Origin of the sequence: Pseudonocardia aurantiaca (genome assembly GCF_039526725.1) — a bacterium.
Lineage (GTDB): Bacteria > Actinomycetota > Actinomycetes > Mycobacteriales > Pseudonocardiaceae > Pseudonocardia > Pseudonocardia aurantiaca.
This window is the reverse complement of the sequence record NZ_BAAAJG010000008.1, coordinates 56,269-171,160: the sequence shown is the minus strand read 5'-3', so window position 1 is coordinate 171,160 and position 114,892 is coordinate 56,269. Positions and strand designations below refer to the sequence as shown.

General features: G+C 73.2%; 104 protein-coding genes and 1 pseudogene (2 of these 105 running past the window's edge). 51 read left to right on the top strand and 54 right to left on the bottom strand.

The genetic code is table 11. The annotated features are described in order from the left end of the window. Positions 1-456 carry the 5' portion of a pirin family protein gene (locus tag ABD143_RS10690; protein WP_343975090.1) on the bottom strand. Its footprint begins 417 nt before the window's first position, so only the first 456 of its 873 coding nucleotides appear in the window; the start codon lies at positions 454-456; its stop codon lies off the left edge, out of view. A 103-nt stretch (positions 457-559) separates the two neighbouring features. On the opposite strand from ABD143_RS10690, the gene ABD143_RS10685 reads away from it, so the two are divergent. Both ABD143_RS10685 and ABD143_RS10680 read left to right on the top strand, forming a co-directional pair. Beyond that, positions 560-1,126 (top strand): helix-turn-helix domain-containing protein, encoded by a 567-nt coding sequence (locus tag ABD143_RS10685; RefSeq protein ID WP_343975087.1) that lies wholly within the window; start codon positions 560-562, stop codon positions 1,124-1,126. Beyond that, complete coding sequence (locus ABD143_RS10680) at positions 1,123-1,641, top strand: GNAT family N-acetyltransferase (protein WP_343975084.1); 519 nt, start codon at positions 1,123-1,125, stop codon at positions 1,639-1,641. Before ABD143_RS10685 ends, ABD143_RS10680 begins: the two co-directional genes overlap by 4 nt. A 10-nt stretch (positions 1,642-1,651) precedes the next feature. On the opposite strand, the gene ABD143_RS10675 is transcribed toward ABD143_RS10680, so the two are convergent. The 3 genes from ABD143_RS10675 to ABD143_RS10665 are packed head-to-tail and all read right to left on the bottom strand — an operon-like array spanning position 1,652 to position 4,812. Beyond that, positions 1,652-3,091: an Nramp family divalent metal transporter gene (locus ABD143_RS10675; RefSeq protein WP_343975082.1), complete on the bottom strand. Its 1,440-nt coding sequence runs from the start codon at positions 3,089-3,091 to the stop codon at positions 1,652-1,654. A 54-nt stretch (positions 3,092-3,145) separates the two neighbouring features. Then, on the bottom strand, positions 3,146-4,153 hold the full coding sequence (locus ABD143_RS10670; protein WP_343975079.1) for a sugar kinase: 1,008 nt from the start codon (positions 4,151-4,153) through the stop codon (positions 3,146-3,148). Next, positions 4,150-4,812 (bottom strand): bifunctional 4-hydroxy-2-oxoglutarate aldolase/2-dehydro-3-deoxy-phosphogluconate aldolase, encoded by a 663-nt coding sequence (locus tag ABD143_RS10665; protein ID WP_343975076.1) that lies wholly within the window; start codon positions 4,810-4,812, stop codon positions 4,150-4,152. The genes ABD143_RS10670 and ABD143_RS10665 overlap by 4 nt, the downstream gene beginning before the upstream one ends. Before the next feature lie 231 nt (positions 4,813-5,043). Here ABD143_RS10665 and ABD143_RS10660 point away from each other — a divergent pair, with 231 nt between their 5' ends. Further along, positions 5,044-7,206, top strand: a complete 2,163-nt coding sequence (locus ABD143_RS10660) for an FUSC family protein (RefSeq protein WP_343975072.1) — start codon at positions 5,044-5,046, stop codon at positions 7,204-7,206. A 16-nt stretch (positions 7,207-7,222) separates the two neighbouring features. Here ABD143_RS10660 and ABD143_RS10655 read toward each other — a convergent pair whose 3' ends face one another. The 3 genes from ABD143_RS10655 to ABD143_RS10645 form a co-directional block, all read right to left on the bottom strand. Then, positions 7,223-7,999: an LLM class F420-dependent oxidoreductase gene (locus tag ABD143_RS10655; protein WP_343975069.1), complete on the bottom strand. Its 777-nt coding sequence runs from the start codon at positions 7,997-7,999 to the stop codon at positions 7,223-7,225. 77 nt (positions 8,000-8,076) lie between these two features. Beyond that, positions 8,077-8,631, bottom strand: a complete 555-nt coding sequence (locus tag ABD143_RS10650; protein WP_343975067.1) for a GNAT family N-acetyltransferase — start codon at positions 8,629-8,631, stop codon at positions 8,077-8,079. A gap of 83 nt (positions 8,632-8,714) precedes the next feature. After that, the gene (locus tag ABD143_RS10645; protein WP_343975064.1) at positions 8,715-9,260 is read right to left on the bottom strand and encodes an HD domain-containing protein; all 546 of its coding nucleotides are present in this window, start codon (positions 9,258-9,260) and stop codon (positions 8,715-8,717) included. A gap of 306 nt (positions 9,261-9,566) precedes the next feature. On the opposite strand from ABD143_RS10645, the gene ABD143_RS10640 reads away from it, so the two are divergent. The 16 genes from ABD143_RS10640 (at position 9,567) to ABD143_RS10565 (ending at position 24,826) form a co-directional block, all read left to right on the top strand. Then, positions 9,567-10,529 (top strand): phosphate/phosphite/phosphonate ABC transporter substrate-binding protein, encoded by a 963-nt coding sequence (locus ABD143_RS10640; RefSeq protein ID WP_343975061.1) that lies wholly within the window; start codon positions 9,567-9,569, stop codon positions 10,527-10,529. Between the two features lie 14 nt (positions 10,530-10,543). Beyond that, on the top strand, positions 10,544-11,350 hold the full coding sequence (phnC, locus tag ABD143_RS10635; protein ID WP_343975057.1) for a phosphonate ABC transporter ATP-binding protein: 807 nt from the start codon (positions 10,544-10,546) through the stop codon (positions 11,348-11,350). 74 nt (positions 11,351-11,424) lie between these two features. Beyond that, the gene (gene phnE, locus ABD143_RS10630) at positions 11,425-13,083 is read left to right on the top strand and encodes a phosphonate ABC transporter, permease protein PhnE (RefSeq protein ID WP_343975054.1); all 1,659 of its coding nucleotides are present in this window, start codon (positions 11,425-11,427) and stop codon (positions 13,081-13,083) included. Next, positions 13,080-13,532 carry a GNAT family N-acetyltransferase gene (locus ABD143_RS10625; protein ID WP_343975051.1) on the top strand — a complete coding sequence of 151 codons (453 nt, stop codon included), beginning with the start codon at positions 13,080-13,082 and terminating at the stop codon, positions 13,530-13,532. Before phnE ends, ABD143_RS10625 begins: the two co-directional genes overlap by 4 nt. A gap of 173 nt (positions 13,533-13,705) precedes the next feature. Further along, positions 13,706-14,146, top strand: a complete 441-nt coding sequence (locus ABD143_RS10620) for a PNPOx family protein (RefSeq protein ID WP_343975048.1) — start codon at positions 13,706-13,708, stop codon at positions 14,144-14,146. Beyond that, on the top strand, positions 14,143-14,760 hold the full coding sequence (locus ABD143_RS10615; RefSeq protein ID WP_343975045.1) for a TetR/AcrR family transcriptional regulator: 618 nt from the start codon (positions 14,143-14,145) through the stop codon (positions 14,758-14,760). Before ABD143_RS10620 ends, ABD143_RS10615 begins: the two co-directional genes overlap by 4 nt. Next, a complete protein-coding gene (locus ABD143_RS10610; protein ID WP_343975043.1) occupies positions 14,757-15,188 on the top strand; it encodes an anthrone oxygenase family protein in 432 nt (143 codons plus the stop codon). The genes ABD143_RS10615 and ABD143_RS10610 overlap by 4 nt, the downstream gene beginning before the upstream one ends. 263 nt (positions 15,189-15,451) lie before the next feature. Further along, the gene (locus tag ABD143_RS10605; RefSeq protein WP_343975041.1) at positions 15,452-16,177 is read left to right on the top strand and encodes a GntR family transcriptional regulator; all 726 of its coding nucleotides are present in this window, start codon (positions 15,452-15,454) and stop codon (positions 16,175-16,177) included. Then, positions 16,177-16,605: a phosphonate C-P lyase system protein PhnG gene (locus tag ABD143_RS10600; protein WP_343975038.1), complete on the top strand. Its 429-nt coding sequence runs from the start codon at positions 16,177-16,179 to the stop codon at positions 16,603-16,605. Before ABD143_RS10605 ends, ABD143_RS10600 begins: the two co-directional genes overlap by 1 nt. Further along, positions 16,602-17,174, top strand: coding sequence for a phosphonate C-P lyase system protein PhnH (gene phnH, locus ABD143_RS10595; protein WP_343975035.1), 573 nt, complete (start codon positions 16,602-16,604; stop codon positions 17,172-17,174). The genes ABD143_RS10600 and phnH overlap by 4 nt, the downstream gene beginning before the upstream one ends. Next, a complete protein-coding gene (locus ABD143_RS10590) occupies positions 17,174-18,262 on the top strand; it encodes a carbon-phosphorus lyase complex subunit PhnI (RefSeq protein WP_343975032.1) in 1,089 nt (362 codons plus the stop codon). The genes phnH and ABD143_RS10590 overlap by 1 nt, the downstream gene beginning before the upstream one ends. Continuing rightward, entirely contained in the window at positions 18,259-20,109 is a 1,851-nt protein-coding gene (locus ABD143_RS10585) for an alpha-D-ribose 1-methylphosphonate 5-phosphate C-P-lyase PhnJ (RefSeq protein ID WP_343975029.1), read from the top strand. The genes ABD143_RS10590 and ABD143_RS10585 overlap by 4 nt, the downstream gene beginning before the upstream one ends. Before the next feature lie 47 nt (positions 20,110-20,156). After that, complete coding sequence (locus tag ABD143_RS10580) at positions 20,157-20,861, top strand: ATP-binding cassette domain-containing protein (RefSeq protein WP_343975026.1); 705 nt, start codon at positions 20,157-20,159, stop codon at positions 20,859-20,861. Next, a complete protein-coding gene (locus tag ABD143_RS10575) occupies positions 20,858-22,063 on the top strand; it encodes an alpha-D-ribose 1-methylphosphonate 5-triphosphate diphosphatase (RefSeq protein WP_343975023.1) in 1,206 nt (401 codons plus the stop codon). The genes ABD143_RS10580 and ABD143_RS10575 overlap by 4 nt, the downstream gene beginning before the upstream one ends. Beyond that, complete coding sequence (locus tag ABD143_RS10570) at positions 22,060-22,926, top strand: inositol monophosphatase family protein (RefSeq protein WP_343975020.1); 867 nt, start codon at positions 22,060-22,062, stop codon at positions 22,924-22,926. Before ABD143_RS10575 ends, ABD143_RS10570 begins: the two co-directional genes overlap by 4 nt. Positions 22,927-23,014: 88 nt before the next feature. Beyond that, on the top strand, positions 23,015-24,826 hold the full coding sequence (locus tag ABD143_RS10565; protein WP_343975017.1) for an NAD(P)-binding domain-containing protein: 1,812 nt from the start codon (positions 23,015-23,017) through the stop codon (positions 24,824-24,826). A gap of 76 nt (positions 24,827-24,902) precedes the next feature. On the opposite strand, the gene ABD143_RS10560 is transcribed toward ABD143_RS10565, so the two are convergent. Next, the gene (locus ABD143_RS10560) at positions 24,903-26,249 is read right to left on the bottom strand and encodes a glutamine synthetase family protein (RefSeq protein ID WP_343975015.1); all 1,347 of its coding nucleotides are present in this window, start codon (positions 26,247-26,249) and stop codon (positions 24,903-24,905) included. Further along, positions 26,246-27,331 carry an amidohydrolase family protein gene (locus ABD143_RS10555; RefSeq protein ID WP_425563742.1) on the bottom strand — a complete coding sequence of 362 codons (1,086 nt, stop codon included), beginning with the start codon at positions 27,329-27,331 and terminating at the stop codon, positions 26,246-26,248. The genes ABD143_RS10560 and ABD143_RS10555 overlap by 4 nt, the downstream gene beginning before the upstream one ends. Positions 27,332-27,613: 282 nt before the next feature. On the opposite strand from ABD143_RS10555, the gene ABD143_RS10550 reads away from it, so the two are divergent. Both ABD143_RS10550 and ABD143_RS10545 read left to right on the top strand, forming a co-directional pair. After that, positions 27,614-28,570, top strand: a complete 957-nt coding sequence (locus tag ABD143_RS10550) for a L,D-transpeptidase family protein (RefSeq protein ID WP_343975009.1) — start codon at positions 27,614-27,616, stop codon at positions 28,568-28,570. Between the two features lie 169 nt (positions 28,571-28,739). Next, positions 28,740-28,970 carry a hypothetical protein gene (locus ABD143_RS10545; RefSeq protein WP_343975006.1) on the top strand — a complete coding sequence of 77 codons (231 nt, stop codon included), beginning with the start codon at positions 28,740-28,742 and terminating at the stop codon, positions 28,968-28,970. 120 nt (positions 28,971-29,090) lie between these two features. Here the strand turns inward: ABD143_RS10545 and ABD143_RS10540 are convergent, their stop codons facing one another. From ABD143_RS10540 to ABD143_RS10520, 5 genes are all read right to left on the bottom strand, one after another. Continuing rightward, the gene (locus ABD143_RS10540) at positions 29,091-29,744 is read right to left on the bottom strand and encodes an RNA polymerase sigma factor (protein ID WP_343975004.1); all 654 of its coding nucleotides are present in this window, start codon (positions 29,742-29,744) and stop codon (positions 29,091-29,093) included. A 166-nt stretch (positions 29,745-29,910) separates the two neighbouring features. Further along, positions 29,911-32,901, bottom strand: coding sequence for an AfsR/SARP family transcriptional regulator (locus ABD143_RS10535; protein ID WP_343975001.1), 2,991 nt, complete (start codon positions 32,899-32,901; stop codon positions 29,911-29,913). Positions 32,902-32,962: 61 nt separating this feature from the next. After that, positions 32,963-36,373 carry a hypothetical protein gene (locus ABD143_RS10530; RefSeq protein ID WP_343974998.1) on the bottom strand — a complete coding sequence of 1,137 codons (3,411 nt, stop codon included), beginning with the start codon at positions 36,371-36,373 and terminating at the stop codon, positions 32,963-32,965. Positions 36,374-36,716: 343 nt separating this feature from the next. Beyond that, entirely contained in the window at positions 36,717-39,242 is a 2,526-nt protein-coding gene (locus tag ABD143_RS10525; RefSeq protein ID WP_343974995.1) for a hypothetical protein, read from the bottom strand. Between the two features lie 155 nt (positions 39,243-39,397). Beyond that, the gene (locus ABD143_RS10520; protein ID WP_343974992.1) at positions 39,398-40,063 is read right to left on the bottom strand and encodes a universal stress protein; all 666 of its coding nucleotides are present in this window, start codon (positions 40,061-40,063) and stop codon (positions 39,398-39,400) included. A 245-nt stretch (positions 40,064-40,308) separates the two neighbouring features. Here ABD143_RS10520 and ABD143_RS10515 point away from each other — a divergent pair, with 245 nt between their 5' ends. Then, complete coding sequence (locus ABD143_RS10515; protein ID WP_343974989.1) at positions 40,309-41,145, top strand: SAM-dependent methyltransferase; 837 nt, start codon at positions 40,309-40,311, stop codon at positions 41,143-41,145. Positions 41,146-41,197: 52 nt separating this feature from the next. Here the strand turns inward: ABD143_RS10515 and ABD143_RS10510 are convergent, their stop codons facing one another. The 3 genes from ABD143_RS10510 to ABD143_RS10500 form a co-directional block, all read right to left on the bottom strand. Next, positions 41,198-42,238 carry an FAD-dependent oxidoreductase gene (locus ABD143_RS10510; protein ID WP_343974986.1) on the bottom strand — a complete coding sequence of 347 codons (1,041 nt, stop codon included), beginning with the start codon at positions 42,236-42,238 and terminating at the stop codon, positions 41,198-41,200. 53 nt (positions 42,239-42,291) lie between these two features. Continuing rightward, a complete protein-coding gene (locus ABD143_RS10505; protein ID WP_343974983.1) occupies positions 42,292-43,419 on the bottom strand; it encodes a DNA alkylation repair protein in 1,128 nt (375 codons plus the stop codon). A gap of 67 nt (positions 43,420-43,486) precedes the next feature. Continuing rightward, positions 43,487-44,365, bottom strand: coding sequence for an alpha/beta fold hydrolase (locus tag ABD143_RS10500; RefSeq protein WP_343974978.1), 879 nt, complete (start codon positions 44,363-44,365; stop codon positions 43,487-43,489). 214 nt (positions 44,366-44,579) lie between these two features. On the opposite strand from ABD143_RS10500, the gene ABD143_RS10495 reads away from it, so the two are divergent. Both ABD143_RS10495 and ABD143_RS10490 read left to right on the top strand, forming a co-directional pair. Next, complete coding sequence (locus tag ABD143_RS10495) at positions 44,580-44,924, top strand: TFIIB-type zinc ribbon-containing protein (protein WP_343974975.1); 345 nt, start codon at positions 44,580-44,582, stop codon at positions 44,922-44,924. Between the two features lie 17 nt (positions 44,925-44,941). Continuing rightward, entirely contained in the window at positions 44,942-45,577 is a 636-nt protein-coding gene (locus tag ABD143_RS10490; protein WP_343974972.1) for a P-loop nucleotide/nucleoside kinase family protein, read from the top strand. 31 nt (positions 45,578-45,608) lie between these two features. Here ABD143_RS10490 and ABD143_RS10485 read toward each other — a convergent pair whose 3' ends face one another. Both ABD143_RS10485 and ABD143_RS10480 read right to left on the bottom strand, forming a co-directional pair. After that, complete coding sequence (locus ABD143_RS10485) at positions 45,609-46,046, bottom strand: MmcQ/YjbR family DNA-binding protein (RefSeq protein ID WP_343974969.1); 438 nt, start codon at positions 46,044-46,046, stop codon at positions 45,609-45,611. Positions 46,047-46,143: 97 nt separating this feature from the next. Further along, positions 46,144-46,647 carry a MarR family winged helix-turn-helix transcriptional regulator gene (locus ABD143_RS10480; protein WP_343974966.1) on the bottom strand — a complete coding sequence of 168 codons (504 nt, stop codon included), beginning with the start codon at positions 46,645-46,647 and terminating at the stop codon, positions 46,144-46,146. A 105-nt stretch (positions 46,648-46,752) separates the two neighbouring features. Between ABD143_RS10480 and ABD143_RS10475 the strand changes: the two genes are divergently transcribed. From ABD143_RS10475 to ABD143_RS10465, 3 genes are all read left to right on the top strand, one after another. After that, the gene (locus tag ABD143_RS10475) at positions 46,753-47,133 is read left to right on the top strand and encodes a DoxX family protein (RefSeq protein WP_343974963.1); all 381 of its coding nucleotides are present in this window, start codon (positions 46,753-46,755) and stop codon (positions 47,131-47,133) included. A gap of 52 nt (positions 47,134-47,185) precedes the next feature. Continuing rightward, positions 47,186-47,752, top strand: coding sequence for an NADPH-dependent FMN reductase (locus tag ABD143_RS10470; RefSeq protein WP_343974960.1), 567 nt, complete (start codon positions 47,186-47,188; stop codon positions 47,750-47,752). A gap of 135 nt (positions 47,753-47,887) precedes the next feature. Then, on the top strand, positions 47,888-48,745 hold the full coding sequence (locus ABD143_RS10465) for a PhzF family phenazine biosynthesis protein (protein WP_343974957.1): 858 nt from the start codon (positions 47,888-47,890) through the stop codon (positions 48,743-48,745). A gap of 58 nt (positions 48,746-48,803) precedes the next feature. Here the strand turns inward: ABD143_RS10465 and uxaC are convergent, their stop codons facing one another. The 8 genes from uxaC to ABD143_RS10425 all read right to left on the bottom strand — a co-directional run bounded on the left by uxaC (position 48,804) and on the right by ABD143_RS10425 (position 57,491). After that, entirely contained in the window at positions 48,804-50,246 is a 1,443-nt protein-coding gene (gene uxaC, locus ABD143_RS10460; RefSeq protein ID WP_343974954.1) for a glucuronate isomerase, read from the bottom strand. Further along, entirely contained in the window at positions 50,243-51,397 is a 1,155-nt protein-coding gene (locus tag ABD143_RS10455; protein WP_343974951.1) for a Gfo/Idh/MocA family protein, read from the bottom strand. Before ABD143_RS10455 ends, uxaC begins: the two co-directional genes overlap by 4 nt. Then, positions 51,394-52,251 carry a sugar phosphate isomerase/epimerase family protein gene (locus tag ABD143_RS10450; RefSeq protein ID WP_343974948.1) on the bottom strand — a complete coding sequence of 286 codons (858 nt, stop codon included), beginning with the start codon at positions 52,249-52,251 and terminating at the stop codon, positions 51,394-51,396. The genes ABD143_RS10455 and ABD143_RS10450 overlap by 4 nt, the downstream gene beginning before the upstream one ends. Further along, positions 52,248-53,075 carry a sugar phosphate isomerase/epimerase family protein gene (locus ABD143_RS10445; RefSeq protein ID WP_343974945.1) on the bottom strand — a complete coding sequence of 276 codons (828 nt, stop codon included), beginning with the start codon at positions 53,073-53,075 and terminating at the stop codon, positions 52,248-52,250. The genes ABD143_RS10450 and ABD143_RS10445 overlap by 4 nt, the downstream gene beginning before the upstream one ends. 37 nt (positions 53,076-53,112) lie before the next feature. Continuing rightward, positions 53,113-53,952, bottom strand: coding sequence for a carbohydrate ABC transporter permease (locus ABD143_RS10440; protein ID WP_343974942.1), 840 nt, complete (start codon positions 53,950-53,952; stop codon positions 53,113-53,115). A gap of 23 nt (positions 53,953-53,975) precedes the next feature. Next, positions 53,976-54,941, bottom strand: a complete 966-nt coding sequence (locus ABD143_RS10435) for a carbohydrate ABC transporter permease (RefSeq protein WP_343974939.1) — start codon at positions 54,939-54,941, stop codon at positions 53,976-53,978. 21 nt (positions 54,942-54,962) lie between these two features. Further along, entirely contained in the window at positions 54,963-56,291 is a 1,329-nt protein-coding gene (locus ABD143_RS10430; RefSeq protein ID WP_343974936.1) for an extracellular solute-binding protein, read from the bottom strand. Positions 56,292-56,393: 102 nt separating this feature from the next. After that, positions 56,394-57,491 carry a LacI family DNA-binding transcriptional regulator gene (locus ABD143_RS10425; protein ID WP_343974933.1) on the bottom strand — a complete coding sequence of 366 codons (1,098 nt, stop codon included), beginning with the start codon at positions 57,489-57,491 and terminating at the stop codon, positions 56,394-56,396. Between the two features lie 138 nt (positions 57,492-57,629). Between ABD143_RS10425 and ABD143_RS10420 the strand changes: the two genes are divergently transcribed. Continuing rightward, complete coding sequence (locus ABD143_RS10420; RefSeq protein ID WP_343974930.1) at positions 57,630-58,799, top strand: methyltransferase; 1,170 nt, start codon at positions 57,630-57,632, stop codon at positions 58,797-58,799. A 60-nt stretch (positions 58,800-58,859) separates the two neighbouring features. On the opposite strand, the gene ABD143_RS10415 is transcribed toward ABD143_RS10420, so the two are convergent. The 3 genes from ABD143_RS10415 to ABD143_RS10405 form a co-directional block, all read right to left on the bottom strand. Then, entirely contained in the window at positions 58,860-59,072 is a 213-nt protein-coding gene (locus ABD143_RS10415; RefSeq protein ID WP_343974927.1) for a carboxymuconolactone decarboxylase family protein, read from the bottom strand. Between the two features lie 284 nt (positions 59,073-59,356). Next, complete coding sequence (locus ABD143_RS10410; protein ID WP_343974924.1) at positions 59,357-59,698, bottom strand: histone-like nucleoid-structuring protein Lsr2; 342 nt, start codon at positions 59,696-59,698, stop codon at positions 59,357-59,359. A 300-nt stretch (positions 59,699-59,998) separates the two neighbouring features. After that, positions 59,999-60,616, bottom strand: coding sequence for a GTP cyclohydrolase II (locus ABD143_RS10405; protein WP_343974921.1), 618 nt, complete (start codon positions 60,614-60,616; stop codon positions 59,999-60,001). 50 nt (positions 60,617-60,666) lie between these two features. Here ABD143_RS10405 and ABD143_RS10400 point away from each other — a divergent pair, with 50 nt between their 5' ends. After that, positions 60,667-61,359: a creatininase family protein gene (locus ABD143_RS10400; protein ID WP_343974918.1), complete on the top strand. Its 693-nt coding sequence runs from the start codon at positions 60,667-60,669 to the stop codon at positions 61,357-61,359. A 154-nt stretch (positions 61,360-61,513) separates the two neighbouring features. Here the strand turns inward: ABD143_RS10400 and ABD143_RS10395 are convergent. From ABD143_RS10395 to ABD143_RS10375, 5 genes and pseudogenes are all read right to left on the bottom strand, one after another. Then, positions 61,514-62,224: pseudogene (locus ABD143_RS10395) on the bottom strand (lysylphosphatidylglycerol synthase transmembrane domain-containing protein); the annotation flags it as partial. 95 nt (positions 62,225-62,319) lie between these two features. After that, the gene (locus ABD143_RS10390; RefSeq protein WP_379659660.1) at positions 62,320-63,189 is read right to left on the bottom strand and encodes a methyltransferase domain-containing protein; all 870 of its coding nucleotides are present in this window, start codon (positions 63,187-63,189) and stop codon (positions 62,320-62,322) included. Beyond that, a complete protein-coding gene (locus tag ABD143_RS10385) occupies positions 63,138-64,226 on the bottom strand; it encodes a glycosyltransferase family 4 protein (protein WP_343974915.1) in 1,089 nt (362 codons plus the stop codon). The genes ABD143_RS10390 and ABD143_RS10385 overlap by 52 nt, the downstream gene beginning before the upstream one ends. Beyond that, positions 64,223-64,621, bottom strand: coding sequence for a 6-pyruvoyl trahydropterin synthase family protein (locus ABD143_RS10380; RefSeq protein ID WP_343974912.1), 399 nt, complete (start codon positions 64,619-64,621; stop codon positions 64,223-64,225). The genes ABD143_RS10385 and ABD143_RS10380 overlap by 4 nt, the downstream gene beginning before the upstream one ends. A 30-nt stretch (positions 64,622-64,651) precedes the next feature. Beyond that, complete coding sequence (locus tag ABD143_RS10375) at positions 64,652-65,635, bottom strand: zinc-dependent alcohol dehydrogenase (protein ID WP_343974909.1); 984 nt, start codon at positions 65,633-65,635, stop codon at positions 64,652-64,654. A gap of 93 nt (positions 65,636-65,728) precedes the next feature. On the opposite strand from ABD143_RS10375, the gene ABD143_RS10370 reads away from it, so the two are divergent. The 3 genes from ABD143_RS10370 (at position 65,729) to ABD143_RS10360 (ending at position 68,744) form a co-directional block, all read left to right on the top strand. Beyond that, positions 65,729-66,532 (top strand): CDP-alcohol phosphatidyltransferase family protein, encoded by an 804-nt coding sequence (locus ABD143_RS10370; RefSeq protein WP_343974906.1) that lies wholly within the window; start codon positions 65,729-65,731, stop codon positions 66,530-66,532. Between the two features lie 86 nt (positions 66,533-66,618). Further along, positions 66,619-67,062: a DinB family protein gene (locus ABD143_RS10365; RefSeq protein ID WP_343974903.1), complete on the top strand. Its 444-nt coding sequence runs from the start codon at positions 66,619-66,621 to the stop codon at positions 67,060-67,062. Positions 67,063-67,175: 113 nt separating this feature from the next. Further along, on the top strand, positions 67,176-68,744 hold the full coding sequence (locus tag ABD143_RS10360; RefSeq protein WP_343974900.1) for an MFS transporter: 1,569 nt from the start codon (positions 67,176-67,178) through the stop codon (positions 68,742-68,744). A gap of 31 nt (positions 68,745-68,775) precedes the next feature. Here ABD143_RS10360 and ABD143_RS10355 read toward each other — a convergent pair whose 3' ends face one another. Both ABD143_RS10355 and ABD143_RS10350 read right to left on the bottom strand, forming a co-directional pair. Continuing rightward, positions 68,776-70,206, bottom strand: coding sequence for an MFS transporter (locus ABD143_RS10355; protein WP_343974897.1), 1,431 nt, complete (start codon positions 70,204-70,206; stop codon positions 68,776-68,778). Positions 70,207-70,462: 256 nt separating this feature from the next. Then, a complete protein-coding gene (locus ABD143_RS10350; protein WP_343974894.1) occupies positions 70,463-71,290 on the bottom strand; it encodes an SAM-dependent methyltransferase in 828 nt (275 codons plus the stop codon). Between the two features lie 170 nt (positions 71,291-71,460). On the opposite strand from ABD143_RS10350, the gene ABD143_RS10345 reads away from it, so the two are divergent. From ABD143_RS10345 to ABD143_RS10335, 3 genes are all read left to right on the top strand, one after another. After that, on the top strand, positions 71,461-72,231 hold the full coding sequence (locus ABD143_RS10345; RefSeq protein WP_343974891.1) for an isocitrate lyase/PEP mutase family protein: 771 nt from the start codon (positions 71,461-71,463) through the stop codon (positions 72,229-72,231). Between the two features lie 155 nt (positions 72,232-72,386). After that, complete coding sequence (locus ABD143_RS10340; protein ID WP_343974888.1) at positions 72,387-73,145, top strand: protein kinase family protein; 759 nt, start codon at positions 72,387-72,389, stop codon at positions 73,143-73,145. Beyond that, the gene (locus tag ABD143_RS10335) at positions 73,142-73,753 is read left to right on the top strand and encodes a WD40 repeat domain-containing protein (RefSeq protein ID WP_343974885.1); all 612 of its coding nucleotides are present in this window, start codon (positions 73,142-73,144) and stop codon (positions 73,751-73,753) included. Before ABD143_RS10340 ends, ABD143_RS10335 begins: the two co-directional genes overlap by 4 nt. A gap of 74 nt (positions 73,754-73,827) precedes the next feature. Here ABD143_RS10335 and ABD143_RS10330 read toward each other — a convergent pair whose 3' ends face one another. Next, positions 73,828-74,415 (bottom strand): GNAT family N-acetyltransferase, encoded by a 588-nt coding sequence (locus ABD143_RS10330; protein WP_343977277.1) that lies wholly within the window; start codon positions 74,413-74,415, stop codon positions 73,828-73,830. A gap of 1,183 nt (positions 74,416-75,598) precedes the next feature. On the opposite strand from ABD143_RS10330, the gene ABD143_RS10325 reads away from it, so the two are divergent. The 6 genes from ABD143_RS10325 (at position 75,599) to ABD143_RS10300 (ending at position 86,351) form a co-directional block, all read left to right on the top strand. Beyond that, positions 75,599-76,474 carry an NTP transferase domain-containing protein gene (locus tag ABD143_RS10325; RefSeq protein WP_343974882.1) on the top strand — a complete coding sequence of 292 codons (876 nt, stop codon included), beginning with the start codon at positions 75,599-75,601 and terminating at the stop codon, positions 76,472-76,474. Between the two features lie 18 nt (positions 76,475-76,492). Next, positions 76,493-78,295 (top strand): aldehyde ferredoxin oxidoreductase family protein, encoded by a 1,803-nt coding sequence (locus ABD143_RS10320; RefSeq protein WP_343974879.1) that lies wholly within the window; start codon positions 76,493-76,495, stop codon positions 78,293-78,295. Positions 78,296-78,354: 59 nt separating this feature from the next. Then, positions 78,355-81,333 carry a formate dehydrogenase subunit alpha gene (fdhF, locus tag ABD143_RS10315; RefSeq protein WP_343974876.1) on the top strand — a complete coding sequence of 993 codons (2,979 nt, stop codon included), beginning with the start codon at positions 78,355-78,357 and terminating at the stop codon, positions 81,331-81,333. Between the two features lie 73 nt (positions 81,334-81,406). Beyond that, positions 81,407-83,164, top strand: coding sequence for an NAD(P)H-dependent oxidoreductase subunit E (locus ABD143_RS10310; RefSeq protein ID WP_343974873.1), 1,758 nt, complete (start codon positions 81,407-81,409; stop codon positions 83,162-83,164). Then, the gene (locus ABD143_RS10305) at positions 83,161-84,399 is read left to right on the top strand and encodes a molybdopterin molybdotransferase MoeA (RefSeq protein ID WP_343974870.1); all 1,239 of its coding nucleotides are present in this window, start codon (positions 83,161-83,163) and stop codon (positions 84,397-84,399) included. Before ABD143_RS10310 ends, ABD143_RS10305 begins: the two co-directional genes overlap by 4 nt. A gap of 23 nt (positions 84,400-84,422) precedes the next feature. Beyond that, positions 84,423-86,351, top strand: a complete 1,929-nt coding sequence (locus ABD143_RS10300; RefSeq protein WP_343974867.1) for a molybdopterin biosynthesis protein — start codon at positions 84,423-84,425, stop codon at positions 86,349-86,351. 91 nt (positions 86,352-86,442) lie between these two features. Here ABD143_RS10300 and ABD143_RS10295 read toward each other — a convergent pair whose 3' ends face one another. After that, the gene (locus ABD143_RS10295; protein ID WP_343974864.1) at positions 86,443-87,216 is read right to left on the bottom strand and encodes a PrsW family intramembrane metalloprotease; all 774 of its coding nucleotides are present in this window, start codon (positions 87,214-87,216) and stop codon (positions 86,443-86,445) included. Between the two features lie 511 nt (positions 87,217-87,727). Here ABD143_RS10295 and ABD143_RS38185 point away from each other — a divergent pair. The 8 genes from ABD143_RS38185 (at position 87,728) to ABD143_RS10260 (ending at position 95,831) form a co-directional block, all read left to right on the top strand. After that, positions 87,728-87,820 carry a putative leader peptide gene (locus ABD143_RS38185; RefSeq protein WP_379659659.1) on the top strand — a complete coding sequence of 31 codons (93 nt, stop codon included), beginning with the start codon at positions 87,728-87,730 and terminating at the stop codon, positions 87,818-87,820. A 69-nt stretch (positions 87,821-87,889) separates the two neighbouring features. Beyond that, the gene (locus ABD143_RS10290; RefSeq protein WP_343974861.1) at positions 87,890-89,233 is read left to right on the top strand and encodes an ABC transporter substrate-binding protein; all 1,344 of its coding nucleotides are present in this window, start codon (positions 87,890-87,892) and stop codon (positions 89,231-89,233) included. Next, complete coding sequence (locus tag ABD143_RS10285) at positions 89,230-90,177, top strand: carbohydrate ABC transporter permease (RefSeq protein ID WP_343974858.1); 948 nt, start codon at positions 89,230-89,232, stop codon at positions 90,175-90,177. Before ABD143_RS10290 ends, ABD143_RS10285 begins: the two co-directional genes overlap by 4 nt. After that, on the top strand, positions 90,174-90,992 hold the full coding sequence (locus tag ABD143_RS10280; protein WP_343974855.1) for a carbohydrate ABC transporter permease: 819 nt from the start codon (positions 90,174-90,176) through the stop codon (positions 90,990-90,992). Before ABD143_RS10285 ends, ABD143_RS10280 begins: the two co-directional genes overlap by 4 nt. Next, positions 90,989-92,368 carry an LLM class flavin-dependent oxidoreductase gene (locus ABD143_RS10275; protein ID WP_343974852.1) on the top strand — a complete coding sequence of 460 codons (1,380 nt, stop codon included), beginning with the start codon at positions 90,989-90,991 and terminating at the stop codon, positions 92,366-92,368. The genes ABD143_RS10280 and ABD143_RS10275 overlap by 4 nt, the downstream gene beginning before the upstream one ends. Further along, the gene (locus tag ABD143_RS10270) at positions 92,365-93,561 is read left to right on the top strand and encodes an SfnB family sulfur acquisition oxidoreductase (protein ID WP_343974849.1); all 1,197 of its coding nucleotides are present in this window, start codon (positions 92,365-92,367) and stop codon (positions 93,559-93,561) included. Before ABD143_RS10275 ends, ABD143_RS10270 begins: the two co-directional genes overlap by 4 nt. A 9-nt stretch (positions 93,562-93,570) precedes the next feature. Then, positions 93,571-94,752: an acyl-CoA dehydrogenase family protein gene (locus tag ABD143_RS10265; protein WP_343974846.1), complete on the top strand. Its 1,182-nt coding sequence runs from the start codon at positions 93,571-93,573 to the stop codon at positions 94,750-94,752. A gap of 233 nt (positions 94,753-94,985) precedes the next feature. Then, positions 94,986-95,831: a hypothetical protein gene (locus ABD143_RS10260; protein ID WP_343974844.1), complete on the top strand. Its 846-nt coding sequence runs from the start codon at positions 94,986-94,988 to the stop codon at positions 95,829-95,831. A 75-nt stretch (positions 95,832-95,906) separates the two neighbouring features. On the opposite strand, the gene cynS is transcribed toward ABD143_RS10260, so the two are convergent. Then, positions 95,907-96,371 carry a cyanase gene (cynS, locus tag ABD143_RS10255; RefSeq protein ID WP_343974842.1) on the bottom strand — a complete coding sequence of 155 codons (465 nt, stop codon included), beginning with the start codon at positions 96,369-96,371 and terminating at the stop codon, positions 95,907-95,909. Positions 96,372-96,422: 51 nt separating this feature from the next. Next, positions 96,423-97,481, bottom strand: coding sequence for a glycoside hydrolase family 172 protein (locus ABD143_RS10250; RefSeq protein WP_343974839.1), 1,059 nt, complete (start codon positions 97,479-97,481; stop codon positions 96,423-96,425). A 124-nt stretch (positions 97,482-97,605) separates the two neighbouring features. On the opposite strand from ABD143_RS10250, the gene ABD143_RS10245 reads away from it, so the two are divergent. Next, positions 97,606-98,997, top strand: a complete 1,392-nt coding sequence (locus ABD143_RS10245) for a carboxylesterase/lipase family protein (RefSeq protein ID WP_343974836.1) — start codon at positions 97,606-97,608, stop codon at positions 98,995-98,997. 59 nt (positions 98,998-99,056) lie between these two features. On the opposite strand, the gene ABD143_RS10240 is transcribed toward ABD143_RS10245, so the two are convergent. The 5 genes from ABD143_RS10240 to araB all read right to left on the bottom strand — a co-directional run bounded on the left by ABD143_RS10240 (position 99,057) and on the right by araB (position 105,545). Continuing rightward, positions 99,057-99,983, bottom strand: coding sequence for a U32 family peptidase (locus ABD143_RS10240; protein WP_343977274.1), 927 nt, complete (start codon positions 99,981-99,983; stop codon positions 99,057-99,059). Positions 99,984-100,021: 38 nt separating this feature from the next. Further along, positions 100,022-101,533 carry an arabinosylfuranosidase ArfA gene (arfA, locus tag ABD143_RS10235; protein WP_343974833.1) on the bottom strand — a complete coding sequence of 504 codons (1,512 nt, stop codon included), beginning with the start codon at positions 101,531-101,533 and terminating at the stop codon, positions 100,022-100,024. Between the two features lie 75 nt (positions 101,534-101,608). Beyond that, a complete protein-coding gene (gene araA, locus ABD143_RS10230; protein ID WP_343974830.1) occupies positions 101,609-103,120 on the bottom strand; it encodes an L-arabinose isomerase in 1,512 nt (503 codons plus the stop codon). Further along, entirely contained in the window at positions 103,117-103,833 is a 717-nt protein-coding gene (locus ABD143_RS10225; protein ID WP_379659676.1) for an L-ribulose-5-phosphate 4-epimerase, read from the bottom strand. Before ABD143_RS10225 ends, araA begins: the two co-directional genes overlap by 4 nt. After that, positions 103,833-105,545, bottom strand: a complete 1,713-nt coding sequence (gene araB, locus ABD143_RS10220; RefSeq protein WP_343974827.1) for a ribulokinase — start codon at positions 105,543-105,545, stop codon at positions 103,833-103,835. The genes ABD143_RS10225 and araB overlap by 1 nt, the downstream gene beginning before the upstream one ends. Before the next feature lie 134 nt (positions 105,546-105,679). On the opposite strand from araB, the gene ABD143_RS10215 reads away from it, so the two are divergent. Beyond that, positions 105,680-106,741: a LacI family DNA-binding transcriptional regulator gene (locus ABD143_RS10215; RefSeq protein WP_343974824.1), complete on the top strand. Its 1,062-nt coding sequence runs from the start codon at positions 105,680-105,682 to the stop codon at positions 106,739-106,741. Here the strand turns inward: ABD143_RS10215 and ABD143_RS10210 are convergent. The 8 genes from ABD143_RS10210 to ABD143_RS10175 form a co-directional block, all read right to left on the bottom strand. Then, a complete protein-coding gene (locus ABD143_RS10210) occupies positions 106,727-107,554 on the bottom strand; it encodes a S41 family peptidase (RefSeq protein ID WP_343974821.1) in 828 nt (275 codons plus the stop codon). The two genes, ABD143_RS10215 and ABD143_RS10210, sit on opposite strands and share 15 nt — an antisense overlap. A 367-nt stretch (positions 107,555-107,921) precedes the next feature. Beyond that, entirely contained in the window at positions 107,922-109,172 is a 1,251-nt protein-coding gene (mmsB, locus tag ABD143_RS10205) for a multiple monosaccharide ABC transporter permease (RefSeq protein WP_343974818.1), read from the bottom strand. Further along, positions 109,169-110,752, bottom strand: a complete 1,584-nt coding sequence (mmsA, locus tag ABD143_RS10200) for a multiple monosaccharide ABC transporter ATP-binding protein (protein WP_343974815.1) — start codon at positions 110,750-110,752, stop codon at positions 109,169-109,171. The genes mmsB and mmsA overlap by 4 nt, the downstream gene beginning before the upstream one ends. A 96-nt stretch (positions 110,753-110,848) precedes the next feature. Continuing rightward, complete coding sequence (gene chvE, locus ABD143_RS10195) at positions 110,849-111,994, bottom strand: multiple monosaccharide ABC transporter substrate-binding protein (protein ID WP_343974812.1); 1,146 nt, start codon at positions 111,992-111,994, stop codon at positions 110,849-110,851. 164 nt (positions 111,995-112,158) lie between these two features. Then, positions 112,159-112,572 carry a tRNA (N6-threonylcarbamoyladenosine(37)-N6)-methyltransferase TrmO gene (gene tsaA, locus ABD143_RS10190; RefSeq protein WP_343974809.1) on the bottom strand — a complete coding sequence of 138 codons (414 nt, stop codon included), beginning with the start codon at positions 112,570-112,572 and terminating at the stop codon, positions 112,159-112,161. Positions 112,573-112,717: 145 nt separating this feature from the next. Continuing rightward, the gene (locus tag ABD143_RS10185) at positions 112,718-113,938 is read right to left on the bottom strand and encodes an RNA polymerase sigma factor (protein WP_343974806.1); all 1,221 of its coding nucleotides are present in this window, start codon (positions 113,936-113,938) and stop codon (positions 112,718-112,720) included. Positions 113,939-113,945: 7 nt separating this feature from the next. After that, positions 113,946-114,296, bottom strand: a complete 351-nt coding sequence (locus ABD143_RS10180) for a YciI family protein (protein ID WP_343974803.1) — start codon at positions 114,294-114,296, stop codon at positions 113,946-113,948. Positions 114,297-114,313: 17 nt separating this feature from the next. Then, positions 114,314-114,892 carry the 3' portion of a dihydrofolate reductase family protein gene (locus ABD143_RS10175; RefSeq protein ID WP_343974800.1) on the bottom strand. The gene runs 27 nt beyond the window's last position, so the window shows 579 of its 606 coding nt (coding positions 28-606); the start codon falls outside the window, past its right edge; the stop codon is at positions 114,314-114,316.

Genomic DNA, 114,892 nt, shown 5'->3' with positions numbered 1-114,892 from the left:
GGACACGACGTCGATCACGGCGCCGGGCCGGGTGAGCCGCGGGCGCGCGGCCGCCAGCACGTCCTGGTAGCGGGTGTCGGTCATCCGGGCGGCCGCCGGGAGGTTGAGCCAGAGCTGGAGGGTGTGCGCCCGCTCGTTCCGATAGGCCAGCTCGCGGTGGATGATCCCCCGCCCGGCCGTCATCCACTGGATGTCGCCGGCCTCGAGCACACCCGCGTTGCCGAGGCTGTCGCCGTGCTCCAGCACCCCGTCCACCACGAACGTCACGGTCTCGAGCCCGCGGTGCGGGTGCCACTCGAAACCTGGCGAGGAGAGCCAGTCCTCGGCCAGCACCAGGAACGGGTCGGTCCGCGCGGGGTCGGTCGGCATGATCAGCAGGCGCTTGTCGTCGACCTGCGCGTCGGGGCCTGCATGCAGGCCATCCTCGACGCGGGCGACGGAGCGGAAAGCGGGCACTCGACTTCCTCCGAACAACTTGAAGGTTCAATGTTCATCGAACGCCTCGCGGTGAAGCTCGTCAAGCTACCCGTCGTCCCGAAATCGGGATAGCCTCCCGAATATGGGAGATGCCGATGAGATGGCCGTGCGCCTGGCGAGCCGGCTCGCCGCCCTGCGCACGGAACGGGGCTGGTCGCTCGACGACCTCGCGGGCCGCAGCGGGGTCAGCCGCTCCACCCTCTCCCGGCTGGAACGCGCCGAGATCAGCCCGACCGCCGCCCTGCTCGGGAAGCTCTGCACCGTGTATGAGCGCACGCCTTCCTGGCTGCTCGCCGAGGTGGAGGCGGGGCCGCGGGTGCTCGTCCGGGCCGCCGAGCAGACGGTGTGGCGGGACGAGGCCAGCCGCTTCACCCGCCGGATCGTGTCTCCTCCGAGCTCCGGACTGCACGCCGAGGTGATCGAAGCCGTGCTGGCGCCCGGCGCTGACATCGCCTACGACGCCGCCCCGGTGCCGGGCCAGGAGCAGCACATCTGGGTGCTCGAGGGCTCCCTGGAGATCACGCTCGACGACCGGGTCCACGAGTTGGGCACGGGCGACTGCCTGCGCTTCCGGCTGTGGGGCCGCTCCCGGTTCCGCTGCACCGGCGCCGACCCGGTCCGCTACGCGCTGGTCGTGGTGCTGCCGTGACCGGGGTGCGCCGGCTGTCCGCCGCCGACTTCGACGACCACGTGCCGGGGCTCGCCGACCTGTTCGTCGACGCCGTGGCGAGCGGGGCGTCGCTCGGCTTCCCCGCCCCCTTCGAGCACGACGCGGCCTCGCGGTGGTGGCGGGAACAGGAGAGTGCGGTGGTGGCGGGCGAGCGCGTCGTGTTCGTGTCCTGCGGCGCGGGCCGGGTCGACGGGACCGTCAGCCTCTCGTTCGAACGAATGCCCAACGCCCGCCACCGCGGCGGCGTCGGCAAGCTGATGGTGCACCGCGACGCCCGGGGCCGGGGCCTCGGGCGCACGCTGCTGGCCACCGCCGAGCAGGCCGCAGCCGCGGCGGGGGTCACGCTCCTGCTCCTCGACACCGAGAGCGGCAGCGCGGCCGAGCACCTCTACCGCAGCGCCGGCTGGACCTGCTACGGCGAGGTGCCCGGCTACGCCGCCGACGCCACCGGGACCGCTCTCCGGCGCTGCAGCTTCTACTACAAGCCGCTGTAGGTCCCCGGGGTCACTGCCCGAGCAGGCGTCCGGCCTGCTGCTGCACGGTGAGCACCGCGAGCACGCCGAACAGCACGACCGACCAGACGAGCGCCCCCACCCGGAACCCGCGGATGCGGATCGGCGCGGGCAACATCTTCTTGTTGATCACGATGAGCAGGCCGGAGTAGATGAACATCATCACGCCGCCCACGCAGGCGGAGATCACGGCCAGGTAGATCGGCTGGGAGAACCCGGCCGCGATGACGATGATCCCGATGACGACCAGGCCCCACACCAGCCCGGCGTAGATCTTGCTCTCGGAGGCGTCCGGGAAGTACATGGTCTTCAGTACGTCGGCGGCCAGCCGGCTCGTGTAGTCGACGATGCCGAGCGCGGCCGCGAAGAGCGACAGCGCGCCCACAAACCAGAAGAAGTACCCGAACCAGGTGCCGACGCGCTCCATCAGCACCTGCCCCTCCAGCTGGAGGAACCCGATGCCGTTCTGGGCGTCCGGGTTGCCGAACACCGTGGCATAGGCGAGCAGCGACATGAACACGATCGACAGGAACGAGATCAGCACGAACGTGTAGAGCTGCTCGCGGGCGGCGAAGCGCCACCAGCCGCGCCAGTGCGTGAGGTTCTGCTCGGTCGGGACGAACACGTACCCGACCCGCCCCCTGGCCTCCGGCTCGCCCGTGAGCGGCGAGACGATCTTCGGGATGTAGTGGCCCATGCCGAAGCCCTTGTCCCGGATCCAGTTGCTCTGCACGAGGTTCTGTCCGCCGCCGGCGCCCGCGAAGGCGAGCGCGCCCATCAACACGGCGAAGCCCAGCTCCTCCGCGGGGAACTGCGCCTCGGTGATGATCTTCGGCACGTCGGCCCACGCCGCCCCGACCGCGAAGATCGACCCGACGACGAGCAGCAGTACGACCGCCGCGACCTTCACCATCTGGGCGCGTTCCAGCGCGGTGTAGACGACCGGAGCCAGCGTGAGGATCGCCCCGACGACCACCAGGATCACCACGGCGATCACGGCGGCGCTGCCGCCGAACATGTAGCTGATGAGCGTGGCGGAGCTGGTGGCCCACGCAGGCCAGATGTTGGCGAAGTAGGCGAGGATCGCGAACACGAGACCCCAGTGCCGCCACAGCCTGCTGAACCCGGTGAGTGCGGTTTCGCCGGTCGCGAGCGTGTAGCGCTCGATCTCCATGTTCAGGAAGTACTGCGTGATCAGCCCGAGCAGTGCGGCCCAGACGAAACCGAGGCCGATCTGCGAGGCGATGTAGGGGAAGAGGATGAACTCGCCGCTGGCGAGCCCGACGCCCGCCGCCACGATGCCGGGACCGACGAGCCGCCATTGGTTCGTCGGCGGGGCCGGCAGGTCGCGGACCTGGGGGCGAGGTAGGTACTTGGTGGGGAAGAGCTGCGATGGGTCGGAGGTGACCGCGTCGTCGCGTCCGGTGGTCATCGAGGGATGCCAACCTTCCTGTTGGGATGGCTCGGGTTCCGGGGGGCGCTGTCCTCAGCGCTGCACGTCCTCCTCCGCGGTGAGCAGGCTCAACTCGTGAGGTCGTGGGAGGGCCTCCCAGTCGCCGGGCACGGTCACCGCGAGTGCTCCGGTGACCGCAGCCGTCGAGAGCCGGTCCCGGGGCTCGCGCCCGGCGAGCCTGCCCGCGAGGTAGCCCGCGACGAAGGCGTCGCCCGCGCCGACGCTGTCGACGGCCTGCACGGGCACGGGCGGGACGTCGACGAGCTCGCCGTCGATGCGGGCCGTGGCGCCGTGCCTGCCCCGCTTGACGACCACCTGGGACGGGCCGAGCCCGGCGAGCCTCTCGGCGAGCTGCTCCGGGGTCGCGTCGGCGGGGTCGGCGATCTCCAGGGCGATGCGGGCCTCGTCGTCACCGGCGAACAGCATGTCCGCACCGGCGGCCAGCTCGCGGAACACCGGCGCGGCCGTGGCCGCCGACCAGAGCCGGGAGCGGAAGTTGAGGTCGACCGACACCGGCACGCCCGCCGCACGGGCCCTGCGCATCGCCTCGCGGACGGCGGCGGCCGGGCCCGGGCCGAGCGCGGGCGTGATGCCGGTCAGGTGCAGCACCCCGGCCTTCTCGACGACGTCGTCGGGCAGGTCGTCAGGGCTCAGGTGCGAACCGGCGCTGCCGTGCCGGTAGTACGTGACGTTGGACGAGGTGCCGGTGCGGCGCTCGCGCAGCATGATCGCGGTAGGCGCGTCGTCGCGGCGCACGATGCACCGGACCCGCTCGGCCAGCAGGTGGCGTTCGATCAGGTCGCCGACCGGGTCCCGGCCGAGCCGGCCGATCCAGGTGGCCGCCACACCCAGCCGGGCCACACCGATCGCCACGTTCGACTCCGCGCCGCCCATGCTGAGCCGCATCCCGCGCGTGAACGCGAGCGGCCCGACGTCGTCGGCGACGAGCAGCCCGAGCGTCTCCCCCAGCGTGACGAGGCCCGGCGTGACGAGGCCCGGCGTGACGAGTTCGCTCTCGTTCATCGGGTAGCTGTCGTTCACCGCAGCGCTCCGGCCGCGGCAGTCACGGCCCGGGCGCGGTCGGCGAGGGCGGACAGGTCACCGTCGCCGGACAGCGCGTCGCCGATCAGGGGGCTGCCCATGCCGACGGCGAACGCACCCGCGTCCAGCCAGGCACCGACCGCGTGCACCTCCACCCCGCCGGTCGGCACGAGCGGGACGTGCGGGAGCGGGGCGCGGACGGACTTGAGGTGCCCGGTGCCCAGCGTCCCTGCGGGGAAGAGCTTGACCGCGCTCGCGCCGAGGGTCCAGGCGGCCTGGATCTCGGTGGGTGTCATCGCACCCGGATAGCTGGCGACACCCCGGCGCAGCGCGGCCGCCACGACCTCAGGCGCCACCGTCGGCGAGACGACGAACCGCGCGCCGGCGTCGACGGCCCGGTCCACGTCGCCTGCGCTGAGCACAGTGCCCACGCCGACCTCCACGTCCTGGGGCAGCTTCGCCGCCAGCCGCTCGACGACGTCCAGCGCGCCCTCGGTGGTGAGCGTCAGCTCCAGACAGCGGATCCCGTTCGCGACGAGGACGTCGGCGACGGCCTCCGCGCGGCCTGCGTGCTCGGCCCGGAGGATCGCGACGACCCGCGTGGAGGCGAGGTGCCGGCCGATCGGGATGCGCTCGGGCTGCGGGGGTCGAACGGTCACCGGGTGCGGGTCCTCTCCCTCGGGACGGCAGCGGGAGCCGTTCATCGCAGGCATCCTCCCCGTCGAGCACTGTCCGCGCTGTGCAGCGCACATCGCGTTTTGCCGTACGGAACGGCGTTCCGGAGGCAGGCTGCATCATGCGTGTTGCGCGGTGCACACGACAAGCCGGGCCCCGGTGGCGCCCGTCTCGACCGGCCGCCCCGGCGGCGACGCGCGTGTCACCCTGGACCAGTGGGACAGCTGGCCTGGATCGGGGAGCTGCGCACCACCCTGACCGGTGTCGATCCCGGGCTCACGCGGCTGCGGCTCGCCGGCGCCGGCACGGCCTCGATGGCGCTCTCGGCCGGCGTGATGGCGGGTGTGGAGGCCATCACCGGGCTGGGCGTCACGCTGGTGATCTTCGCCGCGCTGCTCGCGATGATCAGCAACCTCTCCGTGAACGAGCCCGACGACCGCCGCCGGAACGTCACCACGGCGCTGATGCTCGGTCCGGCGGCCGCCGCGATCACGGCGGGCACGCTGCTTGTGCCCTACCGCCTCGCCGCCGACGTCGTGTTCGTGGCGGTGATGATGGAGGCGGTCTACGTCCGGCGCTTCGGACCACGGGGGTCCGCCCTCGGGATGGCCGGGTTCAACGCGTATTTCCTCACGCAGTTCCTGCAGGTGCAGGCGGCCGAGCTGCCGTGGCTCCTGGTCGCCGCCGCGGTCGGGATCGGGTCCACCCTGCTGCTGCGCGCGTTCGTGTTCGCCGAGCGCCCCGAGCGGACGCTGGCCCGCGAGCTGCGTGCGCTGCGCGCCCACGTCCACGCGCTCGTGGCCGCGGTCGCGGACCTCGTCACCGCGGACGCCGGCGACGTCGACCCGAGGCTCCGCGACGTCCGGAGGCGGCAGGCGCGACTCAACGACACAGCGCTGCTCGTGGCAGACATGCTGCAGCGGCAGGACACCCACGGCGACCTCCCGCTGCAGGTCATCGACGTCGAGCTGGCGGCCGAACGCCTGGCCGTCGCGAGCACGCGGGTGGCCGAGACATGCACGCCTGTGACGGACGAGGCGAGGTCGGCGCTGCTGGCGGGCCTGAACGGGCTGCTCGCCGCCTCCGCCACCGGCACCCCGCCCGCGATGGCGGGCCCGCTCCTCGACGGCGCACACCGCGCCGTCGCGGCGCTGGAGGGGACATCGGGGCCGGGCGACCGCGTCCAGCGGCTGGCGTTCGCGGTCACGCGGCTGGCCACCGCGCTGGGGGCGAGGCCCGACGAGGCGCGCGGCCAGGGTGCAGGCGGCGACGAGCCGGAGACGACGGACGAGCCGGAGACGACGGACGAGACGGCAGCGGACGCACGGCACGGCATGTTGCTGACCACCCGCCAGGCCGTGCAGGTCGGGGTGGCGACGACCCTCGCGATCGTGGTCGGCGAGCTGGTGTCGCCCGCCCGCTGGTACTGGGCGGTGATCACGGCGTTCATCGTGTTCGCCAACACGAGCAGCCGGGGCGACGTCCTGAGCCTGGGCTGGCAGCGCACGATCGGGACGATCGGCGGGGTGATCGCCGGGATGTCTCTCGCCGTGCTCGTCTCCGGCAATCAGCTCGCGGCGCTCGTGCTGCTGTTCGCGTGCGTGTTCCTGATGGTCTACCTGGCGCGGGTGTCCCAGACGCTGATGGCCTTCTGGCTGACCACCGTGATCGCGCTGCTGTACGGGCTGATCGGCCAGTTCAGCGTGGCCACCCTGCTGGTGCGGATCGAGGAGACCGCGACCGGGGCGGTCGTCGGTGTGCTCGCCGGCTACCTCGTGCTGCCAAAGCGCACGCGCGAGGCGTTCGGCGAGGCTGTCGACGCCTTCGTGGACAGCGTTGACGCCACACTGGTCGCTGTTGCCGACCGGATGCTGGGCCGGACGCCGGACCGCCGGCCCGCGGAGCTGGCTCGCGAGGTGCATGACGGCATGGCGGCCTTGCGCGCCAGGGCGGCGCCGCTGGACAGCCCGCTGCCGTGGCGTCGCGGGCGGTCCAGCTACCAGCGCACGGTGCGGGTGCTCAGCGCCGTCGACCACTACACGCGCAGCCTCGCCCGGCTCTCCGACGATCTGCGGGCGCCCGGATGGACGACGCTCGACCCGGCAGTGGCGCGGGTGCGCGACAACCTCGACGCGCTACGCCCTGCGCTGCTGCGCCGCGACCCGCGGGACGTCCGGTCCGCGGAGGACGTCATCGACACCGCCGAGGCCGAGGTCGCCCACCACCCGGACCCGCACCGGATGGACCTGCTCGCCGCCGCCCGGCTGCTACGGCGGATCGACCAGTCCGTCCTGACGCTTGCGACCGACCTCGGTGTCCCCGGCACAGCGGCCCGGCCCGGGGACGCGGACCTGCCCGGCGTCCACGCTCCCCGGTGAGGGACCTACCGGGCCATCAGGCGCCTCGGGAGTCCCGCCAGGCGATCCAGGACTTGAGCAGGCCCAGATCGTGGTCCGGACCGGACGTGCTGACGGTGAAGAGCGTGACGCCCGCGGCGAGCAGCTCGTCGGCCAGCTCCTCCGGCGGGCCCGTCACCTTGGCGGAACGCTCGATCTCGGCCGGGTCGCGGCCGATGTCGGCGCAGTGCGCGTCGAGCACCTGCACCTTGTGCGCGATCGTGGCGGGGTCGCCGATGCCGTGCCAGATGGTGGCGTGCTCGGCGGTGTAGCGGAGGGTCTTCTTCTCGCCGCCACCGCCGATCAGGATCGGGATGTCGCGGGTGGGCGGCGGGTTCATCTGCGCCCACCGGTTCTTGATGCGGGGCAGCGCGTCCGCGAGATCGGCCAGCCTCGAGCCCGCGGTACCGAACGGGTAGCCGTAGGCGTCGTAGTCGCGCTGGGCCCATCCGGCGCCGATGCCGAGCACGAGACGGCCGCCGGAGATGTGGTCGACCGTGCGGGCCATGTCCGCGAGCAGCTCGGGGTTGCGGTAGCTGTTACAGGTGACCAATGCGCCGATCTCGACCCGGCTGGTGGCCTCTGCCCAGGCCGCGAGCATCGTCCAGCACTCGAAGTGCTTGCCGGCGGGGTCGCCGAAGAGCGGGAAGAAGTGGTCCCAGTTGAACGCGACGTCGACACCCGCCTCCTCGGCGGCGGCGACGGTAGCGCGGATCTGGGCATAGTCGGCGTGCTGCGGCTGGATCTGCACGCCGATCCGGATCGGGTAGGCCATTCCCCCACCCTCCACCCGGAGCCGATCGTGGGCAGCGCGACCCCCGTCACAGCGACCCTGCCCGAACGCCCTGGTGGCTACCCGGGCGGGCGGTGCAACCTGATCGGAGCATCCGACGGGCGGATCCGGAACACGTTGAGCCGCAGGCCGTAGTACTTGTCGGTCTCCCCCACCCAGGTCATGCCCAGTCGGCGCGCGGTGGCCTCGCCCCGCGCGTTGTTCGGCCGGACCAGCGCGAACACCTCGTCGATGTCGAGCCCGAACGCACGCTCCACGAGGTGGCGCCCGGCCTCGACCGCGTAGCCCTTGCCCCAGTGCTCCGGCGCGAGCTGCCACCCGATCTCGACGTCCTGCTCCTCGACGGGCAGCAGGTGCAGGCTCGCGCCGCCCACGACCGCGCCGGTCTCGCGGAGCGCGACCGCCCAGTGCCCGAGCCCGCCCTGGCCTTCCCGGGTGGCCTCGGCCCAATGCCGCAGCTGCGCCCGCATGGCCTCCTCGCCCATCACCCGGTCGACGGCCGGGCTCAGCCAGCGCGCCACCTCCGCCCGGCCGTAGACGGCGAGCGCGGCCGCGGCGTCGTCGTCGGCCCACTCGCGGATGACAAGCCGCTCCGTGCGCAGGATCTCCGCCACCTCGTCTGTATACCCGTCCGCGCCCCCGGGAGGGGCGATTTGCCCCTCCTGGGGTGGGTGGACGGCGGCCCACGGACCGTCGGTCACCGGATCCCGGCGATGTCCAGCAGCTCGTCGAGGGTGCACGTGGGTGCGCCCGCAACCTTGGCCTCGTCGTCCCAGCGCCGCACGAGCATCGCCTCCGCGGCGAGCGGGTGCCGCAGGAACCGCTCCACCTCCGCCTCGGCCGCGGGCCCGCCCTGGGCGGCGAGGGAGCGCACCGACACCGGCGACAGCCGCGCGGCGTAGTCCGGTTCCAGTGTCACGAGCGCACGCTTCGCGTGCGCCCCGACGAGCCACCCGACCTCGTGGCCGAGCAGCCGCGCGCAGTACGCGGCGCCCGCCCGCTCGTGCGGCGCTTCGGGCAGCTCGGCGGTGACACCGGGCGAGCGGCCGATGTCGTGCAGCAGCGCGGCCGCCACCACCGGGGGCCGGGCTCCCGCCCGGACGGCGAGCGTGCCCGCCTGCAGGGCATGGGCGAGCTGGTCGACGGCCTCGCCGCCGTAGGGCAGATCGGCAGTGGCGAGCAGGTCGGCACGCACGCGGTCGCGGGCTGCGGTGTTGGGCACGGCGGTTCCCTCCAGAGGCATCGCTCCGAGTGAAGAGTCCGCGGATGACACCGTGGGCAACCGGGGTGGCATCAGGGGTGACGGTCGCATGTCGGCCCGCCACGGTTGTGCTGGCCGCTGCGCGGCGGGCAGCTGTGGATGGCCCGGCCGGCTCGGCCGACCGGCCCCGGCCCGCCGTCCTGTCCGCCCCGGCTCCGCGCAACCGACCCGAGCCGTTCGTCCGGACGTAACCGGCCCGTGCCGGGCCGGGCACCCGCGCTCTCCACCCTCGCTGCCGTCCGTCCCCGGCGTGCCCCCCGCGCGCAGCGGACCCAGAGGAGTTGCCGCATGAGGTCCACCATTCGCCGCGCCGCGGTCGCCGTCGTCGGCGCCGCGCTGCTCGCGCTCACCGCATGCGGGCAGAGCGCAGCCGAAAATCCCGGCCAGGCACAGGGCGGCCAGGCGGGCGAGCCGGGCACGCTCGTGTTCGCCGCCGTGCCGTCCGAGGAGTCGACCAGCCTGCAGCAGAGCTACCAGACCGTGATCTCGCTGCTGGAGAAGGAGACCGGAGCCACCGTCCAGTTCCAGAACGCGACCGACTACGCGGCCGTCATCGAAGGCATGCGCGCCGGGAAGATCGACGTCGCGATGTTCGGGCCGTTCTCGTACGTGCTCGCGAAGAACCAGGACCCCGGAATCACGCCCGTCGCCGCGATGGTCGACACGAAGGGCGCCCAGCCGGGCTACAAGTCCTACGGGATCACGAAGGCCGACTCGACCATCAACGACCTCGCCGGCTTCGCCGGGCACACCGTCTGCTTCGTCGACCCCGCCTCGACGTCGGGCTACCTGTACCCGACCGCCGGGCTCATGACGGCCGGGGTCAACCCGGAGACCGGCGTCAAGCCCACCTTCGCGGGCGGCCACGACGCCTCGGTGCTCGCCGTCGCGAGCGGGCAGTGCGACGCAGGCTTCTCCGAGGACGTGATGGTCGACACGCAGCTGATCAAGTCCGGCCAGCTCAAGCCGGGCGAGCTGAAGATCGTCTGGAAGTCGGACACGATCCCCGGCTCTCCCATCGCCATCGCGAGCGACGTCGCACCGGAGCTGCGGCAGAAGATCGTCGACACCTTCACGCAGGAGGCGAACGTCGACTACCTCACAGCGAACGGCGTCTGCAGCTCCGCCGACCAGTGCAAGCTCGGCTCGGACGGCGCCTGGGGCTACGTCCCCGTCGACGACGCCCTCTACAACGGCATCCGGCAGGTCTGCGACGTGACCAAGGCCAAGTCCTGCACGAGCCTCGGCTGAGCCGGAGGATCGCGATGAGCGTCGACAGCAGCGGGGTTACGGAGACGGTGATCCAGCTCTCCGGTGTCGGTAAGCGGTTCGATCCCGACGTCGTCGCACTCGACGACGTGTCGCTGGACGTGCGGGCGGGCGAGGTCGTGGTGCTACTCGGTCTGTCCGGATCGGGCAAGTCGACGCTCCTACGGCACGTCAACGGGCTGCACCTGCCCACGACGGGCAGCGTCCGGGTGCTCGCCAGCGATGTCGGAACGGCAAGCGGGGCCGAGCTGCGGCGCCTGCGCACCCGCATCGGGTTCGTGTTCCAGCAGTTCCACCTCGTCGGGAGCGCGTCGGTGCTCGAGAACGTCTGCACCGGGGGACTCGGCTCGCTGCGCGGTCCGCGGCTCGGGCTGCTCGGCTACCCCCGTCGCGTTCGGCGGGCGGCGCTGGAGCAGCTCGACCGCGTCGGCCTCGCCGACCAGCGGTTCCAGCGCGCCGACACGCTCTCCGGCGGCCAGCAGCAGCGCGTCGCGGTGGCGCGGGCACTGCTGCAGAAACCGCGCATCCTGCTCGCCGACGAGCCGGTGGCCTCGCTCGACCCGGAGTCCTCGGCACAGGTGATGCAGCTCATCGCCGACATCAGCCGCGAAGACCGGCTGACCGTGCTGTGCAGCCTCCACCAGGTCGAGGTCGCCCTGTCGTTCGGGCAGCGCATCGTCGGGCTCCGGTCCGGCCGCGTCGTGCTCGACCGCCCGGTCGCGGAGGTCGACCGGGCGGGGGCGATGGCCGTCTACTCGGCGGTCGGGGCGCGCACCGAGCCCGTTCTCGCCGGCGCCCGGTGACCGCGCTCAACACTCTTCCGGCGGTCCCGCCGAAAGGGCCGTCGGGAGGGCCGACGGAAGGGCCCCCGCGGACGGTGCCGAAGCCGTCCCGGACCGGGACGGCGGCGGCGCTCGTGCTGCTCGCGCTGCTCGGCGCGGCGGTGTGGGCGGTCGGGCAGCTTCGCCTCAACGTCGCCACGTTCACCGACAGCATCGGCAACGCGACGGACTTCCTCTCCCGCACGCTGCCGCTGGACTTCCCACCGCTGACAGAGGTGCTGCTGCTCTGCGGGCAGACGCTCGCGATCGTCGTCTGCGCGACGCTGCTCTCAGTGCTGGTCAGCGTGCCGGTCGCGGTGCTCGCGGCGGGCAATACCACCCCGGCGCCCGCCGCGCGCTACGGCGCCCGGGCGGTCATCGTCGTCGCCCGCGCCGTGCCGGACGTCGTGCTCGCGATCGTCTTCTTCCGCCTGTTCGGCCTCGGCGCCCTCGCCGGCGTGCTCGCGATGGGTCTGCACTCGGTGGGCATGGTCGCGAAGCTCTACGCCGACGCGATCGAGCAGATCGACGAGGGCCCGCGCACGGCCGTCCGGGCCACTGGCGCCCGGCGGCTGCAGGAGCAGATCGCGGGGGTCCTCCCGCAGGTGCTCCCGGCGTTCGTCGCGACGGCCCTGCACCGGTTCGACATCAACCTGCGCGTCTCGGTGCTGCTCGGCTTCGTCGGCGTCGGTGGGCTCGGGTTCGAGATCGCGAACGCGCTGCGGCGGCTCGACTACCAGCGAGGAGTCGCCCTCGCGCTGGTGGTGCTGCTGCTCTGCATCGCCGCCGAACTGCTGTCCGCGGCCGTGCGCCGGGCTCTGCTCGGCACGTCCGGGGACACCGCGCGCGGCCTCACCGGTTTCATCCGCCGGCGGGTGGGCGCCATCCGCGCCGACCTCGCCCGCGGGCCCGGCGATCGCGGGCCCGAGCCGGGCCGGGTGAGCCCGCCGTGGACGGCCCGCCGGGTCCGCGGGGCGGTCTTCACCGCGGTGACGGCGCTGGTGGTCGTCGCCTCGGTCTGGGGCGCCGACCTCTCGCCATGGCAGGTACTCGCCGGGCTGCCCAGAATGCTCGACACCCTCGGCCTGTTCTGGCCGCCGAGCACCGGCGGGGTCCTCCCCGACCTCGTCGCCGAGCTGTTCGTCACCGTGCAGATCGCCCTGGCCGCCACCCTCATCGGGGCGGTCCTCGCGCTGCCGATCGGCATCCTCGCGGCCCGCAATGTCGCCCCCATACCGGGGATCGCCACCGCGTTCCGGATCGTCATCGTCGTCGTGCGCGGGATCCCCGAGCTGGTGCTCGCCATCGTCTTCGTCGTGATCACCGGGCTCGGGCCGCAGGCCGGGGCGCTCGCGCTCGCGATCGGCGCCGTGGGGCTCCTGGGCAAGCTCGTGGCCGACTCCCTGGAGGAGACCGACGTACGCGTGCAGCAGGCGGTGCGGGCGACCGGCGCCAAGCGGCTGCAGGTGTTCGTCGCCGTGACCCTCCCGCAGGCGGCACCCGCCTTCGTCGCGCACCTGCTCTACCAGCTCGACGTCAACATCCGCTCGGCGACGCTGCTGGGCATCGTGGGTGCGGGCGGGATCGGCTTCTACCTGCTCAACGCCTCGCGGGTGATGGAGTTCGGCGTGGTCACCACCATCATGATGATGGTGTTCGCCACGGTGATGGTCGTCGAGCTCCTTGCGTTGTGGCTGCGGCGGGCGGTGTCGTGACCAGCGCTGTGATCCGGCGCGCGCAGCCCGGCGACCTGCCGACACTCGCGGCGCTGCGCTGGGAGTTCCGCACGGACGGCGCACCGCCGGTGGAGGAGCGCGCGGCGTTCGAGCCGCGGTTCCGCAAGGAGGTGGCGGCCGCCCTCGCCGACGGGACCTGGCTGGCGTGGGTGGCGGAGGTCGACGGCCTCGTGGTCGGGCACGTGTACGGCGCCCGCATCGCGAAGCTCCCCAACCCCGTGGACGAGGCCGAGACGCACCTCTACATCTCCAACCTCTACGTCCGGCCCGAGCACCGCGGCCGCGGGCTGGCCAAGGATCTGCTGGACGCCGTGCTGGCCGACGGCGACGAGGTGGACGCCACGATCCTCTGGGCCCGGCCGGGCACGGAGGGCCTCTACCGGCGCTACGGCTTCACCGCGTCCCCGGAGATCATGGAACGCCGCTGAGCGAGTTGCCTCACTAGGTTGACAAACGTTACGCTAACAGTTGTCAACCTAGTGAGGAGAACGCCGTGGTACCTGCACTCGCGCGAGCCCTGCATGCGGCCGACGCCGGCGCCCGCTTCCGGCGCTCCAGGCCCTCGCCGACGAGATGGCCCGCCGGCTCGGGGTGGCCTGACGTGCGCATCGGCCGCTTCATCCATCGCGTCCCGGCGGCGATCCTGTCCTCGCCGCTGCACCCGCTGCTGAGCCGCAGGCGCATGGTGCTGACCTTCACCGGCCGCCGCACCGGTACCCGCTATCCGACCCCCGTCAACTACCTCCGGCGCGGCCGCGAGCTGTTGACCACCACGTCCGGCAGTTGGGCGCGGAGCCTCGACGGCGGTGCGCCCGTCGAGCTGCGCCTACGCGGCCAGCGCGTCCTCGCCGACGCGGAGACGGTCCGCGACCCCGACGCCGTGGCGGAGGCGCTCACCGCGCTCGTCCGCGACCATCCGCCCTATGGGCGGTGGGCGAACGTCCGGGTCGGCGCCGACGGCGAGCCTGACGCCGCGGACGTGGCCGCGGAGGTCGCGCGAGGTCGCGCGCTCATCCGGATCCGGCTCGCGGAGCCGACGTGAGCACGCCACGGCGCCGGCGCCGCGGCACCGGTCACGAGCTGCGAACCGTGGTCGTGCGCGTCGCGACCGACCTGCTCGCCTCCACCGGCGACGTCGACACGATGACCATGCGCGATGTCGCCTCGGCGGCCGGTGTCACCACGCCGTCCGTGTACAGGCACTTCCCGGACAAGGAGGCGCTCGTCCGCGAGGTGCTGGCAGAGCGGTTCGCCGAGTTCACGAACCTGCTGCAGGACGCGGCGGCCGCCGCGGGCGACGAACCGCTGGCGCGGCTGGCCGCGATGGCGGCGGCCTACGTGAGGGCCGGGCTTGCCGAGCCGGGCCACTACCGGGTGATGTTCAGCGCCACGAACTCCGGCTGGGGTGGGCTGGGCCTCGACCCCGCCGACCCGCACCCGGGCGCGGCGGCGCACCAGGCGCTCGTCGACGCGACGACCGCGTGTCTGCCGCCCAGCACGCACGCCGAGGCGCCGCTGCTGGCCACGGAGCTGTGGGCCTCCCTGCATGGCCTGGTCGACCTTCAGATCACCAAACCCGACATGCCATGGCCTGACCCGGATCGCCTGATCGACCTCGCGCTCACCGCCGTGCGGCGCGCCCGGATGCTGAGGTGAACCTGCTCGCCGTGGCCACCGTGGTCGTCACCGGGTTCGTCGCCTGCGCCGAGTTCGGCTCCTACGCGCTCGTCCGGCCGGCCCTCCACAGGCTCGCCGCCCGCGAACGGATCACGGTGGAGCAGGGCCTCCTGCGGACCTTCGGCCGGGTGATGCCCGTCGGGATGCCCGTCGGCCTCGTCCTGACGATCGCCGGGGTCGTCGCCGAACCCGCGCCGCTCTCGTGGATGGCCGCCATCGCGTTCGCCGTCGCCGTCACGACCACGGTGCTGGTCAACGTGCCCATCAACCTCGCGACCGCGCGGTGGGACCCGGCCTACCCGCCCGCGGACTGGCAGCGGACGCGGCGGCGCTGGGCGAGGTTCCAGGCGTTCCGGTCCTGGCTGCTGCTTATCGGGTTCGTCACGGCCGCTGCCGCGGCGGTCTAGTCTAGGAGGGTCCTGAGCAACTCCGCCCGTAGCGAGCGGCGTCCAGGTGGGTGCATCGCAAGGCGGACGATCGGGCCGATACCGCTGTTGTATCGGGCCGATCGTCCAACGCCGCGAGGTGCCCGGCTGGGCGTCGCGCAGTAGGGCCGAGTTGTTCAGGGCGCTCCTAGCACCGACAACCGGCCCGGGCGTTCATCCCCGTTTCCCTGCCCGTTGCCGCTGCGGCAGTTGTCCGGACAAGCCGGGGCGGCAGCGTTGCTCCCGTGACGGGCAGCAGGTACCTCGAGATCGCCGACGAGCTGGCGGGCGAGCTCGCCGGCGTCGCGCCCGGTACGCGGCTCACCGGTGAGCACGGCATCGGGCAGCGGTTCGGGGTGGGGCGCGCCGCGGCCCGGGCCGCGCTGCAGGAGCTGGAACGCCGGCTGCTGGTGCGCCGCGTCCAGGGCTCGGGGACGTTCGTGAACCGCCGGATCGACTACACGATCTCCCACGACCGCCGCCCGTCCTGGCACGAGACGGTGACCGCCGCGGGCGCGCGCCCGCGGACGGTGGTCCGCGACATCGAGGTGCTCCCGCTCCCGGCCCAGCACGCCAGGTCGCTCGCGCTCCCCGCGGGCACGCCGTGCCACCGGCTGGTGCGGCAGTCCTACATCGACGACCTGCTCGCCGCCCGCGTGTACGAGTGGGTGCCGGTGGCCCTGGTCGCGCACCTCGACCTGGCGATGCACGCGGCCGAGTCACTCGACCTGGTGCTCCGCCAGATGGCCCGCGTGGAGCCGGTGCGGGCGTGGTGCCGGGTGAGCCTCGACGTCCCGCCGCCTGAGGTCTGCGCCGGGCTGGAGATCGAGCCGAGCCGCCCGGTGTGGCTGGTCGAGAGCGTCAGCCGGGACGCCACGAGCGGGCAGCCCGTCATGTGCAGCAGGTCCTGGATGCGCTCGGACGCGGTCCGAGTGGTGGTCGAGCTCGGCTCGAACCCGGAAGGAGATTGATGGACTTCTCACGCGAGAAACGAACAGAACTACTCGCGGTGGCCCGGCCGGAGGAGCTGGTCGGGCTGGCCGACGCCTGCCTCGCCGACGGGGTGGTGCCGCGGGTGCTGCGCGCGCCCGAGGTCGGCTGCGTGGCGACCCAGGTGGCGGAGCCGGTGGCGGGCGAGCGGTTCCTGCTCGGTGACGTGCTGGCCTGCCGCGCCGAGGTCGAGCTGGGCGGCGCCCGGGGCTGGGCGATGCGGCTGGGCGACGACCGGGCCGCCGTGCTGGCGGCCGCGATCTGCGACGCCGAGGTGGAGGCGGGCCGCTCCCACGCGGCCGACGTGCTCGCCCTGTGCGACCGGGTGTCGGCCCGGGTGGCGGCGGCGGACGCAGCGGAGTGGGCGCAGCTCGCGTCCACCGTGGTCGAGTTCGAGGAGCTGACGTGAGCACGACGACCGCGGTGGGGCTCGCCCCGCTCGAGCCCGACACCGCGCAGCGCGCGTTCCGCGCCGTGCTCGACGCGCTCGCGCGGCCCGGCGTCGTGCAGCTGCTCCCGGCGGAACCGGACGTGCCCGCGGCGCTCCTGCCCGTGCTCGCGCTCGCCGACCTCGACACACCCGTGTGCGTCCTCGCCGACGGCGGCGACTGGGCGGACGCGGTCGCGACGGCGACGACCGCGCCGATCACCGGCCTGCCCACTGCCCGGCTCGTGGCCGCACTCCGGACGTTCGCAGCAGACGAGCCCGCGGCGATCCGCACCGGCAGCGCCGCCGCCCCGGAGGACGCCGCGCTCGTCGCCCTCGCCGTTCCCGCGCTCGACGGCGGCACCCCGATCACGCTGCGCGGGCCGGGGATCGCCGGGGCGCGCACCGTCGCCCCGCAGGGCCTGCCTGCCGACCTGCTGGCCGCCCGCGCGGCCGCCACGTTCCCCGCCGGGTTCGACCTGCTGCTCGCCGACCCCGGCGGCCGCGTGTTCGGCATCCCCCGGAGCACCCGGATCGAGATGGAGGCCTGATGGGCTACTCAGGAGCCCGCGGCGGGCTGGAGGCGATCCTCGCCGCCGAGCGGCTCGTCCGCGACGCCCGCGACCACGCCCCGGCGCCGTGGGCGTCCACGACGCAGATCACCGCCCGCTTCCGGCTGGCCGTCGACCGTGTGCAGGGCGAAGCGGGCCTCTACCACGAGCCCACAGCCGCCGACGCGTTCCGGCAGGCCGAGGGCGACACCCTCGAAGCCGCCCATCTCGTGCGGGCCCATCGCTCGACGCTCCCGCGCCTGGCGGTGAGCGAGGCGGTGGACCCCGACGAGATGGTGGTGCTGCGCCGCATCGTCCCGGCCCACCGCACCCCCGACGGGCCCCAGCTCCTGGGCCGCACCACCGACTACACCGGTCGCCGGCTCGAGCGCCCTGCTCAGGCCCCCGCCCGGGTCCCCACCGAGGCCGCCGAGCCACCCGAGCGCACCCCGGAACAGCGCCACCCCACCCGGTTCTCCGCACTGCTGCGCTCGCTCGACCTCCTCGTCGAGCACCCGCGGCCCGAGGCCGAGCCGTTCGACGTGACGCGGCGCCCGGCGCGGCCGCCCGCGCCGCGGTCCGCCGTGCTCGCGTCGATGGCCCGCGCCGAGACCGGTGCCCTCGTGAGCCTCTGGTACCGCTCGGTCCTCGGGCCCGACGGCGACATCCACGAGGTGACGCTCGGCGAGGTCCGCCACGGCCACCTGCCGCTGCGCGTGCGCCACCCGCACACCGGCCGGTCCGTCGAGATCGGTCGCTTCCGGGCCACCGAGACCGAGGCGATCGAGGACCTCGACGGCCCCGACGAGGACCGCACGCGCTTCGACGTCGGGTACGGGATGTGCTTCGGCCACAACGAGCGCAAGGCCATCGCGATGGCGAACCTCGACATCGCCTGCCGCCGCTTCGGCCGCACCGGCCCGCTGGAGCAGCTGCTCCTGCTCACCACCGACGGGCTCGACTCCGCCGGGTTCCTGGAGCACCTGAAGCTCCCGCACTACGTGACGTTCCGTTCGATGGTCGAGCGCAAGCAGGCCATGCGCGCCACCGGGACCGCGACCGAGCCGCCCGGAAGGGACTGCCAGTGACGACCACACCGACTCTCACGACGACCACACTGGGTGTCGATGACCTGCTCGCCGGGATCGACGCCGCCACCCCGCCCGCCGGGATCCTCGACGAGGGCGCCAAACGGGAGATCCGCCGGGCCGCGCTCACCGCGGTGTGCGTGCCCGGCTACCAGGTGCCGTTCGGGTCGCGCGAGATGCCGGTCGCCCGCGGCTGGGGGTCCGGTGGCCTGCAGGTCACGCTGGCCGTGATCGGCGCTGAGGACACCGTGAAAGTGATCGACCAGGGCGACGACGCCGGCGTCAATGCCACCAACCTGCGCCGGCTCATCGCCGACAGCACGGGCTGCGAGCAGTCGGCCGACTCGCGCGAGGCCACGCTCGTCCAGACCCGCCACCGGGTGCCCGAGCAGCCGCTCGAGGACGGCCAGGTGCTCGTGCTCCAGGTGCCGGTGCCAGAGCCGCTGCGCGGCGTGCAGCGCTCCGTGGCCGAGTGCGCGCGCATGCACGCCGAGGCCGACTACTCGACGATGTGGGTGAGCCTCTACGAGGACATCGTCCGCAACGGCGTGATCACCAAGTCGACCGGCTACCCGGTGCTCGTCGGCGGGCGGTATGTCACGGCCACCACGCCGATCCCCCGCTGGGACGTGCCGCGGCTGCACCGGTCGGCTCACCTCAGCCTTTTCGGCGCCGGGCGGGAGAAGCGGATCTACGCGATCCCACCGGACACCGACGTCGAGCCGCTGACGTTCGACGACGTGCCGTTCGAGGTCGAGGAGGCGCAGGTCGAGGGCACCCGCTCCCGCTGTGTGCGGTGCGGTTCGGACGACACGTTCCTCGTCGACGCCGGGCACGGCCGGTTCGCCTGCAGCGACACCGAGTGGTGCGCGCGGGTCGGTGACGGCGACGCCGACCTGGCCGGGCACCGCGCGGCCGCTCCGCTGCACCTGCTCCCCGACCCTGGGCGGCGCGCCGCGACCGTCACCGCGCGGGTGCCGGAGCCCGCGGCCCGCGAGCTGCCCACGGCCGACGAGTGGACGCTGCTGGCCGAGGGCATCGGCAAGGTCCACGGCCCCGGTGGCGCGACCGCGGTGCCGGGCACCGGCCCGGAGCACGGCACCGCGGTCAGCCCGGAGACCGGGGCGATCGTCGCCGCGTGGGACGTCAGGTTCGACGTGGCTCCCGGCGAGGCCATCGGCCTGATCGGGGAATCGGGATCCGGGAAGTCGACGGTGCTGCGCTGCATCGTCGGGGACGAGAAGGCCACGGCGGGGAGCCTCTACCTCTCCGCCGTCGACGGCGGCCGCACCGACGTGCTCACCCTCGACGCCCCGGCCCGGCGGCGCCTGCGGATCGCGACGCTCGGCATCGTCCACCAGGACCCCGCCGACGGACTCGCGCTGGGCGTCTCGGCGGGCGGCAACATCGCCGAGCGCCTCACCGCGGCGGGCTGGCGCAGCTACGGGGCCATCCGCGCCCGCGCCGCCGAACTGCTGGAGCGCGTCGAGGTGCCGCTCTCGCGCATGGACGACCCGGTGCGCACGTTCTCCGGGGGCATGCGCCAGCGCGTCCAGATCGCGAAGGCGCTCGCCACCGACCCGGCCGTCCTGCTGCTCGACGAGCCCACCACCGGACTCGACGCGTCCGTCGCCGCCGGTGTGCTCGACCTGCTGCGCAGCCTGCTCGCCGAGCGGGACGTCGCCGCAGTGGTCGTGAGCCACGACTTCGCGGTGATCGAGGCGCTCACCGACCGCTCACTCGTGATGCAGCTCGGCCGCGTGGTCGAACAAGGCCTCACCGACCAGCTCTTCCGCGACCCGCACCACCCCTACACCCAGCGGCTCGTGGCCGCAGCCCGGAGGTGATCATGGAACCGGCAGTCGAGGGCCCCGTACTCGAAGTGAGGGGCCTGGTGAAAACGTTCACGCTGCACACCGTCGACGGGCGCACGGTCTCGTCGCTGCAGGGCGTCGATCTCGACGTCGCGGCGGGCGAGCACCTGGCGCTGGCCGGGGCGAGTGGCGCAGGCAAATCGAGCCTGCTGCGCTGCGTGCACCGCAGCTACCTGCCCGACGCGGGCACCGTCACGCTGTACCTGGACGACGGGCCCGTTGAGCTGACCGCGCTGCCCGACCGGGCACTTGCCCGGTTGCGGGCCCGCGAACTGGGTTACGTCTCCCAGTTCCTGGCCGCGCCGCCACGCACGGGACCGCTCGAGCTGGTGGCCGCAGCCGCCCGCCGTCGCGGGCTCGACCGGGCGGACGCGGCCGACGCCGCCGCCGGTGCGCTGCGGCGGCTCGCGCTGGACGAGGCGCTGTGGGACGTCGACTGCGGTGTGCTGTCGGGCGGCGAGCGCCAGCGCGTCAACCTCGCGGCGGCCACTGTGCGCCCGCCGCGGCTGCTGCTGCTCGACGAGCCGGTCTCGGCACTGGACCCGGCCAACCGGGAGCTGGCCCTCGACCTGATCGCCTCGCTGTCGGACGCGGGGGTCGCGGTGCTCGCGGTCTTCCACGACGCCGACGCGATGCACCGCCTCGCCACCCGGGTGGTCGAGCTGCGGGACGGGCGGGTGGCCCGCGAGGGCGCGCCTGCCGACGTGCTGGCGGTGGCGGCATGACGACAGCGGCCCCGGCCACCCCACGCTGGACCCTCGCCCGCCCCCCTGCCGACTACGTGCTCGGCCACGTCACGGCCGTGCTCCCCGACCGGTTGCTCGACGACGCCCGCGTGGTCGTGCGGGCCGGGCGGATCGCCGAGGTCGGGCCGCACCCGGCCGGCACGGCGGCCGACGTCGACGGTGGCGGCCGGTACTGCCTGCCCGGTCTGGTCGACGTCCACTCCGACGGGCTGGAGCGCGAGCGGATGCCGCGCCCCGGCGCCGAGCTGCCGTGGCAGTTCGCGATCCGATCCTTCGAGGGCAAGCTGCGCGCCGCGGGCGTCACCACCGTGTTCCACGGCGCCTCGTTCGAGGAGGGCGCCTCGCCGGCCACGCCGCGGACCGTCGCGGGCGCCATCGCGCTCTGCGCCGAGGTGGCCGCCCGTGGCGTCGGCCCGGTGGACCACCGGATCCTGCACCGGCTCGACGTCCGCTCCGCCGATGGCCTCGCGGCGCTGCGGACCCGGCTCGCCGGGCTGCCCGAGCGCGCCGTCGTCTCGCACGAGGACCACACACCAGGGCAGGGCCAGTACGCCGACCGCACCTACTACGAGCGGTTCGTCTCCGGCACCCGGGGCATCGGCCAGGACGAGGCCAGAGCCCACGTCGACGACATGATCGCCCGTCGCGACGCGTTGCTCGACGTACGGACTGAGGCGTTCGAGTTCCTCGGCGAGCGGGCCCAGGCCGGGGCGGTGCAGCTGTTCGGGCACGACCCGGCGTCCGCGGAGGAGATCGCCGCGCTGGCCGCGCGCGGTGGGGCGGTCGCGGAGTTCCCGACAACGGTCGAGGCCGCGGAGGCGGCCCGCGAGCGGGGTATGCCCGTTGTCATGGGTGCACCCAACGCGCTGCGTGGCACGTCCCACGCCGGCAACACCTCGGCTCGCGAGCTCGTCGGGCGCGGGCTCGTGACGGCGCTCGCGTCGGACTACCTGCCCTCCGGGCTGCTCGCGGCGACGTTCCTGATCGCGGCCGAGGGGCTCACCGACCTCCCGGGCGCGGTGCGGCTCGTGACCGCGGGCGCGGCCCAGGCCGTCGGGCTCGACGACCGCGGCGCCCTCGTCCCGGGCGCGCGCGCCGACCTCGTGCTCGCCGAGGCCGGGGAGCCCTGGCCTCTGGTGCGGGCCGTGCTCCGGGCCGAGGCCCAAGGAGCATCTCAGTGAGCGGCCCAGTGAACAGCCCAGGGAGCAGCCCAGGGAGCAGCCCAGAGAGCTGGCCTGTTCCCCAGCCGGTGCTGCCCTCCGGGGTGGACCCGGTGCTCGCCGACACCGTGCACGCGGCCGCGGCCGCGTTCGCCGCCGCCCAGCGCGCGCACAACCGGGCCGCACTCGCCGAGACCGTCGCGACCGGCGCCGACGGCACGCCGACGATGCGGATCGACGTGCTGGTCGAGGACGCGATCACGGCCGTGGCCCGGCGGCACAAGGTGAACGTGCTGAGCGAGGAGGTCGGCTCGGTCGACGTCGGCTCCGCCGTCACGCTCGTCGTCGACCCGCTCGACGGCTCGGCGAACGCCGCCGCGGGCGTGCCGCTGTCCTGCGTGGCCGCCGTGCTCGCGGTCGACGGCGTCCCGGTGGAGGGCGTGACGTACTGGCTGGAGGGCGGGCGGTGCTGGCACGTCCGCGCGGGCGAGCCGGTGCCGTACCGCACCAGCGGGCGCACGGCCCTCGACGGTGCAGCGGTAAGCCTGCTGCGCCCGCACGAGCGCAACGCCGACGCGTGGTGGCGGGTGGCGCGCCGGGCCGCCCGGGTGCGGATCCTGTCCAGCAGCTGCCTGGAGGCCGCCCTCGTCGCCGAGGGCGCCACCGACGCGTTCGCCGACGCGGGCTCGGACACCCACCGGATCGTCGACCTCGCCGCAGCGATGCTCATGGTGCCGGCGGCGGGAGGCGCGGTCGTGGACGCCGCCGGGCGCCCGCTGGAGCTGGACCCGGACCTGACGCGGCGCTGGTCAGGGGTGGTGGCGGCCACCCCGCAGCTGGCGGAGGAGGTCGCAGGCACCATCACCGGAAGGTCAGGGCTGTAGCCGGAACCCTTCCATCGCGGGCGCGACTGTGTGTTCACTGGGGCGGCAGCGCTGCCGCCGGGTCAGCGCCTGACGGCGGGGAGAGACCGTGACCCAGACCCTCGACGCCACTTCGACCACCGCGCGCGACCGCGTCGACGGCTGGTTGTCGGACTTCGAGCAGGCACTCGCCGCTCGCGATGCGGACCGGGTCGCGGGGCTCTTCGCCCCCACCTCCTTCTGGCGCGACCTCATCGCGTTCACCTGGAACCTCACGACCGTCGAGAACCGGGACGGCGTCGCGGACCTGGTGCGTGCGAGCGCCGAGGCGGCAGGCGCGCACGGGTTCCACGTGACCGAGGAGCCCACCGAGGCCGACGGCGTGGTAGAGGCCTGGATCGGGTTCGAGACCGCGGTCGGGCAGGGGCGCGGGCACCTCCGGCTCACCGACGAAGGCGCTTGGACCCTGCTGACCACGCTCTACGAGCTGAAGGGGTACGAGGAGCCCCAGGGCGAAGGGCGGCCAACGGGCGTCGAGCACGGGGTGCGGCCCGGCCGGCTCAGCTGGAAGGAGGCCCGCGAGGCGGAGAACGCCGCGATGGGCAGCACCGCGCAGCCCTTCGTGGTGGTCGTCGGCGGCGGGCAGGGAGGCATCGCGCTCGGCGCTCGGCTGCGGCAGCTCGGGATACCGCACGTGGTGGTCGACCGGCACCCGCGGCCCGGCGACCAGTGGCGCAGCCGCTACAAGTCGCTCTGCCTGCACGACCCGGTCTGGTACGACCACCTGCCCTACATCGACTTCCCGGCGAACTGGCCGGTATTCGCGCCGAAGGACAAGATCGGCGATTGGCTGGAGATGTACACGAAGGTCATGGAGATCAACTACTGGTCCTCCACGACCTGCACGAAGGCCGCCTACGACGCCGCCGAGGGCGAGTGGACCGTGGTGCTCGACCGCGGGGGCGAGCAGGTGGTGCTCCGCCCGAAGCAGCTCGTGCTGGCCACGGGCATGTCGGGCAAGCCGAACGTTCCGGCCATCCCCGGCCAGGACCGCTTCCGCGGCGACCAGCACCACAGCTCTCGCCATCCCGGCCCGGACGCGTACGCGGGCAAGCGGGCCGTCGTGATCGGGTCGAACAACTCGGCCCACGACATCTGCGCAGCGCTGTGGGAGCACGGCGCCGACGTGACGATGGTGCAGCGCTCGTCGACGCACGTCGTGAAGTCGGACTCGCTGATGGACCTCGGGATGAAGGCCCTCTACTCCGAGAGCGCCGTCGCGGCCGGGATCACCACGCAGAAGGCCGACATGACCTTCGCGTCGATCCCGTACCGGATCATGCACGAGTTCCAGAAGCCGATCTACGACGCCATCCGCGAGCGCGACGCCGACTTCTACCGGCGGCTGGAGGAGGCGGGGTTCCTCCTCGACTTCGGCGACGACGACTCGGGCCTGTTCCTGAAGTACCTGCGCCGCGGCTCGGGCTACTACATCGACGTCGGCGCGTCGGAGCTGGTGGCGAACGGCGACGTGAAGCTCGCGCACGGCGCCGTCCGCGAGCTGACGGAGGACGCGGTGGTGCTGGAGGACGGCAGCCGGCTTCCGGCCGACGTCGTCGTCTACGCCACCGGCTACGGCTCGATGAACGGCTGGGCCGCCGACCTGATCAGCCAGGAGGTCGCCGACACGGTCGGGAAGGTGTGGGGCCTGGGCTCGGACACCCGCAAGGACCCCGGGCCGTGGGAGGGCGAGCAGCGGAACATGTGGAAGCCCACCCGGCAGGAGGGGCTGTGGTTCCACGGCGGGAACCTGCACCAGTCCCGGCACTACTCGCTGTACCTGGCCCTGCAGCTCAAAGCGCGCTGCGAGGGGATCCCGACGCCGGTGTACGGGGTGCCGGAGACCCACCACCTCGCCTGATGGGTCTCTACAGCTAGTGCCCCGCGCCGCAAAACTGGATCCGCCGATATACGCACCGGACTTCCGGCGCGGGACGCTAGAAGACGCTGAAGGTCGCCGCCCGCACCGCGTCGTCGCCCATGCCCGCGCAACGGTCGTACTCGGCGCGCCGCGTGGCGAGCACGCAGCGCCCGAGCAGGTCGCCGAGACCGTCCATGAGCACGGCGTCCTGCTCGAGGTGCGCGAGTGCCGCGCGCTGGTCGGCTGGCAGCGGCCGGATGCCGCAACGCTCCGCCTCCTCCGGCGAGAGCGCGGCCGGGTCGGCGGCAGCCGCCTCGGGGAGGTCGAGGCCGCGGGCCAGCCCGTCCAGCCCGGCGAGGATGAGTCCGCCCAGCGCCAGATGCGGGTTGCTGCTGGCGTCGCAGGCCTTCAGCTCGGCATTGGCGCTCTCCCACTCCCGCCCCCGGAACGGGGACGTCACCCGCAGCGCCGCCTCCCGGTTGTCGTAGCCCCACGAGACGGTGGAGCCCGCCCACGCGCTCGGCCGGAGCCGGTCGTACGACAGGTACGACGGGCAGGTCAGCGCGACGAGCGCGGGCAGGTGGTCGAGCACGCCGGCGAGGAACGCCCGGCCGCGCGGCGAGAGCGCGAACGGGTCGCCCGCGTGCGGGAGGACGTTGGTCGTGCCGGTCTCGTCCCAGATCGAGAAATGCACGTGGCAGCCGCTGCCGATCGCGTCGGGGAACGGGCGCGGCGCGAACGAGGCCAGCAGGCCGTGCCGGGTCTCGACGACCCCGCGCACGGTGTCGCGGACGCGCAGTTGCTGGTCGGCGGCGGCGAGCGCGTCGGCGTAGCGGACCGAGATCTCCTGCTGCCCCGGCCCGTACTCGTTGATCGCCTGCTCGACCACGATGCCCTGCTCGACGAGCGCATCGACGACGTCGTTGATCACGGGCGCGGCCCGGTCCAGGCCCGCCGACGAGTACACCGGCCCGTCGCCCCACGGCCGCGGCCCGTCGGGTGTGCGTTCGGCGAGGTAGAACTCGTTCTCGAACGCGGACCGCACCAGCAGGCCCGCAGCGGCGGCCCGCTCGACCGCCTTCTTCAGGAACGCACGTGGGCAGCAGCCCCAGTCGAGCCCGTCGTGCCCGACCTGGTCGCACAGCACGCTCGCCACGCCGTCCAGCCAAGGCAGCCGCACGTAGGTCGCGGGGTCGGGGACGATGCGGATCTCCCCGACCGGCTCCATCCCCGCGATCGGCACGAGGTCGTCGAGCACGTTGAGGGCGTTCTGCGCGCGGGTGAGCCCCAGCCCCGACTCCAGCGCGCCGGCGAGCCGCGCCACGTGCACCTGCTTCCCGCGGATCACCCCGCTCGGGTCGCAGTAGAGGAACCGGACGAGCCGCACCCCGTCGGCCACGGCCCGTTCGACCAGGCCCGTCACACCTGCTCCAGCCCGTACACCCGCCGGGCGTTGCCCGCGCCGACCATCCCCGCTACGCGCACGGCGTCCGCGTGCGACCAGTCGCCGTCGGCGACCCACTCGCCGAGCACCGACGTCATCGCCCGCCGCCAGAGGAGCGCGCCCAGGTGGTGCAGCTCGGGCGGGCCGAACGCGTCGGAGGAGAAGAGCACCTTCCCGAACGGCGCCACCTCCAGCGACTCCGCGACGACCGCCCGGCTGCGGGCGCCCGTGAAGTTGACGGCCAGCCCGACGTCCATGTGGACGTGCGGGAACACCGAGGCCAGGTAGGCGGCGGTCCGGTGGTGTGGGTAGCAGTGCAGCAGCAGCACCGGGACCCGCACGCGGCGGACGAACTCCGTCATGAGCGACGGGTCGGTGCGGTGCATCGTCAGGTCCGGGTCGCCGAGCCCGACGTGGAACTGCAGCGGCAGGCCCGTCTCGACGCCCGCCCACAGCAGGTGGCGCAGCAGCACCGGATCGGTTACCCGCCCGCCTGCCCGCAACCAGGTCCCGGCCGCCTGCCGCACCTCGGCCGCTGTGGGCGGCTCCGGTTCGAAGTCGAGGCCGTAGCGGTACGCGATCACCGACTTGAGCCCGACCGCGGTGCGGGCCCGCTCGTGCAGCGCGGCGGCGAGGGCGCCCGCGAAGCCGGCGGCGTCCGTGCCGCCCCCGGCCACGTCCTCGGCGACGGCCTCCAGCCGCACGACCTCCGCCGCCTGCGCGCCGGCGGCCGCCGCCATCGCGGACGGCGCGAGGATCTCCCTGGCCCGGTAGCCGGTCTCGACCAGGAAGAGCGCGATCCCGCTCGCCCGCAGGAGCCGGCGCGTCACCTCCTGCACGCCGAGCTCCGCACGCCGGGCGGCGTACTCGCCGGCGTCGACGTGCGGGGGCAGGTCCAGCACCGGGGCGCACCACCGGCGCACGGCGAAACCGAGCTGGGAGTCCAGGTAGCTGGTGCCGGGCGCCGCCGGGAACGGGGACTCGGTGAGGCCCGCGGCGAGCGCGGCGACATCCAGGGGCGCGGTCGCGGCGCCGTGCACGTGGTGGTCGACCAAGGGCATCGCCTCGATGGCCGCAGCAAGCGACGCCGCCGGGGACCCCACCGGCAGCACCGACCGGGACTCGGTAACCACGGGCAGAGCAGACACCGGTGCGCCTGCGCGGTCAAGATCCGGCCGGGATGCCCCCTTCCGGGGTGACGTTTCGGCAACCGAGCGGGCAGTCTCCGCGGTTCGCGCCCTGCTGTACAGGATGATCCAGACGCCACAGGCCCCGTCCGGACCGATGTTTCGAACCGGCGCGTGTCCGGGCACGATCAACTTGAGATCGAGGGGGGAGTCGTCATGGTCGAGGGCCTGGCCCATGAGGAGCGCGCGGAGCGCCCCGCACCCGCCGCTCCGGTCACACGGCCGGTCACACCTGCCCGGAGGGTGCGGCTCGCCGTCGCACTCGTGGTCGCCAGCGGTCTGACACTGACCGCAGGCTGCGCGGGCCCGACGGGCAGATCGCCGAGCGCCGCTCCCCCGGCCGCACCGGCCCTGCCCACCACCGCTCCCACCACCACCGCTGCTCCCACCACCGCTCGCACCACCGCTCGCACCACCGCTCGCACCACCGCTCGCACCACCGCCCCCTCGGCGGCCCCGCCCACCGCGGTGGAACCCGGCCCGGCGGCTCCCGATCCCGCGGCCGACCCCGCGAGCACGTCCCTGAAGCTGGGCGACGAGAGCCCCGCTGTCGGCGCGCTCCAGCAGCGCCTCGCCGATCTCGGCTTCTGGCTCGGCGACGCCGACGGCAACTACGGGCAGCTCACCCGGCAGGCCGTGATGGCGTTTCAGAAGGCCGAGGGCATCACGCGCGACGGGGTCGCGGGCCCGCAGACCCAGCAGTACCTCCAGTCGGCCTCCCGGCCGACCCCGCGGGACGCTTCGGGCGACCACATCGAGGTCGACCTCGAACGCCAGCTCCTGCTCGTGGTGGGCGACGGGCAGGTCCAGTGGGCGTTGAACACCTCCACCGGCAACGGCGAGGCCTACTCCCGGCCCTCCGGCGGCAGTGGCGTCGCGAGGACGCCGCGCGGCGACTTCGCCGTCGAGCGCCAGATCAACGGCCTGCGCCGCGCCGAGCTGGGCGACCTCTACCGCCCCAAGTACTTCCGCGGTGGCATCGCGGTGCACGGTTCGGGCAGCATCCCGGCCAACCCGGCCTCGCACGGCTGCGTGCGGGTCACGAACTCGGCAATGGACCTGCTGTGGTCCAGCGGCGTCGCCGAGATCGGGACCCCCGTCAGCGTCTACTGAGAACATCAGCGTCTACGGAGAACATCAGCGTCCACTGAGAACTGCTGAGCCGCCCGGCGGCGGGTCGCAGCCCGCAGCGCCCGCCGTTGGAGTGTTCGGGGCATCATGTACGCGTGTTGTTCATGTCCTGGCCACCTTCACCGGCTTTCGCTGCCCGGCAGAGCCGCGGGTGAGCGCGCCGCTGGAGGTCACGCGGCTGCTCCAGAACCCACTCGGCCAGGCCGCGCCCGAAGGTGCCCGCGGTGACATCGTCCGCGTGAGCGACGGGACGGTCGCGGTCTACCTGACCCCCGCGGAGTTCGACGCGGCCAGCGAGTCCGACCTGCGCTACCTGCTGGCCCGGCGGGCCGTCGCCCGCGAGGCCGGCAAGGAGGGCCACCGACGGGGCGACCGCGCCTGAGGGAGAGGTCCGCGCGGGGGGTTCAGCGCTCGGCTCGGGCCGCGTCGGGGAGGGCGGCCCTGCCCGCGCCCGGGGAACCGGGTGGCACCTTCCCTGGTCGGCGACCCGCCACTTGCTGCTTCAGCTCACGAGTTGCGGCTCCCGGGACCGGTCCGCGCCGAACCCGGCCCGCTCCAGCGTGCCCCGCAGGTTGCGCAGGACTCGCCCGCGGGTCGGCCCGATGCTCCCGACCGGGATCCCCACGACCTGCGACACCTCGACGTAGGGCAGCTCCGGGTCGAAGAACAGCGCCTGCACGAGCGCCTGCCTGCGGCCGGTCAACCCCGCAACGGCGGCTCCAACGGCCAGCCGGGCCTCCTTCCGCACGACCACGGCCTCCGGACCGGGCACGACGGCCGGGCGCTCGCCCGCCACGCGCTCGTCCGGGACTTCACGGTGGGAACGGCGCAGCAGCGCCAGGCACTCGCGATCGGCGGTGGTGGCGAGCCAGCCGCCGAGGCGCTCGGCATCCCGCAGCGTGTCGAGCCGCTCCAGCGCGCGCAGCCAGGTGTTCTGGACGACGTCGGCCGCGTCCGCCTGCTGCAGCCGGTACGTCCCGACGACCCGCCGCACCAGGCCGCCGTAGCGGGACACCAGTTCGTCCCACGCGCCGGGCACGCGGCGGCGGGCCCCGTCGACGAGCTCTGTGGTGGTCATCGCAGCAGGGGTGGTGGTGGTCCGGGCAGTGGTCGTCGTGGGCAGGCTCGCGGGCGAACGCAGTGCGGGGGCGGGCATGGCTTTCTCCCTATGGCGCCGGGGGCTTGTTGCGCGGCACCACCGTGGTCGTCCCGGCTTGCAGCGACCTTGCAAGCGGCATCTGCACGTTTCGTATGCACGTGCATCGGCCCTGTGCATCGGCCCTGTGCATCGGCACCGTGCATCGGCACCGCCGCGAGGGACGCTAGACGGAGCGCGGCCCCGCCTCGGCCCGCTCGCGCCACCGCGTCGCTGCGCCCGCGTCGCCTACCGCCGTGTAGACGGTCACGGCGTCCGCGGCGATCCGCGCCCACTCGGCGCTGTTGCCTGCCGCCCGCGCGGTGGCGACCGGCAGCACCTCCTCCAGGAGTGCGGTCGCGCGTTTCCGCTGGCCTGCCACCGCGAGCGCCACCGCGAGCCTCCGGCCGGCGAGCAGAGTGCTGGCGTGCGCCGGCCCGAGCGCAGTGCCGAAGATCGTGTGCGCCCTGACCTGCGCCTGCACCGAGTCGGCGACCAGGCCCGCGTCGGCCTGGGCGAGCCCGAGGTTCGTCAGCGCCATCCCGACGCGCGAGTCGTCCGGGCCGAACACCCGCTCCAGCAGCCGGACGGCCCGCAGGTGCGCCTCGACGGCCTCCTCGACCTTCCCCTGCAGCCGCAGCGCGTAACCCAACTTGTCGTACGCCTGCGCGGTGTCCGGGTGGTCGGCGCCGCAGATGTCGGTGAACACGTCGATCACCCGACGCTGGAGGCTCACCGCGGTGGCGAGCCGACCGGCGTCCTGCTCCACCATGCCCAGCCCGGCGGTGGCGTGCGCCCATTCCCGGTCGCTGCCCCGGCCCTGCCGCTCGAATTGTGCGCGCGCCTGCCGGAAGGCCCGCCCGGCAGGGCCGAGCTGCCCTGCCGCCCACAGCGTGTATCCGAGGTCGGTGAGCACGGTCGGGACCGGGTCGTGGTCGCGTCCCGACTTCCGCAGCGCCGCCAGGGCGCGCTCGTGTGCGGCAACAGCCCCTTCGATGTCGTCGGCGCAGTTGAGGACGTGCCCGAGCCGGTTGTAGGCGTGGGCGAGCCCCACGTCGTCCGGCTCGACGAGGCCGTCCAGCACCTCGACGGCGCGCCGGTGCAGGTCCAGGGCCTCGGCGAGGCGGCCGGAGGCGTCGAACGCCTCTCCCAGCTGGCAGAGCAGCCGCCCCTCCTGCACGCGGTCGCGCCAGTCGCTGTGCAGGCGCACGAGCCGCAGCGCCGCCTCGATCACCTGGATCGCGGCCGGGTACAGCGCGCGGGCGGCGTAGCGGGCCGCCAGCTCGGCGAGGGACTCCACGAGCCCGGCAGGCGCGACCCCGAGCTGCTCGCCGTGCCCGGCGAGGACGATGAGGTGCGCGCCGGTGCCCGCCCAGCCGGTGCCGTTCCCCCCAGTGGCGGGCTGGGTGGCAGCCGGCGTGGCGTCGGGGGTGAGCGCGCACAGCTCCACGGCCTCCTCGAGCCGCAGCAGTCGCGTCGGCTCGGGAAGCCGCGCCCGCACGACGTCCTGCACGAGACGGTGCACCCGCAGCACGTTCCGGGCCCGGTCGACGAGCGAGAGGCGCAGCAGCTCGGCGACGGCGTCCTGCAGGTCCAGCTCGTCCTCGGTGAGGGGAGCGAGCAGGTCGAGGGCGATCGCGTCGGAGGCGAGGAACGCCATCACCTCGAGCACGGCCGCGGCCCGCGGCGACCGCCGGCCCAGCCGCTCGAAGGCCAGCTCCCAGGTGGTGGCGACGGTCGGCCCCGACCCCCCGGCCTCACGCACGAGCAGGTTGCTACGCCTGCCGTGGAACAGGCGCACGTAGTCGGGCACCGGCATCCCGGTCTGCTCCACGTACGCGCAGGCCTGTTCAAGCGCCAGTGGCAGGTCGCCCACCAGCTCGGCCAGGGCGTCGGCGCCCTCCTCGTCGTCGTCCCCACTGCGCGCGAGCACGTACGCGACCGACTCGTGCCGGGCCAGCGGGGGCAGCACGACCGGCCTGGCAAGACGCCGCCAGGCGGGGTTGCGCGAGGTGATCAGGACGTCGCCGTGCCGCCCGGCCGGGAGATAGGGCTCGATCAGGCGCGGCTCGTCGACGTTGTCGAAGACGAGGACCCAGCCGGGTGTCCGGTCCAGCTCGGCCCACAGCGCGGCCCGCGCGTCCTCCTCCCGCTCGTAGTGAGCGATGCCGACGGCCGCGGCGAGGTCGGCGAGGCTCGTGGCGGTGCCCGCCGGGTCCTCGGCGGCGACCCACCATGCGGCACGGCCCTCCCGGTGCCTGCGGTGGGCGAGCTCGACGGCCAGCTCGGTCTTGCCCACCCCGCCGAGCCCGGCCAGCGCGATCGCGCGTGCCCTGGCCGTGTCGTCGTCGAGGGCCCGAACCAGCTCGTCCAGCAGGTCCTCGCGCCCGACGAAGGCCCGGTTGCGCGGCGGCAGGTTCACCGGGAGCACGCGCGCGGCCACCGCCGGGGGCGCGGGCGTCGCCTGGGCGAGCACCGCGGCGTGTACAGCGCGCAGCGCCGGCGCGGGGTCCACCCCCAGCTGCTCGGCCAGCGCGCGGCGGCAGCGTTCGAACGCCGCGAGCGCGTCGGCCTGCCGGCCGGCGGCGTACAGCGCGGTGACGAGCCGGGCGGCCAGCGACTCCCGCAGCGGGTCGTCGGCGGTCAGCAGCTCCAGCAGCGCCACGTCCTCCGCGGCCCGGCCGACCCGCGCGTGCGCGTCGGCGAGCAGCTCCGCCGCCACCACCCGTTGGTCCTGCAGCCGCGCGACCACCGGCTCGAGGAAGGCCCTGTCGCCGAGTGCGCCGAAGAGCCGCGGGCCCGTCCAGCGGGCGAGCGCCGCCTCGAGCACTCGCGCGGCCGCTGCGTCGTCGCCCCTCGCCAGGGCCTGCCGGCCGCGCCCTACGTCGGCGGCGAACCTGTCCGCGTCCACGGTGACGATCTCCCGGTCGAGCACGTAGCCGCCCCCGCGCCTGCGGATCGCGTCGGAGCCGAGCAGCCCGCGCAGCCGCGAGACGTAGGCGTGAACGGACGCGACCGGTGCCGGGATCGCGTGCGGTCCCCAGACGTCCTCGATGATCTGCTCGACGGAGACCACGTCGCCGGCGCCCGCGAGCACGCGCGCCAGCACGGCCTGCTGGCGGGGGCCGCCGAGCCCGACGTCGGCGCCGCCGACCGACGCGGCGAACGTGCCCAGCACGCGGATCGCCGCCCGCGCCCCTGGCCCGGGTCCCGATGCCTGTCCGCCGACGGTGCCTATCTCAGGCTCCGTAATCCGTGAACACGATGTCCACCGTGTACGCGAAGGCCCCGCCGTCCGGGCAGGCCAGCTCGACCGCGTCGGTCAGCACCCGGTGCAGGCGCAGCCAGTCCTCCGCGATGCCCTGCGCAGCGGCCCCCGCGACGTCGTGGACGAACGCCGGGGCCGTCAGCCGGCAACCCTCGCCGGGGGTGAGCGTCACGTGCAGCCCGCCGGGCCCGGTCAGCCGGAACGCGCTCCAGTCGGGGTCGCTCGTGCGCTGCTGGAACGCCCCGGTGGTCAGGGCCGCGCGCACGTCGAGGCAGAACTCGTTGCCGACCAGGTGCCCGGCAGGCGCATCCTCGTACCGGACCTCGAGCCGGGCGCCGTCCAGCCGGAAGGACTTCGTGAACGACGGCCCCTCGTGCCACACCACGCCGGTGGCGGCACCGGGGACCGGCGCGGCCTTCCCGGCACGGTCGAGCGCGCAGGCTCGCGCGAACGTCTCGTCGTCGACGGGACCGGCGGGCTGCGGGCCGACCGCGGGGCCGTAGGTGTAGCGCACGCAGGGCTCCGCCGGGTCGGGGGCGGCGACATACTCGTTGAACGTGTCCGGGTAGAGCCACTCGCGCGGCGAGGGCTGCCGCGGCCGGTCCTCGCGGCGCAGCCCGACGCGCGGCGCAGCCTGGATGAGGTCGGAGGCGACGTAGAGGTGGTTGGGTGTGAGGACGGTGTTCTCCAGCACGCCCCCGTCGCAGGTCAGCCAGTCCCCGGTGGGGCGGCCCGGCACGGGGCCGGTCCACTGGTGGACCTTGGGGGTGCCACTCACGCACGCCGCGCGCCCGGTGCGGCCGTCGAGGGCGAACAGATGGGTGACCCGGCCGCCGTTGCGGTCGAGCACGGCGAGGACCTCGCGGTTGTAAAGGATGTCCGTCGGGAGCAGGTCGCGGTCCCAGTGCAGGCCGTCGGCGCCGCCGAGCCCGGCCGCGCGCACCTGAGGCAGGAGCGGGCCGTCGTTGAGATGGGTGCGGTCGTCGGGGGCGGTGCGCGCCCAGCCGGCCCACACGGCGGCCGCGAGGTACACGTGGGCGTTACGCAGTTGCAGGCTCGCCGCCACGACGAAGTCCTCGGGCGAGATCACCCCACAGCGCTTGTTGACGAAGCCTCCTTCGAGGGGCTCCTTGTTCCACATCATCTCGTGGTGCAGCGCGAGGAAGGTCATCCACGCCAGGTCGACCATCCCCTGGTCGGGCTCGACGTCGAACCCGGCCGCCTTCGGCGGCCAGCCCACGAGGGTGTCCTCGACGTCGCGCGACAGCTCGCCGAGCGATGTGCCGAGCCAGAGCGAGCGGGTGGCCGCCCACTGCTGCTCCCAGGTGTCGAAGTGCAGCAGGTTGCCGTACCGGTCACGCTCCGTCGCCCCGGCCGGGTCCACCGACGGGCAGGTGGCGCTGGCGAGCGGTGAGTACAGCGGCACGGGCTTCGCGGCGGCCACGTCCGGGTCGGCCACGGTCACCACCCGCACCCAGGGATGGTCGCGCAACCAGCAGAGGGTGGCCTGGTACTTGTCGTTGAAGTGCACGGGCCGGCCTGAGTAGTCCCCGTCGAACCAGCCGTTGCCCGACGCCTTGTCGGCGTCGTCGCCGTAGACCAGTAGCACGGGCGACGAGTCGTTCCCGGTCTCCACGGAGTTGCGGTGCAGGCCCTGCATCAGGATCTCCCGCAGACTCCGTGCCGCCTTGCCCCTCGCCGCCTCGTCGTCCCCACCGCCGACCATCGCCTCCCGCACGGCGTCCTCGATGGGCAGGATCGTCGCGCCGGTCCGGGGGTCGCGCAGGAGCCTGTTGCCCGCGAAGCCGGGGGCGGCCTCCGGGAAGAACTTGTTCTGCAGCCCGCCGGAGTCCTCGCCGGACGCATGACACAGCGTGGAGCGGTCGAGCACCAGGTACCGCACGAGGCCCGGGTTCGCCGCGAACACCTCGTGCTCCTGCGGTGTGCCGCCGTAGAGGCGCTGGTCAGGGTAGTAGACCGCGAGCCCGTCCGCCGGGGAGCCGGGCAGGAACGCCCCGATCACCTCATGGCCGCGGCGGATCTCCTCGACGTTGGCCTCGGCCGTGTAGTACGGGGTGCGGTGGGCGCCGAACCCGGCGTTGACCGGAACGAGCACACCCCGCTCGGCGACATCGGCCCGGATCTCCCGGAACTCCTCGGGACAGTCGTGAGCGAGCATCGTGAGCACCGGGGCGTTGAACGCCCACATGCTCGGGACGCCGAAGTACCGGTGGCCCTCGAACGTCAGCGCGTAGCCGTCGGGGTCGGCGTCCTCCCCGCTGCCGGGACGGCTCGACCAGGTGCCGTACTCGTCCCGCATCGTCACGCCCGCGTACGTGCGCGGCGGTTCGTATCGGTCGACGGGCGCGCCGAACAGGTCGTTGAGGCCCTGGATGCAGTAGTTGACGATCATCAGCCAGACCGGCTCGGGCGGGTCGGCGGAGAGGTCGACCGGGGAGCCGGGCTCCCATGCCGGGGCGTGCACGGTGACGGCAGGGTGCGAGCCGTCGGCCGGCACCGGCACGGAGACCAGCACCGCGTCGAGCTGGCGGTCGAGGAGCGGAATCAGCACCGGGTCGCCCGGTCGGGCCTGGTTGCGGTCGGCCCCGAGGTCGAACTCGTCGTCACCGACCCGGACCCGCACGGGCGGCCTGGAGTCCTCCCGGTCGCGCAGGATCGTGGACAGGAAGTCGACGCGGACGTGGTCCATCCCGCCGCTGCGGCTGTGCATCAGCGTCCAGTGCCGCAGCTCGGGCTCACCCTGCCCGCCGTCGGGCAGGCGGACGGCCCGCACGTCGGAGGCGGTGAACCGGGGCGCCGAGGCGCGCAGCGCGAACGCGGACTCCGCCGCGCCCTGCACCATCGGCGTGGTGGCCCGCACCGTGTACTCCACGAGCGCGTCGCGGCGCAGGCCACGGACGGTCAGCCGGTAGAACGTCTTGTCGTTCCCGGCGTCGAGCACCGCCCGGTCCAGGTCCACGCTGTGCCGCCGCTGGTCGAGCACCTCGGGTTCGCCGCGCAGCAGCGAACCGCGGCGCACCTCGCGGGCCATCGTGCTGCGGTTGAGCACCTCGACGCCGCCGCCGTCGTCCGAGCTGTGCCGGCGCGGGCCCCCCGGCTCCGGCGGGTCGGTGCGCACCTCGACCTCGACGCGTGCGGTCTCGCCCCACCCGCTCACCACGCCGACGGGCAGCACGAGGTCGACGAGTCCGGCGTCGCCCTCGTGCGGCACCACCCGCGGCAGGGTGTCGGTCTCGGCGTGCCAGCAGGCCAGCACCACGTTCCCCGCGAGGCGCACAAGGCCACGCGCCGACCCGAACGCGCCGGTCGGCGGCGTGCACCGCGGGAGAGGGGCCGCTCGGTGCTGCACATCGTCTGTCATGGCGACCTTCTCCGTCGACGTGGCTTTGACAGCGTTCCGGTGAGGGTCCAAGGGGTCAACCCTCCGAACCCGCGCGGACACGGGTCGTAAAGAGAGCGCGCGAGGGCCGTCCCTGATCCATCCGGAACGTCCTCGTGATCGGACCCCGCAGGGTTACCTTCGACGCATGTCACAGGCGCCGAGCTCCCGGGAGCCTTCCGGACAGGAGGGTGGGGACGCCCCGCCGTCGTGGGCCGGGGCCCCCGGTTTCACCCCGTTCCAGGACGTCGTGATGCCGCATGCCCCGATGCCGGGCGCGCCGCCCTACCCGCCCTCCGTGGCGCCATCACCCGCCGCGCCGCCACTAGAGCCGGCCAGGCGCGGCCTCCCGCTCCGCTCCGGGCTCCTCAGGTGCCGGTGGCGCGGGAGCCGGCGGCGTGGACGGAGCCGCCGTCGCGGGTGCTTCGGGTACCGGCGGGGCCGGAGGTGGGTACCGCAGCCGCATGAGCGCGTCCCCCCACGCCAGGTCGTTCCAGTAGTCCCCGTGCCCGCGCAGCACGTCCACCGGCCTGCGCTGCTGCTCCAGGTCCGGCAGCGGCGGGTCGAGCAGCCGCCAGTCGGGCCCGAACTCGCGGCGGCTGCCGTCCTCCTCCGGACGGTCCACCACGTGCGGCGCGCAGTCGCGGCCGAACCAGTCCGCATCCTCGACCGGCGCGTGCCGCCAGCTCAGCACCGGCCCGGCGAGGCGATCCGTCTCGCGGTAGAGGTTGCGCCACGCGCCGTCGAGGTGCCCGAAGAGCGCTCCGATCGCGCGCTCGTTGACGTAGGCCGGGAAGGCGCGGGAGAACATCACCTGCAGCTGCGAGCCGAACGTCAGCAAGCCGATCCTGTCGAGCAGCCCGCGTTCGGAGCCGGTGAACCGCAGGAGCGCCGCGAACGCGAGCAGGCTGCCCTGGCTGTGCCCGCACAGCACGATGTCGCGGACCGTGGGCGGCCCCGGCGGGATCTCCGCGAGGTGCCGGCGGATGCGGGACTGCAGGTCCGGGACCGCGCGCTGGGAGTAGGCGGGCGGGACGAACGGGTGCACGGCGCGGGGCCAGAACGCGAAGACGTCCCACACCGCGTTGACGTCCCTGCGCGTCGATTCGCCGAGCAGCGCACCCCGCCCGAGCACCACGAGCGCGCTGGCGAGCCCGGTGAGCGTGAGCGTGCCGATCCACAGCACGAGCGCCGTCCCATCGCCGCCGTGGGTCTCGGACTGGCTGACGAGGTCCAGCACGCCCGGGAGCCGTTGCGGCCCCCTGCCCCAGACCTGAGGCCACAGCTCGGCCACCGTGAACACCGAGAGCGCCGCACCGGCGCCGGTGAGGAACGCGAGCGGCCCGATGAGGTGGTTCTTCAGCCGGGCGGTCCACATCGCGAAGGCGATGTGGCCGACCCAGCGCTCGGGCACCCGCAGACCGTCGGGACGGGTGAAGTCGCGCGTCGCCACCGCCTGGAGCGCGTTGCGGTGCGTGTACCACGCGAGGACCCCCACCAGCCCGACGACCGCGATCAGCACGGTGGTGATACCCCACGCGTAGACGACGCGGGAGAACAGTTCGGGCACGCGCACCTCCGTGCCGCCGGTGCTGAGCACCCGCGCGGCGGCCGCGGCGAACGCCGCGGTGAACCCGATGCCGACGAACAGCCCGAGCGCGGTGAGCAGTGTGCAGGCGAAACCGCCTGCATACGGGGCGAAACGGGCGTTCGCACGTGCGGGCGAGCGGCGTTCGGAGCGGAGCACGATCACGTTGGCCAGTGCGAGCACGGCGAGGCCGCCGAGCGCGACTAACAGGGCCGTGTACACGGCCTCGTCGATGCCCGGCCGATGCGCCGACGCGGCCGGGGCGGGCGTCTGGAGCACGACCCGCACGGCCGCGAGCCCGAACGCCACGACGGCCAGCACGGCGAGCACCTGCCCCACCAGCACTGCCCGCTCGTGGAAGGCGTCCTTGAGCCTGCGCAGCAGCTCGGGGCCCACGTCGATGCTCGCCGACTCCTCCGGGTCCCCGAGCAGCACGACGATCAGCACCACTACGACGAGCAGCCCGAGGGTCGCCGCGAACCCCCACGGCGGCACCGCGACGGGTGCGGCGAGGTCGGGCGCGAAACCGAGCACGGCGAGCAGCAGCAGCCCGGCGGCGATGTGCAGCAGCCGCAAGGCCGGCGCGTCGGGGTCGCCACCGAAGAACGCGGGCCGCACCAGGTCGGACGGGAGGTCCCGGTCCCAGAAGTCCCCCGGCATGCCCGCACCGACGGCGCTGCGTGCGTGCCGGCGGGCGCGCCGGGCCTGCTCCACGGTCTTGTCCGTCGGCGGCTGCGGACCTCCGACCAGCCGGGCGCGTCCAAGGAAGTTGCACGTCAGCAGCACGAGCGCCGGTGCGACGAGCGCCGCGAGCGGCACCAGGGCGTACCGGAACTCGTCGCGCGGACCTATCCGCTGCCACGCCCACAGATCCATCGTGATCACGGCGGCGCCGAGCACGATCAGCCCGGTCAGGGCGAGCCCGACCAGCCGCAGCATCGCACCCGCCACCGCGTGTCCGGCCTTGCCCGACGTCGTGGTCGGCGGGTCGAGGGTGAACTGCGCCGCGTTGACCAGCCCGAACGGCATCAGCAGCAGCCAGAGCGCCTGGCTCCATGTGCCGGACGTGAACCGCCCCCAGTGGTAGCCCTCGACGGCCTGCCCGTCCCGGCCGGGGATCTCCGCCCCCCGCTCGTCGACCCGCCGGAAGAGCCGCCCGAACTCATCGCCCGCCACCTGCCGGACGCGGGCGCCGTCCAGCATGCTCTCCGGCGGAGCCCCGCTCACCCCATGGACACGCAGCTCGACCCAGGCGTCGGCCATGTCCGCACCCCCCATCACCCGGTACCCCGTCACCCCGCACCCAGCACTGGCGATCCACCAGGACGCGCAACATCAGGAGCGGAACACGCCGCCGCTGATACCGCGCACCCAGTGGATCATGGCGTGGTCGCGTGCAGCTGACCAGGAAGGGGCCCTCAGGCGGGGCGGGGCGTCAGCAGCACCGGACACGGGGCGTGCTGCAGCGCGCTGCACGCCACCAGGCCGAGCCGGGCCGGGATGCGTCGGCGCAACCCGCCGAGCACCAGCAGGTCGGCGTCGACCCCCTCGCCGACGAGCTCGTAGGGCCGCATCCGGAGCAGCCGGGTCGTCACGGTGCGACCGGGGTGCGTGGCCATGACGCGTGCGGCCGCCTCGGCGAGCACGCGCCTGCCCCTGGCCACGGCCTCGGCGAGACCGACGCTGCGCTCACCGAACGACAGCGGCACGCCGTGGGCGAGCACCAGAGCGGCGTCGAGCTGCTCCGCGGCCGCCGTGGCCTCGGCGAGCACGGACCCGTCGGTGCGCAGGTCGCGGACCGCGGCGACGACGCGCGGGCGCCTCCCGCGAGCCTGGTGGACCGGGGCGCTGCGCTCGACGAGAACACTGCGCTCGACGAGAACAGTGCGGCCGGCCATCGCGACCACGATGCCGATGCAGTCCTCCGCGGTGCCCGCCGCCGGTTGGAGCTGGACCGCACGCCCGGCCCGGCGACACCAGTCGACCACCCAGCCCGGCACGTCCGGCTGTTCGGCGACGACGACGAGGGCATCGCGGTCGGGTGGCGCCTGCCGCGTGACGAGCGCCGAACCGCGCGCGCTCATGGCGATCTCCTCTCGAGGGGACACCGGCGACGGACGACGTCCGCGTCGCGCGCCCACGAGCCTTCCCCTCGGGGGCCGCACGGGCCAGACGTACCGGCGGTCATCACCCGGATGGGCCGTGGGCGCGCCGCGCCGCGCCGGGACGGAGGCCGGAGATCCGGACAGGAAGTGCGTACGGCCGCCCGATCTTGCTCTAGCCTGAGCCTGGATCATTGGGCGGCGACGAGATGAGGGCCGAGAGGCACGTGAGCGATCCAGAAACCTGGCGGCGGCAGTACATGAGCGAACCCGTACAGCTTCCGCCGGAGATCGACACCACCGTACCCTCCGTGGCCCGCGGCTATGACTACGCGCTGGGCGGCAAGAACAACTTCGAGGTCGACCGGGTCGCGGTCGACACCCTCTTCAAGACGTTCCCCGGCGTCAAGGAGCTGGCGCTCGACAACCGCGCGTTCCTGCGCCGCGGCGTGCACTACCTCGTCGCCGAGGCCGGTATCAAGCAGATCATCGACGTCGGATCGGGCCTGCCCAGCGCGGGTAACGTGCACGAGGTCGCACATGCGATCGACCCGTCGGTGCGCGTGCTGTACGTCGACATCGACCCGATCGTGCTCGCACACGCCAGGGCCCTGCTGGCCGAGAACGACACCACCACGGTGATCCAGGCGGACGCCGCGAAGCCTGAGTCGATCCTCGGTGCCACCGAGACGGTGGAGCTGATCGACATGGACAGGCCGTACGCGGTGCTCCTCTCCGGGATCCTGCACCACCTACACGACGAGCAGGACCCTCAGGGCGTCGCGCGCACGTTCCGCGAGGCGCTGCCCTCCGGCGGCTACCTGCTGAACAGCAACTTCCTCGACGACGACGACCAGCGGGCCAGGGACCTCGACCGAGACCTCGCCGTCAGCTTCGGCACGGGCCGGTTCCGTACGTGGGATGAGCACCGGGCCTACTTCGAGGGCCTGGAGATCGTGGACCCGGGTCTGGTCTACGCGAACGACTGGCGCCCCGACGGCCACACCAAGGTCAACAGCCCATGGCACGGTTTCCTCTCGGCGGGCATCGGCCGCAAGCCGTGATACGAGGCCCGTCCCGGCACAGCACCGGGGCGGGCACCGCACCGCCGCATCGTCAGCGGACCAGCGCGTCCCGCATCGCCGGCGTGGAGCCCGCCACGGTCGCCCCGGCCAGCAGCTCGCCGAGCACCGGCGCCAGCTTGAAGAGGTTCTCCCCGTACGCCACGAGCACCGATCCGCTGCGCCGGATCTCGAAGCCGTCGCCCAGCCCGGGGTGCGGGGCACAGTAGAGCCTCCCGACCACCCGCGGCTCCACGTCGAGGTGCTCGCGCGCGTACCGCAGCACGGCTGCCTCCGAGGCGGCGGACGCGGCGTCGCGGCCCACCTCCCACGCGGTCAGGGCCGGGTCGAGCTCGCTGCCGACGGCCCACGTGCCCGGGCCGTTCTGGTGCTGGTAGGTGCCCATCCCGTCAGCCGGCTTGTCGATCCATGCGGGCCACAGCCCCGGCCTGCGCAGCGGGAACGTGAAGCGGACGTGGTGGGCGAGCGTGCCGGGCGTCTCGATCCCCACCTGCGCGGCGAGCGCGGACGTGCCGGCCCCCGCGGCCAGGACGACCGCGTCGTACGAGCCGCTCCCCGCGCCGGTGCGCACGGTGACGCCGCGGGGCCCGGGGTCGAGGGCCTCCACCCGCTCCGCGATCACCGCCTCCCCACCCAGCGCGACGAGGTGGCGCCGCACCGCGTCCACGTCGATCACCCCACCGGAGGGATCGATGAGCGCACCCGCCGGCAGCGTGTGCGCCGGTAGCCGCAAGCGGGCCGGGCCCTCCCCCGCGATCTCGACCGCCGCTCCCGCCTCGGCCATGGCCGCAGCCCACTGCCGCCAGTCGCCGCCGCTCACCACGCACCCGCCCGTGCCGACGAGCGGCGCGCCCGCCTCGGCCGACCACCGCGCGTACCCGGCCTGCGCTACCTGCGCCACCCGCACCAGGTCGGGGGTGGCGTGTGCGAGCCGGAAGATCCGCGACGACCCGGCGGAGCGCTCCGCCATCGGCGCGCCGGAGCGCTCGTAGCAGCTGACCTCGACCCCGCGGCGCAGCAGTGCCGCGGTAGTGGCGAGCCCGACCACCCCCGCGCCGACGACGGCGACCCGCATCCCGCTCCCCTTGTCTTCTTCTCGGCTGTCTCGCGCAGCTGTCTCGTTCGGCCCTACCCGCCGAGCCGCTCGGCGTCGAGCCGGAACGTCGCGCGGCCGTGCCGCACACCGTTGACCTGCAGCTCGATGGCGTGCTCGCCGGGGTAGTGGACGCGTGTGGTGACGGGGGCGAAGGACTGGCGGCGGGTGAACGCCGCGGATCCGCCCGGACCCAGCGTGCGGGTGGCGAGCTTGAAGACCTTCGGCGCGAGCGAGCCGTCGGCCTTGCGAAAGTGCACGACGTAGTCGATCGCGAGCGTGGCGGGCTCGGGCCCGCGGTTCTCCACGGTGGCGTCGAACCACAGCTCGCCCCCGGACGGCACGACGTCGGCGGCGAGCTGCGGCCCGTGCACGACGACCTGCGTGGCGTCGGTGAAGCCGAGCAGCCGCAGCGCCTCGGGGTCGCCGCGCTTGACCAGGGTGCGCAGCGCGTGGCGGACGAGCCGGGAGGTGCGGGGGTCGGCTGGGCCGGCGAGCCACCGGGCCGCGGTGGCGGTGGCCAGCGCCGGGTGGCTGTGGCTCACGTCGTTGAGATGGTTGGCCACTGAGCGGCGCACGGTCTCCGACGGGTCGCGGTGCAGGGCGTCGAGGATCGGGATGGTGGCCTCGGGCCGGTCGAGCAGCTCCCGCACGCGGCGGGCCCAGGGCAGGCGGGGCCGGGTGCCCTCGCTGGCGAGCCTGCGGACGTGCTCGTCGGCGCACCCGGTCCAGGACAGGGCGGCGACGAGCGCGCGGTCGAGGTCGGCAGCCAGGAACGAGCGGATCCCGAACTCCGCGGTGAGCCGTGGGGTCAGCTCGGCGAGCAGCGCGAGCCCGTCGTCGAAGGCCGCGGGCGTGCCGTCGTCGAGCGCGCGGACCGCGACCGCCTCGGTTACGGGCCACGTCATCCAGCCGCTGAAGCCGGGTTCCGCGAGCGCAGCCCGGACCGCGGCGGCGAACGCCGGGTAACCCGGCGGCAGGTCGGCGAGCAGTGCGTCGCGGACGATCCGGACCCGATCGGCGAGCGCCCGCCCGGAGACAGCCGCGGCACCCGACCGCAGCGCGGGCAGCGGCCGCTCCGGCTCAGCGGCGGTGAGGCAGCGCACCAGGTCCTCGACGACCGACGGCGGGAGCAGCGCGTCGGCCGAGGCGCCTCCACTCATCGCCGCAGCATGTCAGGCCGCACCGACATTCCCCGGCATTCCCAGCCCTTCCCCGGGCACCGCCGGCTCAGGCCTCGAACGCGACCGTGAGTGCGGTCTCGATCGCCGCTGCCGTCACGTCCGGGGCCTCCACCGGGCAGAAGTGCCCGATGCCCTCGACGTGTCGCAGCTCGGCGGCGGCGAACCATTCGCCGAGCCGGTCGGCCCACGCCCGCGGGAAGAGGGGGTCGTGCTCCGGCCACAGCACCGTCGCCGGCACGGCGAGAGGTTCCGGCGGCGGTTGCTCGGTGAGCGCGAGCGTGGCCGTGCCCGAACCCGCGCGGTACCAGCCGACCGAGGCGGTGAAGGCCCCGGGTGCGGCGTAGTGGCCGGTGAGGTGGTCGAGCAGCTCCTGCGACGGGCTGAACGCGGGCCCCGACCAGTGCGTCCAGAAATGGCGGAGGTACGACCGCACAGCGTCCGGGCGGCCGTCGAGCAGCTCCTCGGCGAGCGCGAGCCGGTGGAACGACTGGTACCAGTACTCCCGCTGGATGTCCGGCTCGAGCACCCGGCGGCCCGCGCCGGGGACCGGCGGGCTGATCACGAGCGCTGCCACCCGGTCCGGGTGCTCCCGCGCGACGGTCTGGGCGATCCGGCTGCCGATGTCGTAGCCGGCGAGCACCGCCCGGTCCACGCCGAGCTCGTCCATCAGCCCGACGACGCTTCGGGCCTGCCCTGCTGCCGCGTACGCCGCGGGGTCGCAGGCGTGCTTGCCCGACTCGCCGAAGCCGCGCAGGTCAGGGGCGATCACGTCGGCCCTCTGCTGAGCGCCGAGCCGGGCAGTGACGTCGGCGAAGTCGGTGCGGTCGCCGGGCCAGCCGTGCAGCACCACCACGGGCGGCCCGCCGCCGGTGCGGTCGTAGGCGAGGCGGAAACCGTCCACGGGGGCGCTGGTGCCGGTGGTCACCGGCCGACCGTACGCGGGCCGAGGCTAATGCCCGCGCCCGTCGCGCACGCGGTGCCGCCCGGAGCCGCCCGAGCCGGCGTCCTGGAGACCGCGGCGCCGATCGGCATGCCGGCCCATCGGCCATCATTTCCGCCTGCACCAACCGTTCCACATATGCATCGCATGCGCATGCGGCCACGTGCGGCACAGCACGGCGGGCCGGTACGCTTGCTGGGTGATCTGTCCGAAGTGTCAGAGTCGTATGCACACCGTCGAGCGGCGGGGCGTCAGCATCGAGCAGTGCCAGGGGTGCCGGGGGATCTTCCTCGACCGGGGCGAGCTCGAGCAGATCGCCAGCGCCGAGCAGGGCTTCTACGGCGCGCCCACGCCCTACCGCGGGGACTCGCCGCCGCCGTACGGGGCGCGCTCTCACGGCGGGCACTACTCCGACTCCCCCCCGCCCTACGGCGCGCCACAGCACGGAGGCCACTACAACGACTCGCCCCCGCCCTACGGGCACCACGGCGGCCACCACGGCCACAAGCGCCGCAAGGGCTTCCTCGACGAGCTGTTCGGCTGATCGGCCACCCGGCGCCGGTGGACCTGCAGATCTGCGTCGGCTGCGGCACCCGCTTCGCGCCACCGGTGGTCGCGCCCGACGGCCCGGTGCTGGTCTGCGCCGCGTGTGGCCACCGGCAGCCGTTCCGCCGGCTGCCGCTCTTCTCCCTCACGGGGCCGAGCGGCACCGGCAAGTCCACCGTCGCGCGCCTGCTTGCCGATGAGCTCGACGGCCTGGCCGTCGTCGTCGAGCAGGACGTGCTCTGGACGGCCGGGCTCCAGGACCCGGCCGACGACTTCGGGCGGTTCCGCTCCACGTGGCTCCGGATGGCCGCGATGATCCACCAGAGCGGGCGCCCGGTCGTGCTGGTCGGGACGGTGGTTCCGGCCCAGCTCGAGCGCCGCCCGGAGCGGGCGTTCGTCGGCGACGTCCACTACCTCGCGCTCGTGTGCGACTCCGAGGTGCTGGCGCCGCGGCTGCGCGCCCGCCCGGCCTGGCGGGGCTGGGACGGGGAGCGCATCGCGGAGACGCTGGAGTTCAACGACTGGCTCCGCCGCAGCGCGGGGGCCCTCGACCCGCCGGTCGAGCTGCTCGACACCACCGCGCGACCACTGGAGGAAACCGTCCGCGCGGTCGCGGAGTGGGTACGCGCCCGCCTGCCACGCGCCGACTGAGCGCTCGCTCCCGCGGCGCCGACGTCCGCGGTCAGCCCTGCGGGCGGTCGACCAGTTCCACGAGCTTTCGCGGCGCCAGCACGCAGTAGCTCTCGGTCAGCAGCTCGGCCACCTCGGTCCAGTCCGGGTCGCCACCGTCCTCGGGACCGTCGTCGAGGAGCATGCCGACCAGTCCGGGCGCCCACATCGGGCGGAAGAACGGATGGCCGCTGCTGCCGAGCACGTCCAGCTCGGGGCCGGCCGACCGGAACGTCAGCACGTTGCACGGCCCGCCCGTGCCGGCAGCCCGGGCGTACGCGGGCGGCCACCCGGCGTCGACCCTGAGGACGTGGGCGAAGTTCTTCCTGCGCACGCACCAGCGCGTCCCCACCCAGGCCCGCTCCTCGTAGGTCTCCGGCAGGCCGAGGCACACCGCCCGCAGCCGCTCGACGATCCAGGGCGGCACGTCCACGGTCACCGGCGCGGTCACCGGCTCTCCCCTCGCTCGACGCCCGAGGCTACCGCCGACCACTCCCGAGCAGCCCCGAAGGGCACGGCGAGCACCGGGAGCGGCCCCGGGGCTCGGCTCAGCCCGAGTACCGCCGCTCGCGTATCACGAACCGCTCCCCGTCGCAGGAGAGCAGGAGCGCCGAGATTTCACCGAGCTGCCGTAGCTGGTCCTCGTTCAGCACGTCGATGACGAGGCGCCGGACCGACTCGACGTGCGCCGGTGCGCTCTCACGGATCTTGTCCAGCCCGGCGTCGGTGAGCGTGGCGAGGGTGATGCGGCCGTCCTCGGGGCACGGGTGGCGCCGCACCCAGCCGCGGCGCTCCAGCTTTGCGACGGCGTGCGAGAGCCGGGAGAGCGAGCCGTTGGCGAGCACCGCGAGGTCGCTCATGCGCAAGGTGCGATCGGGCGCCTCGGAGAGCCCCGCGAGCACGAGGTAGGTGAAGAACGACAGCCCGGCCTCCCGTTGCAGCTCGGCGTCCAGGGCGCTGTGCAGCTTCAGCAGCATCCCGCTGAACCGCATCCAGGACAGCAGCTCGGAACCGCTCAACCAGCGCGGCTCGGACTCCTCGTTGGACGTCACAACGCCCAGCCTACCGGCTGACTTGAGTATTCAAGTGAAAGTGCTACGGTGGTCCCACGAGTTGACTTGAAATCTCAAGCCAACCCACTCTCGTTGGGAGCAGCTGTGGAGATCACGTTGTGGATCGTGCAGGGCCTCCTGGCCCTGGCCTTCCTCGGTGCAGGCGGCATGAAGCTGGTGACGCCGCGCAAGCGGCTGATCGACAGCGGAAGCGGCATGGCATGGGTGAACGACTTCTCCGAGCCGGCCGTGAAGGCGATCGCGGCAGCCGAGGTGCTCGGGGCCCTCGGTCTCGTCCTGCCCGGGGCCCTCGGCGTGGCGACCGTGCTGACGCCCCTGGCCGGGATCGGCCTGTTCCTGATCATGGTCGGCGCCGTCGTCACCCACATCCGCCGCGGCGAGAACGCCGCGGTCACACCGCCGCTGGTGCTCGGCCTGCTCGCGCTGGCCGTCGCCGTGGCGCGATTCGGCCCCTACCCCCTCTGACCCCTACCCGCCCTCCCCTACCCGACAGAATTCGCACGCCGAGGAGCACCGCATGACCAGGATCGCGATCATCATCGGAAGCACCCGCCCGGGCCGCAACGGCGAAGCCGTCGCCCACTGGGTGTTCGACATCGCGAAGCAGCGCGACGACGCCGAGTACGAACTCGTCGACATCGCCGACTACCACCTCCCCCACCTCGACGAAGCGATGCCGCCCTCGCTCGGGCAGTACGCCCACCCCCACACGAAGGCCTGGGCCGCCACCATCGCCTCCTTCGACGGCTTCGTCTTCGTCACCCCTGAGTACAACCACTCCACCTCCGGCGCCCTCAAGAACGCCATCGACTTCCTTTTCGCCGAGTGGAACAACAAGGCAGCGGGTTTCGTGAGCTACGGGGCCGTCGGCGGGGCCCGCGCCGTGGAGCACCTGCGCCTGGTCATGGGCGAGCTGATGGTCGCCGACGTCCGCAACCAGGTAGCGCTCTCCCTGCACACCGACTTCGAGAACTACTCGCGGTTCACCCCCGCCCCGCACCAGATCGAGGCCGTGGGTGCCGTGCTGGACCAGGTCGTTGCGTGGAGCACGGCACTGGCGGCGCTCCGCGTCCAGGCCGCCTGACGCGGGGTCACACCTCCGGCGCGACGGCCTCGGCCCTCTGTTTGACTGCCTGGTCTCCTGGCAGCCCGCCGCAGCAGTCCACCGGCCGGGGACTGGCCATGGCCCGCCGCCTGATCAATCACGATGCTGGGGGACATGACAGGTGACGTGATCACACCCGCCCGCCGGTACCCCTTCGCAGAGGTTGACGTCTTCGCCGCCGGGCCGTTCTCCGGCAACCCGCTGGCGGTCGTGCTCGATGCCGACGGGCTGAGCACGGAGGAGATGCAGCGCTTCGCGAACTGGACGAACTTCTCGGAGACCACGTTCCTGCTGCCCCCGACGGTGCCGGGCGCCGACTACAAGGTCCGGATCTTCACCCCCAGCGAGGAGCTCCCCTTCGCCGGGCACCCGACGCTGGGCTCGTGCCACACCTGGCTCCAGGCGAACCCCGGTCACGGGGGCGGTTCCGTCGTGCAGGAGTGCGGGGCCGGGCTGGTCACGGTGCGCAGGGGCGAGGACGGGTCGCTCGCCTTCGCCGCCCCGCCACTGATCCGTGACGAGCCGGCGAACGACGAGCTGCAGGAGGAGCTCGCCGGTGTCCTGGGCATCGAGCGGGCGGCGATCCGCGAGGCCCGGTGGACCGACAACGGGCCGGGCTGGGTGTCGGTCCTGCTCGACTCGGCGCAGGCCGTGCTCGACGTGACACCCGGCGACTCCGAGCGCAAGATCGGGGTGGTCGGCCCCTACCCGCCGGGCTCGCCGCACGCCGTCGAGGTCAGGGCGTTCTTCTCGGCGGGCCGCTCGCTCACGGAGGACCCGGTGACCGGCAGCCTCAACGCCGGCCTCGCGCAGTGGCTGCTCGGTTCCGGACACCTGACGGCGCCCTACCTCGCGCACCAGGGCACGGCGCTGGGCCGGGACGGGCAGGTGCGGATCGACCGCGACGCCGACGGCACGATCTGGGTCGGCGGCACCTCCGTCACCCGGGTGCGGGGCGAGGTCACCGCCTGACGACTCGCACGCACTTACACCCCGACTCGCGCGCATTCAGGCCCCGACTCGCACGCACTTACACCCCGACTCGCGCGGTGGGCAGCTTGAACACCCGCCGGGGCTGGTCGGTCACCAGGGCCACCGCCGTATCGAGGGCCTCGTCCTCGTCCATGCGGTGCTCGGCCACCAGCCCCGCGAGGAACCCGCAGTCGAGCCGCCGGGACATGTCGTGGCGCGCGGGGATGGAGCAGAACGCCCTGGTGTCGTCGATGAAGCCGGACGTGCGGGAGAACCCGGCGGTCTCGGTGACCGCGGCGCGGAAGCGCCGGATCGCGTCGGGGGCGTCGAGGAACCACCACGGCGCCCCCGCGTAGACCGCCGGGTAGAAGCCCGCGAGCGGGGCGATCTCCCGGGAGAAGACGGTCTCGTCGAGGGTGAACAGCACCAGGTGCAACGCGGGGTGCGTGCCGAACCGCTCCAGGAGCGGCTGCAGCGCCTGCGTGAACTCCACCCGGAGCGGGATGTCGTGCCCGGTGTCCGGGCCGAACACAGCGCCGGTCGGCGGGTGGTGGCCCCGGGCGACGCCCGGGTGCAGCGTCATCACCAGCCCGTCCTCCGTGGACATCCGCGCCATCTCCAGCAGCATGTGCCTGCGCAGCGCGGTGCACGCTGCGGCGTCCGCGGTGCCGACGAGCGCGGCCGCGTAGATTCGCTCGGCGTCGGCGGGGTCGAGCGGATCGGTGCGGACGTCGGCGTGGCTGTGGTCCGCCGAGGTAGCCCCGTGCGCACGGAAGTACTCGCGGCGCCGCTCCATCGCCGCGACCCACCCCACGTACGTGCCGGTCCCCACCCCGGCGACGGCGCCGAGGCGCTCCACGAGCCCGGCCCACCCGGAGCCCGCCGGTTCGAGGTAGCGGTCGGGCCGGAAGGTCGGCACCACCCGGCCCTGCCAGGTGGGGTCGGCGGCCAGCGCTGCGTGGGCGGCGAGGTCGTCGGCCGGGTCGTCGGTGGTGGCGAGCACCTCGATGCCGAACCGCTCGAACAGCGCCCGCGGTCGGTAGGTGTCCTTCGCGAGCCGTTCGGCGATCAGTTCGTAGATCGCGTCCGCGGTCGCCGCCGACGGCCGCACGTCCACGTCGAACAGCTCGGCGAGCTCCGCGTCGAGCCAGTAGCGGACCGGCGTGCCCCGGAACACCGGCCAGTGCGCGCACAGCAGCCGCCACGCCGCCCGGGCGTCCGCCTCATCGAGCGGGCCGCGGCCCACCCCGAGCGCGTCGAGCGGCACGCCGCTCGCGTGCAGCAGCCGCGTCACGTAGTGGTCCGGGGCGACCAGCAGCGACGCGGGGTCACGGAACGGCTCGTCGGCGAGCAGCACCGCGGCGTCCACGTGCCCGTGCGGGGAGATGATCGGCAGGTCTCGCACGGCGTCGTAGAGGCGCCGCGCGATCGTCCGGACGCCGGGATCGGCGGGCAGCAGCCGGTCGGGATGCAGGCGCAGGGCGGGTGCCTCCTCCGTCACGGAGCCGTCCGGGCCCGGTCGAGGACGTCCGCCACGCGGACCGCTCCCCCAGTGCGGACCGACTCGTACACCGCCTGCACGGTGGCCAGGGCGAGCATGGCGTCGTCGATCGTGACGCCGGGGCGCCGCCCGGTGCGGATCGCGTCGAGGACGTCGCGGTACTGCCTGCGGTGCGCCACCACCATCCGGCTGGTGCCGGGCGCGACGTCCTGCTCGGGCTCCTCCCCCAGCACGGCCGCGGACTGGTTCTCCCTGCCGTTCCCGGCGGCCGCCGGGCCCGCTCCCGCGTCACCCGCCGCCACCGCCTCGGCCAGCTCGCGGCTGTGGAAGTAGGCCAGCTCGTCGTCGTCGATCACCGCGGACCCGGCGTCGCCCATGACATGCAGCCGGACGGTCAGGCCGGGGTAGGCGGCCGTCGTCGCGTGCAGCGTGGCGAGGGCACCCGACTCGAACCGCACGACCGCGGCGACCGTGTCCTCCACCTCGATGCGCTCGTGCGCGAGCAGCGCCGTGTGCGCCGTGACGTCCACCGGACGGCCGAGGAACCACAGCAGCAGGTCGACCGTGTGCACACCCTGGTTCATCACGGCGCCGCCGCCGTCGAGCTCCCAGGTGCCCCGCCAGTCGCCCGAGTCGTAGTACTCCTGGCTGCGCCACCAGGAGACCGTGGCGACCCCGGAGGTGATCCGGCCGAACCGGCCCGCTGCGACGGCCTCGTGCACGGCCACGCTCGCCGGGTCGAAGCGGTGCTGGCTGATCACACTCGCGACCGTGCCGGGCGGGGCGGCAGCCACCGCGGCGGCGATCGGGGCGGCCGCCGCGACGCTCACGTCCAGCGGCTTCTCCACCACGAGGTGCCGCCCCGATTCGAGCACGGGCAACGACACCTGGGCGTGGAGCCCGCTGGGCACACACACGGCCACCGCGTCCACGTCGTCGCGGGCAAGCGCCTCCTCCAGCGATGTCGTGACCGGCGGCGCCACGACGCCCACGGTCCCGGACAGGTGCTCGGCGAGCTTCTCCGCCGCCGAACGGTCGACGTCGACGAGCACGGTGACGGCGCTGTCCTCGCCGGTGGCGAGAACCTCGGCGTGCACCCGCCCGATCACTCCGCAGCCCACGACCGCGAAGCGCACCGGAGTCCGAGTCATGCCGACACCCCCGCACGGTCCGCAGCCCGCAGGTACTCCAGCCCCGCCGCCGTCCGCTCGGCAAGCGGGCGGGCGGTGGTGAAGTCCTCCAGCGTGACCCAGCCCGGGTAGCCGATCTCACGCAGAATTCGCAGGTACCCGGGGATGTCCGCCTGCCCCGCGGGCAGCTCCGCCCACTCGTGCACCCAGTCGGTGGTCCCGTCGTCGCGCTGCCCGGCGGGCCGCCACGCCGCGTTCTTCACGTGGACGTGCGCGAGGAAGTCGCCGAGCATCTCCAACCCGGCGCGCGGCTCCTCCCAGCCCTCGATGACGAGGTTGCCGATGTCGTGGATCACGCCGACCGCCGCCGGATCCAGCCCGTCGAGCAGCCGCAGAGCCGCCGAGGAGCTGGAGACGATCGTCTGGTGGTGCAGCTCCACCAGCACCTTGACGCCGTGGTGGGCGGCCCGCACGGCGACGTCGGCGAAGCAGCGGCGGGCGTGCTCGAACAGCTCCGGGTAGGGCGCCTCCCCCAGCGCCGGCGTGCGCACCCGCAGACGTCCGGCCCCGAGCGCCGCCGTCGCCGCGAGCAGCCGCTCGACGTCCTCGGTCTCGTCGCAGCGCGCGTAGCCGCCGACGGCGGAGATCTCCAGGCCGGCCGCTCGGCTGATCTCCGCGATGCGCGGCACGTCCTGCTCCAGCGTGGCGAGCGGCCAGGTACAGCGGTTCCCGGCCCAGAACCCCGGCTCGGCTGCTGCGGCCTGGTCGACCACCCGCCACTCGACGCCGTCCCAGCCCTGGTCGGCGAGGTGCGTGACGGCCTCCTCCGGGGTCCAGTCCGGCAGGGAGGCGGTGAAGAGCGCGAACCTCGTCACCGGTAGCTCACCCCGACCCGGTCCAGGATGGCGGTGAACGCGCGGGTAGCCCGGCCGAACAGCTCCTCGCCGGAGAAGCCGCCGAACGTCTCGCCCAGCGCGAGGTGCGGTTCCATCGAGCAGAACCCCTCGTACCCGTCGGCGACCAGCGCCCGCACGGTCTGCTCCACCTCCCCGTCCCCCTCACCGGCCGGCACTACCGTGCCGTCGGCCGCCAGCGCGTCCTTGACCTGCAGATAGTCGGTGTACGGGCGCAGCGCCGCGTACCCCTCCGAGTAGGGCTTCACCCCGACCTGCACGAAGTTCGCCGGGTCCCACGCCAGCCGCAGGTTCGGCGACCCCACCGACTCGACGATGTCGAGGCAGCGCTGCGGGACGTCGCCGTAGATCGCCTTCTCGTTCTCGTGCAGCAGCACCACGTCGTGCCCGCGCGCCACCTCGGCGAGCGCGGTCATCCGGCGCAGCACCTCGTCGCGGTGGGCTGCTGGATCGTCGCCGTCGGGGATGAAGAAGGAGAAGATCCGGATGTAGGGCGCCTGCAGCACCTCCGCCACGTGCACCGCCCGCCGCATCCGCACCAGGTGGGCGTCGAAGTCGTCGAGCACGCCGATCTTGCCGATCGGCGACCCCACCGACGACACGCCGATGCCCGCCGTCTCCAGGGTGCTGCGCACGGTCTCTAGCTGAGTGTCGTCCAGGTCGAGCACGTTGACGCTCCACGCGCTGCGGAACTCGGCGTAGCGGATGCCCAGGTCGGTCAGCACCCGGCACTGCACGTCGAGATCGGGTGAGATCTCGTCGGCGAAGCCGGAGAGAGTCCACATTCCGGAGTACTCCTTCTGTTGCCATCCACTTTGACTGCTATCCCTTGACCCCGCCGGAGGTAAGTCCCCCGACGAGGTAGCGCTGGAACACGAGATAGAGCACGACCACGGGCACGGCGCAGACCACGGACGCGCCCATGAGCTGGCCGTAGAGCGGGATCGCCCCGCCCTCCTGCGACTGCGCGAACGCGCTCAGCTGCATCGCGGCAGTGCGGGTCTGGGGGCTGGAGAGGATGCTCGCGAACAGCACGTCGTTCCAGCCCAGCAGGAACGAGAAGATCGTCGCCACCACCATGCCGGGGAACGCGAGCGGCACGACGATCCGCCACAGCACCCCGAACCGGGTCAGCCCGTCGATCAGCCCCGCCTCCTCCAGGGAGAGCGGGATCGTGCGCAGGTAGGTCACCATCACCCAGGTCGCGAACGGCAGCGCGAACGTCAGGTAGGTGATCACCATGCCGGTGCGCGTGCCGACGAGCTGGATGCCCAGGTAGGAGTCCACCGAGAAGAACACGACGAAGAGCGGCAGGAGCAGGAGGGCGCTCGGGATCGTCTGCAGGCCGAGCAGCGAGCGCAGGAACGACCGCCTGCCCACGAACGTGAACCGCACGAGGCAGTACGCCGTGCCCACGGCGAACGCCGTGGCGAGCACCGCGGCGGACAGCGAGACGACGAGGCTGTTCGCGAGCCCGTTCGCCAGCTGGAGCGTGGACCACAGCTCCACGTAGTTTCCGAAGGCGAGCTCGTCCGGGAAGAGGTCGCCGCTCGCGACGGCGACGTCCGGGCTGACCGAGCTGATCAGCATGAACGCCACGGGTGCCAGCGCGAACGCGCACAGCAGCACGACCGAGACGACCTGCAGGGGCCGCGGCAGCATCCGCTGCCGAATACTCGACCGGCTCACCGCTCTTCCCCCGTGCCCGATTCCAGCCGCACCGCCCGCAGATAGAGGATCGCCGGGATCACCAGCACGACCAGCGCGAGGATCGACATCGCGGCGCCCAGCCCGAACCGGAACGTCTGGAAGGAGGTCGTGTAGATGTTCAGCGGCAGCACGTTCACCTCGGTGGGTGCGGGCGAGCCGAACAGCACGAACGGCAGCGTGAAGTTGTTGAAGTGGTGCAAGGTCGAGAGCAGCAGCGCGAGCGTCAGCGGCCCGCGCAGCTGCGGGAGCACCACGAACCGCAGCTTCTGCCACCAGTTGGTGCCGTCCACGGCCGCGGCCTCGTAGACGTCCTGCGGGATCGTCTGCAGGCCGGCGAGCGTCATCAGGTAGACGAACGCCCACGCCGCCCAGGTGTCCACCAGCACCAGGCTCCAGAACGCCATCGGCCCGATGAGCCAGTTGCCGCCCTCGACCCCGACCACGCCCAACATCGAGTTCAGCGCGCCGTCCGGCTGCAGGATCAGACGCCACACCACGGCTGTGACGAAGGACGGGATGACGTACGGGATGAGGTAGACCGAGCGCACGATCGCCCGCCCGCGGAACGGGTCGTGCACCGTCAGCGCGGCGAGGATGCCGATGGGAGCGATCACCACGGTCGTGAGCACCGAGAACGCTGTGCTGACCCAGATCGAGTGCAGCAGCCCGCCCGTCTGCAGGGCCTCCAGGTAGTTCGCGAAGCCGATGAACGGGGCGCCGAGCCAGTCGCGCAGCGTGAACTGGTCGAGGTCGACCAGCCCGATCCAGACCGCCAGCGCCAGCGGCACCACGACGACCAGGAGGAGGAGCGCCGCGCCGGGCGCCATGAGCCACAGCGGCCGTCCGCTGATGTGGCCGGGCCGCCCGCCCCGCGCCGGTGCGCGCGGTGGGCCACCGGCCGGGGCCTTGACATGCGCCCCGGCCGCCGTCACATCGGTCACGTCGGTCATCTCGACCAGGCCTCAGTTGGGCCGCTGCCGGTCCAGCGACCGCTGCACGGTCGCGTCGGCCTCGGCCAGCAGGCGCGCGACCGCGGCCGGGTCGTACGTCCGGTTCGCCAAGCCCGACAGGCTCTGCGTCACGACGTTCGTGAGCCCGATCTGCACGTCGCCCCACGCTCCGGTGAAGCTCGTGGGGGTGGCGGTCTCCTCGGCGTCGATGAACGCCTGCACCTGCGGGTCGTCCTTTGCGAGCGTCGCGGCCGCCGCCTGGTTGGCGGGGATGTCGCCGAAGACCTCGTGGTAGTGCGCCTGTTCCTCCTCGCCCGTCACCAACTCGATGTAGCGCAGCGCAAGGTGCTTGTTGTCCGAGTACTGCGTGATCGCCATGTCGTTGCCGGACACGATCGTCCCGGCGGCGATCCCGCCCGCCGGCACCGCCGTCTGCCCGAACGGCACGGTCGGCATCGGCGCGAAGGCGTACTTGCCGTCGACGGCGGAGCCCTTCAGCGCCGGCACGGCGGTCGGGGTGACCATCGCCAGCATCCCGGCCTGCCCGTTCGCAAACGCCGCGAGCGCCTGGGGCGCCTTCCACGAGATGGAGTCGGGGCTCGCGATGCCGTGCTCGGTGACGAGGCCGAAGTACTGCGCCACGGCATCCTGCACGGCGGGGCTGTCCAGCTCGGACGTGCGCAGGTCGTCGCTGACCAGCCGCCCGCCACTCTGCAGCGCGAACGTCCAGATGTACTTCCAGGGGTCGAAGCCGTCGGAGTAGTCCAGCGCCGCTCCGTAGACGCCCTGGTCGGGCCGGTTGAGCGCCCGCGCGGTCGCCACGAACTCGTCCCACGTCCGCGGGGGCCCGGCGATCCCGGCCTGGGCGAACATCTCGGTGTTGTAGACCAGGCCGAACGGGCGCATCGACATCGGGACGCCGATCTGGTTCTGCGCGTCCGGGCCGGACATCGCGAGCTGCGGGGCGAAGAACCGCTCCCGGCCGCCGACCGCGGCCCAGTCCTCGTCGGTCAGCACCTCGAAGGCGCCGGTCGAGTACGCGACCGGCACGAGCGTCGTCCCGACCACGAAGACGTCCGGCCCCGTGCTGCTGACGACCGACGTCTGGATCTTGGTCTGCTCGTCGGCCGCACTCGCCATCGTCTCGAAGACGAGGTCGGCGCCGGTCGCCGCCTTGAACTTCTCCGCGATCCGCTGCTGCCAGACACGCTGCTCCTCAGGGAACTGGCCCGCGACGACCTCGGCGACGTGGAGCGTGCGCCCCGCGCCGCTGGTAGTGCCCCCCGGATCGGACGAGCCTCCGCAGGCGGCAGTGGCGAGGAGGGCGGTCGCAAGCGCCACTGCGGTTGCGATTCGAACGGCGAGACGAGAACGGCGAACCATCGGCGTGTCCCCTCGGTCCGGGTGAAGCCCGCCGGCGGCGTTGCCGACGTTCCGGGGAACCTATTCAGCTGATCGGCTGCGGACCAGGAGTTGCCATGAGTTGCCCCGCGCGGTCCCGGCTCGCGCGGCCGGGTGCCCGGGCATCCGACTGCTCGGGCCGGTGGATCCGCGCACGACCAGCCGCGTCGGCAGCACGAACGGCTGCCCGGTGTGGGTGGGCGCGCCCTCGACCATGGCGAGCAGGTGCCGGATGGCCTCCGCACCTTCGGTGTGCAGCGGCGCCGCCACGGTCGTCAGCCCGGGCGTCACGAGCTCGGCGGCGAGGATGTTGTCGAAGCCGACCACGCTCACGTCGCCGGGCACGCGCACGCCCATCCCCAGCAGGCCGCGGACGACACCGATGGCGAGCAGGTCGTTGTACGCGATCACCGCGGACGTCGGCTGTGCCGCGAAGGTCGCCGCCGCCAGCACGCCGCCGTCGACGTCGGGCGGGAAGGGGCCGATCCGGCGAGCGGCGAGGTGCAGCCCGGCGGCCGCGTCGCGCAGCGAGCGCCAGCGCATGCCGTCAGCCCACGACGCCGCCGGGCCCGCCACGTAGGTGATGCGGTCGTGCCCCAGCTCGCCGAGGTGCTCGGCGGCGCGCCGCAGCCCGCGCGCGTAGTCGGGCATCACACACGGGACGTCCGGGATCGACCGGTTCAGCACCACCACGGGCTTCTGCTTGGACATCATGCGGATGGCCGAGTCGGACATGCGCGTGGCGGCGAGCACCACCCCGTCGACGCTGGGCAGCGACCGCTCGATCGCGGCCCGCTCCTGCCGGTCGTCCTCCTGCGCGTCGGCGAGCAGCAACACGTACCCGCGCTCCGCGGCGGCCTCCTGGGCTCCGCGGACGATCGCCGCGAACACCGGGTTCGCGATGTCGGCGACGACCAGCGCGATCATGCGCGTCGGCGCGCCCGGCACGGCGCGGGCGAGCGGGCTCGTGCGGTAGCCGAGCGTCACGGCGATCTCCCGGATGCGCTCCGCGGTGCCGGCCTTGACCCGCCCCGGCCGGGAGAAGGCCCGCGAGACAGTGGACGGTGCGACCCCCGCCGCCCGGGCCACGTCGTAGATCGTGACCGGTCGGGAGGCGTCGGCGCCCCCGTCCTGCACCATCCGGACACCTTATCGCCGCTTGCGACGGATCGCCGTGCGTGCGACGGGGGAGATCGGCTGCGTCATGGCGGGGCTGGAACGATCGGCAGGACGCCCGGAACAGGAACCCCGGCACCGCGGAGAGAAGGACAGCACCTGATGGCAGACGCGACGCCCGCCGCCCGGGTGCTCGTCCGCTGCGTGCACGGGCTGGAGTGGCTGTGCGCCGACGAGATCGGCGCGGCGCTGCCCGCGGCCGGCCGGCTGGAGCTGGCCCGCCGGGAGATCACCCTGGAGCTGCCGGTCCTCGACGCGGCGCTTCTCGCTCTGCGCACCGCGGACGACGCCTTCGTCGAGGTCGGGCAGGTCGGCGGGGCGGGCACCACGAAGGACTCCGTGCCCGGCTTCGCCAGGGCGATCGCCGCGCTGCCGTGGGCCGACCGCGTGGCAGGCGTGCGCCGGCTGCGGCCCGTGCCGGCCGCGCCCCTGGTCGACGTGGTGACGACCATCGAGGGCCGGCGCAGCTACAACCGGTTCGCGGTGGAGAACGCCGTGGGCGCGCACTTGGCGCCGCTGGTCGGGGGCACGTACCTGCGCCGCACGGCGGCAGGCCGCGACGAGGGCACCCCCGACCTCACGGTGCGGATTTTCGTCCGGGGCGACACCGCCGTCGCCACCCTGCGGGTCGGCGCCGCACCGCTGCACCGGCGCGCGTACAAGCAGGACACCGGGCCCGGCACACTCCACCCGCCCGCGGCAGCGGCACTGGCCCGGCTCGCCGGGCCGGTATCCCGCGTGCTCGACCCGTTCTGCGGGGACGGGACGATCGCGATCGAGGCTGCACTCGCCAATCCCGGCGCCCTGGTCCGCGCAAGCGACGCCGACCCGGCGCGGGTGCGCAACGCCGAGGCCAACGCGGAGCGAGCGCGGGTGGCGGTGGAGTTCTCGCGGGCCGACGCCGCCGTAGCGGGCCGGGACGCCGGCGCCGCTGCCGACGCAGTGGTCACCAACCCGCCGTGGAACCTCGCGGTCGACGGCGCGGGGAGCGTGCGGGAGTCGCTCGGCCCGTTCTGGCGCCGGGTCCCCGAGCTGCTGATTCCCGGCGGGCGGCTCGTCGCGCTCACGGAGGCCGGCCTGGAGGTCCCGGACGCCCTTCGCCATGCCGGCTTCGCGGTCGGGCTCGCCACCCGCATCCGCATCGCCGGGCGGGTGGCACACGTCGTGGTGGCGGCTCCCCCGGGGCACCCGGCCCCGGACCTACCGGCGGGGGCGGCCCGGTGGCGGGACCGCGCCGTCGCCACGGGCGTCACCACCCGCTCGGGGTTCTAGGCGGTTGAAGAAGTTGGTGGTCGCGATCCAGAGGATCAGCGCCGTCATCCCCTTCTCGTCCTAACCTGAATAGGACGCTGCCTCGTCCCAGACGTCGTCCGGCACTGCGTCGGCCCGCTGCCGGTCACTGATCCGCGTGACGTACTCGGCCAGTGCCAGTGCGGCCCGTTCGGCCTCGGAGAAGTACGGGGCTTCCCGCCATGCCGCCACCGACCACAGCCGCTCTTCGGTCTCGCCCGACTTCTTCGCGTTCCGTCCCCCGAGTCGACGCACGCGCTGCGGCCGTTGATCCGGCTCGCCCGCAAGTGCACGAGCTCGAGGGTGCGCGGGGATACGCTGCCTTTGTAGGCCGCCTTCACCGGACCGTGAATGGCGTCGAGGCGCCGGGCAGCACCATCGCGGGGTTCTCCATCCGGGCTTCCATCCGGGCTTCCATGATGTCTCCAACCGCTCGGACCGGCCCGCGCATCGGCGCCGGCCGCATCGGATCGACATCTCCCTGACGGATCGCGCCCCGCAGATGTGACCGCCCCCCGGGAACGGGGGGCGGACGACCGTCAGCGGCTCTGGTGGTAGGCCTCGAGCACGGTGGCCGGGATCCGGCCGCGCTCCGAGATCTTCATCCCCTGCTGCTGGGCCCATTCGCGGATCGCCTGATTCTGCTCCCGGTCGACCACGGGCCGGGCGGCCGCTGCGGAACCGGTGGAACGGCGACGGCCGCCGCCACCGGCCCGGCGGGCCGCGGCCACGAACGGAGCGAGCGCCTCACGCAGTTTCTTGCTGTTGGAGGCAGAGAGGTCGATCTCGTAGGACTTTCCGTCCACTCCGAACTCGACCTGCTCCTCGGCCTCACCGCCGTCGAGGTCGTCGACCAGTGTGACAATTGTCTGCTTCGCCATGTCGAGCCTTCCGAGCTGCGTTCCGGGCCGCACATCCGAGGACGGCTCCCGAACCGGGGGACCATTTCGGGCGGGAGCATAGCAACCTGTCGACCGGGGGTGTCGAGCGGAAGCGCGATCGGTGTGTCAGGGTTCCACAGTTCCCAATCGGCGAGACGGTGCATATTCGGTATGTGGGGCAGCCGATGAACGTGGGGCAGCCGATGAACGCAGTTCCGCTCGGGGCCCGCCGCGCCCGAGATCGACGTCAGCGGGCTTTCCCTGGCAGTGCTTCCCGACGACGTCGATCTCGCGGTTTGTTCAAGGTCGCGCGGAGTCCAGGTGCGGCAGGTCGTGGCCGAGGCGGTCCCGCTTGGCCGTCAGGTACCGCACGTTGTGCTCGTCCACCGGCTCGAGCAGCGGCACCCGCCCGACCACGGCGATGCCGTGCGCGGTGAGGGCGTCGACCTTGTCCGGGTTGTTCGACAGAAGCCGGACCGACCGGACCCCGAGATAGGCGAGCACCCGCGCTGCGGGGCGGAAGTCGCGGATATCCACCGGCAACCCGAGCGCGGTGGCGGAGTCGACGGTGTCGAGCCCCTGCTCGTCCTGCAGCACATGCGTGCGCGTCTTCGCGACGAGCCCGATCCCGCGGCCCTCGTGCCCACGCAGGTACACAAGCACACCGGCACCCTCGGCGACGATCGCGTCGAGCGCCGAACCGAGCTGTGCACCGCATTCGCATCGCAGCGCACCGAATACGTCGCCGGTGAGGCACTCGGAGTGCACGCGTACCAACACGTCGCCCCCCGGTTCGCCCAGCACGAGCGCGAGATGCTCGTGGCCGTCGGGCCGGTCCCGGAAGGCGACGGCCCGGAAGGGGCCGTGCCTCGTCACCAGCTCCGACTCAGCGACGTCGGCGAGTAGGTCGTCCTGCATCTCCGTTGCCCCTCTCGTGCCTGCTCGGGTGGCGTGAGAAGGTCCACGTGATGGACCTTCTCCCGTCCGACACCACGCTCGACGAGCGCGACCGCGCCGCGACCGTGGCGCTGCTGCCCATCGGCAGCTTCGAGCAGCACGGCCCCCACCTCCCGCTGACCACCGACACTGTCATCGCCGCGACGCTGGCGCACGAGATAGCGGCCGCGCATCCCGTGCGCCGGCTCCCGCCCATCACCATCTCGTGCTCCCACGAGCACGCGGCGTGGCCGGGAACGGTGAGCATCTCGGCCACCACACTCGCCGCCGTCGTGCGGGACGTGGCCGCGTCCCTGCACGCGGCGGGCGCCACCGCACTCGTGCTCGTCAACGGGCACGGCGGCAACTACGTGCTCGGCAACGTCGTGCAGGAGGCGAACCTCGGGCCGCTGCGAATGGGGCTGTTCCCCGGCGAGCAGGACTGGGTCGAGGCGCGCGAGGCAGCGGGCCTCGCCACCTCGATCCTCAGCGACATGCACGCGGGAGAGCTGGAGACCTCGATCCTGCTGCACGCCCACCCGCATCTGGTCAGGCCGCATTTCGAACAGTCCGACTGGCTGGCCGACGATCGGCCGCACCTGCTGAGCCGGGGTCTACAGGCGTACACGGAGTCGGGAGTGGTCGGTCGCCCGTCGCTTGCGTCGGCACGAAAAGGACGAGATCTGCTGGCGAGCCTGGTTCGGTCGTTCGCCGGCTACCTGTGACCCGGCCTGCGAACCTGCCCCCGGCCAACCTGTCCCGTGCGAACCGGCCCCGTGCGAACCGGCGCAGCAGGAGGACCACCGCGCCCGGCAGGCACGCGACCAGGCCGAGCACCCCGTAACCGACGGCGGCGGCAAGGCCCTGTGCAGCCCCTAGCCCGACGGCGCCGAACCCGACGGCCGCCACGGCCTCCCGCGGCCCCCAGCCGCCGACGGTGAGCGGGAGGCTCATCACGAGCAGCGCGAGCACGAGCAGCGGCAGCAGCTCGGCAACCGGGGCCGTCGCGCCGGCGGCCCTGGCCGCGACGACGAACATGACGAGGTACCCGGCCAGCGCGACCACGGACGTGGCCAGCACGCCGGGCCAGGTGTCGCTGCGCAGCACGGTCCGCAGGTCGCCCGCGGCCGTGCGCAGCGCGGGGCGCAGCCGGGCGCGCAGTGCCAACCCGACCACCCCGGCCGCGACCAACAGCGCAACCGCGACCCACCACCCGCCGACGGGCACGAGCCCGCCCACCAGCCGCAGCAGCGCGGGCTGGACGAGGAGCACGACCATGGCGACCACCGCCAGCACGACCAGGCCTGCCGTCCGTTCGATGACGACCGCGCGGGCGCCGCGGCCCACGTCGCCGGTCTCCCGCCCGCGGTGGACGGCCCGGTGCACGTCGCCGAGCACGCCAGCGGGCAGCACGGAGTTGAGGAACTGGGCCTGGTAGCAGTCGGCGACCGCCGTCGGCAGGGAGATCCGCATGCCGAGGCGGCGCGCGACGAGGCACCAGCGGCCCGCGCTGCACACCGTGGTCACCAGACCGACGGCGATTGCGACGAGCGCCGAGCCGGCATCCACCGCCCGCAGGCCGCCCACCACCCCGGAGACGAGCCCGTCCCCGCCCAGCCGCCAGACGAGCGCGCCGACGAGCGCGGCCCCGCCCGCCCACCGGAGCGCGGCCCACGCGCGCGGCGTCACGCCGTACCGCCCGAGGGCAGGGCGAGGAGGTCCGCGTGCCCGACGACCACGTGCAGCTCCCCCACCGCCGCTGCGGCGAGCCGGCGGCCGAGGTAGGCGCCTGCCTCCGCGGCCAGCTCCGGTCGCTCCTCGCACGCGGCGGAGATCCACCCGCGCAGCCACTCCTCCGCGAGGGCGGCCTCGCCCGGCCCGAGCCGCCACGGGCTCGACGCGGTGGCCACCTGAGCTCCGTGCCTGCGGAACTCCGTGACGGCGGCGGCCGGCGCGTCCGGTCCGAGGAGCCTGCGCCCGGCCACGGTGCGGCGCTGGTGGGCGTCGAACGCGGCGGCGAATGCCTCGTCGAGGAGGTCGGCGGGGGTGAACGACACGCTCCCCACCACCGACAGCGTCAGCAGCGCGGCACAGCCGGCCTGGGCGCACGCCGCGGCCAGACCGGCGAGCTCCTCGGCCGTCAGCAGGTCCAGGAGCGCCGACGCGGTCACCAGCGAGGTCCCGGCGAGGGCGGCGGCGTCGAGGTCGGTGACGTCACCGGCCGAGGTCTCGGCCGTCACGCCAGGGGGCAGGCCGGCCGCGGCGATCTCCAGCAGGCCGGGGTCGCGGTCGTGCAGCACCCAGTGCTGCTGCTCACCCGGCAGGCGCCCGGCCAGCCAGCGGCCCATCGAGCCCGAACCGCAGCCCAGGTCACGCACCACCAGCCGCCCCGGCGGCAGGTGCGGGAGCAGCTGGTCCACCAGCCGCGAGGCCCGCGCGGCCGCGTCCGCGGGCTCGCGCAGCGCGAGCCAGTCCGGGGTGCACTCAGGCGATCCCGGCTCGCTCAGCCGGGCGTCCCAGGCTGTGCCGTCCCTGCCAGTACCTGCGTCAGACAACGCGCCGTCACCTCCCATCCGTCGAGGTCAGCGCGGCGCTCCCGCGCGGCGCTGCGTGTGGTCTCGCGCAGGTCCGGGTCGCCGAGCCAGCGGCGAAGCGCGACGCCGAGTGCCGCGACATCGCCGGGCGGCACGAGCAGGCCCGGTACCCGCCCGTCGGAGGCGCACCCCACGGTCTCCGGCACGCCGTCGACGGCCGCGGCGAGCACCGGGACGCCGCGGGCGAGGGCCTCGGTCACGACCATCCCGTAGGACTCGCGGCGCGAAGGCACCACGAGCAGGTCGGCCGCCGCATAGGCCGCGTGCAGGTCGGGCCCGGTGCGCGGGCCGGTCAGCCGGACGCGCTCGGCCAGGCCGCGGCGCTCCAGCAGCGCGCGCACCGCGGCGACGTGCCCGGGATCACGAACGAGCGGCCCGACGAGCAGGCAGGTCCATGCCAGGTCCGCGACCTCGGCCAGCGCCTCGACGAGCAGGTCCTGGCCCTTCGTGGGCGTCACCGAGCCGACGCAGAGCAGCGCGGAGCCGTCCCCGCCAGGTGCGAGAGGCGCGGGCTCCACGCCGGGTGTGACGACGTGCACACCCGCGAGGTCGTGGACCTCGGCGAGCCGGCGCGCCGCCCACGGGCTCGTGGCCACGACGGCGAAGGCGGCGTGCAGGGCGGCCCGCTCGCGCGCGGCCAGCTCGGCGGCGGTCTCCGGGGCGAGACCGGCCTCGTCGCCGAGCGGGAGGTGCACCAGCACCACCAGGCGCAGCCGCCCGGCGTGCGGTGCGAGGACGTCCGGCGCGGCGCAGGCGACCAGGCCGTCGAGCAGCACATCCGAGCCGGCGGGCACCGCGGCGAGCAGCCGGTCCAGATCGGCGCGCGCGGCGGCGTCCGGGTACGGCCACGGGCCGGGCGCCGCCAGCTCACGCACCGGACGGCCGGCGGCGGGGAGGCCCAGGCAGATCCGCCGGTCGTAGGCGTTGCCGCCACTGGGCCGCGCGGGGTCGTCGATGTCGCCGGGGACGACCACGTGCACGGGGTCGGGAACGGTCACAGGGTCCGCTCGTAGCTCGCCCACGCGACGTGCGACTCATGAAGCGTGACCGCGATCCCGGCGAGCCCGCGGGCCCCCTCGCCGAGCGCCCCGGCGTGCACCTTGTCCGCCAGCCGGTCCGCGATCACCTTGGCCAGGAACTCGGTGGAGGTATTGACGCCCGCGAAGGCCGGCTCGTCGTCGAGGTTGCGGTAGTTGAGGTCGGCGAGCACGGCGCCCAGCTCCTGGGTGGCCAGCCCGATGTCGACCACGATGTTGTCGGCGTCCAGCTCGGCCCGCCGGAACGTCGCGTCGACGACGAACGTGGCGCCGTGCAGGCGCTGGGCCGGTCCGAAGACCTCGCCCCGGAAGCTGTGGGCAACCATGACGTGGTCACGGACGGTGATGCTGAACAAAGATCGACCTCTCAGCGCACGGGTGCTGGGTTAGGGCTGCGGCGCCCCGTACCCCACACGCACGCACAGCGCAGACGGTTCACCGGCCGCAAGACCCGCGAGCACTTCGGGCAGCTCCTCGAAGCGGCACTCCCCCGTGACCAGGGCGTCGAAGCGCGGATCGGCGAGCAGGCGCAGCGCCAACGCCATCCGATCGGAGTAGCTGCGCCGGGCCCGCCGCGGCGACACCGTGCCCACCTGGCTGCCACGCACGGTGAGGCGCTTGGAGTGGAAGGCCTCGCCGAGCGGCACGTTCACGCGCCGGTCGCCGTACCAGCTCAGCTCCACCACCTCGCCCTCGGCGGCGAGCAGCTCGAGGGACCGGGTGAGCCCGGCGTCCGTGGCGCTCGCGTGCACGACGAGGTCGCAGTCACCGGTGGCGTCGGGGGGCGTGGCAAACCCCACACCGAGTGCCTCGGCCACCGCCGCCCGGGACGGGTCGGTGTCCACCAGCTCGACCCGCGCGCCCGGGATCCCGGCGAGGAGCGCGGCGACGCTGCAGCCCACCATCCCGCCTCCGACCACGGCCACCCGGTCGCCGACGAGCGGCGCCGCGTCCCACAACGCGTTGACGGCGGTCTCCACCGTGCCCGCGAGCACGGCCCGCTCCGGCGGCACGTCGTCGGGTATCGGGGCGACCGCGCCTGCCGGCACGACGAACCGCGTCTGGTGCGGATAGAGGCAGAACACGGTGCGCCCGAGCAGCTCGTCCGGACCGTGCTCGACGACCCCGACGGCGAGGTAGCCGTACTTCACCGGCGCCGGGAAGTCGCCCTCCTGGAAGGGCGCCCGCATCACGGCGCGCTGGCTCTCCGGCACACCCCCGCGGAACACGAGGGTCTCGGTGCCGCGGCTCACCCCGGTGAACAGCGTCCGGACCACGACATCGCCGGCCCCCGGCTCGGGCAGCACGACCGGGCGGATCTCGGCGTGGCCGGGAGCGCGCAGCCAGCAGGCGCGAGCGGTACTGGACACGGTCGTGCCTCCGGATGGTCGGTTGAACCGGGTGATCGCCGCATCCGTGTTCAGGACGTGCGACACGAGACTACGACGAGCACAGTGGGCGTGATGACTCCCGCGAACCGGGTGCAGGCGGCAGCCGCAGCCGGACAGGTGATTCTGCTGGTCGGGATATGGCTGGGCGGCGGCGCGGGGCCGGTGGCCCTCGTGGCCGGGGTCGTCTATGCGATCGCGCTGTCGGTCCTCCTCGCCGGCGCCCTGCGCCGGGCGGGGCGCGCATCGCTCGGGCCCGCCGACCTCGTCACGCTGGGCCGCGCCGGGCTCGTCGGGAGCGTGACGGCGCTGGTGGCCGAGGAGCTGGTGAGCGGCGCCTCCCCGACGCCCGCGCTGGTCGGCATCGCCGCGGTGGCGCTGGCCCTCGACGCCGTCGACGGCCGCGTCGCACGACGCACCGGCACGGTCTCCGCGGTGGGCGCCCGCTTCGACATGGAGGTGGACGCGTTCCTCGTGCTCGTGCTGAGCGTGCACGTCGCCGGGATCGTGGGGCCGTGGGCGCTCGCGATCGGCGGGATGCGCTACGTGTTCGTGGCGGCGAGCTGGGTGCTCCCGTGGCTGCGCGGGCCGCTGCCACCGAACCTCGCGGCGAAGACGGTGGCGGCGCTGCAGGGGGTGGCGCTCGTGGTGGCGGCCGCCGAGCTGCTCCCGCCCGTGATCTCGGCCGGGCTCGTCGCGGTGGCGCTCGCTCTGCTCTGCTGGTCGTTCGGGCGGGACGTGCTGCGCCTGTCGCACCCCCGCCACGCTCCTGCCACCGGCCGCGATTGCACCGACACGTCGTCAGGGCCGATGAGGTCCGGCACGGTCCAGCCGTCGAGGTCGTACTCGGCCATGCAGCGCTCGACCATGGCCTTGTAGCCGTCGATCTGCTGCCGGTCACCGCGCGTTGAAAAGCAGACTCGCGGCGCGCTGCGGCCCGGCGCGGCAGGACGACGACGAGGACGGTGAGCCGGCAATCCGGTTCCGGGTGGATCTTGGGTCTGCCGGGCTCGGCGCGTGTCCGTCCCGCACCGCGACCTCCTGCGCTGGCAGTTCGACCTGACCTGGTCGCTCCTCGAACTCCACCTCGAGCGGCTGACCTCGTCGGCTGGTGGTGGAGCGTCACCCTCGACCACCTGCAAGGCCGCACGCCGCGGGAGCGGACCGAGATCGGCTGGCCGGGCACCGCGGAGGCGGCCGTCGGGTGGCTGCGCGACCTGCGCGCGGAGTGGGTGGCTGTACTCGACCGGCTCACCGGCCCCGACCTGGACGCCCCGGCCCCGTTCCCGTGGCCGGCAGACTCCGGGCTGACCGTCGCCCACACGGTCGCCTGGGTGAACGCCGAGCTCATGAAGAACGCCACCGAGATCGGCCAGCTCCGGCTGCTGCGCGCGGCGTCGGAGGGCTGAACCTCCGTCCGCGCGCAGGGCCGCAGGCGCGGCGGGGTGTCGATTCCGTCCCGCGGCCCGTGTCGGGTCAGTAGGCGACCGCTCTTGGCGCCGACGACGAGAGCAACCGACACGTGACCACGACGGACGAACCCCTGCGCGCGGGACGAAGGGAGTGGACGGGGCTCGCGGTGCTGTCCCTGGCCACCCTGATGATCACCTTCGACATGTTCGTATTGCTGCTGGCCCTGCCCGGCCTCACCGCCGACCTGCAGCCCAGCGCCGTCGAGCAGCTCTGGATCCTCGACATCTACGGCTTCGTCGTCGGCGGGTTCCTCGTCACCATGGGCACCCTCGGCGACCGCATCGGGCGGCGGAAGCTGCTGATGATCGGCGCGGCGAGCTTCGCCGTGGCCTCCCTCGTCTCCGCTTACGCGACCAGCCCCGATCTGCTGATCGCCTCCCGCGCCCTGCTCGGGATCGCCGGCGCCACCCTCGCCCCGTCCACGCTCTCACTGGTCAGCAACATGTTCCGGGAGCCCCGGCAGATGGGTGTGGCCATCGGCTTCTGGGCCGCCTCGTTCACCCTCGGGGCGATCCTCGGCCCGGTCGTCGGCGGCCTCGTCCTCGCGCACTTCTGGTGGGGCTCGGTGTTCCTGCTCGGCGTGCCGGTGATGGCGCTGCTGCTCGTGCTCGCCCCGGTGCTGGTGCCCGAGTTCCGCAACCCCGGCGCCGGCCGCCTGGACGTGGCGAGCGCCGCGCTGTCGCTCGCCGCGATGCTGGCGTTCGTCTACGGGATCAAGGAGATGGCCCGGCACGGGCTGCAGCCGGTGCCCGTGGTCGTCGGCCTGGCCGGGATCGCGCTGGGTGCGGTGTTCGCGCGGCGCCAGCTCCGCCTCGCCGACCCGCTGCCCGACCTGCGCCTGTTCGACAACCGCTCGTTCAGCACGATGCTGGTCGGCCTGCTTCTCTACGGGCTGGTCGGGGCGTCCAGCCTGCTGTTCATCACCCAGCACTTCCAGTCCGTCGCAGGGCTGACCCCGCTCCAGGCCGCGCTGTGCCTGCTGCCGGGGATGGCGGTGTCCGTCGTCAGCGTCACGTTCGCGCCGATCCTGAGCAGGCGGATTCGGCCCGCGTACCTCATCGCGTCCGGCGTGCTGGGGACGGCCGCCGTCTTCCTGTGGTTCTCCAAGCTGGGCGCCGCGGACGGACCGGCCCCGCTCGTGATCGGGTTCGCCCTCATCGGCCTGTTCGAAGGGCCGTTGCTCTCGTTGGGCACGAACCTCGTGGTCGGGGCGTCGCCGCCGGAGAAGGCCGGATCGTCGTCGGCGATGGCGCAGATCGCGAACGAGGCCGGCGCTGCGCTGGGCATCGCGCTCCTCGGCAGCCTCGGCACCGCGGTCTACCGGAGCGGGGTCACCGGGAACCTGCCGGATGGCCTGCCCACCGGCGCCGCCGCGGCTGCCGAGGAGAGCGTGGCCGCTGCGCTCGCGGAGACCGCCGCTCTGCCCGAGCCCGCGGGCGGGGCACTGCTCGTTGTCGCCCGGGAGGCATTCACCTCTGGACTCAACGTCTTCGCCGTCGTCAGCGCGGCAGTGCTCGTGGTGGCGGCGGTCTTCATCGGCACGCAGCTGCGGCACGTGCCGCCGACCGGCCGGGACGTCGCGACGACACCGGCAGCCGAGCACAGCGCCGCCTCGTGATCAGCGGGGCGGGGGCCCGGTCGGGCAACGGTCACCGGTCCACGGGCACCGCGACGACGGCGGGCTCGGCGGTGGGATCCGGCGCGGCGGTGGGGGCGGCGACCGGCTCGATCGCCTGCCCGTCCTCGATCGGCTGCTCGTCGAGGTAGCGGGCGGAGAGCCGCCGGTAGTAGCGGCTGCCGAACGCGAGGAGAGTGACCACCAGGCCGATCACGCCGGTGATCGTGAACAGCAGCGCGAGGCCGCGCTCGGGCCCGACGCCGTACCAGGGGCCGATCAGCTCGGCGCCCGCGCCCGTCGTCATGAACGGGATGAAAACGAACTGGGCGATCGGGCTGATGAGAAACGCGGTGAGCGGTGAGGCGGCCTGCTCGACGCTCTGCGCGAAGCCGAACACCCGGCCCTGGCGCTCGAACGGCACGACCTTCTGGAGCACCGTCTGCTCCGACGCCTCGAGGTAGGGCATGACGCACATGTAGATGAACATGCCGACGGTGAGCAGGATGATCGAGGACTGCAACGTGAAGACGCTGGAGATCGTCCAGATCACGATGTTCGCGATCAGCATGGAGCGCAGCGGGTTGCGGCCGAGGCCGCGCTTGCTGATCACCAGGCCGCCGACGATGAACCCCGTGCTGAGGAAGCCCCACAACAGGCCCCACGTCTCGACCGACACGAGCGAGAGGCCGTAGGGGTCCATCAGCGCCATGTAGACGCCGCCGAGGAAGTTGTTGATCGTCGAGAAGGCGATCAGGGCCAGCAGGCCCGGCATGGCGGCCACCAGCGCGAACGTGCCGCGGAGGTCGACCTTGCGCGGCTCGCCGTCGGCCTCGGGCGCTCGCTCCTCGGGGATGCGCACGCTCGCGAGGTGCAGGATTGCCGCCGCCGTGGCGGCGACGGCGAGGAGGAGCACGTAGAGCATGCCCGCCAGGCCGATGAGCAGACCGCTGATGACCGAGGTGACCAGGAACGACGCCCCGGAGGCCGTGCCGACGAGCCCGTTGGCCCGGTCCCGGCCCGGCTCGGGCACCAGCAGCGTCACCACGGTGGACATCGCGATCCCGCGGACGTTGCCGATGATCACACCGGTCATCAGCAGCAGCACGAACGCCCAGAGCACGGGGCTCGCCGGGTCGCGGAACGGTTCGGGCCCCGCGGCCAGATAGACGGCGAGGCTCGCCGCGTAGAACACGAGCGACGCCGCGCTGGAGCCGATCATCACCGTGCGCTTCGGGTGGTGGTCAACGAGGCTGCCGAACCAGATGCCCGACAGCGCCGTGAGCGCCAGGAAGATGCCGCCGATGATCCCGGTGGCGAACACCGAGCGGGTCTCGAGGTAGACGAAGAACGTGACCGCGAACCAGACGGTGAAGTTGACGACCGACGCCACGAGGGTGTTGGCCAAGACGTGGCCGAAGGTGCGTTGCGCCCCGGCCTCGGCGCCCTGCTCGGTCGTTTCCATCTGGGTTCTCCGTCCGCTTCGTCGCTTGTTCGTCGGTATGACGGGTCGCGGACGGGGATTTCATCTGGCTCGCGCCTGTGATCTAGCTCACTCGGACCAACCGTCGAGAGGCTCGTGCGGTCTTACCGTCTGCCGGCCGGAGCGGGTTGGGGGGCCGTTCCGGCCGGCACGGCGTCATCCCGAGCCGCGGCACTGGGCGGGTCCTGAACAACTCCGCCCGTAGCGCAGTAGCAGGGCCGAGTTGGTCAGGGCGCTCCTAAGGCTTGCGCGCCATTCCGCCGAAGTGATCGAGGAAGGCCGGCGGGTCGACGGGCAGCACGGTCACACCGGTCGGCTGCTCCGGCCGCCACGTCGGCACCGAGACGAACCCGGGCTCGACCCACTCCAGGCCGTCGAAGAAGCTCGCGATCTCCTCCGGGTACCGGTTCCAGTAAGCCACGGCGCCGGTCTCGGCGTACTCCTCCTGGGCCTGCTGGAAGGCTCCGCTCTCGGCGGCGTGGGTGCTGTCGCAGATGGTGAGGTAGCTGCCTGGCGGCACCCGGTCCATGAGGCCCTTGACCAGCGTCTGGGCCTCTTCGAGGTCGTGGATGTGGCCGAGGACGCCCATGAAGTACACGGCGACGGGCTGCTCGAAGTCGAGGATCTCGGCCGCGCCCTCGATCAGGGCGGCGGAGTCGTGCATGTCTGCGTGCAGGTACCGGGTGGAGCCCTCCGGCGTGCTGGTGAGCAGAGCCCTGGCGTGGGCCAGCACCAGCGGGTCGTTGTCCACGTAGACGATCCGGGCGTCGGGGGCGACGCGCTGGGCGACCTCGTGGGTGTTGTCGGCGGTCGGCAGCCCGGTGCCGACGTCGAGGAACTGCCGGATCCCGACCTCACCGGCGAGGTAACGGACCGAGCGGTTGAGAAAGGCCCGGGTCTCCCGGGCGATCACGGTGATCTCCGGGTGGATCGCCAGCCACGCGTCGCCGGCCTCGCGGTCGACGGCGTAGTTGTCCTTGCCGCCCAGCCAGTAGTTCCAGATCCGCGCCGAGTGGGGGACGCTGGCGTCGATTCCCGTCCCGGCGACTGCGGCTTCGTCGGTCATGGTGGTGGCCACTCACTTTCTGCGACTGCGGGGCACGGGAGCGTATCCGCCCACCCTTCCGTGTCGACCACCAAGATCACCACCTCCGGTTGCTCACGATCTCGGCACCGGGTCCCACCGGCGCCGGGCGGGCGTGGGGGTCGCCCGGCGCAGGGCCGCAGGATGGCTTCATGACGTTCCACGACCTGCACCACGGTGAGCTGCCCCTCCTGCTGCCCAACGCCTGGGACGTGGCATCCGCGCTCGCGTTCGTCGAGGCTGGGTTCCCCGCCATCGGGACGACCAGCTTTGGCGTCGCCGCGAGCGGCGGGTACCCCGACGGCGGGCGTGCGACGAAGGGGGCGAACCACGAGCTCGCGCGGCTGCTCGGCCGGCTCCGCTGCCCCGTCTCGGTGGACGTCGAGGACGGGTACGACGACGACCCCGAGCAGGTGTCCGACTACGCCGCCGGGCTCGGCGTCGCCGGGATCAACATCGAGGACAGCTCCGCCGAACGGCTTGTCGCCCCCGCGGCCCACGCGGCGAAGGTCGCGGCGGTCAAGCGCCGCAGCCCCGGGCTGTTCGTCAATGCCCGCGTCGACACCTACTGGCTGGGCCAGGACGCCACTGTGCCCGCCACCCTGGAACGCGCGGCGGCCTACGTCGAGGCGGGCGCCGACGGGATCTTCGTGCCCGGCGCGACGGACCCTGCGCAGCTCCGGGAGCTCGCAGCGGCCATCCCGGTGCCGGTGAACGTGCTCGCGCACCCCACGCTGTCGCTCGTGGAGCTCGGCGCGCTCGGCGTGCGCCGGGTGAGCACGGGCTCGCTGCCGTACCGGGCGGCGATCGACGCGGCGGTCGCGGTGGCCGCGTCCGTCCGCGACGGGCGCCTGGGGCCACCGGCGACGCCATACCCGGAGATGCAGGCACGCCTGCGCCGATTCGAGGACCTGCCGCGCTGAGGCCCGGGCGCCGCTGACCCCCGCCCCAACCGATCCGCGCTCGCAGCGGTCGTCACCGGCATGAGCACAACAGCCCCGCCGCCGCGTGTGATGTTCGGGCCGTACCGGCTCGACGGCCTGCTCGGGCACGGGCCGTCGGTACCGTCTACCGCGCCGTGGACTCCAGCCACGGCAACCGCGTCGTCGCGCTGAAGGTCTTCTCGCCGCAGCTGTCGGCCGACGCCGGGTTTCGCGAGCGCTTCCGCCACGACGCCTCCGTGCTCGGCGCGCTGCGGGAACCGCAGATCGTGCCGATCCACCGCTACGGCGAGCTCGGCGGCCTGGCCTACCTGGACATGCGGCTCGTCCGCGGCCCGACCCTCGACGAGGCTCTGCGCCACGGCCCCCTGGACCCGGACAGAGCCGCTGTGGTCGCCGAGCAGGTGCGCTCCGCGCAGGCCGCCATGGGCCGGGCGGGCCTCGGCCACCGGCCCGTCCACACGAGCGAGGTGTTGCTGACCGGCTCACCCGACCGGGGTGAGTTCGTGCAGCTCGTCGGGCTCGGGCTCGGGAGGCCACCGGTGCCGCCGGGCGCCGCCGCGCCGGACGCCCTGCTCGCCCTCGGCCCCACGCCGCGCCCGGCGCGCCTCGATCGCCGCCGGCTTCTCCTCGCGGCCACCGCGACCGTCGCCGCACTCGGCACGGCACTCGCCGTCGCCCTCGTGCGGCCGTCCGGGCCCGCCGGTGCGGACCAGCCAGGAGGGCCGGTCGAGCGGCCCGCGCTGATGGCGACGCTCACCACGGTCGTCGACGTCGACGCGACGACGCTGGTCGCCCAGATCGACTACACGGGCGCCATCGAGACGACCGATCTGCACACCGGCGTCCCCGTCGGCACTCCCCTCGTCGGGCAGCAGGGGTACGCCTCGAGATGATCACGACCACGGTCGTCGACGGGCGCCCGATCGTCGCGACGGTCGGGGCCGACCGGCTCCTGCGCCGGTGGGACCTGAGAAGCCGCACGCCCATCGGGGACCCCGTGGCGCTCTCGGCCGACGGCAGCATGGCCGGACTCGCCCCGGTCCAGGTGGACGGGCGGCACGCCCTTCAGGTCAACGTCGGCGGGTACGTGCACGTCCACGACGTGCAGACCGGCGAGCACCTCGCGACGTCCGGCAGCGGGAACGTCATCACCGAGGTCAACGGCCGGGCGGTGGTGGTCGCCCGTTTCGGCGACAACCTCCGGGTGACCGAGCTGCACACCGGGGCCGAGGTGCGCCAGATCGAGGCCGGCACGGCGCACGGCGCGATCGTGACGACAGCCGTCGGAGACGTGCCGGTGGTCGTGAGCGACGGCGAGCGGAACACGATCGTGATCCACGACCTCACCACGGGCGAGCGGCTCGGGGCGCCGCTCACGGGCCACGAGGCCGCCGTGACCACACTCGGGGTGACCCACCTGCGCGGCACACCGATCCTGGTGTCGGCGGCCCGCGACAACGCCATCAGGGTATGGGACCTCGCCGTGCGGGCGGCGAGGTGACCGGCCGTTGGTGGCCGCGTGGCCGGCGCGGGTCAGCGCCAGGCGCACGCGGCCCTCTCACGTCCTGGGTTACGTCACCTGGCGAGGCGCTCCTGAAGCTTCTCGCAGACGGCGGGCCACTCGGGAGCGATCACCGAGTAGACGACGGTGTCGCGGAGGGTGCCGTCCGGGCGGACGCGGTGGGCCCGCAGCACGCCCTCCCGCTGCGCCCCGAGGCGCTCGTTGGCACGCTGCGACGCCTCGTTGCGGATGTCCGTCTCGAGCGAGACCCGGTTGGCCCCGAGCTCCTCGAATGCGTAGCGCAGCATCAGCAGTTTCGCCTCGCTGTTGAGCGGGGTGCGCTGCCAGCGCTTTCCGATCCAGGTGTGGCCGATCGACAGGATCCGGTTGGTCGCGTCGATCTGGTAGAAGGAGGTCGTTCCGGCGACCTCTCCGGATTTCGCATCCACCTGCGCCCAGGCCAGTCGCGTGCCGTCGGCGAGGGCCTTGTCGATGATTCCCTGCATTCCCTCGACTTCGTCGGGCTGGCGGACGGCGAGCCATGTCCAGATCGCCGGATCGGAGCCGGCCTCGAAAAGGCCTTCGGCGTGCTCCGCATCCAGCGGTTCGAGTCGGACGTGCTCACCGGGCAACGTCGGGCGGTTCTTCCAGGCGTCGGTCACCGGCGCAGCATACTGTATGCACGCCGTCTGAGTCGCCTGTTCGATCAAGTCCGGGGTCCGCGGCACACCGTTCCAGCCTCGATGTTCCGTATGTTCGTACGGTGATCTTGATCCGCCGCGCCGGGCCCGCGCCACCGACGGGCCCGCGTCCCGCGGATGCGCGAGGGCGGCGGAGCGGCGTTTCCCGGCTCGTGGTCGATCTTCAGCGAGTACCCGACGTCCTCGCCGACGGCGTCGGCCGCCTTTCCGCGGATTCGACTGGGTATCAGCGCCGACCTTCCAATACCACCCGGAACGGCTCTCGTCGATCTCGGCTTTCTGCTCGCCGTTGTAGGAAACGGTGATGCGGCTGTCGGCCGCCACGATCCGCAAGTCGTACGGGTTGTCGAGCCGGTAGGTCCGCCCCTCCAATTGGCCTCCCAACTCGGCGCCCGGAACGCCCCGCGACATGATCGACACGTTCGGGGGCGCCGCGGAGCGCCACCTGCGGCCCCGCGGCGCCGCCACATCCCGCACGCCCGGGTCGACGCCGACGAGGCCGCCGACGACGCGACCGACGACGTCATCGCCGTGCGGAACGTCCCGGACCCCCCTTCCGGCGCCCCTCTCGCCACCCGTTGCGGACGCAATGGGCCGCCATCGGCATGGTGATCACGGTCCTGCTTGGCGCCTCGGTCGCCTACGGCGGGTTCGGCTTCGTTCACAGCGACCGCACCTGCGGGGACGGCTTCACCTGGCTGGGGATCGAGGCGACCGCGTCGGACGTCGTACGGATCGACGGCATCTGCGTGGGCGTGACGGACGGCAGCAACCCGCTCGTGCTGCCCGACGGGCGGATCTTCGACCAGGTCCGTACGACGATCCTCGACCACAACCGGCAGGCACTCGAACTCCACCGCCTCCAGCCCGATCGGCCGCTCGTCACGCTGGTCTTCCTGGGCTCCCTCACCGCACCGCCCGGCGCACCGCCCGACACGCTGACGGCCGAGCGGGAGCAGCTGGCCGGCGCGGCCGTCGTCCAGGCCGTGCAGCTCGCGAAGGCGCCTCAGCGGTACGGGCCGCTTGGTTCCGAGCGCCGCGGGCAACGTCGTGTGTGCGGGGCGCGACGACGCCCGGACCCTGCCGTGGTGCCCGTTCGACTCGTGAGCCCGTCCCCGGCAGCAAGAGAGCTAGCATCGCCGAGGTGGAGATCGAGGTCGGTACCGCAGGGGCCGTTGTGCTGGCGGGCGGCCGGTCGTCGCGGATGGGCGAACCGAAGGCGGCCCTCGAGTGGCACGGCTCCACGCTCCTGCACCGCACCACCGCCGTGCTGGCCCGCACGGTCGGCGGGCCGGTCGTCGTGGTGAAGGCTCCGGGCCAGGAGCTCCCCGACCTGCCCGCCGGGGTGGCGGTGGTCGAGGACCCGGTGGAGGGACTCGGCCCGATGCAGGGCATCGCCGTGGGGCTCGCCGCGCTGGCCGAGCGCGCCCCCGCCGCGTTCGTCTGCTCCACCGACATGCCGTTCCTGCACCCCGCGTTCGTCCGCCGGGTGCTGCGCGGATTCACCCAGGGCGGATTCACCGACGGCGCCCCGGACGTCGTGCTGCCGATGGCGCGGGGGTTCCGGCAGCCGCTCGCGGCCGGCTACAGCACCGCGCTCGCCGACCGGGTCGCGAAGCTCGCCGCCGAGCGCAGCCTCAAGCTGGGCATGCTGTTCGAGCAGTGCGAGGTGCGGAAGCTCGACGACGCCGACCTGCTCGCCGACCGGGACATCGCACGGTTCGACCCGCAGCTCGACTCGGTCGTGAACGTCAACGCGCCCGAGGACTACGCGTCGGCGCGGCAGCGGCCCGCCCCCGGCGTGGTCGTCGAGTGTTTCGGGGCGCTGGCCTCCCGGGGTCAGCGGGGCCCGCGCACCGTCGGCGCCGCCACGCTGGGGGCGGCCGCCGAGGCGGTCGGGCTCGCGCTGGACCGGCACGTCGTGGCCGCGCTGAACGGCGACCAGATCAGCCGCGACGCGCAGCTCCCGCTGGTCGCCGGCGACAATGTCGCCTTCCTGTCCGCCGACGCAGGCGGCTGAGAGGCATAGGCTGATGGGGTGATTCCCGGCGGATATTTCGGACGGGCTCTGGTCGTCGACGTAGAGGGCGCAGGGGCCACTGGTGTGCCCTTCGAGCTCGACGAACGGGTGCTGCGGGCCTACTTGGGCGGGGTAGGGCTGGGCACCTGGCTGCTGCACCGCCTCACCGAACCTCGCTACGACCCGCTCGGCCCCGAAGCGCCGCTCGTGTTCGTGTTCTCCCCGCTCGTAGGCACGCCGCTCACCACGAGCGCGAAGTTTGCGGTCGTCGCCAAGTCGCCGCTCACCGAGCTGCTCACCGACGCGCTCGCGTCGAGCCAGTTCGCCATATCCGGCAAGCTGACCGGCCACGACGCCATCGCGATCCGCGGCCGGGCGGACGTGCTGTCGGTGCTGATGATCGGCCCCGACGGCGTGCGGCTCGAACCCGCGCCCGAGCTGGCCGGGCTGCCGGCGGCGGAGACCGAGACATCGGTGCGCGAGCGGTTCGGGCGGGGCTGGCGCACGGCTGCGATCGGGCCCGCCGGGGAGCGCGGGGTCCGCTACGCCACGATCAGCCACGACGGGCGGCACGCCGGCCGTGGCGGCCTCGGCGCCGTGCTGGGCGCGAAGAACATCAAGGCGGTGCTGGTCAAGGCGGCCACCCGGGTCGAGGTCACCGACCCGCCCGCCGTGATGGCCGCGGCGAAGGACCTGCGCGAACGCAGCTTCGGCCCCGCCACCAAGAAGTACCGCGAGCTGGGGACGCTCGCGAACCTCCTGGCCTTCAACGCCGTCTCGACGCTGCCGACGCGCAACTTCACGGCGGCCACCTTCGAGGGCGCCCCCCGGCTGGCCGCGGAAGAGCTGCACGAGATGCGCGGCGTGGCCCGCAACAGCTGCGCCTCGTGCTCAATCGGCTGCGAGCACATCTACTCCCGCAAGGGCGGGGGCAGCCAGCGCATGGAGTACGAGAACGTCTTCGCGCTCGGGCCGATGTGCGGCGTCTCCGACCCGGACGACGTGTTCGCGGCCAGCGCGCGCTGCGACGAGCTGGGGATCGACACGATCTCGGCGGGCGGCACCATCGCCTGGGCGATGGAGTGCGCCGAGCGCGGACTGATCGACGCGCCGTGGCTGCGTTTCGGTGACGGCCCGGCGCTGCTGCGGGCGCTCGACATGATCGGCGCGCGCGAGCCGGGCCTCGGGGAGCTGCTCGCGCAGGGCTCCCGCCATGCCGCGCAGGTGGTGGGCGGCGGCTCGATCGACTTCGCGCCGCAGGTCAAGGGCCTGGAGCTGCCTGGTTACGAGCCGCGCACCCTGCAGTCGATGGCGCTGGGGCTGGCGGTCAACTCGCGCGGCGCCGACCACAACCGGTCCGGCGCGTACGAGGCCGACCTCTCCGGCGAGCTGGACCGGCTGGACGGTGGCGAAGCTCACGTTCATGCGGCGATCGGCACCGAGGACCGCGCAGCGGTAATGGACTCGATGATCCTCTGCAAGTTCCTGCGGGGGGTGTTCACCGACCCCTTCACGGAGTGGGCCGCGCTGCTCACACCCGTCACGGGATGGGAGGTCGGCGCCGACGAGCTGCGCGCGACCGCGCGGCGCATCGTTCTCGCCAAGCGGGTCTTCAACCTGCGGGAAGGCGCCACGGCAGCCGACGACCGGCTGCCCGCGCGAATGCTGGAGACCCCGCTCGAGCTCGGCTCGGGCCGGGTGGCGACGCTCACCGCCGCGCGGCTGGCGACGATGGTGGGTGGCTACTACGCGGCCAGAGGGCTGGACGCGGCAGGCGATGCAGATCCGAACGATCTGGACGACCTGCTGCTGCACCTCTAACCCGGATTGCATACAGTCGACTAGAGTCAATCCGCCAGCCACGAAGACCGGAGGCCGAGATGACAGCCGTGCAGGACTCACCGACCGCGGTACGCACGGTCACCGTCGAGATAGACGGCCGATCGGTGACCGCTCCCGAGGGCACCACGATCTACGACGCGGCCAAATCGGCCGGTATCGACATCCCCGTGCTCTGCCACAACGAGCGTTACGACCCGGTCGGCGTCTGCCGGATGTGCGTGGTCGACACCGGGGGCCGCGTGTTCGCCGCCTCCTGCGTGCGCCCGTGCGAGGACGGCATGGAGGTCAAGACCTCCACCCCCGAGCTGGAGCGCAACCGCGCCGCCCTCACCGAGCTGCTGATCTCCGACCAGCCGCCGCGCGCCGAGGACCCCAAGGACACCAAGACCAAGGACAACCTGCTCCTCGAGCTCGCGGACGGCTTCGGCGTCGCGCGGGAGACCACCGACCTGCCCTGCGGCTCCGGACGCGGCACCGACTCGTCGAACCCGGTCATCGACGTCAACCACGACGCCTGCATCCTGTGCGACCGCTGCGTCCGCGCCTGCGACGACATCCAGGGCAACGACGTCATCGGCCGGTCCGGCAAGGGCTACTCCACGCGGATCGCGTTCGACCTGAACGACCCCATGGGCGCGAGCTCCTGCGTCACGTGCGGCGAGTGCGTGCAGGCCTGCCCCACAGGTGCGCTCACGAACAAGTCGATCCGCAACATCCCGATCCGGCCCCGCGAGGAGCTCGACGCCGTCGACAGCGTCTGCCCCTACTGCGGCGTCGGCTGCGCGCTCACGTACTACGTCGACCGCGAGCGCGGGGCGATCTCCTTCGCCGAGGGCCGCGACCAGCCGGGCTCGCAGAGCCGCCTGTGCGTCAAGGGCCGGTACGGCTGGGATTACTCCGCCTCACCGCAACGCCTCACCGTGCCGCTGATCCGGGTCGACTCGGCCTACCCGAAGGGCCCGCTGTCGGCGGACGTCCGGGGCGACGGCCACGGCGGCACCCTCAACGACAGGGGCCGCGCCGGAGACGGCGGTAACCGCAGCGGCGGGGGCCGCAAGCGCGAGGACGGCAGGCCCGGCAAGGACCGCGGCCGCAAGCCCGGCGGCCTGGTCGACTACGACGAGGTGCTGCCGTACTTCCGCGAGGCCACGTGGGAGGAGGCGTTCGAGCTCATCGCGCGCCGGCTCAAGGAGATCCACGCCGCCGGCGGGCCCGACGCGATCGCCGGGTTCGGTTCGGCGAAGTGCTCCAACGAAGAGGCCTACCTCTTCCAGAAGCTGATCCGCACGGCGTTCCACTCCAACAACGTCGACCACTGCACGCGGCTGTGCCACGCCTCGTCGGTGGCGGCGCTGTTCGAGGGCGTCGGCTCGGGCGCGGTGTCCACCACCTACGGCGATGTCGCCAACGCTGACGTCGTGATCATCACGGGGTCCAACCCGACGGCCAACCACCCGGTGGCCAGCTCGTTCTTCAAGCAGGCCCGCCGGCGCGGCACGAAGATCATCTACGTCGACCCGCGCGCGTCGACCGTGGCCGAGCACGCCGACATCTTCGTGCAGCTCAAGCCCGGCACCGACGTGGCGTTCTACAACGCGGTGATGCACGAGGTGATCCGGCTCGGGCTCATCGACCGCAAGTTCATCGCCGAGCGCACGTCCAACTACGACGACATCGCCCGCACCGTGGCGGACTACCCGCCGGAGCGTGCCGCCCAGATCACCGGCGTGGACGCCGACAAGATCCGCGAGGTCGCGCGGACGTGGGGTGAGGCCGGTGCCGCGGTCGTGTACTGGGGCATGGGCATCTCCCAGCACACCACCGGCACCGACAACGCCCGCTGCCTGATCGCGCTCTGCTCGATCACCGGCAACGTCGGGCGTCCCGGCACGGGACTGCACCCGCTGCGCGGGCAGAACAACGTGCAGGGCGCCTCGGACGCCGGGCTGATCCCGATGTTCTACCCGGACTACCAGGGTGTGGACCGGGAGGCGACGCAGCGCCACTTCGAGGAGGCGTGGGGCACCCCGCTCAACCCGAACCGCGGCATGACGGTCACCGAGATCATCAAGTCGGTGCTGCAGCCGGTGGGCGTGCGCGGGATGTACATGCTCGGGGAGAACCCGTTCCTGTCCGACCCCAACATCAACAAGGTGCGCAAGGCGCTGTCGGCGCTCGAGTTCCTGGTGGTGCAGGACATCTTCCTCACCGAGACCGCCGAGTTCGCGGACGTGATCCTCCCGGCCACGTCGTACCTGGAGAAGGACGGCACCTACACCAACACCGACCGCCGCGTGCAGCTCGGCCGCAAGGTGATGGACCCGCCCGGCCAGGCCCGCCCGGACTGGGAAATTGTGCAGGACATCGCCCGGAGCCTCGGGCTGGACTGGAACTACGGCTCGCCGTCGGAGATCTTCGACGAGATGGTCGCGGTGATGCCGTCGTACGCGAACCTCGCCTACGACAACCTCGGCCTCTCCGGGAAGCTCTACCCGAACGACGACCCGGAGCACTCCGACGGCACGATCGTCATGTTCGACGAGTCGTTCAACACCGACGACGGGCTCGCGCACCTCGTGGCCGCCCAGTGGCTGCCCGCCAAGGAGCTGCCCGACGCCGAGTTCCCGCTGGTGCTCAACACCGGCCGGCTGCTCGAGCACTGGCACACCGGCTCCATGACCCGGCGGTCCTTCGCGCTCGACGCGATCTCCCCGGTGGCCGAGGTGTACATGCACCCGAAGGACGCCGCCGACCGCGGGCTCGCCCACGGCGAGATGGTGCGGGTGCGCTCGCGGCGCGGGTCGATCGAGCTGCTGGTGCGCATCTCGCACCGCGAGCAGCTCGGCAACTGCTTCATCCCGTTCCACTTCCGCGAGGCGGCCGCCAACCTGCTCACGATCGACGAGGTCGACCCCGTCGGGAAGATCCCCGAGTTCAAGTTCTGCGCCGTCCAGGTCGAGCCCCTCGGGGTGTCGCTGGCCGGGGCGGAAACCGTGGCGCAGGGAGCGCCGGCGTGAGTGGGCCCGCGAACTCACCATTCAACGCAGCACCGCCGGTCGCGCGACCGACGAGCGTCAGCAAGGAGGCGGCGTGACCGAAGTGACCGAGCGTGCGGCGGAGGTCCGGTCGCGCCGGGTCCCCGGTGTGGAGGCGCGGGCCGGGAAGTTCCCCGGGCCGTCGCTGATCCCGGCGCTCAACGCGATCCAGTCCCGGCTGGGCTGGCTGCCGCGCGAGGAGCTGGAGCAGCTGGCGCGCGACGCGCGACGGCCCCTCTACGAGATCGAGGGCCTGATCTCGTTCTACCCGCACTTCCGCACCGAACCGCCGGTGAAGGTCGCGCTGCACGTCTGCCACGACCTGCCGTGCTTCCTGCGCAACGGGGATGCGCGCATCGCGGAGCTGCGTGAGCGGTACGGCGACGACGCGGACGTGGAGCTGGTGGAGGTCTCCTGCCTCGGCCGCTGCGACACCGCTCCCGCGGTTGCGGTGAACGAGCGCCCGGCGCACGTCGCCGACGTGACCGAACTCGTCGACGGCGCCCGCGGCGCCGGTGTGGGCCACGCCGAGGCGCGCACGCGGCTCGAACCGTGGCCGAACGACCCCTACGCGGCGGGCACGGGCGTCACCGAGCGATACAGCACGCTGCGCGCATTGCTGGCAGGCGAGCTCGACCCCGACGCGATCGTCGAGACGCTCAAGGAGTCGGGCCTGCGCGGCATGGGCGGCGCGGGCTTCCCCACCGGGCAGAAGTGGGGCCTCGTCCGCGCCACGCAGCCGGGCAGCGTCAAGTACGCGATCTGCAACGCTGACGAGTCCGAGCCGGGCACGTTCAAGGACCGGCAGATCCTCGCCACCCAGCCACACCTCGTGCTCGAGGGGCTGCTGCTCGGCATGGCCGTCGTCGGCGCCGAGGAGGGCTGGGTCTTCATCCGGCACGAGTACGGGCCGGAGGAGCACGTGCTGCGGCAGGAGATCGACGCGCTGCGGGCGGCCGGGATCGTCGGGCCGGACGCGTGCGGCAGCGGCCGGCGGCTCGACGTGGACATCTTCGTCTCCCCGGGCGGCTACATCCTCGGCGAGGAGACCGCGCTGCTGGAGGCCATGGAGGGCCACCGCGGCGAGCCGCGTAACAAGCCCCCGTTCCCCGGCAACTACGGCCTGCACGGCAGGCCCACCCTGATGAACTCGGTGGAGACGTTCGCCGACGTGCCGGTGATCGTCCAGCGCGGCGCCCAGTGGTGGCAGGACCAGGGCATCGGCGAGTCGGTCGGGTGGAAGTTCTTCGCCGTGTCCGGGCACGTCGAGAACCCCGACGTCTACTGCGTGCCGATGGGCACCACCGTCCGCGAGCTGATCGACCTGGCCGGCGGGGTCACCGGCGGCGCCGAGGTCGGCGCGGTGCAGCCGGGCGGGGCGTCGTCCAACTTCATCGGGCCCGACCAGCTCGACCTGCAGCTCGACTTCGGCACCGCAGCCAAAGCTGGCACGATGCTCGGCTCCGGCGCCATGGTGGTGCTCGCCGAGGGCACCGACCTGCTCGCGGCGTCCACGAACGTGCTGCGGTTCTTCCGCAACGAGTCGTGCGGCAAGTGTGTGCCCTGCCGTGTCGGCTCCACGAAGGCACACGAGCTGCTGCGCGGTGTGATCGAGTCCGGCTCCTCGGAGCTCGACGAGTCGCAGCGCAGCCGGATCCTGCAGCTGGAGGAGGTCATGCGGAAGACCTCGATCTGCGGTCTCGGCCAGGTGGCGCTCGGACCGGTGGTGAGCGTTCTCGGCATCGACAAGGGCGGCGCGGCGGCCCGCCCGCAGCCGAAGCCCGGCGGCGTGAACGGCCAGCCCAGCCGGTGAACTCCCTGGACCACCGGGCCGGGCGGGAGTTCTTCACCGCCCGCACCGTCTCCGACGCGCTGGCCGGATTCCGGCCGGCGCGGCGGACGGCGGTGGAGCCGGTGGCCCTCGCCGACCTCCTGCGGCGGGTGCCCGCCGCGGAGGTCCCGGCGCCAGGCGCGCTGCCCGGGTTCCCCCGCTCCACGGTCGACGGCTACGCCGTGCGCTCCGCCGACACCTACGGCGCCTCCGAGGGCCTTCCCTCCTACCTCGACCTCGCGGGCTCGGTACGGATGGGCACCGCCCCTGAGGTCGCCGTGCCGCCCGGCGGGTGCGTCTACATCCCGACCGGGGCGGTGCTGCCCGCGGGCGCCGACGCCGTCGTGATGGTCGAGTTCACCGCGCAGACGATGCCGGGCACCATCGAGGTCACCCGCCCGGTCGCCCCTGGCGCCGGGCTGGTGCGGGCCGACGAGGACGTCGCGGAAGGCGCGGTGCTCGTCCCGGCCGGCCGGCCGTTGCGGGCCCCCGACCTGGGGCTCCTCGCGGCCGCCGGCGTCACCGAGGTGCCGGTGCACGCGCGGCCCCGGGTCGCGATCGTCTCCACCGGCGACGAGGTCGTGCCGCCGTCCACCCCGGCCCTCACGGCAGGCCAGGTGCGTGACGCCACCGCGTCCGCGCTTGCCGGGCTCGTCCGCGACGCGGGCGGCGAACCCGTCCTCGCCGGGATCGTCCCGGACGACCGGGAGGCACTGGAGAAAACGCTGCGTGTCGCGCTCGCCGACGCCGACATGGTCGTGGTCTCGGCCGGGTCCTCCGTCGGCGCCCGCGACGAGACGGCGGGCGCCGTTGCCGCGCTCGGCGAGATCTGGTGCCACGGACTCGCGATCAAGCCCGGCAAGCCCACGCTGCTCGCCGACTGCGGCGGTGTGCCGCTGATCGGGCTGCCCGGCAACCCGCTGTCCGCGCTCGTGGTCTTCCGGCTGGTCGGCGCGCCGCTGGTGTGGCGGCTGGCGGGCTGCGGCGCACCGCCGCCCGAGCCGTCCACCCGCGCCCGGCTCTCCCGCGACCTCGCATCGGCCGCGGGCCGGCTGGACGTCGTCCAGGTGACCGTGCGCGACGGCGTGGCCGAGCCGCTGTTCGGGCCGTCCGCACTGCTGTCCGTGCTGACCAGGGCGGATGGGTTCCTCATCGTTCCCGAGGCCGCCACGGGCCTCGACGGCGGCTCCGAGGTCACCGTCACCCTCTACCGCTGAACACCCAGAGATACGGTCGTTCCATGCCCGCCGCCAGTCCCTTCGTCTCCGACATCCCCGCCGCTCAGGCGATGCAGGCGTGGCGGGAGGCCTGCGCGGCCGCGGGCTGCCCGGAACGGGTGCCTGCGGTGCAGGTGCCGGTCGGTGAGGCGGTCGGGCGGGTCACGGCCGAGCCGGTGTGGGCCCACCGCTCCTCCCCCGCGTTCGACTCCGCGGGCATGGACGGCATCGCCGTGCGCGCCGCCGAAACCGTCGGCGCCACTGAGACCACCCCGGTGCTGCTGTCCGCCGAGGCGTTCGAGGTGGTCGACACCGGCGACCCCATGCCACCCGGCTACGACGCCGTCGTGATGCGCGAGCACGTCCACCGCACCGCGGACGGGCAGGCCGAGCTGCGCGCCGCCGTCCCGCCCTACCAGCACGTACGCTCCATAGGCGAGGACATCAGCGCCACGGAGCTACTCCTACCGGAGGGCCACCGGCTACGGCCCGTCGACGTGGCCGCGTGCGCCGCGGCAGGCGCCACGGAGCTGCTCGTGCGGCGCCGGCCGGCCGTCGTGGTCATCCCGACCGGCGACGAGATCCGGCCGGTCGGCACCGAGCCCCGGCCCGGCGAGATCCTCGACACCAACTCGCTGATGCTCGCCGCGCAGGCCCGGGAGGCGGGGTGCACGGCGGCCGTCACCCCGATCGTCCCGGACGACCCCGACCTGATCACCGCCGCGCTGCGCGAGGCCGCCGTGGACGCGGACCTGGTGATTCTCGTCGCCGGCTCCAGCGCCGGGCGTGACGACTACACAGCCCGCGTCGTCGCGGCGGCGGGCACGCTCGCCGTGCACGGCGTCGCCGTGCGGCCGGGGCACCCGGTGGTGCTCGGCGCCGTCGCGGGACCTGCGGGCACCCCGGTGATCGGCGTCCCTGGTTACCCGGTGTCGGCAGCGCTGACCTTCGACATCTTCGCCGCCCCTCTGCTCTCCGCCCTGGAGGGCGCAGCGCCGCGGGAGCGTCCGTCGACCACCGCCCGGCTGGCCCGCAAGCTCGCCTCGGTGATCGGCAGCGACGACTGGGTACGGGTGCGGCTGGGCCGCGTCGGCGGCCAGGTCGTCGCGACCCCGCTCCCCCGCGGCGCCGGGGTGCTCACCTCGCTCGTGCGCGCCGACGGCCTGCTCGTCGTGCCAGCGGGCGTGGAGGGCCACCACGCGGGTGCGGAGGTCCGCGTAGAGCTACTGCGCGGGCTCGGCGAGATCGGCAACACGATCGTCGCCATCGGCTCACACGACCTCGTCCTCGACGTCGCCGCCTCCGAGCTGCGCGCGACCGACCCACTCCACACGCTGGCCTCGTCCAACGTCGGGTCGCTCGGCGGGCTCGTCGCCCTGCGCGACGGCCTCTGCCATCTCGCAGGCTCGCACCTCCTCGACCCCGCCACCGGGGAGTACACGCTGCCGTACGTGGACCGCATCCTCGGCGACGACTCCGGGATCGCGGTCGTCCGGCTCGTCCACCGCGACCAGGGACTGCTCGTCGCCCCGGGCAACCCGCTGGGTCTGACCGGGATCGACGACCTGACCCGGCCGGGGCTGCGGTACGTGAACCGGCAACGCGGCGCCGGCACCCGGGTGCTGCTCGACCACGAGCTGGCACGGCGCGGGATCGACCCGGCCGAGGTCTCCGGCTACCCGCGCGAGGAGCACACCCACCTCGCGGTCGCCGCCGCGATCGCCGCCGGGCGCGCCGACACCGGGATGGGCATCCTGGCCGCCGCCCGGGCGTTCGGGCTGGATTTCGTGCCGGTCGCCCGCGAGCCCTACGACCTGGTCATGCGCACATCCGTGCTGGACGACGAGCTGCTCGCCCCGCTGTGGGAGCTGCTCGAACGCCCCGACTTCCAGAACGGGGTGGAGAAGCTCGGTGGCTACTCCTGCGCCGAGACGGGACGCCGGATCCGGTGACTCCCGGCGCCTGCAGCTCGCGGGCGCCCGATGGTGATCCACCGGCGGGCACCGCGCCCGCAGCCCGCGCAGGTCACGCAGCCGGAAGTCCTCATCCGGCACCGGCGGGTGTGGCGGGTCGGGCGCGGCCGTCGACCGTGAGGACGTCTTTGCGGGCCTGTCGGATGAGCAGGGCCAGGCTGATCCCACCGACGATCACATAGGTTGGCCAGTAGGCTGCGGCGTCCCAGATGGCGTGCAGGACCACGACGAGCACGAAAGTGCCGACGGCCACCACCAACGCCCGGGGGCGCCAGCGCTGGGCGTGCGCGTGCCACAGCGCGGCGGCAGCAAGCCCGGTCCACGCGATATGCGCCGCCGGGCTGAGCACCCCGCGCAGGAGCAGCGTCTGCTCGGTCAGACCGAGGCTTCCGCTGACCAGCAGGATCACGAAGCTGTAGCCCAAGGTCTCCAGCACCGCGAACCCGGTGCCGACCGCCACCCCGACCAACAGGCCGTCGGCCGGGTTGGACCGGTACCGGGTGAACATCAGGACCCCGATCGGCACCAGCAGCTTGGCGCACTCCTCGATCAGCCCGATCAACACTGTCGGGAGTCCGCCCAGATGCTGGACGGCATCGGACTCGGCGACGCTGGCCGCCGCGGTACCCAGCACCCCGCCGAGAAGGCCGCAGATCAACAGCACGCTCAGCGGTACGTCGTAGGCGGGCGACCGGCCGTCGAGGTAGAGCACGAAGGTCACCGGCACCAGCAACGACCCGAGCAACAGCAGCGATGGCACCAAATTCGGGTTGCCGGTCACCACGATGGCCTGGTGCACGACCACGACCAACAGGACTCCGATGACCAGCACCGGCAGCCACATCCACCGATGCGCCGGCGATCCCGGGCGCCGTGCCCTGGTGGGCGTGGGCGTCGCCGGGCGAGCGCTCGTCTCCTGCGTCTCCTGCGTCTTGCCTCGCCACCTCATGACCCGGGCTACCCGCCCGCTCGCGGTGTCCTTTCACCCTCATCTGCCGAAGTCCTCCCCGGGCGTTGGTCCGGGCAGGTGGATGCAGGTGAGCGTGCCGGGTGAAGGGACCGCATCCGACCGTGAAGGGAGCTCACCCGCGGTCTGCGAACGCGGCCGGATCCCCGAGACCGAGCACAGGTCGGTGCGGTGACCGACCGCCCGCCACAGCACGACAAAATGGACGGTTACGCCGTTCCCGAAATTGCGCGCCACCTGCACCCGGACAACGCAGGTGGTCTCAAATTGACCGGACATATTCCGTTCCCAATGTCCGGCGATACGCGTCACAGTTCGTCCCCGCTTCTCGGCGGCGCTGTTTCGCGGGTTTATCGTTTCCTCCCTGGCCTGCGGAGAGGAGAGCGACGTGCGGAGTGCGCATCGGCGCAGCCCGGTCCGGCTCGTACGCCGTCAGCACGTCGACCTGTGCCGCACCAGCACCGCGACCTGTCCGCGCTGACCGAGTCCGCGCCGTACTGATCCGCTCCCGCCCGGCCCTCGCTCCGGGTGGATCCTCCCAGGAGAACCCATGCGCTCCCCCGTGCTGTCCCGCCGCCTGCTGCTGCGCTCGGCCCTCGGCGCCGGCGCGCTCGCCGGACTCGGCCCGCTCCTCGCCGCATGCGGGGCCGGCGGTTCCGGCGCGGCGCTGCCCGCGGGCCCGCCCGCGGACCTCACCGGCGCCACGATCCGCGCGATGGTGAACCAGCCCCACGTCCTCGCATTCACCCAACTGCTCGCGCCTGCGTTTGCGAAGGAGTTCGGCGGCACGCTCCAGACCACGGCCATTCCGTACGACCAGCTCACCAGCCAGCAGATCCTCGACGTCCAGAGCGGATCCGGGCAGTTCGACGTCTTCGACTACTTCTATTTCGGCCTCGGCGCGCTGGTCGATGCGAACGCGCTGGTCGACCTCACGGACTTCATCGGCGGCGCCCCGACGATCGACCAGGCCGACTTCCTGCCGTCGATCTACGACCCGTACACGCTGCTCGACGGGCGCCGCTACGGCGTCCCGTTCGACGGGGACATCCACGTCCTCTACTACAACCGCGCCGTCTTCGACACCTACGGGCTGGCGCCGCCGACCACGTGGGACGAGTACGACACGGCGACCAGGACGATCACCGAGCGCAGCGGCGGCTCGGTCTACGGCGCCGTGGTCGAGGGCCAGCAGGTACCGATGATCCTCGGCTGCTCGTTCATCAACCGGCTCGCCGGGTACGGCGGCACGCTCGTCGGCCCCGACGGGGCTCCGGCCCTCGACAGCGACGCGGCGCACGCCGCGCTGCAGCACCTCGTCGACGTGGCACCCTACGCGCTCCCGACGCCGCTGCAGATCGGGTTCGACCAGGCGAACTCGGCGTTCCTGTCCGGGAAGGCCGCGATGCTCGACACCTGGACCGACCTCGGCCTCAAGGCCCAGGACCCGGCGAGCTCGCAGATCGTGGACCGGTGGGGCGTCGTGCCGCTGCCGGTCGGGGGCAGCAACACCGAGCACCGCACCGCGCTCAACGCCGGATTCGGCCTCGGCGTGTCGACGGCCGGCGCCGACACAGCGAAGGCCGCCGCGTTCGTCGCGTGGGCCACGGACCCCACGCGCAACCTGCTGCTGGCGAGCACCGCGGGCTCCGGGATCGACCCGGCGCGACGCAGCACGCTCGACTCACCGGACTACGCGAAGGCGAGCGCCCCCGCCACCGACGTGATCCGGGCCGGGCTCAAGGGCAACCCGCTCGCCTGGCCGAAGGACCGCGACGCACCCCGGCTGCTGCAGGACCTGGTCGACCAACTCGCCCTCGCGATCGACGGCACGCAGACCCCGGCGCAGTCGCTGGCGAACGCGCAGGCCGGTTGGGAGCGGGCGCTGGCATGACCACCACGACGCCGGCCCGGCCCGCTCGGACGGGTCCGCCCGCCGCCGTCCCGACTCCGGCAGGACCTCGGCGGGCGAGCACCCGCGTGCCGCTGTGGCTCGCGGTGCCAGCGCTTGTCTCGCTGCTGGTGACGGCCGGCTACCCGGCGGTGGCCGGAGTCGCGCTGGCGTTCACCGACTCCTCGCTGGCCCGGCCGTTGCGGGCGTTCGCGGGCTTCGACAACTTCGTCGCCGCGGCCGAGTCGGTGGCGTTCGGCGGGTCGCTGCTGCGTTCGGCGCTGTTCGCCGTGCTCGCCACCGCGCTCGGCCTGGTCGCGGGCGTCGCCGCCGCACTCGCGCTGCACGCCCGCGGGGGGAGGTTCGGGCTGCTCGGGGCGGTGCTGCTGCTCCCGATGGTCACCCCGCCGGTGTCGGTCGGGGTGGCATGGAAGCTGCTGCTCGCCCCGGTCGGCGGCGCCCTGACCGGCCTGTGGGACGCGTTCAGCGTGCCCGGTTTCAACCCGCTGGGCTCCGGGCCCGGCGCGTTCGCGACGCTCGTGCTCATCCACGCCTGGCAGTGGACACCGCTGGTGACGCTGCTGGTGTTCGCCGCGCTGCTCGGGGTGCCTGCCGAGCTGCGCGAGGCCGCCGCGCTGGACGGGGCGGGCTGGTGGCGCACCCTCCGGTCGGTGGTCGCGCCGGTGGTGGCGCCCACCGTCGTCGCCGCCGCCGTGCTGCAGCTCGTGATCGCGTTCAAGGTGTTCGACCTCGTCACCGTGGTGACCGCGGGCGGGCCGGGCGTCTCGACGATCGTCGCGAGCTTCGAGGTGTTCCGCACCGCGTTCCGCGGCAGCTTCGAGGTCGGCACGGCCGCCGCCGAGACTCTCGTGCTGGGTGTGCTCGTCGGGCTGGTGCTCGGCGTGGCGGGCCTGGTGACCCGGCGGGTGCGCGGGGCGGACGAATGAGGCGGTCGCTGATCACGCCGCTGGTCTCGCGAGCCCTGCTCGCGGTGGTGGCGCTGCTCGCCCTCGTGCCCGTGCTGTTCCTCGTGTCGCTCTCGCTGCGCGGCACCGACGACGTGCAGAACGGCGGGTGGCTGCCACGCCGGATCCTGTGGGGCAACTGGCCTGCGGCGTTCGAGACGGTGCCGCTCGCGCGGATGCTCGCGAACTCGTGGGTGGTCGCGCTCCTCGCGACGCTGCTGACCGCGCTGATCGCGGTCCCGACCGCCTACTTCACGGCCCGGGCGGGGCGGCGCGGGAAGCGGCTGCACTCGGTGCTGCTCGCCGCCTATTGCGCCCCGCCGGTCGTTGCGGTGCTGCCGCTCTACTTCCTGCTGAGCAGCGTGGACCTCACCAACTCGGTGGTCGGCCTGGCGCTGGTGAACGGGCTGGCGAACGTGCCGGTGGCGGTGTGGCTGCTCGACGGGTTCGTCCGGCGGGTGCCGATCGAGGTCGAGGAGGCGGCCTGGGTCGACGGGCTGTCGGTGGCGGCGGGCCTGCGCCGGATCGTGCTGCCACTCGTCGTGCCGGGGCTCGTCGCGGCGTCGCTCGTCTGCTTCTTCCTCTCCTACAACGAGTTCCTGTTCGCCGTCTCGTTCTCGCAGGCGGTGTCGTCGCAGACGCTGCCGGTCGGGCTGTCGCTCTTCCAGGGCGACCGCACCGTTCAGTTCGGGCAGCAGGCCGCGGCGTCCCTCGTCGCGATCGTGCCCGTGTACGTGCTCGCCGTCCTCGCCCAGCGCTCGTTGGTCGGCGGCCTGTCCCAGGGAGCAGTGAAATGACCCGCCGGATCCACCTGAACGCCTTCGACATGACCTGCGCCGGCCACCAGTCGCCGGGGCTGTGGCGCCACCCCGCGGACCAGTCCCACCGCTACCGCGACCTGCGGTACTGGACCGACTTGGCACGGCTGCTGGAGCGCGGCGGGTTCACGAGCCTGTTCATCGCCGACGTGCTGGGCCTCTACGACGTCTACCGCGGCGGACCCGAGTCGGCGATCCGCGACGGGATCCAGGTGCCGGTGGGCGACCCGACGCTCGCCGTGCCGGCGATGGCAGCGGTGACCGAGCACCTCGGCTTCGGCGTGACCGTCTCGCTGACCTACGAGAAGCCCTACGCGTTCGCCCGCCGGTTCGCCACGCTCGACCACTACACGAACGGCCGGATCGCCTGGAACGTCGTGACGTCCTACCTCGAGTCGGCGGCCCGCAACCTCGGGCTGGAGCACCAGGTGCCCCACGACGAGCGCTACGAGGTCGCCGAGGAGTTCATGGAGGTCGTCTACAAGCTGTGGGAGGGCTCCTGGGAGGACGACGCCGTGCGGCTCGACCGGGCCGCCGGCGTCTACGCCGACCCGGCGAAGGTGCACCCGATCCACCACCACGGGCGCTACTTCGACGTGCCGGGAATCGGGCTCACCGAACCGTCGCCGCAGCGCAGCCCGGTGATCTTCCAGGCCGGGGCGTCCCCGCGGGGACGGAGGTTCGCCGCCGCGCACGCCGAGGGCATCTTCACCACCGCCACCCGCCCGGACATCCTCGGCCGCTCGATCGCCTCCACCCGCGCAGCCGCCGCCGAGCTGGGCCGCGACCCGCGGTCGATCAAGTTCTTCACGCTGATGACGGTGATCACCGCGCCCACCGACGAGGAGGCACAGGCGAAGTACCGCGAGTACGCGAAGTACGTGAGCCTGGAGGGCGCGCTCACGCTGTACGGGGGCTGGAGCGGGCTCGACCTGTCGAGGATGAACCCTGACGAGCCGCTGCGCTACGCCGAGACCGAGGCCGTGCGCAGCGCGGTGGAGGCCTTCACGACGGTCGACCCGGACCGGGACTGGACGCCGCGCGACATCGCCGAGTGGATCGGCATCGGCGGCATGGGCGTGGTGGTCGTCGGCAGCCCGGCCACCGTGGCCGACGAGATGCAGCGCTGGGTCGACATCGCCGACGTCGACGGGTTCAACCTCGCCTACGCGATCACGCCCGGCACCTTCGAGGATCTGGTGGAGCTGGTGGTGCCCGAGCTGCGGCGCCGCAGCCTGCTCCCCGACACCTACGCGGGCTCCACGCTCCGTGAGGAGCTGTACGGACCGGGGCAGCTGCGCTTCCGCGCCGACCACCCGGGCTCCCGGTTCGGCGCACGGGCGGTGGCGCCGTGACGACCACCGCCGCAGTGCCGGTGCTCGCCGACGCCGCCGAGGCGCTCGCCGTGGCCAGGGCGTTCGCCTCGGACCTCGCCGCAGGCGACAGCGAGCGCGACGCGCAGCGGCGGCTCCCCCGCGCTGAGGTGGCCGCGCTGGCGGCGTCCGGGCTGCTGGGGGTGACGGTGCCGCGCCGGTTCGGCGGCGCCGACGTCAGCGCGCGCACGATGGGCGACCTCATGGCGGTGCTCGCCGAGGGTGACGCGAGCGTCGGGCAGATCCCGCAGAACCACTACTTCTTCGTGCAGGTCCTCACCGAGGCCGCAAGCCCCGAGCAGCAGGAGTTCTTCTTCGGCGAGGTGCTCGCGGGGCGGCACTTCGGCAACGCGCTCTCGGAGAAGGGCACGCGCACCGCCGCGGAGTACGCCATCCGGTTCGAGCGCCGTCCGGGCGGGGACGTGCTGATCGACGGCACGAAGTACTACGCCACCGGCTCACCGTTCGCCCCGTGGATCCCGATCTACGCCAGCGACGCGGGCGACCGCAAGGTCGCCGCCTGGGTGCCCGCGGACGCGCCGGGTGTGACGGTGGAGAACGACTGGGCCGGGATGGGGCAGCGCACCACCGGGAGCGGCACCGTGCGCTTCGAGGAGGTGGTGATCCCCGCCGCGTACGTGGTGCCGACGTGGACGATCTTCGAGCGCCCAGAGGTGTTCGGCGCGTTCGGCAACTACCTGCACGCGGCGATCGACGTCGGCATCGCGGACGCCGCGCTGCGCGACGGGCGGGACCTCATCCACCGGGTCGCGCGGCCGTGGGGCGAGGCCGGGGTGGCGAGCGCGGCGGAGGACCCGCTGGTGGTGCATGGGTTCGGCGATCTGGCGCTGCGTGTGCGCGCGGCGAGGGCCCTGCTGCACGAGGCGGGCGACGCCATCGACGCCGCCCGCGCCGACCTCACCGTCGCCTCCGCGGCCGAGGCCTCCGTGGCCGTCGCGGCGGCCCGCGCCGAGGCCGACACGGCGGCGGTCGGCGTGGCCGCCGACGTGTTCGCGCTCATCGGCGCCCGTGCCGCGGCGGACGGGCTGAACCTGCACCGGCACTGGCGCAACGCCCGCACCCACACCCTCCACGACCCGCGCCGGATGAAGATCCAGCACATCGGCAACCACGCCCTCAACGACGTCCCGCCGCCGAGCAACGGCTGGATCTGAGGAGAACCCATGACCCTCCCCACGACCCACGAGCAGGCGGTCGAGGCGTCCCGCGGCGTCGCGGCCGTCCTCGCGAAGGACGCGCTCGACCGCGACCGCGCGAACGCCGAGCCCCTCGCCGAGGCGGAGCTGCTCCGCGGCGCCGGCCTGCCCGCGCTGGTGCTGCCCGCCGCCGTCGGCGGAGCCGGGCTGGGCTGGGCGACCGCGTTGCGGGTGGTGCGCGAGATCGCCGCGGCCGACGGCTCCATCGCCCAGCTCCTCGGCTACCACTACGTGAACATCGCCAACCTGTGGTGGGTGGGCGGCGGCGCGGGGCTGCAGCGCTGGGGCCGGCCGTCGGCGGCGGAACAGTGGCTCTGGGGCGACGCGGTCAACCCGACCGACCCCGACCTCGTCCTGGTTCCGGACGGCGAGGGCTACCTGCTCCGCGGGCGCAAGAGCTTCGCGACCGGCGTCTCCAGCGGCGACGCCTCCGTGGTGTCGGGCACCGTCGAGGGGACCGGCGAGCCGTTCCTCGTCGTCGTGCGCGGCGGCGCGCCCGGAGTCGCCCCGGGCGGGGACTGGGACAACCTCGGCCAGCGGCTCTCGGCGAGCGGGAGCGTCACGTTCACCGACGTGGCGATCGCGCCGGAGCAGGTGCTCGGCAGTCTCGCCGAGCACGCCGCTACCCCGCGCTCGGCGCTGGTCACGCCCGCCATCCAAGCGGTCTTCGGCGCCTTCTACCTCGGCGTGGCCCAGGGCGCACTGGCGACCGCCCGCGAGTACACGCGCACTGTCTCGCGGCCGTGGCTGCTGTCCGACAGCCCCGCCGCCACCGCCGACCCCTACGTCCTCGCCACCTACGGCCGGCTCGTCGCGGCGACCCGGGCCGTCGAGGCGCTGGCCGACGCCGTGGCCGAGCACCTCGACCGCGTGGACGCCGCGGGCGACGCGCTCACCTGGGAGGCCCGCGGCGAGCTCGCAGAGCACGTCGCCGCGCTCAAGGTGGTGGCCACCGACCTGGCCCTCGACGTCACGACCACGATCTTCGAGGTGACGGGCGCCCGCGCAACCAGCAACGCGGTGGGCCTCGACCGGTTCTGGCGCAACGTCCGCACGCACACGCTGCACGACCCGGTCGCCTACAAGCGCCGTGAGGTGGGTGACCATTTCCTCAACGGCACCCACCCACCCTTCACGCTCTACACATGAGCCGACGCTGCGCAGCACGCCGGCGACGAGCTGGTCGTGCTGCTGCCGTTCGGGCCACCCGCCCCGGGTCTGGCACCGGATCATCACGACGGTGAGCGGTCGCGCTTCGGGTCGGGCACCCGCTCGGCCTACAGCACCACGTACGCGCTGATGGCTCTCACCCACCGCCCCCGCGCGCGCCCGCTCCCGCTCCCGCCGGGGAACGGTCGAGCGCCGAGGCCGGCGGCGTCGCCGTGAACGGGACCGTGCTGGACCGCGCCGTGCTGGTGGGCCGCGCCGTGCTCGTGGACCGCGCTGTGCTGGACGGGGCCGGGCCGGACGGGGCCGGGCCGGACGGGGCCGGGCCGGACGGGGCCGGGCCGGACGGGGCCGGGCCGGACCGTGCCGTGTTGGACCCGGCCGTGCTGGTCGGTGGGGTCGTCGTATCCGGCGGCGCCGGAGGAGTGGATACCGGGTTGCTCGGCACCGGGGCCACCTGCGGCGGGGGCCGGCGCGGGGGCGGCATGGGCACCGGCGCCGGGCCCGGTTGCGGAGCCGACCGTTGCGGAGCCGATCGTTGCGGAGCCGATCGTTGCGGATTCGACGCGGGCAGCCGGGTCCGCGGTGCGCGGCGCGGCGCAGGACGTGGCGGGGCCGAGTCCGGCCCAGCCTCGGTGGGCGCGATCGGGGCGGCCGGGCGCACCGGCGGGGGCGGTACCTGGTCGGGCACGGTGGGCGTGGCGGACGGAGCCGTCGGAACCGGGGATGCGCTCGAACGCGGAAGCGGTGCCGCCACAACCCCCGCCGGGTCGGGCCGGACCGGCGGAGCAGGTCCGGTGAGCGTCCACACCGTGGCGAGCGCCCCGATGCCGACGATCGCAACGGCGGCACCGACCGCGGCGCGGACCTGGGCGCCGACCTGGTGGTCCGGGTGGCGCACGAGCAGCCAGACCGGCACCATGGCCCAGCCGAAGATCGCGACGGTCGCGAGGACGACCCCCAACCGCATCGTCACGAGCCTTCACCTCCCCAGGGCAGGAACCTCCCCCGGTCGGGGGCGGCACCCCATTGTGCGCCTGTGCAGGCCGTTGAGCTGCTAGAACGGTCCGTGACCGCGGCCGCGCGGGCTCAGTTCACTCGCCCGGGCCCCTAATGCTGCACCCCCGCGCTGGGGTTCACCAGGTGCGGTAGGGCAGGAACTTCCCGTTCAGCGTGATCCGGACGCGGTCGCCCTTCGGGTCGGGCACCCGCTCGACGTCGAGCTCGAAGTCGATGGCGCTGACGATCCCGTCGCCGAACTCCTCGCGCACGAGCTCGTGGATCGTGCTGCCGTATACCTGGACCATCTCCTGCAGCCGGTAGACCAGCGGCTCCGATGTGTCGACGACGTCCTTGCCACGCACAGGCGGCAGGGTCAGCGCGTCGACCACGGCCTGGTCCAGCTCCAGCGCCGCGCCGAGGGTGGCAGCCTGCTCGTCGGTCAGCGGGTGTTGCCCGAGCAGCGCCGCGGTGGTCCACTCGGTGGACATGCCGATGGCCTTGCCGAGATCGGCCCAGCGCACGCCGGTGCGCTTCTTCGCGGCGAGCACGGCCGTGGCGGCCTGCCTGCGGTCCAACGGGGGCAGCGGGATCACGTTCATGCCGCCATCATCAGCGCCGCCCGGTCCGGCGGCCAACCGCCGGGCCCGACGTCACAGGATCTCCAGCTCGTCGGCCGTCGGCGGGGCGGGCGGGACGGCGCTCGGGGCGTCGAGGTAGAGGAACGCGGTGGAGGCGATGTCGTCGTGGCGGAGCAGGTAGCGGCCGTGGCTGCGCCAGCCAAGCGCCTGGATCGCGACGCGGATCCCGGTGGCGAAGTGGATCGGGTCGGGCACGTGCCAGCGGTACATCCCGAAGCGCTGCTGGCTCTCGTACAGCTCGTCGGGGCGGATGATCTGATGCAGGCCGAGGTAGGGCGTGGTGTAGGCGGTGTAGCCCTGCCCGGGCACGTCGAAGTTCCAGGCGCCGCCGAAGTAGTCCTCTGTACCGGTGCCGCAGATCGTCGGGAAGTCGGTGTCGTGGTCGAGGTAGTACTTGATCTCCCCCTCGCCCCACCACCCGCGCGAGTTGAGGCCCCACGCGAGGTACGTGCCGACGTACTGGCCGGCGCCCCGCACACCCGAGAGCAGCGTGTGGGTCGATCCCGCCGGGAGCGGGTTCGACCGTCGCCACTGGGCGTGCAGGTAGCCGCTCCCGCTCTCGTCCTCCCCGGTCTCGTAGGTCACCTGGAAGTAGACGATCACCGGGGCGGGCGAGAGGTTCTCCAGCGTCAGCCGGGCCGAGGACTGGAACGGCATCGGCCAGTAGCTGTTGAGCCCGCCGTGCGGGTTGACCGCCACCATCGTGGAGCTGAGCTGGGCGAACCGGCCCCACCCCTGCCCGAAGAAGTCGCCGACGGGTACCTCGACCGCCGGCGTGGTGGCGCCGTCCCAGTGGGCGCGCAGGAGCAGGCTGCGCCAGTGGTCGGGGTGGGTGGTCATCCAGATGTGGGTGATCCGGCCCGGTCCGTCGATCGCGGCCAGCTCGTAGGTGCCGCGCGCGGGGATCTCCACGCTCGGCGAGACCTTCCAGCCCTGGCCGAGCTCACGGGCGGCGTTCGCTCCGGTGCCCTCGACGGCCCGGCCGCCCCGCCCGGGCCCGCCGGTCGGGTTCTCCGGGCTGATGGACCGGGTGCGCACGGCCCGGATGCGGGCGATGTCGCGGCCCGTCACGTCCGCACCGTCCAGGCAACGCCGCCGGTTGATCGCATCCACGGATCGTGTCACGGCGGGGAAGGCATCCGCTGTGCGGAAACCCGGGGGGCCGACCCCACCCCTCCTGGTGTGAGATGACCGCATGCAGTCTGTCGTGCGGACGAGCCACGGCGCCGTGGCCGGCGCAACCGGCAACGGGGTCAGCGTCTTCAAGGGGATCCCCTACGCAGCGCCGCTCGACGGCGTCCGGCGGTTCCGAGCTCCGGAGCCGCCGCAGGCGTGGGACGGCACGCGTGACGCGCTCGCGTTCAGCGCCGACCCGCCCCAGGCACCGATGCGGCCGGGCCTGCCGTCGCCGTGGCACCCGGGCGACAGCACCGACTGCCTCGCGGTGAACGTGTGGACGCCCGACCCGGGCGCGAGCGGGCTCCCGGTGATGGTCTGGATCTACGGCGGCGCGTTCGTCCTCGGCACCGCGAGCCAGCCCGAGTACGACGGCGCGAACCTCGCGGAGGCGGGCGTCGTCGTGGTCACCCTGAACTACCGCGTCGGGTTCGAGGGCTTCGGCTGGCTGCCGGACGCCCCGCCGAACCGGGCCTTCCTCGACCAGCTCGCGGCCCTGCGCTGGGTGCAGGACAACATCGGGCGGTTCGGCGGCGACCCGGGCAACGTGACGATCTTCGGCGAGTCCGCCGGGGCCACCGCGGTGGCCGCGCTGACGGCGGCGGACGCCGGCCGTGGCCTCTTCCACCGGGGCATCGGGCAGAGCATCGCGAGCGGGTTCCGCTCGGAGGAGAAGGCCCGCGCCACCGCTGAGCGGATCGCCGCGGCAGTCGGTGTGCCGCTCACGAGTGAGGGCCTCGCGGGCGTCAGGCCCGAGGCGATCCACGCCGTGCAGTCGGCCGGCGGCGAGTTCACCCCTTACGGGCCGGTGATCGACGGGGACGTGGTCCGTGACGTGCCCTGGCGCGGGCTGCGCGCCGACGTCGACCTGGTGGCGGGGTTCAACCGCGACGAGTTCCGGCTGTTCAGCCTGGGCCAGGACCTGTCCGGGGTGGATGTGGCGGCCGCCGCGGCGGAGCACGGCCTCTCGATCGACGCGTATCGGGCCGCCCACCCCGGCGTCTCCGACGCCGACCTCTATGTCCTGCTCCAGTCCGACGCGATCTTCCGCATCCCCTCGATGTGGTGCGCCCAGGAGCACCCGGGCCGCAGCTGGTGCTACGAGCTCACCTGGCCGAGCCCGGCGTTCGGCGGCGCGCTCGGCGCGTGCCACGGCCTCGACGTGCCCCTCACGTTCGGCACGTTCGGCGGCCCGATGACGGCGATGATGCTCGGCGACCCGGCGCCACCGGAGGCCCTCGCGCTGTCGGACGAGATCCGCAAGTCATGGACGTCCTTCGCGGCCACCGGCGACCCCGGCTGGCCCGCGTACGAGCCCGGCGAGCGGCTGACGCGGATCTGGGACGTACCGGTCTCGGTCGCCGCCGACCCCGAGTCCGCATCCCGGGAGATCTGGGCGAGCAAGCTCTGAACGGCCTGACCTGACCCCGGGTGGCGGGCGGCTCCCCGGCCCGCCACCCGGCAGCGCTCCTACGCCTTCGCCCTACCAGCCCCGACCGGCAGGGCGAGCCCGACCGCCGGCACCTCCGACATGACCGCCTCCGGCATCGTGCGGCGCAGCCGCTCCAGCCCGATCTGCGCCCGCCGCACCCGTTCCCGCCCGAGCGCGACGGTGACCGGGTCGAGGTGGGTGCCGCTCGGGTAGATGCCCGGGTGGTTGGCCAGGCCGAACTTCAGGTACACCGGCGCGGCCACCCGGACGATGTCGGCGATCTCCGAGTGCCGGACGAACCCGCCCATGTCGTCGGGGGACTCGATGTAGACGTCGAGGGGGATGTCGATCGCGGCGCGGACCGCGGCCAGCTCGCCGAGCGACATGTCGGTGGGCACGTTATATGTGTCGGCGCCCAGGCGCTCGGCCAGCGCAATCGAAGCCGGGTTGGACAACCCCATCTGGACGCTGATCTTGAACTGCAGGTCGGCCGGGAACTCCCCCGCCGCCCGTAGTGACGCCGCCGTCTCCAGCACGCCCAGGTCGGTCACCAGCACACTGCGGATGCCCGCTTCCACGGCCCGCTGGATGTCCTCCAGCACGTGCACGAGCTGCTCGGTGCCCCGCGCCTGGGCCGCCAGCCCACGCCCGCCCGGTGCGTGCGACGCCGCCGACGCGGCGCCCCAGCCGGTGAGCGGCCGGGCGAACAGGCTCACCTCGACCGGCCGCCCGGCCGCCGTCGCGGCCATCCGGGCCAGCTCGGCGTCGGTGAGCAGGAGAGAGCCGCTGCCCTGCGACACCCGGTGCAGGGGCACCCCGCGGGCGTCGGCCTCGGCGAGCACCGCGTCGAGGACGTCCGGGCCCTCGACACTCGGGATCTCCACGCGGCACTGCGCCCCGTCGGGGAAGCGCTTGGTGCTCGTCGGCAGCTCGTGGTCGGATCGGGCGAACCCCCGTGCGACCAGCGCGTCGCGGAACCTGGCGCCGTGGCCCGCGCCGGCAGTCACGCCGCCACCCCCAGCCGCAGCACGCTCCACGACACCGGCGGCAGCTCCACCCGCAGCCGCCCGTCCGTGAGCTGCGCGGTGGTGTTCGGCCGTGGCACCACCCGGTCGGGCTCCTCCGCGGTGTTGCGGGCCGAGCGGTCGTCGTCGGCGAGCGTGAGCGCCTCCCGCACGACGTCCACCGGCAGCGCCCGCACGTCCACCTCCAACGTCAGCGGCTGCTCCTGGTCGCGGTTCACCGCGAGCACGGTCGCCGCGCGCGCCTCCTCGTCCCAGGTCGCGACGGCATCCAGCACCGGGACGTCGCCGTAGCGGGCCGTCTCGTACCGGGGTGAGTCCGGCTCGATCCGCAGCACGTCCCCACGGGCGTGGCGGGAGGTCAGTGCGAAGGGGTGGAAGATCGTCTGCCGCCACGCCGGGCCGCCGGGCTCGGTCATGATCGGGGCGATCACGTTGACGAGCTGGGCCTGTGCCGCCGACGTGACCCGGTCGCTGTGGCGAAGCAGTGAGATCAGCAGGCTGCCGACGACCACGGCGTCGGTCACGTCGTACTGGTCCTCGAGCTGCCGCGGCGCCACCGGCCAGTCCTCCCGCGGCGGGATGTCGTGGAAGCGGCTCGCGTACCAGACGTTCCACTCGTCGAACGAGAGCATGATCTTCTTGTTCGAACGGAGCTTCGCCCCGACATGGTCGGCCGTGACGATCACCGCCTCGATCATCCGGTCCATGTCGGCGTTCGAGGCGAGGAAGCTGCCGACGTCGCCGTCGACCGGCTCGTAGTACGCGTGCAGCGACACGAAGTCGACCTGGTCGTAGGTCTCGGTGAGCACCTCGGCCTCCCACGAGGCGAACGTGGGCATCCGCGAGTGTGAGCTGCCGCAGGCGACCAGCTCCAGGTCGCGGTCGAGCATCCGCATCGCGCGGGCCGTCTCCGCGGCGAGCCGCCCGTACTCGGCGGCCGTCTTGTGCCCGACCTGCCACGGCCCGTCCATCTCGTTGCCGAGGCACCACATCCGAACGCCGTGCGGCTCCTTCGAACCGTTCTCCACGCGCTGGTCGGCCAAAGCCGAGCCGGCCGGAAGGTTGGCGTACTCCAGGACGTCGAGCGCCTCTACGACCCCGCGGGTGCCGAGGTTGATCGCGAGCATCGGCTCGACCTGCGCCTTGCGGGTCCAGCGCGCGAACTCGTCGAGCCCCACCGTGTTGGGCTCGGTGGTGTGCCAGGCGAGGTCGCGGCGGCGTGGCCGCTGCTCGATCGGCCCGACCCCGTCCTCCCAGCGGTAGCCGGAGACGAAGTTGCCGCCCGGGTAGCGCACGGTCGAGACGCCCAGCTCGCGGGTCAGCGCCAGCACGTCGCCGCGGAAGCCGTCGGCGTCCGCCGTGGGGTGGCCCGGCTCGTGGATTCCGGTGTAGACGCAGCGTCCCAAGTGTTCGACGAATGACCCGAAGGTGCGGCGGCTGACCGGCGCGACACGGAAGGCGGGGTCGAGGGTCGCGGTGGCACTGAGCACGAGGTGATCTCTCCCATGAGGTCGACGGTAGGTGCACAGCTCATTCTTCGAGCCCGGCGCCGATGGCGCCACGCGCTACAGCGCGCCGGCCAACCGGTAGTACGCCTGGTTCCAGCGCAGCTCGCGGGCGAACCGGCGCGGGGTGGTGTCCGCGTCGATCACCACGAGCTCGGTGCGGGCCAGCTCGGCGAGGTCGTCCAGCTCCTCGACGCCGAGCGCCGTCGACAGGACCGTGTGGTGCGGGCCGCCGGCCATGATCCAGCTCTCCGCCGACGTCCGCAGGTCCGGCTCAGGCTCCCAGACGGCCCGCGCGACGGGCAGGTTGGGCAGCGGCTGGTCGGCCGGCACGACCTCGATCTGGTTGGCCACGAGCCGGAAGCGGTCGCCCATGTCGGACATCCCGACGACCAGCCCCGGGCCGGGCGCGGCGTCGAAGACCATCCGCACCGGGTCCTCGCGGCCGCCGATGCCCAGCGGGTGGATCTCCACCCGCGGCCGCACCGCCGCGATCGTCGGGCAGACCTCCAGCATGTGCGCGCCGAGCACGCGCGGGCGGCCGGGACCGAGGTGGTAGGTGTAGTCCTCCATGAACGAGGTGCCGCCCGGCAGGCCGCCTGCCGCGACCTTGAGGGTGCGCAGCAGCATCGCGGTCTTCCAGTCGCCCTCGCCCGCGAAGCCGTAGCCGTCGGCCATCAGCCGCTGGACCGCGAGGCCCGGCAGCTGCCGCAGCGCCCCGAGGTCCTCGAAGTTCGTGGTGAACGCCATCGAGCCCGACGCTGCGAGCAGCTCGCGCAGCCCCAGCTCGATGCGTGCGGCGTAGCGCAGCGACTCGTGTCGCGCGCCGCCCGCGCGCAGCTCGGTGACGACGTCGTAGCGGTCCTCGTACTCCGCCACCAGCTTGTCGACCTCGGTGTCGAGGCTCGCGTGCACGGCGGCGGCGAGGTCGGTGACGGCGTAGCCGTTGACCGTGACACCCCAGCGCCACTGCGCCTCGGTGCGGTCCCCCTCGGTGACGGCAACGTCGCGCATGGTGTCGCCGAAACGCGCCAGCCGCAGCGAGCGCACCTCGGCCCAACCCAGCGCCGCCCGCGCCCAGGCACCCACCCGCCGCTGCACCTCGGGGTCGTCCACGTGCCCGGCGACGATCTTGCGGACCACGCCGAGCCGCGCCTGGACGTACCCGAACTCCCGGTCGCCGTGGGCGGCCTGGTTGAGGTTCATGAAGTCCATGTCGATCGTCGCCCACGGCAGCGCCCGGTTGGCCTGCGTGTGCAGGTGCAGCAGCGGCTTGCGCAGCGCGTCGAGGCCGGCGATCCACATCCGGGCCGGTGAGAACGTGTGCATCCACGCCGTCACGCCGATGCAGCGCGCGTCGGCGTTGGCGTCGAGCATCATGCGGTGGATGCCGTCGGACCCGGTCAGCACCGGCTTCCAGACGATCCGCACCGGCACCGCGCCGGACGCGTCGAGCGCCTCGGCGATCGTCCGCGACTGCCCGGCCACCTGGGCGAGGGTCTCCTCGCCGTAGAGGCCCTGGCTGCCGGTGAGGAACCAGACCTCCCGGTCCGCGCTCGCCGATCCCGTCACTGGTGGGCTCCCGTCTGGCCGTACACGTTCTGGTAGCGGTCGAACAGCGCGTCGACGTCGCCGGGCGGGATGGGGACGAGCGGCCCGAGCTGGAGCGCGACGTGGGTGGACCGCGCGACGTCCTCGCACATCACGGCCGCTTTGACCGCGGCCTTCGCGTCGGGGCCGATCGAGAACACGCCGTGGTTCTGCATGATCACGGCGCGGGAGCGGTGGCCGGTGAGCGTCTCGACGATCCCGCGGCCGATCGAGTCGTCCCCGATGCGGGCGAACGGGCCGAGCGGGATCGGCCCGCCGAACTCGTCGGCCATCGCGGTGAGCGCGCACGGGATCGGCTCCGCGCGCGCCGACCACGCGCTGGCGTACGTCGAGTGGGTGTGCACGACGCCGCCGACCTCGGGCATGTGCCGGTAGACGTAGGCGTGCGCCGCGGTGTCGCTGGACGGGGCGAGGTCGCCGTCGACGAGCTCGCCGTCCAGGTCGCAGGTGACCATCGCGTCCGCGGTGAGGTCGTCGTAGGACACCCCGCTCGGCTTGATCACGAACAGGTCGTGGCCGGGCACCCGCGCCGACACGTTGCCCGCCGTCCACACGACGAGCCCGTAGCGCACCAGCTCGGCGTGCAGCGCCGCGACCTGCTCGCGCAGCTCGTCGACCACGGGGGACGGCAGCCGGCGGAGTGGGTGAGCACTGTACTTGGCGGACTCGGGGATCACTGGCCCTCCTGCTTCCTGAGTGCGCGGGCGCGGATGGCGCGCAGGCGATGCATCACGTCGTTGCCGCCGCCGGCGCCGCGGCGGCCGAAGTGCTCGTGAAGGCGGACGTACTCGGCGTAGAGGTCGTCGTAGGCGCGCGCTCGGTCGGGGTCGGGGAGGTGCAGGGCGCGGTCGACCTTGCCCATCGCTGCGGCGGCCGCGCGGACGTCCGGGTGCGCGCCCGCGGCGACCGCGGCGTGGATGGCGGACCCGAGTGCGGGCCCCTGGTCCGACCCGATGGTCGAGAGCGGGCGGTCGCAGACGTCGGCGTAGATCTGCATCAGCAGGTGGTTCTTGAGCAGCCCGCCCGCCACGACCAGCTCGCCGACGGGCACACCTGCCCGCTCGAACGCCTCGATGATCGTGCGGGTGCCGAACGCCGTGGCCTCCAGCAGCGCGCGATAGGTGTCCTCCGGCCGGGTGGCGAGTGTCTGGCCGACCACCAGCCCGGACAGCTCGTGGTCGACGAGCACCGAGCGGTTGCCGGAGTGCCAGTCCAGCGCCACCAGCCCGTGCTCGCCCACGGCCTGCCCGGCGGCCAGCTCGGTGAGCAGCCCGTGCACGTCGAGGCCGCGCTCCGCCGCGCGCGTGTGGTACTCCGGCGGCACGCTCGTGTCGACGAACCAGCCGAAGATGTCGCCGACGCCGCTCTGCCCGGCCTCGTAACCCCAGAGTCCCGGCAGGATCCCGCCGTCGACCACGCCGCACATGCCCGGTACCTCCCCGAGCTGGTCCGACACCATCACGTGGCAGGTCGACGTGCCCATGATCGCGACCATCTGGCCCGGCTCGACGGCCTGCGCGGCCGGCAGGGTCACGTGCGCGTCCACGTTGCCGACGGCCACGGCGATGCCCTCGGGGAGCCCGGTCCACGCCGCCGCCTGAGCGGTGAGCCCGCCTGCCCGGTCGCCCAGCTGCCCGATCGGGTGCTCGAGCCTTGTGGTGACGAAGTCGGCGAACTCGGGGTTCAGGGCGGCGAGGTAGTCGGGGTCCGGGTAGTGGCCGTCTTGCAGGATCCCCTTGTAACCGGCCGTGCAGGCGTTGCGGACGTATGTGCCACAGAGCTGCCAGACGATCCAGTCGGCCGCCTCGACCCACCGCTGCGTGCGGGCGTAGAGCTCGGGGTCCTCCTCCAGCATCTGCAGCGCCTTGGCGAACTCCCACTCCGAGGAGATGCGGCCGCCGTACCGGGCGAGCCACGGTTCGCCCCGCGCTATCGCGAGGTCGGTGATCCGGTCGGCCTGAGCCTGGGCGGCGTGGTGTTTCCAGAGCTTCGGGTAGGCATGGGGGCGGTCGGCCAGGTCCGGCAGATCGCACAACGGCGTGCCGTCGGCGAGGGTCGGCAGCACGGTGCAGGCGGTGAAGTCGGTGCCGATGCCGACGACGTCGCGGGGGTTCACCCCGGCCGCGGTCACGGCCTTCGGCACCGCGGTCCGCAGGACCTCCAGCCAGTCCGCGGGCACCTGCAGCGCCCAGTCCGGTGGGAGGGCGGCGCCGGTGGCCGGCAGCGTCCGCTCCACGGACCCGTGGCGGTACGGGTGGACGGCGTCGGCGAGCTCCTCCCCGTCCGCGACCCGGACCACGACGGCTCGCCCGGACAGGGTCCCGAAGTCGATGCCCACCGCCACGGCCCGGCGCCCGTCTCGCGCGCTGCCCGGTCGACCATTCACGGCCCGGCTCCCTCCACCACGATGTGAGCGCTCACATTGTTAGCGCTAACACAGTTTGTCAAGGGCCCGCCCGGAACCGGGGGCGAACGTCACGGGGTGGCGCCCGACCGCCGCGGATGGGGCAGCATGGAGCCATGAGGTCCGACGCGCCGGCTCCGGTGATGACGGACGTCGCGCGGCTCGCGGGCGTCTCGCACCAGACGGTCTCGCGGGTGGTCAACGGCTCGCCGAACGTCAGCGGGCCCACCAAGGCCAAGGTGCTGGCCGCCATGGAGCAGCTCGGCTACCGGCGCAACGCCGTCGCCAGGGCGCTGGCCACCCGCCGGTCCGGCACGCTCGGCGTGATCACGTTCAACACCGTGCTGCACGGCCCGGTCACCACCCTCTACGGAGTGGAGCGGGCGGCGAGCGCACTCGGTCTCGGCGTCAGCATCGCGGTCGTTGACCAGATCACCTCGGAGGCCGTGGTGCGCGCGCTCACGCGCCTCCAGGACCAGTCGGTCGACGGCGTCGTCGCGATGGCCCCCCAGCAGGACGCCCTGCGGGCGCTGACCGCCGAGCTGCCCGCGCTGCCCACCGTGTTCGTCGGAGGTGTGCTCGGCGGCGGGGCCGGGGAGGCCTCGGCGCTCCCCGCCGTCGGCACGGACCAGCGGGGTGGGGCGCACGCCGCCACCCGGCACCTGCTCGATCTCGGCCACCGCACGGTGCACCATCTCGCGGGGCCGCAGGACTGGCTCGACGCGAGCTGGCGCGTCGAGGGCTGGCGAGCGGCACTGAGCGCCGCGGGCGCGCCTGAGCCGGAGTTCGTCGCGGGCGACTGGAGCGCCCGCTCCGGGTACTCGGCGATGCGGACTCTGCTGGCCGCCGACCCGGGCCTGACCGCGGTGTTCGTGGCCAACGACCAGATGGCGCTCGGCGCCCTGCGTGCGCTCGACGAGGCCGGCCGCAGCGTCCCCGGCGACGTCAGCGTCGTCGGGTTCGACGACGTCCCGGAGGCGGAGTTCTTCCGCCCCCCGCTCACCACCGTCAGCCAGCAGTTCGCCGAGGCCGGACGCCGCGCGGTGCAGCTACTGCTCGACCTGATCCGCCCGCATGACACACCTTCGGGCCCGAGCCCGCGCCCCCTCGTGCCGACCGAGCTGCTGGTGAGGCGCAGCTCGGGGCCTGCGCCGGGCGTCAGGTCAGGTGTCCCATAGGGCCATGCTCAGCGGGTCCTCGCTGGGCACGTCGGGTTCCAGCCGGCCGCCGTAGACGCGGCCGGTGCGGTCGGCGAAGCGGCTGGTCGTCACCGCGAGCACCGCTCCGCCCGGCAGCGGGACAGTCTCGTTGCCGCTGCTGAACCCGAGCGTCGCGGTGCCGTAGGAGCGCACGTCGGCGAGCCCGCGGAACGCCACGGCGACCGCCTCACCCGCGCTGGCGGTGGCCCCGTCGGTGAGGACGGCAACCGGCCCGTCCCGGTGCCCGACCGAGCCGTGGGCCAGCGGCTGACCGCCTGCCGACACGACCCCGCCGGCCAGGACCCAGGGGCTGCGGACCCCGGACCTGTTGACGAACGCGCCGATCTCCCCGTCGCCGCGCAGCAGCGGCGCGACCGCCGCGAGCAGCGGCCACATCGTGCTGCCGCCGTTGCCGCGCAGGTCCACGATCCACCGGTCCGCCTGCACCTCGTCGAGGGCGTGGCGGGCGGCGTCGACGTACGGCCCGGCGTCGCGGTCGGTGCACGCGGGCAGGGTCAGGACGACCGCGCCGTCGGTCTCCTCCACGGTGGGCAGGTCGGGCGGCCCGAATGCCGGGGGGACGGCCTTCCGCATCCCGCTGTGCGGGCCCCCGGCCGTCCGGGCGAGCTGCCAGAGCCGCAGGTGGAGCTGATCGAGATCGGTGACCGCCTCTATAACCTCGGCACGCGCCCGCCCCCAGTCGCCGACCCGGTCGGCGAACAGCGCTCGCTCCTGCATGAGGTCCAACGCCCGCTCGACTGCCCTGCGATCCCGCCCACCCCGCCCGAACACGGGCCCAGTATGAATGCCCGGGACGCGCCTCCCCGAGGCCTCCCCGAGGCGGGGAACCCCACCGACGGCCCCCCGCGAGTCGCTGCAGAAGTGCGAGCGAGGCGAGTCGCCGGCTGAGTGCGCGCGAGTCGCCGCGAAAATGCGCGCGAGTCGGGGTCTGGGTGCAGGCGAGTCGCGGTACCGGGACCCTGCCCAGCACGCCCTGGATGTGCTCCCGTTGCACCCAGACCCCGAGTGGTGCGCTCTCAGGCCCCGACTCGCGCGCTCTCACACCCCGGCTCGCGCGCACTCAGGGCCCGACTCGCGCGCACTCACACCGCGACTCGCGCGCTCTTTTCCAGCGACTCGCGCACTTCCGGGTGGTCGATCAACGCGCGGCGCCCGCCCGCCGCTTGTTGTAGATGTCGAACGCCACGGCCAACAGCAGCACGAATCCCTTCACCACCGACTGGATGGACTGGTCGACGCCCATGAGCTGCATCCCGTTGCTCATGACAGCCATGATCAGCCCACCCACCATGGCTCCGACGACCGTTCCGACGCCGCCGGTCACGGCCGCGCCGCCGATGAACGCCGCCGCGATCGCGTCGAGCTCGAACATGTTGCCCGCCGCCGGCTGAGCGCCGTTCGACCGCGACGAGTAGATGATCCCGGCCACCGCGGACAAGAAGCCCATGTTGACGAAGATCCAGAAGTTGACGCTCCGCACCTTGACGCCCGACAGCATGGCCGCCGAGAGGTTGCCGCCGATCGCGTAGACCTGGCGGCCGAAGACGGTGCGCCGCGTGACGACTCCATAGGCCATGACGAGCACGGCCAGGATGATCAGCACGACCGGCAGGCCGCGGGCGTGGGCGAGCTGCCACGCGAAGTACATGACGACGGCCCCGACGAGCGCGACCCGCGCGACGAACAGCGGGAACGACTCCACGGGCTGCTGGTAGGTGATGCGCGCCAGCCGGGTGCGGAAGCCGCTGACGGCGTATCCGGCCACCGCGATCGCGCCGATGAGCAGCGTGAACGCGTCGTAGCCCTGGCCGCCGATGAGCCCGTTGAGGAACCCGCTCGCCACCTGCTGGTACTCCGCGGGGAACGGTGAGAGCGAGATGTTGTCGAGCACCCGCAGCGTCAGGCCGCGGAAGAGCAGCATGCCGGCGAGGGTCACGATGAAGGCCGGGATGCCGACGTAGGCCACCCAGAACCCGTGCCACGCTCCCACCACCAGACCGACGCCGAGCGCGGCGAGCGCGCCTGCCCACCACGGCAGCCCCTGCTGGATCACGAGCACCGCGGAGATCGCTCCGGTCAGCGCCACGACCGACCCCACCGAGAGGTCGATGTGCCCGGCGATGATCACGATGACCATGCCGATGGCCAGCACGAGGATGTAGGAGTACTGCAGGACGATGTTCGTGATGTTGACCGGGCTGAGCGAGACCCCACCGGTGAGCAGCGCGAACAGGGCCACGATCGCCACGAACGCAACGTAGATCCCGCTCTGGCGAAGGTTGCGGGTGAGCAGCGCCCTGATGTCACTGGTGCCGGTGTGCAGGGCTGCGGACGCGGTGGCTGTCGACTCCTCGGTCTGCTCCGTCTGCCGCGGCGCGGTGCTGGTCATGCGACGTGGTCCCTCTCTGGGATCGTGCTCTCTGGGGTCGCGCTCTCTGCGGTCATGAGCGCCATCAGCCGCTCCTGGGTCGCCCGTTCCTCGTCGACACCGTGCACCGGCACCTCACCGGTGATCCGCCCCGCGGACAGCGTGTAGATGCGGTCGCAGACGCCGAGCAGCTCCGGCAGCTCGGACGAGATCACGACCACCGCCTTCCCGGCCGCGACGAGCCGGTTGATGATCGCGTAGATCTCGTACTTGGCGCCGACGTCGATGCCGCGGGTGGGCTCGTCGAGGATCAGCACGTCCGGGTCGGTGAAGAGCCACTTCGACAGGACCACCTTCTGCTGGTTCCCGCCCGACAGCTTGCCGACCACGCTCATGACGCTGGGCGCCTTGATGTTCAGGTTCCGGCGGCTTTCCTCGGCGACCTTCGTCTCCTCGTTGCCGTTGACCCAGCCGCGCTTCGAGAGCTTGCCGAGAGCCGCCGCCGACACGTTGCGGCGGATGTCCTCGATGAGGTTGAGGCCGTACTTCTTGCGGTCCTCCGTGGCGTAGGCGATGCCGTTCTCGATCGCCTCGGCCACCGACCGGGCCCGCACCTCGGCACCGCGGACGAAGATCCGTCCGGAGATGTTGCGCCCGTAGGACCGGCCGAAGATGCTCATTGCGAGCTCGGTGCGCCCGGCGCCCATGAGGCCGGCGATCCCGACGACCTCCCCCGCGCGCACGGTGAACCCGGCGCCCTCGACGACCTTGCGGTCCTGGGTGGGGTGCCAGACCGTCCAGTCCTCGACGCGCAGTACCTCCTCCCCCGGCGCGGACTGCCGCTCGGGGTAGAAGCTCTCCAGGTCGCGCCCGACCATCCCGCGGATGATCCGCTCCTGGGTCGCGTCCGGCTCGTGCATGTCCATCGTCTCGACGGTCCGCCCGTCGCGGATCACCGTCGTGCGGTCGGCGATGCTGACGATCTCGTTCAGCTTGTGCGAGATCATGATCGAGGTGATGCCGCGGTCGCGCAGCCGTCGCAGCAGGTCGAGCAGATGCGCGGAGTCGGTGTCGTTGAGCGCGGCGGTCGGCTCGTCGAGGATCAGCAGGCGCACGTCCTTCGACAGCGCCTTCGCGATCTCCACGAGCTGCTGTTTGCCCACCCCGAGCTGACCGACCGGCGTGACGGGGTTCTCGTCGAGGCCGACCTCCGCGAGCAGCCTCGCCGCGTCGGCGTTGGTCCGGTTCCAGTCGATCAGGCCACCGCGGCCCCGGCGCTCGTTGCCGAGGAAGATGTTCTCGGCGATCGAGAGGTGCGGCACCAGCGCGAGCTCCTGGTGGATGATCACGATGCCCACGTGCTCGCTGTCACGGATGCCGTGGAACCGCACGTCCTGGCCGTCGTAGCGGATCTCGCCGTCGTAGCTGCCGGTGGGGTGGACGCCGGAGAGCACCTTCATCAGCGTCGATTTGCCGGCACCGTTCTCCCCGCAGATCGCGTGGATCTCGCCGCGGCGCACCGCGAGGTTGACGTCCTCGAGCGCGGTCACACCGGGGAAGGTCTTGGTGATGGCGTGCATCTCCAGGATGTGGTCGTCCATGACCCCTCACGTGGATGTGGCCGGGTGCCGGCCGGGCCCGCCGACAGCTGCGGCGGGTCCGGCCGGCACCCGGGGACGGTCACCGGTTGCGGCAGGTCATTTGTTCTGGCCGCTGGCGACCTCGTCCGCCGTCCAGTAGCCGGAGTCGACGAGCACGGAATTGATGTTGTCAGCGAACACCGTCTCGACCGGCAGCAGGTAGGACGGGACGACCTTCACCCCGTTGTCGTAGGTCGTCGTGTCGTTGGCATTCGGCTGGCCACCGCCGAGGAAGGCCTGGGCGGCGACGACGGCCTGCTCGGCGAGGAGGCGGGTGTCCTTGAAGATCGTGGAGCTCTGGACGCGGTCGGCGATCAGCTTCACCGAGGCGATCTCCGCGTCCTGTCCCGTGACGACCGGGATCGGGTTCTGCGGCGTGCCGTACCCGGCGTTCTGCAGGGCGGTGAGGATGCCGCGGGAGAGGCCGTCGTAGGGCGAGAGGACGCCGGCGACGCGGGTGCCGTCGTTGTAGCTGGAGGTCAGCAGGTCCTCCATGCGCCGCTGCGCGGTCTCCTGCTGCCAGCGCAGGATCGCGGCCTGCTCGATGCCGGTCTGCTTGCTCTTGACGACCAGCGTGCCGTTGTCGATCAGGGGCTGGAGCACCGACATCGCGCCGTTGAAGAAGAAGAACGCGTTGTTGTCGTCGAGGGAGCCTGCGAAGAGCTCGATGTTGAACGGCCCGGTCGCGCTGCCCTGGGACCCGTCGGCGTTCTTGATGCCCAGGCCGGTCAGCAGCGCGTTGGCCTGCGCGACCCCCACCTGGAAGTTGTCGAAGGTGACGTAGAAGTCGACGTTCTGGCTGTCGCGGATCAGCCGGTCGTAGGAGATGACCGGGATGTTCGCGCCGGCGGCGGCCTGCAGCTGGCTGCTCAGCGCGGTCCCGTCGATCGCGGCGATGATTAGCAGGTCGGCGCCTTGGGTGATCATCTGGTCGACCTGCTGCGACTGCGTCGGGATGTCGTCGCCCGCGTATTGGAGGTCGACCTGATACCCGGCTGCCTGGAGTTGCTCTCGCACGGAGTCGCCGTCGGCGATCCACCGCTCGGACGTCTGGGTCGGCATCGAGACCCCGACGAGGAGCTCCTGCGCTGGGGCGGCGCTGCTACCGGCCCCGCCACCGCCGCCTGCACCTGAACCGGCGCAGGCCACCAGGCCGAGCGCGAGCGCGGTGCACGCAGCAGCCAATCCTAGCTTTCTCCGCACGTCCATCTCCTCCTCGAGATTTCTGCCGCTGTGTCGAGCCGGCGCTCACGCCCGCCTGCGGCGAGCGATCAATGTGAGCGCTAACAACGGGTGAGGTCAACCCTGAACGGCACGAGCGGGCGTCACGGTCTCGTAACGCCCTGGCCCGTTGTGCACGGGCGGTCTCAGCCGTCGAGCCGGTCGAGCACGGGCTTCACGTCGATCACCGGGGTGCCGTCGAGCGCTTCCAGGTCCTCGACGTCGACGCTGAGGCCGTCCACGGCGACGACCGTGACGCGGTGCAGCCCGACCGGGTTCGGGCGGTCGGACGAGCGGGTGCTGAACACCCCGCGCTGCGGGTTCGACAGGTCGTCGCGGGGATGCACGACGAGAACATCGCGGTCAGCGCGGTCGAGCCAGGTCAGGATGATCACCTGCGTGCCGGGCCGGAGGTCGCGCAGCCCTTCGCGCACCGCCGGGTCGAAGACGATCCGGGCGGGAGGGGCGCCCTCGAACCCCTGCTTCGGCGCGGCCGACGCGTCCACGAGGGGCGACTCCACCCGCCCGATCGGCCGCACCACGTACTGTCCGTCGTCCACGTGCCACTCCCGTCGGCCCCGATGGGGTCGCGACGGTAGCGCACGGGTGGCGCGGCGGAGCGAGCGGCCGCTACCAACATCAGGCAGGCGCGGACCGGCTCGCCGTTCACGGTGCAGGCGCCGCACACGCCGTGCGGTCCTGAGATCACGCAGGCAGGGCGGCGCGCCTGCTGCGCAGGAACGCGCGCTCGGCCTGGTTGCCGGTGCGGTCAATCGCGGCGTCGTAGGCGTCCGCAGCCTCCGCGGGCCTGCCGAGCCGCCGGAGCAGGTCGGCGCGCACGGCGTGGAAGATGTGGTGGCGCTCCAGGTCGAGATCGTCGACCACGGCGAGCGCGGCGGCCGGGCCGTGCACCTCGGCTACGGCGACCGCGCGGTTGAGGGCCACGACCGGGCCGGGCGCGACCGCGATGAGCTGGTCGTAGAGCTGCAGGATCTGGCCCCAGTCGGTGGCGTCCGCGGCCGGGGCGTCGCTGTGGACGGCGTTGATCGCGGCCTGGATCTGGTAGGGGCCGGGCTGGTTGCGCCGCAGGCAGCGCCGGACGATCGCCTGACCCTCGGCGACGAGCCCTCGGTCCCAGCGGCCGCGGTCCTGGTCGGCCAGCAGCACGAGCTCGCCGCCGGGTCCGGTGCGGGCGCCCCGGCGCGCCTCGGTCAGCTGCATGAGCGCCAGCAGGCCCATCACCTCGGGCTCGTCGGGCATGAGCTCGGCGAGGAGCCGCCCGAGCCGGACGGCCTCGGCGCAGAGGTCGTCGCGGACGAGCCGCTCCCCCGAGCTGGCCGCGTAGCCCTCGTTGAAGATCAGGTAGACCACGGCGAGCACGCCCCGCAGCCGGTCGGGAAGGTCGGCGTCCTCGGGCACCCGGTAGGGGATGCGGGCGTCGCGGATCTTGCCCTTCGCCCGCACGAGCCGCTGGGCCAGCGTCGGCTCCGGCACCAGGAAGGCGTGTGCGATCTCGGCGGTCGTGAGCCCGCCCAGCAGCCGCAGCGTGAGCGCGACCTGGGCCGCCGGGGCGAGCGCGGGGTGGCAGCAGGTGAAGATCAGGCGTAGCCGGTCGTCGGGCACGGCTCCCTCCCCCGCCGGTTCGCCGGGCGTGTGCAGCAGCGCGGCGCGGGCGTGCCGGTCCTCCCGCGAAGCCTCCCGCCGGAGCCGGTCGATGGCCCTGTTGCGGGCGGTCGTGATGATCCAGCCGGCCGGGCTGGGCGGTGTCCCGGACGACGGCCAGCGCTGCACGGCCGCGGCGAATGCGTCCTGGACCGCCTCCTCGGCGACCTCGATGTCGCCGAAGGCGCGGACCAGCACGGCGACCGCGCGGCCGTGCTCCTCCCGGAAGACGCGGGCGATCTCGTCCGTAGAGGGTGGCGCCACAGCCCGGTCAGTCCTCCCCGAACGTCGGGCGCACCTCGATCGAGAGCGGCGCGAGCACCGTCGCGAGCTTGCGTCCCCATTCGAGCGCCGCGTCGAGGTCGGTTGCCCGGACCACCGTGAAGCCCCCGATGTGCTCCTTGCCCTCCGCGAACGGGCCGTCCGTGATCAGCGCGTCGCTGGTGTCGCTCCGTATCACCGCGGCGGTGCTCGGCGGGTGCAACGCGGCCCCGAACACCCACGCCCCGGCGCCCCGCATCTCCTCGTTCAGGGCGTCGAGGTTGCGCATGATCGGTTCCAGGACCTCGGGAGGCGGCGGGTCACCGTCGGGCTGGTAGATGCTGAGCAGGTACTGCTTCACGGGTGCTCCTCCTCTGGTCAGCGGGCAGCCGGCTCGCAGCCGGCGGTCTCGTATGTGGCGGTGAGGACGCCGGTGGTGGTCGGCACGGACTCGACGAGCTGGAGTCTGGCGGGCACCGCGCCGTCGGTGAAGAGCCGGGTGCCGGTGCCGAGGACCAGCGGGTGGATCAGCAGTGTCAACCGGTCGATCAGGTCGTGGCGCAGCAGTGTGCGGCACAGGTCCCCGCTCCCGAGCACGACGAGGTCGTCGGCCGTCTCCGCCTTGAGCGCAGCGACGGCCTTGGCCGCGTCGCCCGCCAGCAGCACCGAGTTCTGCCACGGCAGCGGGTCGACCAGCGTGGTCGAGCAGACGTACTTGCGACGGGCGGCGAGCGCCGGGGTGAAGGGGCTGCCGGTCTGCTTGGGCCAGAACCCGGCGAAGTCCTCGTAGGTCCGGCGCCCGAACAGCAGCGACACGTCCCGTGCGCTCATGCGCTTGCCCATGATCTCGACCATGATGTGGTCGCTGTAGGGCTGCGCCCAGCCCCCGCGCTCGAATCCGTCGCGGGTGTCCTCGTCCGGCCGTCCGGGCGCCTGCATCACGCCATCCAGTGTCAG

Coding starts and splice junctions, on each gene's coding strand:
- ABD143_RS10685 (WP_343975087.1), top strand. CDS start 560: ATGGGAGATGCCGATGAGATGGCCGTGCGCCTGGCGAGCCGGCTCGCC.
- ABD143_RS10675 (WP_343975082.1), bottom strand. CDS start 3,091: ATGACCACCGGACGCGACGACGCGGTCACCTCCGACCCATCGCAGCTC.
- ABD143_RS10655 (WP_343975069.1), bottom strand. CDS start 7,999: ATGGCCTACCCGATCCGGATCGGCGTGCAGATCCAGCCGCAGCACGCC.
- ABD143_RS10645 (WP_343975064.1), bottom strand. CDS start 9,260: ATGCCTCTGGAGGGAACCGCCGTGCCCAACACCGCAGCCCGCGACCGC.
- ABD143_RS10640 (WP_343975061.1), top strand. CDS start 9,567: ATGAGGTCCACCATTCGCCGCGCCGCGGTCGCCGTCGTCGGCGCCGCG.
- phnC (WP_343975057.1), top strand. CDS start 10,544: ATGAGCGTCGACAGCAGCGGGGTTACGGAGACGGTGATCCAGCTCTCC.
- ABD143_RS10600 (WP_343975038.1), top strand. CDS start 16,177: ATGGACTTCTCACGCGAGAAACGAACAGAACTACTCGCGGTGGCCCGG.
- ABD143_RS10590 (WP_343975032.1), top strand. CDS start 17,174: ATGGGCTACTCAGGAGCCCGCGGCGGGCTGGAGGCGATCCTCGCCGCC.
- ABD143_RS10575 (WP_343975023.1), top strand. CDS start 20,858: ATGACGACAGCGGCCCCGGCCACCCCACGCTGGACCCTCGCCCGCCCC.
- ABD143_RS10555 (WP_425563742.1), bottom strand. CDS start 27,331: ATGCCCTTGGTCGACCACCACGTGCACGGCGCCGCGACCGCGCCCCTG.
- ABD143_RS10550 (WP_343975009.1), top strand. CDS start 27,614: ATGGTCGAGGGCCTGGCCCATGAGGAGCGCGCGGAGCGCCCCGCACCC.
- ABD143_RS10540 (WP_343975004.1), bottom strand. CDS start 29,744: ATGCCCGCCCCCGCACTGCGTTCGCCCGCGAGCCTGCCCACGACGACC.
- ABD143_RS10530 (WP_343974998.1), bottom strand. CDS start 36,373: ATGACAGACGATGTGCAGCACCGAGCGGCCCCTCTCCCGCGGTGCACG.
- ABD143_RS10525 (WP_343974995.1), bottom strand. CDS start 39,242: ATGGCCGACGCCTGGGTCGAGCTGCGTGTCCATGGGGTGAGCGGGGCT.
- ABD143_RS10520 (WP_343974992.1), bottom strand. CDS start 40,063: ATGAGCGCGCGCGGTTCGGCGCTCGTCACGCGGCAGGCGCCACCCGAC.
- ABD143_RS10510 (WP_343974986.1), bottom strand. CDS start 42,238: ATGCGGGTCGCCGTCGTCGGCGCGGGGGTGGTCGGGCTCGCCACTACC.
- ABD143_RS10505 (WP_343974983.1), bottom strand. CDS start 43,419: ATGAGTGGAGGCGCCTCGGCCGACGCGCTGCTCCCGCCGTCGGTCGTC.
- ABD143_RS10470 (WP_343974960.1), top strand. CDS start 47,186: ATGACCAGGATCGCGATCATCATCGGAAGCACCCGCCCGGGCCGCAAC.
- ABD143_RS10465 (WP_343974957.1), top strand. CDS start 47,888: ATGACAGGTGACGTGATCACACCCGCCCGCCGGTACCCCTTCGCAGAG.
- ABD143_RS10455 (WP_343974951.1), bottom strand. CDS start 51,397: ATGACTCGGACTCCGGTGCGCTTCGCGGTCGTGGGCTGCGGAGTGATC.
- ABD143_RS10445 (WP_343974945.1), bottom strand. CDS start 53,075: ATGTGGACTCTCTCCGGCTTCGCCGACGAGATCTCACCCGATCTCGAC.
- ABD143_RS10440 (WP_343974942.1), bottom strand. CDS start 53,952: ATGCTGCCGCGGCCCCTGCAGGTCGTCTCGGTCGTGCTGCTGTGCGCG.
- ABD143_RS10425 (WP_343974933.1), bottom strand. CDS start 57,491: ATGGTGCAGGACGGGGGCGCCGACGCCTCCCGACCGGTCACGATCTAC.
- ABD143_RS10420 (WP_343974930.1), top strand. CDS start 57,630: ATGGCAGACGCGACGCCCGCCGCCCGGGTGCTCGTCCGCTGCGTGCAC.
- ABD143_RS10410 (WP_343974924.1), bottom strand. CDS start 59,698: ATGGCGAAGCAGACAATTGTCACACTGGTCGACGACCTCGACGGCGGT.
- ABD143_RS10405 (WP_343974921.1), bottom strand. CDS start 60,616: ATGCAGGACGACCTACTCGCCGACGTCGCTGAGTCGGAGCTGGTGACG.
- ABD143_RS10400 (WP_343974918.1), top strand. CDS start 60,667: ATGGACCTTCTCCCGTCCGACACCACGCTCGACGAGCGCGACCGCGCC.
- ABD143_RS10370 (WP_343974906.1), top strand. CDS start 65,729: ATGACTCCCGCGAACCGGGTGCAGGCGGCAGCCGCAGCCGGACAGGTG.
- ABD143_RS10355 (WP_343974897.1), bottom strand. CDS start 70,206: ATGGAAACGACCGAGCAGGGCGCCGAGGCCGGGGCGCAACGCACCTTC.
- ABD143_RS10350 (WP_343974894.1), bottom strand. CDS start 71,290: ATGACCGACGAAGCCGCAGTCGCCGGGACGGGAATCGACGCCAGCGTC.
- ABD143_RS10345 (WP_343974891.1), top strand. CDS start 71,461: ATGACGTTCCACGACCTGCACCACGGTGAGCTGCCCCTCCTGCTGCCC.
- ABD143_RS10335 (WP_343974885.1), top strand. CDS start 73,142: ATGATCACGACCACGGTCGTCGACGGGCGCCCGATCGTCGCGACGGTC.
- fdhF (WP_343974876.1), top strand. CDS start 78,355: ATGACAGCCGTGCAGGACTCACCGACCGCGGTACGCACGGTCACCGTC.
- ABD143_RS10300 (WP_343974867.1), top strand. CDS start 84,423: ATGCCCGCCGCCAGTCCCTTCGTCTCCGACATCCCCGCCGCTCAGGCG.
- ABD143_RS10295 (WP_343974864.1), bottom strand. CDS start 87,216: ATGTGGCTGCCGGTGCTGGTCATCGGAGTCCTGTTGGTCGTGGTCGTG.
- ABD143_RS10290 (WP_343974861.1), top strand. CDS start 87,890: ATGCGCTCCCCCGTGCTGTCCCGCCGCCTGCTGCTGCGCTCGGCCCTC.
- ABD143_RS10285 (WP_343974858.1), top strand. CDS start 89,230: ATGACCACCACGACGCCGGCCCGGCCCGCTCGGACGGGTCCGCCCGCC.
- ABD143_RS10280 (WP_343974855.1), top strand. CDS start 90,174: ATGAGGCGGTCGCTGATCACGCCGCTGGTCTCGCGAGCCCTGCTCGCG.
- ABD143_RS10275 (WP_343974852.1), top strand. CDS start 90,989: ATGACCCGCCGGATCCACCTGAACGCCTTCGACATGACCTGCGCCGGC.
- ABD143_RS10265 (WP_343974846.1), top strand. CDS start 93,571: ATGACCCTCCCCACGACCCACGAGCAGGCGGTCGAGGCGTCCCGCGGC.
- cynS (WP_343974842.1), bottom strand. CDS start 96,371: ATGAACGTGATCCCGCTGCCCCCGTTGGACCGCAGGCAGGCCGCCACG.
- ABD143_RS10245 (WP_343974836.1), top strand. CDS start 97,606: ATGCAGTCTGTCGTGCGGACGAGCCACGGCGCCGTGGCCGGCGCAACC.
- ABD143_RS10215 (WP_343974824.1), top strand. CDS start 105,680: ATGAGGTCCGACGCGCCGGCTCCGGTGATGACGGACGTCGCGCGGCTC.
- mmsB (WP_343974818.1), bottom strand. CDS start 109,172: ATGACCAGCACCGCGCCGCGGCAGACGGAGCAGACCGAGGAGTCGACA.
- mmsA (WP_343974815.1), bottom strand. CDS start 110,752: ATGGACGACCACATCCTGGAGATGCACGCCATCACCAAGACCTTCCCC.